Source organism: Streptomyces sp. NPDC048636, assembly GCF_040650655.1.
Classification (GTDB): Bacteria; Actinomycetota; Actinomycetes; order Streptomycetales; family Streptomycetaceae; genus Streptomyces.
In genome coordinates, this window is record NZ_JBEZHR010000003.1 from 112,029 (window position 1) to 227,371 (window position 115,343).

93 protein-coding genes and 1 riboswitch (1 of these 94 only partly in view) are annotated in these 115,343 nt (G+C 72.6%); of the genes, 33 read left to right on the forward strand and 60 right to left on the reverse strand.

Annotated elements, in window-relative coordinates:
- Positions 1-19: 19 nt before the first annotated feature.
- The 9 genes from AB0C66_RS11110 to purN form a co-directional block, all read right to left on the reverse strand.
- The gene (locus AB0C66_RS11110) at positions 20-856 is read right to left on the reverse strand and encodes a hypothetical protein (RefSeq protein ID WP_362435846.1); all 837 of its coding nucleotides are present in this window, start codon (positions 854-856) and stop codon (positions 20-22) included.
- 1 nt (position 857) lies between these two features.
- The gene (locus tag AB0C66_RS11115; protein ID WP_362435848.1) at positions 858-1,319 is read right to left on the reverse strand and encodes a hypothetical protein; all 462 of its coding nucleotides are present in this window, start codon (positions 1,317-1,319) and stop codon (positions 858-860) included.
- Positions 1,306-3,057 carry a hypothetical protein gene (locus AB0C66_RS11120; RefSeq protein ID WP_362435850.1) on the reverse strand — a complete coding sequence of 584 codons (1,752 nt, stop codon included), beginning with the start codon at positions 3,055-3,057 and terminating at the stop codon, positions 1,306-1,308. Before AB0C66_RS11120 ends, AB0C66_RS11115 begins: the two co-directional genes overlap by 14 nt.
- A gap of 152 nt (positions 3,058-3,209) precedes the next feature.
- On the reverse strand, positions 3,210-4,199 hold the full coding sequence (locus tag AB0C66_RS11125) for a malate dehydrogenase (protein ID WP_362435852.1): 990 nt from the start codon (positions 4,197-4,199) through the stop codon (positions 3,210-3,212).
- Positions 4,200-4,487: 288 nt separating this feature from the next.
- On the reverse strand, positions 4,488-5,648 hold the full coding sequence (locus tag AB0C66_RS11130; RefSeq protein ID WP_362435854.1) for a DUF2690 domain-containing protein: 1,161 nt from the start codon (positions 5,646-5,648) through the stop codon (positions 4,488-4,490).
- Between the two features lie 442 nt (positions 5,649-6,090).
- Positions 6,091-6,534, reverse strand: a complete 444-nt coding sequence (locus AB0C66_RS11135; RefSeq protein ID WP_362435856.1) for a DUF3017 domain-containing protein — start codon at positions 6,532-6,534, stop codon at positions 6,091-6,093.
- A complete protein-coding gene (locus AB0C66_RS11140) occupies positions 6,524-7,405 on the reverse strand; it encodes a bifunctional methylenetetrahydrofolate dehydrogenase/methenyltetrahydrofolate cyclohydrolase (RefSeq protein ID WP_362435858.1) in 882 nt (293 codons plus the stop codon). Before AB0C66_RS11140 ends, AB0C66_RS11135 begins: the two co-directional genes overlap by 11 nt.
- A gap of 155 nt (positions 7,406-7,560) precedes the next feature.
- Positions 7,561-9,126 carry a bifunctional phosphoribosylaminoimidazolecarboxamide formyltransferase/IMP cyclohydrolase gene (purH, locus tag AB0C66_RS11145; RefSeq protein WP_362435860.1) on the reverse strand — a complete coding sequence of 522 codons (1,566 nt, stop codon included), beginning with the start codon at positions 9,124-9,126 and terminating at the stop codon, positions 7,561-7,563.
- Positions 9,123-9,803 (reverse strand): phosphoribosylglycinamide formyltransferase, encoded by a 681-nt coding sequence (gene purN / locus AB0C66_RS11150; RefSeq protein WP_362435862.1) that lies wholly within the window; start codon positions 9,801-9,803, stop codon positions 9,123-9,125. The genes purH and purN overlap by 4 nt, the downstream gene beginning before the upstream one ends.
- A 356-nt stretch (positions 9,804-10,159) precedes the next feature.
- On the opposite strand from purN, the gene AB0C66_RS11155 reads away from it, so the two are divergent.
- Positions 10,160-11,017: a hypothetical protein gene (locus AB0C66_RS11155; protein WP_362435864.1), complete on the forward strand. Its 858-nt coding sequence runs from the start codon at positions 10,160-10,162 to the stop codon at positions 11,015-11,017.
- Between the two features lie 91 nt (positions 11,018-11,108).
- Here AB0C66_RS11155 and AB0C66_RS11160 read toward each other — a convergent pair whose 3' ends face one another.
- From AB0C66_RS11160 to AB0C66_RS11195, 8 genes are all read right to left on the reverse strand, one after another.
- The gene (locus AB0C66_RS11160) at positions 11,109-13,457 is read right to left on the reverse strand and encodes a DUF6350 family protein (protein WP_362435866.1); all 2,349 of its coding nucleotides are present in this window, start codon (positions 13,455-13,457) and stop codon (positions 11,109-11,111) included.
- Between the two features lie 224 nt (positions 13,458-13,681).
- The gene (gene sucD / locus AB0C66_RS11165; protein WP_362435868.1) at positions 13,682-14,566 is read right to left on the reverse strand and encodes a succinate--CoA ligase subunit alpha; all 885 of its coding nucleotides are present in this window, start codon (positions 14,564-14,566) and stop codon (positions 13,682-13,684) included.
- Positions 14,567-14,586: 20 nt separating this feature from the next.
- Positions 14,587-15,759, reverse strand: coding sequence for an ADP-forming succinate--CoA ligase subunit beta (gene sucC / locus AB0C66_RS11170; RefSeq protein ID WP_362435870.1), 1,173 nt, complete (start codon positions 15,757-15,759; stop codon positions 14,587-14,589).
- Between the two features lie 420 nt (positions 15,760-16,179).
- On the reverse strand, positions 16,180-17,400 hold the full coding sequence (locus AB0C66_RS11175) for a hypothetical protein (RefSeq protein WP_362435872.1): 1,221 nt from the start codon (positions 17,398-17,400) through the stop codon (positions 16,180-16,182).
- A gap of 97 nt (positions 17,401-17,497) precedes the next feature.
- A complete protein-coding gene (locus AB0C66_RS11180; protein ID WP_362435874.1) occupies positions 17,498-18,433 on the reverse strand; it encodes a hypothetical protein in 936 nt (311 codons plus the stop codon).
- A 162-nt stretch (positions 18,434-18,595) separates the two neighbouring features.
- A complete protein-coding gene (locus AB0C66_RS11185) occupies positions 18,596-19,789 on the reverse strand; it encodes a VWA domain-containing protein (RefSeq protein WP_362435876.1) in 1,194 nt (397 codons plus the stop codon).
- On the reverse strand, positions 19,786-22,473 hold the full coding sequence (locus AB0C66_RS11190; RefSeq protein WP_362435878.1) for a DUF5682 family protein: 2,688 nt from the start codon (positions 22,471-22,473) through the stop codon (positions 19,786-19,788). Before AB0C66_RS11190 ends, AB0C66_RS11185 begins: the two co-directional genes overlap by 4 nt.
- Positions 22,470-23,582, reverse strand: coding sequence for an AAA family ATPase (locus AB0C66_RS11195; protein ID WP_362436638.1), 1,113 nt, complete (start codon positions 23,580-23,582; stop codon positions 22,470-22,472). The genes AB0C66_RS11190 and AB0C66_RS11195 overlap by 4 nt, the downstream gene beginning before the upstream one ends.
- Before the next feature lie 192 nt (positions 23,583-23,774).
- On the opposite strand from AB0C66_RS11195, the gene AB0C66_RS11200 reads away from it, so the two are divergent.
- Positions 23,775-25,250, forward strand: a complete 1,476-nt coding sequence (locus AB0C66_RS11200; protein ID WP_362435880.1) for an SWIM zinc finger family protein — start codon at positions 23,775-23,777, stop codon at positions 25,248-25,250.
- Positions 25,247-26,926 carry a DUF5691 domain-containing protein gene (locus AB0C66_RS11205; RefSeq protein WP_362435882.1) on the forward strand — a complete coding sequence of 560 codons (1,680 nt, stop codon included), beginning with the start codon at positions 25,247-25,249 and terminating at the stop codon, positions 26,924-26,926. Before AB0C66_RS11200 ends, AB0C66_RS11205 begins: the two co-directional genes overlap by 4 nt.
- Before the next feature lie 442 nt (positions 26,927-27,368).
- On the opposite strand, the gene AB0C66_RS11210 is transcribed toward AB0C66_RS11205, so the two are convergent.
- A complete protein-coding gene (locus AB0C66_RS11210; protein ID WP_362435884.1) occupies positions 27,369-27,779 on the reverse strand; it encodes a cobalamin B12-binding domain-containing protein in 411 nt (136 codons plus the stop codon).
- Positions 27,780-28,168: 389 nt separating this feature from the next.
- Here AB0C66_RS11210 and AB0C66_RS11215 point away from each other — a divergent pair, with 389 nt between their 5' ends.
- Entirely contained in the window at positions 28,169-28,954 is a 786-nt protein-coding gene (locus AB0C66_RS11215; protein WP_362435886.1) for an alpha/beta fold hydrolase, read from the forward strand.
- 319 nt (positions 28,955-29,273) lie between these two features.
- The gene (locus tag AB0C66_RS11220) at positions 29,274-30,944 is read left to right on the forward strand and encodes a M23 family metallopeptidase (RefSeq protein WP_362435888.1); all 1,671 of its coding nucleotides are present in this window, start codon (positions 29,274-29,276) and stop codon (positions 30,942-30,944) included.
- A 69-nt stretch (positions 30,945-31,013) separates the two neighbouring features.
- Here the strand turns inward: AB0C66_RS11220 and pcrA are convergent, their stop codons facing one another.
- Positions 31,014-33,509 carry a DNA helicase PcrA gene (gene pcrA, locus AB0C66_RS11225; RefSeq protein ID WP_362435890.1) on the reverse strand — a complete coding sequence of 832 codons (2,496 nt, stop codon included), beginning with the start codon at positions 33,507-33,509 and terminating at the stop codon, positions 31,014-31,016.
- Between the two features lie 172 nt (positions 33,510-33,681).
- Positions 33,682-33,847, forward strand: a riboswitch (cyclic di-AMP (ydaO/yuaA leader).
- Positions 33,848-33,854: 7 nt separating this feature from the next.
- Between pcrA and AB0C66_RS11230 the strand changes: the two genes are divergently transcribed.
- Positions 33,855-35,006 (forward strand): NlpC/P60 family protein, encoded by a 1,152-nt coding sequence (locus AB0C66_RS11230; protein WP_362435892.1) that lies wholly within the window; start codon positions 33,855-33,857, stop codon positions 35,004-35,006.
- A gap of 185 nt (positions 35,007-35,191) precedes the next feature.
- On the opposite strand, the gene AB0C66_RS11235 is transcribed toward AB0C66_RS11230, so the two are convergent.
- Together AB0C66_RS11235 and AB0C66_RS11240 are read right to left on the reverse strand one after the other, a co-directional pair.
- The gene (locus AB0C66_RS11235) at positions 35,192-35,839 is read right to left on the reverse strand and encodes a L,D-transpeptidase (protein ID WP_362435894.1); all 648 of its coding nucleotides are present in this window, start codon (positions 35,837-35,839) and stop codon (positions 35,192-35,194) included.
- 233 nt (positions 35,840-36,072) lie between these two features.
- Entirely contained in the window at positions 36,073-36,426 is a 354-nt protein-coding gene (locus AB0C66_RS11240) for a hypothetical protein (RefSeq protein ID WP_362435896.1), read from the reverse strand.
- Positions 36,427-36,784: 358 nt separating this feature from the next.
- Between AB0C66_RS11240 and AB0C66_RS11245 the strand changes: the two genes are divergently transcribed.
- The 3 genes from AB0C66_RS11245 to AB0C66_RS11255 all read left to right on the forward strand — a co-directional run bounded on the left by AB0C66_RS11245 (position 36,785) and on the right by AB0C66_RS11255 (position 41,072).
- Positions 36,785-37,837, forward strand: a complete 1,053-nt coding sequence (locus tag AB0C66_RS11245) for a C40 family peptidase (RefSeq protein ID WP_362435898.1) — start codon at positions 36,785-36,787, stop codon at positions 37,835-37,837.
- 331 nt (positions 37,838-38,168) lie between these two features.
- Entirely contained in the window at positions 38,169-40,016 is a 1,848-nt protein-coding gene (locus tag AB0C66_RS11250) for a DnaA/Hda family protein (protein ID WP_362435900.1), read from the forward strand.
- Positions 40,017-40,085: 69 nt separating this feature from the next.
- The gene (locus AB0C66_RS11255; protein ID WP_362435902.1) at positions 40,086-41,072 is read left to right on the forward strand and encodes a homoserine dehydrogenase; all 987 of its coding nucleotides are present in this window, start codon (positions 40,086-40,088) and stop codon (positions 41,070-41,072) included.
- A 260-nt stretch (positions 41,073-41,332) separates the two neighbouring features.
- Here AB0C66_RS11255 and AB0C66_RS11260 read toward each other — a convergent pair whose 3' ends face one another.
- Together AB0C66_RS11260 and AB0C66_RS11265 are read right to left on the reverse strand one after the other, a co-directional pair.
- Entirely contained in the window at positions 41,333-41,794 is a 462-nt protein-coding gene (locus tag AB0C66_RS11260) for a hypothetical protein (protein ID WP_362435904.1), read from the reverse strand.
- A 144-nt stretch (positions 41,795-41,938) separates the two neighbouring features.
- A complete protein-coding gene (locus tag AB0C66_RS11265; RefSeq protein ID WP_362435906.1) occupies positions 41,939-42,601 on the reverse strand; it encodes a TetR/AcrR family transcriptional regulator in 663 nt (220 codons plus the stop codon).
- A gap of 87 nt (positions 42,602-42,688) precedes the next feature.
- Here AB0C66_RS11265 and AB0C66_RS11270 point away from each other — a divergent pair, with 87 nt between their 5' ends.
- Positions 42,689-44,197, forward strand: a complete 1,509-nt coding sequence (locus AB0C66_RS11270) for an FAD-dependent monooxygenase (protein ID WP_362435908.1) — start codon at positions 42,689-42,691, stop codon at positions 44,195-44,197.
- Positions 44,198-44,278: 81 nt separating this feature from the next.
- Positions 44,279-44,896: a lipoprotein gene (locus tag AB0C66_RS11275; protein ID WP_362435910.1), complete on the forward strand. Its 618-nt coding sequence runs from the start codon at positions 44,279-44,281 to the stop codon at positions 44,894-44,896.
- A gap of 71 nt (positions 44,897-44,967) precedes the next feature.
- Here the strand turns inward: AB0C66_RS11275 and AB0C66_RS11280 are convergent, their stop codons facing one another.
- From AB0C66_RS11280 to AB0C66_RS11290, 3 genes are all read right to left on the reverse strand, one after another.
- On the reverse strand, positions 44,968-45,720 hold the full coding sequence (locus tag AB0C66_RS11280; RefSeq protein ID WP_362435912.1) for a response regulator transcription factor: 753 nt from the start codon (positions 45,718-45,720) through the stop codon (positions 44,968-44,970).
- Positions 45,717-46,988, reverse strand: a complete 1,272-nt coding sequence (locus tag AB0C66_RS11285; RefSeq protein WP_362435914.1) for a PspC domain-containing protein — start codon at positions 46,986-46,988, stop codon at positions 45,717-45,719. The genes AB0C66_RS11280 and AB0C66_RS11285 overlap by 4 nt, the downstream gene beginning before the upstream one ends.
- 74 nt (positions 46,989-47,062) lie before the next feature.
- Entirely contained in the window at positions 47,063-48,814 is a 1,752-nt protein-coding gene (locus AB0C66_RS11290) for a protein kinase (RefSeq protein WP_362435916.1), read from the reverse strand.
- 158 nt (positions 48,815-48,972) lie between these two features.
- Between AB0C66_RS11290 and AB0C66_RS11295 the strand changes: the two genes are divergently transcribed.
- Together AB0C66_RS11295 and AB0C66_RS11300 are read left to right on the forward strand one after the other, a co-directional pair.
- Positions 48,973-50,283: a PspC domain-containing protein gene (locus AB0C66_RS11295; protein ID WP_362435918.1), complete on the forward strand. Its 1,311-nt coding sequence runs from the start codon at positions 48,973-48,975 to the stop codon at positions 50,281-50,283.
- Positions 50,280-50,501: a hypothetical protein gene (locus AB0C66_RS11300; RefSeq protein WP_362435920.1), complete on the forward strand. Its 222-nt coding sequence runs from the start codon at positions 50,280-50,282 to the stop codon at positions 50,499-50,501. Before AB0C66_RS11295 ends, AB0C66_RS11300 begins: the two co-directional genes overlap by 4 nt.
- 62 nt (positions 50,502-50,563) lie before the next feature.
- Here AB0C66_RS11300 and AB0C66_RS11305 read toward each other — a convergent pair whose 3' ends face one another.
- The 4 genes from AB0C66_RS11305 to guaA all read right to left on the reverse strand — a co-directional run bounded on the left by AB0C66_RS11305 (position 50,564) and on the right by guaA (position 55,299).
- Positions 50,564-51,142 (reverse strand): DoxX family protein, encoded by a 579-nt coding sequence (locus AB0C66_RS11305; RefSeq protein WP_362435922.1) that lies wholly within the window; start codon positions 51,140-51,142, stop codon positions 50,564-50,566.
- Between the two features lie 178 nt (positions 51,143-51,320).
- Positions 51,321-52,607, reverse strand: a complete 1,287-nt coding sequence (locus tag AB0C66_RS11310) for a hypothetical protein (RefSeq protein ID WP_362435924.1) — start codon at positions 52,605-52,607, stop codon at positions 51,321-51,323.
- A 119-nt stretch (positions 52,608-52,726) separates the two neighbouring features.
- Positions 52,727-53,518: a class II aldolase/adducin family protein gene (locus AB0C66_RS11315; protein ID WP_362436640.1), complete on the reverse strand. Its 792-nt coding sequence runs from the start codon at positions 53,516-53,518 to the stop codon at positions 52,727-52,729.
- A 194-nt stretch (positions 53,519-53,712) separates the two neighbouring features.
- Entirely contained in the window at positions 53,713-55,299 is a 1,587-nt protein-coding gene (gene guaA / locus AB0C66_RS11320) for a glutamine-hydrolyzing GMP synthase (protein ID WP_362435926.1), read from the reverse strand.
- Positions 55,300-55,627: 328 nt separating this feature from the next.
- Here guaA and AB0C66_RS11325 point away from each other — a divergent pair, with 328 nt between their 5' ends.
- Complete coding sequence (locus AB0C66_RS11325) at positions 55,628-55,927, forward strand: chorismate mutase (protein WP_362435928.1); 300 nt, start codon at positions 55,628-55,630, stop codon at positions 55,925-55,927.
- Positions 55,928-56,693: 766 nt separating this feature from the next.
- Complete coding sequence (locus AB0C66_RS11330) at positions 56,694-57,707, forward strand: LAETG motif-containing sortase-dependent surface protein (protein ID WP_362435930.1); 1,014 nt, start codon at positions 56,694-56,696, stop codon at positions 57,705-57,707.
- Between the two features lie 89 nt (positions 57,708-57,796).
- Here the strand turns inward: AB0C66_RS11330 and AB0C66_RS11335 are convergent, their stop codons facing one another.
- The 4 genes from AB0C66_RS11335 to AB0C66_RS11350 all read right to left on the reverse strand — a co-directional run bounded on the left by AB0C66_RS11335 (position 57,797) and on the right by AB0C66_RS11350 (position 65,365).
- Positions 57,797-59,563, reverse strand: coding sequence for a GMC family oxidoreductase (locus AB0C66_RS11335; RefSeq protein WP_362436642.1), 1,767 nt, complete (start codon positions 59,561-59,563; stop codon positions 57,797-57,799).
- A gap of 119 nt (positions 59,564-59,682) precedes the next feature.
- Positions 59,683-61,320 (reverse strand): succinic semialdehyde dehydrogenase, encoded by a 1,638-nt coding sequence (locus tag AB0C66_RS11340; protein WP_362435932.1) that lies wholly within the window; start codon positions 61,318-61,320, stop codon positions 59,683-59,685.
- 145 nt (positions 61,321-61,465) lie between these two features.
- Entirely contained in the window at positions 61,466-63,214 is a 1,749-nt protein-coding gene (locus tag AB0C66_RS11345) for a protein kinase (protein WP_362435934.1), read from the reverse strand.
- Positions 63,215-63,301: 87 nt separating this feature from the next.
- On the reverse strand, positions 63,302-65,365 hold the full coding sequence (locus tag AB0C66_RS11350; RefSeq protein WP_362435936.1) for a protein kinase: 2,064 nt from the start codon (positions 65,363-65,365) through the stop codon (positions 63,302-63,304).
- A gap of 99 nt (positions 65,366-65,464) precedes the next feature.
- Between AB0C66_RS11350 and AB0C66_RS11355 the strand changes: the two genes are divergently transcribed.
- The gene (locus AB0C66_RS11355; protein WP_362435938.1) at positions 65,465-66,640 is read left to right on the forward strand and encodes a winged helix DNA-binding domain-containing protein; all 1,176 of its coding nucleotides are present in this window, start codon (positions 65,465-65,467) and stop codon (positions 66,638-66,640) included.
- A gap of 301 nt (positions 66,641-66,941) precedes the next feature.
- On the opposite strand, the gene AB0C66_RS11360 is transcribed toward AB0C66_RS11355, so the two are convergent.
- Positions 66,942-68,294, reverse strand: a complete 1,353-nt coding sequence (locus AB0C66_RS11360) for a M64 family metallopeptidase (RefSeq protein ID WP_362435940.1) — start codon at positions 68,292-68,294, stop codon at positions 66,942-66,944.
- Positions 68,295-68,474: 180 nt separating this feature from the next.
- Positions 68,475-69,830 (reverse strand): alpha/beta fold hydrolase, encoded by a 1,356-nt coding sequence (locus tag AB0C66_RS11365; protein WP_362435942.1) that lies wholly within the window; start codon positions 69,828-69,830, stop codon positions 68,475-68,477.
- A gap of 66 nt (positions 69,831-69,896) precedes the next feature.
- Between AB0C66_RS11365 and AB0C66_RS11370 the strand changes: the two genes are divergently transcribed.
- From AB0C66_RS11370 to AB0C66_RS11380, 3 genes are all read left to right on the forward strand, one after another.
- Positions 69,897-71,342: a helix-turn-helix transcriptional regulator gene (locus tag AB0C66_RS11370; protein ID WP_362436644.1), complete on the forward strand. Its 1,446-nt coding sequence runs from the start codon at positions 69,897-69,899 to the stop codon at positions 71,340-71,342.
- A gap of 589 nt (positions 71,343-71,931) precedes the next feature.
- Entirely contained in the window at positions 71,932-72,600 is a 669-nt protein-coding gene (locus AB0C66_RS11375; RefSeq protein ID WP_362435944.1) for a response regulator transcription factor, read from the forward strand.
- Positions 72,601-72,644: 44 nt separating this feature from the next.
- On the forward strand, positions 72,645-73,832 hold the full coding sequence (locus tag AB0C66_RS11380; RefSeq protein WP_362436646.1) for a histidine kinase: 1,188 nt from the start codon (positions 72,645-72,647) through the stop codon (positions 73,830-73,832).
- Between the two features lie 46 nt (positions 73,833-73,878).
- On the opposite strand, the gene AB0C66_RS11385 is transcribed toward AB0C66_RS11380, so the two are convergent.
- On the reverse strand, positions 73,879-74,256 hold the full coding sequence (locus tag AB0C66_RS11385; RefSeq protein WP_362436648.1) for an STAS domain-containing protein: 378 nt from the start codon (positions 74,254-74,256) through the stop codon (positions 73,879-73,881).
- Between the two features lie 311 nt (positions 74,257-74,567).
- On the opposite strand from AB0C66_RS11385, the gene AB0C66_RS11390 reads away from it, so the two are divergent.
- Positions 74,568-75,146, forward strand: a complete 579-nt coding sequence (locus AB0C66_RS11390) for a sigma-70 family RNA polymerase sigma factor (RefSeq protein WP_362435946.1) — start codon at positions 74,568-74,570, stop codon at positions 75,144-75,146.
- On the opposite strand, the gene AB0C66_RS11395 is transcribed toward AB0C66_RS11390, so the two are convergent.
- On the reverse strand, positions 75,128-75,283 hold the full coding sequence (locus tag AB0C66_RS11395; RefSeq protein WP_362436691.1) for a hypothetical protein: 156 nt from the start codon (positions 75,281-75,283) through the stop codon (positions 75,128-75,130). The two genes, AB0C66_RS11390 and AB0C66_RS11395, sit on opposite strands and share 19 nt — an antisense overlap.
- 54 nt (positions 75,284-75,337) lie before the next feature.
- On the opposite strand from AB0C66_RS11395, the gene AB0C66_RS11400 reads away from it, so the two are divergent.
- A complete protein-coding gene (locus AB0C66_RS11400) occupies positions 75,338-76,720 on the forward strand; it encodes an immediate early protein (RefSeq protein ID WP_362436650.1) in 1,383 nt (460 codons plus the stop codon).
- 90 nt (positions 76,721-76,810) lie between these two features.
- Here AB0C66_RS11400 and purU read toward each other — a convergent pair whose 3' ends face one another.
- The gene (gene purU / locus AB0C66_RS11405) at positions 76,811-77,716 is read right to left on the reverse strand and encodes a formyltetrahydrofolate deformylase (protein WP_362435948.1); all 906 of its coding nucleotides are present in this window, start codon (positions 77,714-77,716) and stop codon (positions 76,811-76,813) included.
- A 32-nt stretch (positions 77,717-77,748) separates the two neighbouring features.
- The gene (locus AB0C66_RS11410; RefSeq protein ID WP_362436652.1) at positions 77,749-78,249 is read right to left on the reverse strand and encodes a hypothetical protein; all 501 of its coding nucleotides are present in this window, start codon (positions 78,247-78,249) and stop codon (positions 77,749-77,751) included.
- 117 nt (positions 78,250-78,366) lie between these two features.
- Here AB0C66_RS11410 and AB0C66_RS11415 point away from each other — a divergent pair, with 117 nt between their 5' ends.
- Positions 78,367-79,677, forward strand: coding sequence for an ABC transporter substrate-binding protein (locus AB0C66_RS11415; protein WP_362435950.1), 1,311 nt, complete (start codon positions 78,367-78,369; stop codon positions 79,675-79,677).
- A gap of 76 nt (positions 79,678-79,753) precedes the next feature.
- Here AB0C66_RS11415 and AB0C66_RS11420 read toward each other — a convergent pair whose 3' ends face one another.
- Both AB0C66_RS11420 and AB0C66_RS11425 read right to left on the reverse strand, forming a co-directional pair.
- Positions 79,754-81,586 carry a hypothetical protein gene (locus AB0C66_RS11420; protein WP_362435952.1) on the reverse strand — a complete coding sequence of 611 codons (1,833 nt, stop codon included), beginning with the start codon at positions 81,584-81,586 and terminating at the stop codon, positions 79,754-79,756.
- A gap of 346 nt (positions 81,587-81,932) precedes the next feature.
- Entirely contained in the window at positions 81,933-83,324 is a 1,392-nt protein-coding gene (locus AB0C66_RS11425) for a transcriptional regulator (RefSeq protein WP_362435954.1), read from the reverse strand.
- 396 nt (positions 83,325-83,720) lie between these two features.
- Here AB0C66_RS11425 and AB0C66_RS11430 point away from each other — a divergent pair, with 396 nt between their 5' ends.
- From AB0C66_RS11430 to AB0C66_RS11445, 4 genes are all read left to right on the forward strand, one after another.
- Entirely contained in the window at positions 83,721-84,377 is a 657-nt protein-coding gene (locus AB0C66_RS11430) for a bifunctional DNA primase/polymerase (RefSeq protein ID WP_362435956.1), read from the forward strand.
- A 102-nt stretch (positions 84,378-84,479) separates the two neighbouring features.
- Positions 84,480-85,283 carry an ABC transporter ATP-binding protein gene (locus AB0C66_RS11435; protein WP_362435958.1) on the forward strand — a complete coding sequence of 268 codons (804 nt, stop codon included), beginning with the start codon at positions 84,480-84,482 and terminating at the stop codon, positions 85,281-85,283.
- The gene (locus tag AB0C66_RS11440; protein WP_362435960.1) at positions 85,280-86,932 is read left to right on the forward strand and encodes a transporter; all 1,653 of its coding nucleotides are present in this window, start codon (positions 85,280-85,282) and stop codon (positions 86,930-86,932) included. Before AB0C66_RS11435 ends, AB0C66_RS11440 begins: the two co-directional genes overlap by 4 nt.
- A 276-nt stretch (positions 86,933-87,208) precedes the next feature.
- Complete coding sequence (locus AB0C66_RS11445) at positions 87,209-88,060, forward strand: putative RNA methyltransferase (RefSeq protein WP_362435962.1); 852 nt, start codon at positions 87,209-87,211, stop codon at positions 88,058-88,060.
- A 56-nt stretch (positions 88,061-88,116) separates the two neighbouring features.
- On the opposite strand, the gene AB0C66_RS11450 is transcribed toward AB0C66_RS11445, so the two are convergent.
- Positions 88,117-88,449 carry an SH3 domain-containing protein gene (locus tag AB0C66_RS11450; RefSeq protein WP_362435964.1) on the reverse strand — a complete coding sequence of 111 codons (333 nt, stop codon included), beginning with the start codon at positions 88,447-88,449 and terminating at the stop codon, positions 88,117-88,119.
- A gap of 139 nt (positions 88,450-88,588) precedes the next feature.
- Positions 88,589-89,776, reverse strand: coding sequence for a lactate 2-monooxygenase (locus AB0C66_RS11455; RefSeq protein WP_362435966.1), 1,188 nt, complete (start codon positions 89,774-89,776; stop codon positions 88,589-88,591).
- Positions 89,777-90,125: 349 nt separating this feature from the next.
- Between AB0C66_RS11455 and AB0C66_RS11460 the strand changes: the two genes are divergently transcribed.
- A complete protein-coding gene (locus AB0C66_RS11460; protein ID WP_362435968.1) occupies positions 90,126-90,758 on the forward strand; it encodes a hypothetical protein in 633 nt (210 codons plus the stop codon).
- Positions 90,755-91,696: a hypothetical protein gene (locus AB0C66_RS11465; RefSeq protein WP_362435970.1), complete on the forward strand. Its 942-nt coding sequence runs from the start codon at positions 90,755-90,757 to the stop codon at positions 91,694-91,696. Before AB0C66_RS11460 ends, AB0C66_RS11465 begins: the two co-directional genes overlap by 4 nt.
- A gap of 32 nt (positions 91,697-91,728) precedes the next feature.
- Here AB0C66_RS11465 and AB0C66_RS11470 read toward each other — a convergent pair whose 3' ends face one another.
- Together AB0C66_RS11470 and AB0C66_RS11475 are read right to left on the reverse strand one after the other, a co-directional pair.
- Positions 91,729-92,595 carry an alpha/beta hydrolase gene (locus AB0C66_RS11470; protein ID WP_362435972.1) on the reverse strand — a complete coding sequence of 289 codons (867 nt, stop codon included), beginning with the start codon at positions 92,593-92,595 and terminating at the stop codon, positions 91,729-91,731.
- 565 nt (positions 92,596-93,160) lie between these two features.
- Positions 93,161-93,853, reverse strand: a complete 693-nt coding sequence (locus tag AB0C66_RS11475) for a metal-dependent transcriptional regulator (protein WP_362435974.1) — start codon at positions 93,851-93,853, stop codon at positions 93,161-93,163.
- Between the two features lie 160 nt (positions 93,854-94,013).
- Between AB0C66_RS11475 and AB0C66_RS11480 the strand changes: the two genes are divergently transcribed.
- Positions 94,014-94,769 (forward strand): SIS domain-containing protein, encoded by a 756-nt coding sequence (locus AB0C66_RS11480; protein WP_362435976.1) that lies wholly within the window; start codon positions 94,014-94,016, stop codon positions 94,767-94,769.
- Between the two features lie 71 nt (positions 94,770-94,840).
- Here AB0C66_RS11480 and AB0C66_RS11485 read toward each other — a convergent pair whose 3' ends face one another.
- Positions 94,841-96,337 (reverse strand): PAS domain-containing protein, encoded by a 1,497-nt coding sequence (locus AB0C66_RS11485; RefSeq protein ID WP_362435978.1) that lies wholly within the window; start codon positions 96,335-96,337, stop codon positions 94,841-94,843.
- 456 nt (positions 96,338-96,793) lie between these two features.
- Positions 96,794-97,438 (reverse strand): pyridoxamine 5'-phosphate oxidase, encoded by a 645-nt coding sequence (gene pdxH, locus AB0C66_RS11490; protein WP_362435980.1) that lies wholly within the window; start codon positions 97,436-97,438, stop codon positions 96,794-96,796.
- Positions 97,439-97,939: 501 nt separating this feature from the next.
- On the opposite strand from pdxH, the gene AB0C66_RS11495 reads away from it, so the two are divergent.
- Complete coding sequence (locus AB0C66_RS11495) at positions 97,940-99,040, forward strand: citrate synthase 2 (protein WP_362435982.1); 1,101 nt, start codon at positions 97,940-97,942, stop codon at positions 99,038-99,040.
- On the opposite strand, the gene AB0C66_RS11500 is transcribed toward AB0C66_RS11495, so the two are convergent.
- The 8 genes from AB0C66_RS11500 to AB0C66_RS11535 form a co-directional block, all read right to left on the reverse strand.
- Complete coding sequence (locus AB0C66_RS11500) at positions 99,037-99,663, reverse strand: TetR/AcrR family transcriptional regulator (RefSeq protein ID WP_362435984.1); 627 nt, start codon at positions 99,661-99,663, stop codon at positions 99,037-99,039. The two genes, AB0C66_RS11495 and AB0C66_RS11500, sit on opposite strands and share 4 nt — an antisense overlap.
- Positions 99,660-100,451, reverse strand: a complete 792-nt coding sequence (locus AB0C66_RS11505) for an enoyl-CoA hydratase family protein (protein ID WP_362435986.1) — start codon at positions 100,449-100,451, stop codon at positions 99,660-99,662. Before AB0C66_RS11505 ends, AB0C66_RS11500 begins: the two co-directional genes overlap by 4 nt.
- Positions 100,448-102,031: an AMP-binding protein gene (locus AB0C66_RS11510; protein ID WP_362435988.1), complete on the reverse strand. Its 1,584-nt coding sequence runs from the start codon at positions 102,029-102,031 to the stop codon at positions 100,448-100,450. Before AB0C66_RS11510 ends, AB0C66_RS11505 begins: the two co-directional genes overlap by 4 nt.
- Before the next feature lie 74 nt (positions 102,032-102,105).
- The gene (locus AB0C66_RS11515; protein ID WP_362435990.1) at positions 102,106-103,245 is read right to left on the reverse strand and encodes an acyl-CoA dehydrogenase family protein; all 1,140 of its coding nucleotides are present in this window, start codon (positions 103,243-103,245) and stop codon (positions 102,106-102,108) included.
- Between the two features lie 192 nt (positions 103,246-103,437).
- Positions 103,438-105,549, reverse strand: a complete 2,112-nt coding sequence (locus AB0C66_RS11520) for a biotin carboxylase N-terminal domain-containing protein (RefSeq protein ID WP_362435992.1) — start codon at positions 105,547-105,549, stop codon at positions 103,438-103,440.
- A 5-nt stretch (positions 105,550-105,554) separates the two neighbouring features.
- Entirely contained in the window at positions 105,555-107,150 is a 1,596-nt protein-coding gene (locus AB0C66_RS11525; RefSeq protein ID WP_362435994.1) for a carboxyl transferase domain-containing protein, read from the reverse strand.
- Entirely contained in the window at positions 107,147-108,844 is a 1,698-nt protein-coding gene (locus AB0C66_RS11530; protein ID WP_362435995.1) for an acyclic terpene utilization AtuA family protein, read from the reverse strand. Before AB0C66_RS11530 ends, AB0C66_RS11525 begins: the two co-directional genes overlap by 4 nt.
- On the reverse strand, positions 108,841-109,635 hold the full coding sequence (locus AB0C66_RS11535) for a TIGR03084 family metal-binding protein (protein WP_362435997.1): 795 nt from the start codon (positions 109,633-109,635) through the stop codon (positions 108,841-108,843). Before AB0C66_RS11535 ends, AB0C66_RS11530 begins: the two co-directional genes overlap by 4 nt.
- A 178-nt stretch (positions 109,636-109,813) precedes the next feature.
- Here AB0C66_RS11535 and AB0C66_RS11540 point away from each other — a divergent pair, with 178 nt between their 5' ends.
- Complete coding sequence (locus AB0C66_RS11540; RefSeq protein ID WP_362435999.1) at positions 109,814-109,924, forward strand: hypothetical protein; 111 nt, start codon at positions 109,814-109,816, stop codon at positions 109,922-109,924.
- Entirely contained in the window at positions 109,873-110,067 is a 195-nt protein-coding gene (locus AB0C66_RS11545) for a hypothetical protein (protein ID WP_362436001.1), read from the forward strand. Before AB0C66_RS11540 ends, AB0C66_RS11545 begins: the two co-directional genes overlap by 52 nt.
- Before the next feature lie 91 nt (positions 110,068-110,158).
- Here the strand turns inward: AB0C66_RS11545 and AB0C66_RS11550 are convergent, their stop codons facing one another.
- The 3 genes from AB0C66_RS11550 to AB0C66_RS11560 are packed head-to-tail and all read right to left on the reverse strand — an operon-like array spanning position 110,159 to position 111,697.
- Entirely contained in the window at positions 110,159-110,626 is a 468-nt protein-coding gene (locus AB0C66_RS11550; RefSeq protein WP_362436003.1) for a DUF2269 family protein, read from the reverse strand.
- Between the two features lie 2 nt (positions 110,627-110,628).
- On the reverse strand, positions 110,629-110,949 hold the full coding sequence (locus AB0C66_RS11555; RefSeq protein WP_362436005.1) for a hypothetical protein: 321 nt from the start codon (positions 110,947-110,949) through the stop codon (positions 110,629-110,631).
- A gap of 58 nt (positions 110,950-111,007) precedes the next feature.
- Entirely contained in the window at positions 111,008-111,697 is a 690-nt protein-coding gene (locus AB0C66_RS11560; protein WP_362436007.1) for a DJ-1/PfpI family protein, read from the reverse strand.
- Positions 111,698-111,904: 207 nt separating this feature from the next.
- Between AB0C66_RS11560 and AB0C66_RS11565 the strand changes: the two genes are divergently transcribed.
- A complete protein-coding gene (locus AB0C66_RS11565; RefSeq protein ID WP_362436009.1) occupies positions 111,905-112,843 on the forward strand; it encodes a helix-turn-helix domain-containing protein in 939 nt (312 codons plus the stop codon).
- A gap of 149 nt (positions 112,844-112,992) precedes the next feature.
- On the opposite strand, the gene AB0C66_RS11570 is transcribed toward AB0C66_RS11565, so the two are convergent.
- Positions 112,993-115,343: the 3' portion of an FAD-binding and (Fe-S)-binding domain-containing protein gene (locus AB0C66_RS11570; RefSeq protein ID WP_362436011.1), read on the reverse strand. Its footprint extends 565 nt past the window's final position; only the last 2,351 of its 2,916 coding nucleotides appear in the window; its start codon lies off the right edge, out of view — the gene reads right to left on this strand; its stop codon occupies positions 112,993-112,995.

Below are 115,343 nucleotides of genomic sequence, written 5' to 3' on the forward strand. Positions count from 1 at the left end.
GGATACTTCGCCGGATGCCCTAGGGGGTGTCCGACCCCGCCGGGCAGTACGCGGTGGGGCAGAAGGCGTTGAGCACGATCCCCTGCCGCTTCCGCTGGTCCGGCCAGTCCTCGGCCGGGCCCGCCACCAGCACCGCGTACTGCACTCCGTTCCGGCCGGAGAAGGCGCGGTCGAGGATGCGGCGCTTGCCGAACTTCTCACTGCGGTAGCCGTATTCGAGCTCGGCGTCCGCCCCCGCGCCGGGACCGAGCCGCTCCAGCCGGTAACGGTGGTAGCCGGGGCTCTGCTTCAGCCCCGTCTCCGCCTTCCGCAGCGCCTCGTACGGAGTGACCTCCGGCTCGGTCAGCGCGAACACCTGGATCAGACTGCTGGCGTCGGACGACTCGTAGAACACGCCCGTATCGCGCTTCACACGCTGCCAGCCCACCGGGACATCGAGGGTGAACCCCTCCGGATCCCTGGTGCGCGCATAACCCGCCGGTGGCGCACCGCCCGCGTCCGGGCCCCCGTCCGAGGAGACCGACGGCGATACGGACGAGGGCGCCGACGAGGGTTCGGACGAGGGGACGAACGACGGGGAGGCCGATGGAACGGGCACACCGTCCCCACCGGGCCATTCCGCGCTCGCGGTGGAACCGCTCCGGACCGGGTCATCGCCGCCGTCCCCGTCCACCAGCTTCCAGACGCCGAAGCCGATTCCGCCGACCAGCAGCACGGCGAGCACGGACAGCAGCACCACACCCTGATAAGGCCAGGGCGCTCCGCCGCCCGGAGCCGGTGGCTCCGTGCCTTCCCCCATCCAGTGCTGCGCCTCCTCGTCCCAGCGGGGGCCGTGCCCGCCGCCCGGGGTGGTCATCTCAGCCGCCCAGCAGCGCGCCGACCGCCTGCCCCACGGCGACGCCCGAGGCCAGCATGCCGATGCTGACGCTGGCGTCCTGGAGCAGGGCGCGCATCCGGGCCAGCCGCCCGACCCCGGCCCGGCCGGTGCGCAGGATCTCCTCCTGGGCGGTGGCCAGTTCATTGGAGAGCGCCTGGACCTCCGGCCCGGGGACCATCCGCTCCAGATCGGCGGCCAGCTGCCGGACCGCCTCCAGCAGCTCCTCATACGCCGGATCGCAGGGCGCCTCGCCCCCCGGCGCGTTCACCACATGATTGTGGTCGCCGAAGCCGACCGCGCTGCCGCGCACACTGCCGATGCGGATATCCCCGAACTGCCGCCCGCCGCCACCGCCGCCCGTGGAGCCGCCGCCTGCGGCCCCGCCATCCGTGAACCCGCCGCCCGCCGTACCCTGCTCGCCGTCCGTGTCAGCCGTCGTCATGGCTGCCTCCCGCTCTCTTGCGTGGGGTATTGCTGATCGTGTTGTGGTCGCCGAAGCCGAAGGCGCTGTTCTCGGCGGACTCGATGAAGATGCCGCCGCCGCTGACGTTGATGACCTTCTGCTCGAACTCGCCGGTCTCCCAACCGGCTTCGGCCAGCGCCTGCCGGACGCCATTGGCCACCCGGTCCTCGACGCTCTTCAGATAGCGGCTGACGTCCATCTCCTGGAACAGCGAGGCCCCGCTGTCACTGCCCAGCTCACGCACCGACGCCCAGGGGCCGTCGGGGATCGCGGCGTCATAACCGCCCGCGTACATCCGCCAGAGGAAGGCGGCCGACCGGAAGAGATGGATCAGCGCCCACCCCGCCGCCGTCGGGGTGCGGCCCAGCGCCCAGACCGCCTTGCCCGGCAGCCCGCCCCGGCGGTGGGTATCGGAGAGCCGGTCGACCGCGCGGAACTCCGGCCGGATCGGGCGCAGCACATGGGGCGCGAACTCCAGCATCAGCATGCCGCCTTGGGTGTGCACCCGGACGAAGACGGTGACCACGACCTCTTCCCGCCACGCCCCGACGCGGATCCGCAGGAAGTGGCGGCGGATCTCCCCGCCCTCCTCGACGGCTTCGGCCCGCTCCCGGGCGAAGTCCGCCTCGCCGTACGGCACGAAGGAGCGGCTGCGTAATCCGGTGACCTTGAGGAACACGCACTCGTCCAGCTCAAGACCGCGCAGCCGGTCCCGGACGGCGCCCTCGGCGGACCGCCCGGCGGAGGGCGCGCGCAACGCCTCCACCAGCGGGCGGATCCGCTCCAGGATCACGCGATTGTCGAGCGGTACGGCGGTGGCGCCCTCCCGCGGGCGCAGCTCCACCGCCAGGGTCCAGGTGGCATGGGCGGTGCCCGCGCCGAGGAAGGGGTGCTGATCGTGGTAGAGGATCACCGGTGCGTGCTGCTCACGCCGGATCAGGGCGCGCACCCGCTGGAAGCGTGTGCCGTCATACCGCTCGGCCGGATCCGCGCCGGAGTCGGCGAAGGTGACCGGCTCCAACTCGGTGGCCAGCACCCGGGCCACATGCTCCCGGTGCAGGGCGACCGCACCGGCCATCGCGGCGGGGATCAGCAGGGCGAACCAGGCGGCGGTGGAATCCGCCCCGGCCAGCAGCTCCATCGGCAGCGCGACAGGCAGCCCGCCGGGATCCGGATCGTCGGCGAGGGCCAGCTCAAGGGCGCTGGCCAGATAGGCGATCAGCGTCAGCCAACCGGCCAGCCGCAGCACCGCGGCCAGCCGCCGCCGGTAGAGCCGGACCCGGTCGGCCCCGGGATAGTCGGCGCGGAAGGGACCGGCGGCGCCGCCCCTGGCCCAGCTGGACAGCAGCAGCAGCGCGCTGGACAGCAGAAAGGCATAGCAGAAGCCCTTGGCGAGCAGGAAGTCCAGCAGCCATAACGCCGCCAGCAGCGCCGTCCACCCGGCCTCCAGACGGCGGGCGCGCAATGCGTGGGCGAGCACCCGGGCCGCGTCGATCCCGAGGGACGGCGCCACGGAGCGCTCCTCGTGGACGAACAACTCGTCCACCACGGCGTCCCGGAAGTCGTCGTCGAGATAGGTGCCCGCGCACAGCAGCCGGGTCGCCTCGCCGCTGGTGTGGGGTGAGGGTGATGCAGGGGAGGGAGAGACTGGGTGCGCGGGATCCGGCCGCGAACGCGGCAGACGTACGGCGTGATCGGCGCGACCGTCCCTGGCCATGCTCTCCCCCCGAGGCCGGCGTCAACTCCTCCCACGGTAGGGGAGAATGCGCCGCGATCACAGGGAATGGCCGAAGGGTCACACTCCGGAGTGAATACCGGAGTGTGACCCTTCGGATGGCTGCCCGACGGAGAACAGGCGGGGCTCAGGCGTCAGATGAGGCCGAGACCGCGAACCGCCTCGCGCTCCTCCTCGAGCTCCTTGACGGAGGAGTCGATCCGGGTGCGCGAGAACTCGTTGATGTCCAGGCCCTGGACGATCTCGAACTTGCCGTCCTTCGCGGTGACCGGGAAGGACGAGATCAGACCCTCCGGCACCCCGTAGGAGCCGTCGGAGACCACACCGGCGGAGGTCCAGTCACCGGCGCCGGTGCCGTTCACCCAGGTGTGGACGTGGTCGATGGCCGCGTTGGCGGCGGAGGCGGCCGAGGACGCTCCGCGCGCCTCGATGATCGCCGCACCGCGCTTGGCGACGGTCGGGATGAAGGTGTCGGCCAGCCACTGCTCGTCGTTGACGACCTCGGCGGCGTTCTTGCCCGCGACCTCGGCGTGGAAGACGTCCGGGTACTGGGTGGCGGAGTGGTTGCCCCAGATCGTCAGCTTCGTGATCTCGGAGACCGGGACACCGGTCTTCTTCGACAGCTGCGACAGGGCGCGGTTGTGGTCCAGCCGGGTCATCGCGGTGAAGCGCTCGGCCGGTACGTCCGGGGCGGCGGCCTGCGCGATGAGCGCGTTGGTGTTGGCCGGGTTGCCGACCACGAGGACCTTGATGTCGTCCGCGGCGTGGTCGTTGATGGCCTTGCCCTGCGGCTTGAAGATGCCGCCGTTGGCCTCGAGCAGGTCGCCCCGCTCCATGCCCTTGGTGCGCGGACGGGCACCGACGAGCAGCGCCACATTGGCACCGGCGAAGGCCACGTTCGGGTCGTCGGAGATGTCGATGCCGTGCAGCAGCGGGAAGGCACAGTCGTCGAGCTCCATCGCGGTGCCCTCGGCGGCCTTCAGTCCCTGTGGGATCTCCAGGAGACGCAGCGCGACCGGCACGTCCGGGCCGAGCAGCTGACCGGAGGCGATGCGGAAGAGCAGCGCGTAGCCGATCTGGCCTGCCGCGCCGGTGACGGTGACATTGACGGGAGTGCGGGTCATGGCGGTCTCCTGCGCTGTGTTTACTGTCAAGATCTCTTGGTGTCGAGATACCTGCGCCAGGCTATCCGACGGCATCGCGAGCCCGGTCTCCCGGGCCACTGTGTCCCTGCTCACCGCAGAGCGCCTGGAGCTCACCGCACAACGCTTGGGCGGCCGCCTGCCAGGAGGGGGAGTGCAGGCGGCCGCCCATAGCCGCACCCGTGGGGGGGTCGGCCTGCGTCTGCCCCGATTCCCCGGGCTCATTCCCCCCGAATCCAAAATCGTCCGGACGGGTTCCGAAAGCCCCCTTCACCCGTTCGCGGCAGGGTCCGTACAGCCGCGCTCCCCGCTGGCGAGCGTGGCGCAGGCGGTGGCCTGCGCGGTGGCCTTCACCGGAACCATCCGGGTGTACGCCTCCCCGTCGGCGTTGACCTCGCCGCGCTGGCTGGCCCCCGCACCGCCGCCCCCGCCCGGAGCGGTGACCCGTATCTCGCCGCCCGGGGCGGCCCGGGTGATCCGGGCCCAGGCCGCGCCACAGGTCTCGCTGTAGCGGACCTCGACGTAGGCGGTGCCCACGGTGAGGTTGGCGGAGCTGGTCGCCTTCGCGCCGCCGCAGCCCATGGCCTCCGGGTCCTTGCCGGCGCAGCCCTCCCCCGCGCACTTCACACCGCGGGGCAGGCTGGGCGCGGTGGTGGCCGGGGCGGTCTTCGGGGCCGCGGCCGGTTTGCCGTCGCCGTCGCCCGTGCCGACCAGGAACACGGCCCCGGCGACGAGCAGCAGCGAGCCCACGGCGCCCCCGGCGAACAGCGCGATCCGGCGGCGGCCGCCCTTCGCGTCCGCTTCGCCCGCGGGCGGATCCGGAACCGGGGGCGCGGCGGGGGCGGCGGGGGCGGCGGGGGCGGTGCCCGGGTACGGCGCCGTCGGCGCGGCGGCGGCCGGGGCGGTGAACGCGGCCGGGGCGGCCGGGGCGGTGGGCAACAGCGGCTGCTCGGGTCCGGGCGGGGTGACGGCCCGTCGCTTCCGCTCCGTCCGCGCCGGTTCCTCGGCCGTGTCAGCCTTCTCGGCTGCCTTCTCGGCCTTCTCGGCCCGCTGGGCGGTCTTCCTGCCCCGTCCCGTCTCCCGCTCCGGGGCGAACTCCTCGATGGCGGCCCGCGCCTGGGCGACGCTGATGGCCTCCATCGTCACGTCATGCCGGTTCTCGGAGCGGCTCCAGGCCCGCTCCGCCAGGTCCCACAGGGTGATGAGGTGATGTGCCCCGGCGCCGGTCGCCTCGGCGAAGGTCTCCACCGCGCGCTGCGGCGGCAGCAGCCGCCCGTTGAGGTACCGCTCCCATGAGGTCTTGCTGTAGCCGGTGCGGTCGGCGATGGCCACCACGCTCATGCCGCTGCGGTCGACGATCCTGCGCAGCTGACCGGTGAACTCCCGCACCTGCGGGTCGAGTTCTTCCGGCAGCTCCCTCCAGCGAGGCATTGCCTCCCCCTGTTCCCCCCGTGTGGTTCCGGTGAATCTCCTGTGCTGGTCCTGCGATTGGCACCCCGGGGATCCGAATTCCCCACTCAGGAGGATGCCGTGGTCCAGGATGTCAGTTCCTCCACCGGGGGCGCATTGTGGCTCTGGACATACGCCGTACGCACTCTTGCGCCCCAGCTCATCGTTGCGCAGCCGAGAACTCGTACCGGAATGGTCACTTCCGCGCCACAGGCCGCCGACGTCCATTGATCCCGCACAGCCGACACACAACCCTGAGGACCGGACGGTCCGTCCTTCCTCGGGGGAGAGGACGGACCGTCGCCGGGTCAGGAAGACCCGCCCACGACGAACGGCGGCCCGTCCTCCCACGGGGGAGAGGACGGACCGCCGTTCGTCCGGGACAACGTTCGTCCTGGACACCGCTCGTCCGGGAACCGTTCCGCTAACGCACCGTGAAGTGCACCAGATCCTCCAGGAACGGAATCGTCAACCAGGGATCCGGCTGGGCCATCAGGGACAGCAGCACGATCAACGCGCCCAGCAGTCCGTACGTCAGCATGTCGGTGAAGCGCGACCGCACCGCGAGCATCCCGACCTCCGGCAGCGCCCACCGCAGCACCGCGCCCGCCAGCAGCGAGAGCCCGATCACCACCGTGCCAGCCCGGAACGCGTCCAGGGCGACGATCATCAGCCCGATCCCGACTCCGCCCATCACCACGAGCAGCGGCCACTGGCGCACCGGCGCGGGGGCGCCGCCGGACGCCGCCCGGCCACCGCCCTCCGGACGCGCGGTGTCCCGGGTGATCAGCGGGAAGCGCCGCGACTTCCGCGCGGGCGGCCCGGTCTGCGGCTCGGCCGCCGCCGGTTCGCTCGCCTCAGCCGTCATGACGACCACCACCGCCGTCCGCCGCCGCGCCCTCGGCGGCCTCCACCACGTTGACCAGCAGCTGGGCACGGGTCATCGGGCCCACCCCACCGGGGTTCGGCGAGATCCACGCCGCGACCTCGGCCACCCCCGGGTGCACATCCCCGGCGATCTTGCCGTGCTCGTCCCGGCTGACGCCCACGTCCAGCACCGCGGCGCCCGGCTTGACGTCCTCCGGCTTGACCAGGTGCCGCACCCCGGCCGCCGCCACGATGATGTCGGCCTGGCGCAGCACCGAGGGCAGATCGCGGGTGCCGGTGTGGCACAGGGTGACCGTGGCGTTCTCGGAGCGCCGGGTCAGCAGCAGCCCGATCGAGCGGCCGACCGTGATCCCGCGGCCCACGACCACCACATGCGCGCCCTTGATCTCCACACCGTGGTGGCGCAGCAGCTGGATGACGCCCTGGGGGGTGCACGGCAGCGGACCGGCCTCGTTCAGCACCAGCCGCCCGAGGTTCATCGGGTGCAGCCCGTCGGCGTCCTTGGCGGGGTCCATCAGCTCCAGCACGCGGTTGGTGTCGATGCCCTTGGGCAGCGGCAGCTGGACGATGTACCCGGTGCACTCCGGGTCCTCGTTGAGCTCGCGGACCGCCGCCTCGATCTCCTCCTGGGTGGCGGTCTCCGGCAGATCGCGCCGGATGGAGGCGATGCCCACCTCGGCGCAGTCGCGGTGCTTGCCCGCCACGTACCACTTGCTGCCGGGGTCCTCGCCGACCAGCACCGTCCCCAGACCGGGGTGGATGCCCTGCGCCTTCAGCGCCTCCACACGCTTGACGAGGTCGGACTTGATCGCGGCTGCGGTTGCCTTGCCATCGAGAATCTGGGCGGTCATGTCTTTCATCCTCCCGGATGCGGGGACGTCGGATCCAATCAGGTGCGGACGGGCCGCGCAAAGGCCCGGGCGCGGACGGGCCGCGGGCCGCGCAAAGGCCGCACCCCCGGCCCGGGGGTGCGGCCCTGGTGACGGGGACGGTGCCGCGAGACCGCTCAGTGGAAGAAGTGGCGGGTACCGGTGAAGTACATCGTCACGCCCGCCGTCCGCGCGGCCTCCACGACCTGCTCGTCACGGACCGAGCCGCCCGGCTGCACCACGGCGGTGACCCCGGCGCGGGCCAGTACCTCGAAACCGTCCGGGAAGGGGAAGAAGGCGTCGGAGGCGGCGTACGCACCGCTCGCCCGCTCCTCGCCCGCCCGCTCCACGGCCAGCTTGGCCGAGTCGACGCGGTTGACCTGGCCCATGCCGACGCCGACCGTGGCACCGTCCTTGGCCAGCAGGATCGCGTTGGACTTCACCGCGCGGCAGGCGCGCCAGGCGAAGGACAGCTCGGCGAGGCCGTCGGCGTCCAGTGCCTCCCCGGTGGCCAGGGTCCAGTGCGCCGGGTTGTCGCCCTCGGCCTGGAACCGGTCCTTGGCCTGGACCAGCGCGCCGCCCTCGATCGGGCGCTCCTCGACGGTCGCCTCGGGGGCGTCGGCGCAGCGCAGCACGCGGATGTTCTTCTTACGGGCCAGCACCTCGACCGCGCCGTCCTCGTAGTCCGGCGCCACGATGACCTCGGTGAAGATCTCGGCGACCTGCTCGGCCATGGCGACCGAGACCGGGCGGTTCACGGCGATGACCCCGCCGAAGGCCGACAGCGGGTCGCACGCGTGCGCCTTACGGTGCGCCTCGGCGACATCCGCGCCGACCGCGATCCCGCAGGGGTTGGCGTGCTTGATGATCGCGACGCACGGGGCGGCGTGGTCATGGGCGGCGCGCCGGGCGGCCTCGGTGTCGACGTAGTTGTTGTACGACATCTCCTTGCCGTGCAGCTGCTCCGCGTGCGCCAGGCCCTTGCCCGAGCCGTCGGAGTAGAGCGCGGCGGCCTGGTGCGGGTTCTCGCCGTAGCGCAGCACATCGGCGCGGGTGACGGTCGCGCCCAGGAACTCGGGGAAGCCGGAGTCGTCGGCCGTGGCGTAGTCCCGGGCGAACCAGTTGGCCACCGCCACGTCGTACGCGGCGGTGTGCTGGAACGCCTCGGCCGCCAGCCGCTTGCGCCGCTCGAGGTCGAAACCGCCGTCGCCGACGGCCTTCAGCACCTCGTCGTAACGCCCGGGGTTGACGACCACGGCCACGGACGGGTGGTTCTTGGCGGCGGCGCGGACCATGGACGGCCCGCCGATGTCGATCTGCTCGACGCACTCGTCGGGCGAGGCGCCCGAGGCGACGGTCTCGCGGAACGGATAGAGGTTGACGATCACCAGCTCGAACGGCTCGACGCCCAGCTCGGCCAGCTGCTCGCGGTGCGCCTCCAGTCGCTGGTCGGCGAGGATGCCCGCGTGGACCCGCGGATGCAGCGTCTTGACGCGGCCGTCGAGACACTCGGGGAAGCCGGTCAGCTCCTCGACCTTGGTGACCGGGACGCCCGCGGCGGCGATCTTCGCGGCGGTCGAGCCGGTGGAGACGAGCTGGACACCCGCCGTGTGCAGCCCGCGGGCCAGCTCCTCGAGCCCCGTCTTGTCGTAGACGCTGACCAGCGCGCGGCGGATGGGCCGCTTCGTACCTTCGGCGGTCACGGGATCCTTACCTTTCGTCCCTCAATGCGGTAGCCGTGACGCGCCAGGCGCCCCACGACCTCGACGAGCAGCGAACGCTCGACTTCCTTGATCCGCTCGTGCAGAGCGGACTCGTCGTCCTCGTCCCGGACCTCGACCACGCCCTGGGCGATGATCGGGCCGGTGTCGACGCCGTCGTCGACGAAGTGGACGGTGCAGCCGGTCACCCGCACACCGTGCGCGAGCGCGTCGCGCACGCCGTGGGCACCGGGAAAGCTGGGCAGCAGCGCGGGATGGGTGTTGACGCAGCGGCCGCCGAACCGGGCGAGGAACTCCTTGCCCAGGATCTTCATGAACCCCGCCGAGACCACGAGGTCGGGCTCGTACCCGGCGGTGGCCTCGGCCAGCGCGGCGTCCCACTCGTCCCGGCTGCCGTGGTCCTTGACCCGGCACACGAAGGTGGGGATCCCGGCGCGCTCGGCGCGCTCCAGCCCCGCGATGCCCTCGCGGTCGGCGCCGACGGCCACCACCTCGGCGCCGTAGCCGGCCACCCCCTCCGCGGCGATGGCGTCGAGCAGCGCCTGAAGGTTCGTACCGGAACCGGAGACGAGTACGACGAGGCGGGCGGGGCGCCCGGAGCGGGCGGAGGAAGGCGGGGAGGCCACGGCGTGGATCTTTCTCGCGGGCGGTGCTGCCATTTGTGTGGTCGTACAAGGCGGTGGGTTCGAGATTTCCGGGGAACTCTACGAAGCCGCCGACCGTCAGCAACGATACCGGCACACGAAGCGGCCCCCGGGGGACGGGGGCGGGCACGGGAGGTAGCGTCTGGACTGCGAATCCAACTGACGCCGTGGGAACGACCCTCGCGCCCGCGCCGCCGAACCGCCCGGCACCAGCCGACCGCGGACCCGGTGTGCAGGACGACGACACAAGGGGAAGACACACTCCAGATGCCGGACCGACGCCGCCGCGCGGCTCATCGCCTCACTCCGACTCCCGCCTCGACCGGGGGGCGGCGATGAGGCACGCCCGCCCGTCGCGTACGACGCCGCTGATGCATGAGCAGCAGTCGCCGTCCTCCTCGCCCTCCGCCTCCTCCCCCGGCCCGTCCGAGGACGCTCCCGGGGGCTCCCCCGGCGGGTCCTCCGGGGCCCCGTCCGGTGGTCCCGGAGGCAGCGGGCCGGAGGACAATCCGTTCGCGCCGCCCCCCGAGGGCAGGCCGGACCAGCCGTGGCAGCCCCGTCAGCACCCGGACGGCGGCAGCGACCGGGACGACTCCGAGGGCGGCCAGAACGGACAGGACGGGCAGAACGGCGGCCAGGACGGACAGCAGCCCCCGGCCTGGGGCAGCCAGTGGAGCAGCCGCCAGCCCGGCCGCCAGAGCGGCGGCTTCGGCGGCCTCCCCGGCGCCAACCGCCCGAACGGCCCCACCCAGAGCGGACCGCGCTGGGACCCGACCGATCCGGCCCAGCGCCGCGCCCGGTACGCCCTGCTCTCGGGCATGTGGGGATTCTTCTTCGCGCTGTTCAGCCTGCCGGAGATCGCCCTGCTGCTCGGCGCCCTCGCCCTGTACTGGGGCATCAGCTCGCTGCGCGCCAAGCCGCGCCGCCCGGCGCCGTCCCCGGCACCGGCCCAGGCCGCGCTGAACGCGCCGCCACCGCCGCCCGGCGCCACTCCGGCCCGGCTGCCCGCACCCGGCTCCACCGGGTCGAAGCCGCAGTCCACGGCGGCGATCAGCGGTCTGGTGACGGGTGCGCTCGCACTCGGCATCGTGGCCGCGACCTTCAGCCTCCAGTTCGTCTATCAGGACTACTACACCTGCGTGGACGACGCCCTGACCCAGACCTCCCGCCAGCAGTGCGAGAGCCTGCTGCCCGAGCAGCTGCGGCCGCTGCTCAGCACCGAGGACTGACCGGGCGGGACGAGACACGGCACGGCCCGGCAGGCGCGTCGACCGCCTGCCGGGCCGTGCCGTGTCCCGGGGCCCTACGCGTCCCGGGGCCCTACGCGTCCCGGGCGCCGTCCTCCTTGGCCGCCGCCGCGGGGCGGGCGTCGCCGCCTGACGAGGGCTCCGCCGACACCGCGGGCTCGCCCTGGGAGGCGGCACCGGACGCGCCCGACTCCGCCGGTGCGGTGGACGGCTCGGCCGCCACGGACGCCGTGGGCTTACGCCAGGAGGCCAGCCGACGGCGCGGGTGCGGGGCCGTGCCGAGGGTGGGCTGCGGGGCCGTCGCCTCGGCGGCGGCCCCGGGCCGGTCGCCCGCCGCACCGCCGTCCCCGTTCCGCCCATGCCCGCCCTTGGCGCCCTGGGCGCCGTTGGCGCCCGTAGCGCCGTTCTTACCGGTGGCGCCGTTGGCGGCGGATGCGCCGTTCTTACCGGCCGCGCCATTCGTGGCGGGGGTGCCGTTCCTACCGGCGGTGCCGTTCTTACCAGCAGCGCCGTTGGCGGCGGATGCGCCGTTCCTACCGGCAGCGCCCTTCGCGCCCGTAGTGCTGTTGTTACCGGCGACGCCGTTCTTACCGGCCGCGCCGTTCGTGGCGGGAGCGCCGTTCTTACCGGCGGTGCCGTTCTTACCGTTCGCTCCGCTCCCACCGTGCGTGCCGTTCAGACCGGCGCGGTCGCCGTCGGCGGGGCCGCCGACGCCGTTCACGGGCTCCCGGGCCGCGCCTTGGGCAGCGTCCTGCACGGCGCGCGCACCCGTGTCCAGGCCCGCGCCCCCGCCCCGGCGGTGCGCCCCCCGCTTCCGCTTTCCGCCCGCCCCGGACCGGGCGCGTGGCCGGAGCCACTGCCACCAGGGCTCGGACATGGCCTTGCGCAGATCGAGGTCGTCCATGGGCGACGCGGGCTTCGGCCGCGCCACCGCCTTGGCGACCGCCTCCGCCTGTACGGCCTCCCGCTCCGCCTTCCGGGCGGCCCGTTCCGAGGCGCGCGCCTGCCGCTTCCGCGTACGCAGCTCCGCGCCCCTCACCCGGGCCGTCTTCCACTCGCCCCAGGTCGCCCGGGTCGGGACGTACAGCCGGAACCAGCGCACGACCACCGCGCCCGGCACCCCGATCAGCACGGTCCAGCCGAGCGTGGCCCCGCCCGTACGCCACCAACTCGGGCCCAGGTCGGCGAGGATGCCCACCCCCAGCGGACCGCCCGAGACGGCGGCCAGCAGTGCCATCGCGGCGGAACAGCCCAGCGCCGCCAGCCCGGCCAGCAGCGTGGTCTCGGCCAGCGTCCAGGAGGGGCGGTCACCACGGCCCAGCCGCCGGGCCGCCGCGATCCCGATGAAGAGGGCCAGCGACATCCCGGCCGCGATCCCCGTCAGCCACACCAGCGGGGCGCCCGACCCGCTGTCGGGCAGCGCCGCGACCAGGGGGAAGTCCGGCAGCTTGGGCGTCGAGGTGACCCCGAGCGGAGCGATCACGCTGCCCCCGCCGACCGCGAATCCGGCACCGACGCCGTACGCGGCGCCCCAGACGATCGCGTTCGGCAGCAGGGCCAGGCTGACCAGCAGTACCGCGAACCGGCCCGTCCACACATCGCTGAGCTGGAGGAACGCCAGCTGGACGGCGCCGGAGTGACTGAGCATCGAGGTGGCGGTGAGCAGTGCGCCACAGCCCAGCAGCACCACCAGGGAGCTCGCGGCGGCCCGGAGCGCGGCCATCAGCGGACGGCGTCGGCACCAGCCGCGCCCACGCACCCACCGCAGGGCGCGTACGGCCCGGTCGGCGCCCCGGACCCGCCGGAGCGGGGCCCTCAGCCGGGCCGGGAGCCGCACCGGGAACCGTCCGTCGGCCACCCACACCCCGAGGGCCGCGACCGCTCCGACGACGAACGGCAGGTGCAGCACCGCGCTGACCACGTGGACGTGCAAGGGGCCGGAGGCGGCGTAGAGCGCGGCCGCCAGGCCGACCAGCAGATAACCGCCGGTCACCCAGGCGAAGGCGGTACGCGGATCCCCGGCGGGCCCCTCGGCCACCCACTGTCCGTCGCCCTCGGCGGTCTCCTGCTGGTAGACGGCGTGCTGGGCGGCCCGGTAGAGCAGCCAGCACGGCACCAGGCCGATCAGCAGCGGGAGCAGTCCGACGGGCACCGAATGCCCGGAGAGCGATTCGGTGCGGACGAGTTCCGCGCCGTGGCCGAGCAGCCACAGGTCGGCGGCGACATGCAGGGCCCCGTCAGGGCTGCTCGCCGGGGACGGAGAGGTGATCCACAACAGGAGTACGGCCACGGAGAACGCGCCCAGGCCGAGCCCCGCGGCCACCACACCGCCGAGGAATGCCTCCCGGGCGGCGGAGGGACGCTGGAGCGCGGCACGGCCGCGTGAGGACAACGTCGGGCTGCGATCGGTCGTCTGGGTCACGACGACCATGCTGCCAATAACAGCCGTTTCATCCCTACATCAAGCGATTAGTCGCCGTGTCGCGCTTAGTCCGTTTATGCGTCTTTTATTCACTTACGGCCGGATGGGTGGCACGGCCAGGCGGCCGACCGCTCCCGCAGGACAACGGCACAGGCGCGGGCCCGCACCACCCATGGGGGTGCGGGCCCGCGCCTGTGAGCCGTGGAACCGGTGCTGCGCCGACGTCAGCCGGCCAGCGCGGCGCGAGCGAGACGCGCGGTCTCGGACGGGGTCTTGCCGACCTTCACGCCCGCGGCCTCCAGGGCCTCCTTCTTCGCCTGCGCGGTGCCGGAGGAACCCGACACGATCGCGCCCGCGTGGCCCATGGTCTTGCCCTCGGGGGCGGTGAAACCCGCCACATAGCCGACGACCGGCTTGGTGACGTTGGCCTTGATGAAGTCCGCGGCCCGCTCCTCGGCGTCGCCGCCGATCTCGCCGATCATCACGATCAGGTCGGTGTCGGGGTCGGCCTCGAAGGCGGCCAGGGCGTCGATGTGGGTGGTGCCGATGATCGGGTCACCGCCGATGCCGACGCAGGACGAGAAGCCGATGTCCCGCAGCTCGTACATCATCTGGTAGGTCAGCGTGCCGGACTTCGACACCAGACCGATACGGCCGGGCTTGGTGATGTCGGACGGGATGATGCCCGCGTTCGACTGACCCGGCGTGATCAGACCCGGGCAGTTCGGGCCGATGATGCGGGTCTTGTTGCCCTTCTTGCCCGCGTAGGCCCAGAAGTTGGCCGAGTCGTGGACGGCGATGCCCTCGGTGATCACGACGGCGAGCGGGATCTCGGCGTCGATCGCCTCGATGACCGCGTCCTTGGTGAACTTCTCCGGGACGAAGATGACCGTGACATCGGCGCCGGTGGCGTCGATGGCGTCCTTGACGGAGCCGAAGACCGGGACCTCGTTGCCGTCGAAGTCAACGGTGGTGCCGGCCTTGCGCGGGTTCACGCCACCGACGATGTTGGTGCCCGAGGCGAGCATCCGACGGGTGTGCTTCTGGCCCTCGGACCCGGTCATCCCCTGGACGATGACCTTGCTTTCCTTGGTGAGGAAGATAGCCATGGTTTCTGGTTCCTCGTCCCTTACTTCGCAGCCAGCTCGGCGGCACGCTCAGCCGCGCCGTCCATGGTGTCCACCTGCTGCACCAGCGGGTGGTTGGCGTCGGTGAGGATCTTGCGACCCAGCTCCGCGTTGTTGCCGTCGAGCCGCACGACCAGCGGCTTGGTGACGTCCTCGCCCTTGGACTTCAGCAGCTCCAGGGCCTGGACGATGCCGTTGGCCACCGCGTCGCAGGCGGTGATGCCACCGAAGACGTTGACGAAGACCGACTTGACGTCCGGGTCGCCGAGGATGATCTCGAGACCGTTGGCCATCACCTCGGCGGAGGCGCCACCACCGATGTCGAGGAAGTTGGCGGGCTTCACACTGCCGTGGTTCTCACCGGCGTAGGCGACGACGTCGAGGGTCGACATGACCAGACCCGCGCCGTTGCCGATGATGCCGACCTCGCCGTCGAGCTTGACGTAGTTGAGGCCCTTGGCCTTGGCCGCGGCCTCCAGCGGGTTGGCGGCGGCCTTGTCCTCGAGCGCCTCGTGCTCCGGCTGGCGGAACTCGGCGTTGGCGTCCAGGGACACCTTGCCGTCCAGCGCGATGATCTGGCCGTCGCCGGTCTTGACCAGCGGGTTGACCTCGACGAGCAGGGCGTCTTCCTTGATGAAGACGGTCCACAGCTGCTGGAGGACGTCCGCGACCTGGCCCGCGATGTCGGCCGGGAACTTGGCGGCGGCGACGATCTCGGCGGCCTTCTCCGCGGTCACACCCTCGATGGCGTCCACCGGGATCTTGGCGAGCGCCTCGGGGTTCTGCTCCGCGACGACCTCGATCTCCACGCCGCCCTCGACGGAGGCCATGGCGAGGAAGGTGCGGTTGGTGCGGTCCAGCAGGAAGGAGACGTAGTACTCCTCCTTGATGTCCGCGGTCTGGGCGAGCATCACCTTGTGGACCGTGTGGCCCTTGATGTCCATGCCCAGGATCTGGCCCGCCTTCTCCACGGCGTCGGCCGGGTCGGAGGCCAGCTTGACGCCGCCGGCCTTGCCGCGGCCACCGACCTTGACCTGCGCCTTGACGACCGCGCGGCCGCCCAGTCGCTCGGCCACCTCGCGCGCCGCCTCAGGCGTGTCGATGACTTCACCGGCCAGCACCGGTACACCGTGCTTGGCGAAGAGGTCCCTCGCCTGGTACTCGAACAGGTCCACGCGCGTCCGTCCCTTTTCCCTGGATATCGCGGTCGTTGTCTGCGCGGGCGTGCCGCGGTGGCAGCGTGAGGACGCGATCTTTGACGAGGGCGGCACACGTGCGCCGGGTACGCGGCATGTCCGCCACGCAGGTTATCCCTGTGGACCGGATGACCCTAAATCGCAGATCACACTCGAGCGGTGATTACGGTCACAGATCGCTGCCATGGGTATCTATCTCGATGGTGCCTCGCCCGACGCGGTTGTGTCGCGGCGGTCCCGTGGGTGTTCCGCACGTGTGCCGCGGGTGTACTCACCGGAAACGCCGCGACCGGGCAGCCCTCTCCCCAAAGAGGGCCGCCCGGTCAGCGGCAGTCCGCTCCCCAAAGAGGACTGCCGTTCGGCACAGCTATCCGTACGGCCGGACGGCCGCGGCGGGTATCAGACGGCCGGCAGGTCGGCCGGGACGGTCGGAACGTCCGCCGGGACGGTCGGAACGTCGGCCGGGACGGCCGGGAGGACCGGGAGCGCCGGGATGTTGGCTGCCTCCGTCAGGTCGGTCGGCACGGCCGGGAGCAGGCTCTTCGCGCCGTCCGCGGCGTTACCCACGGTGACCTGGGCGTCGGCGGCCACCGAGGTGCCGAGGCCCTGGGCGAACGGCACCGTGCCGGTGGCCAGGTCCCGCGCGAACGGCACGGTGGTGACGACCACGCTCCGGGCCACCGGAACCGCACCGGCGGCGGTGTCCCGCGCGAACGGCACGACGTTCGAGGCGGTGCCGAGGACGTGGCCCTGGGCGCTGCCGGTCACGTAGCCCGCGTACGGGGTGGTGTGGTCCACCGCGTCACCGGCCAGCACACCGGCGTCACCGACGGCGAGCTGCGCGACCGGGACGACCTTGACCACGATGCGGTGGGCGGCGGGCGGCAGCACGTCGGAGGCGGCTCCGTCCACGGCCGGGCGGGCGGTGTCGGCGGCGGCCTGCGCCTTGCCGGTCAGCTGCTCGGGGCGGACGCCCGCGCCACCGAGGGCGCCCAGCAAGTCATCGGCCGAGCCGGGGACGGCGGGCGGCTTCGGGGTCGCGGGAAGCTCGGCGGGCAGCTCGGCCGGGACGGTGCCGTCGACGGACGGCACGGAGCCCGCGGCGGGCAGCGCGGAGGTGTCGGGGACGGTGGGCAGCGAGCCGAGGGCCGGGATCTGCGGCACCACACCGGGGACCTCACCGGTGGGCAGGTCGAGGTCGGTGGCCTTCTTGGCCTTCTGCACGGCCTTGTCGGCCTTCTTGGCGGCCTTCTTGGCGACCTTGTCCGCGTCGGCGTCAGCGGTGGCGCCGCCGGTCACACCGTCCACGGTGCCGGAGGCGTCCGGCACACCCGGCAGGCCGTCGGTGGCGGGCAATCCGCCCTTGACCGTGTCGGCGACGGTCGAGGGCGCGCCGCCCACGGTCTTCTTCGCGGTGTCGGTGACCCCGGAGGTGTCGGTGAGGCCACCGGTCGAGGCGGTGTCCTTGGCGGTCTCACCGACCCCGTCCACCGTGCTGGTGACGCTGTCGGTGGAGGGAACGGCGGGCAGCTCGTCGGCGCTCGCGGCGGCGGTGCCCAGGGCCCATATGCCGGTAGCGGCGGCGGCGACGAGGAGGGAACGGCGGATGTTCTTGCGCATGGCGTGGAAGTCCTTCGAATTCAAGGGAGTTGTCGGACGGGCAGACCTGACCCGCCCCCGCGCGGCAGGTCTTGTGCAGACGGGGGTGAGGTCTGCCCTAGCCGGGGAATTCGAGGACTTCGTTGAACCGCTCGCGCGTCGGCGCCGAGCTCTCCGCGCGGATCGCACCGGGCCGCAGCCCGAAGTGGTCCGCGTCGGACGGCGGCAGCGCGGCATGGGTGTCCCCGCCACGGGGAGCGCCGCTGTCGCCGGTGTACTGGGAGACGGTCCCGAGGGGGGACCGTGGAAGCGGCAGCGGCGCCGGGGCGCCACCGTCCTGGGCCGCGCCCCCGACCGCCCGGACGACGGTGCCGTGCCCGGCGTCGTCGGCGGTGCGCGACGGGGTGGTGACGGGCGATGCCGCCACGGGGCCCGCCGGGCTCGTGGTGTGCGTGGACTGGTGGACGCCAGGGGCCCACTCCCCGTGCGCCGCACGGTCATGGGCCGGGCCCTGGCCCGCTGCGGAGCCGTCGGAGCCCGCGCCGCCGCCACCGCCGACACCGAGGCCGGGCAGGTCGACGGGCAGCTCGTCGCCGGTGTTCCGCACCAGGTCACCGACCGGGTCGGTGACCTGCCCCGCCTGACGCCCGATCGGCTCCCGGACCGGGCGTACGGCCTCGGCGACCGCGTCCCCGGTGTCGTCGGCCGCCTCGGCGGCCCGGTCCCGGGTGTGCTCACCGGCCTGTCCGGCCCGCTCGGCGTGGTCCCGGACGGCACCGGCCTTCGCGGAATCGGCCCGGGGATGGCTGGCCTTGGCGGCATCCGCCCTGGCGGCGTCGGCCTTGGCGGGGTCGAGCACCCCGGAGGCGCCGGACCCCTTGGCCTGACCGGTCGTGGCGACCGGCTGGTCCTGCCCGGCGGCGTGAGCGGTACCGCCGAAGAGGAACGCCAGGGCCAGGAAACCGCCGAGGAAGAACGCCGCCAGCAGCGCTCGCCGCACGGCCACGGTGCGCGGCGGGCGCACAGCGGCAGGCAGGGCGAACACAGCGGACAAGAGCGGGCCTTCCCTGGACATGAGGACGAATTACGGGAGCGCGAACGTATCGACGCACCGACGCGCAGACAGGACGGACCTGCCAACCGGACGGTCGGATTCACGTCCGGGGCGACGGGGTTGATCCTTGCACGACGGACAGGGGGCCGCGCAAGCCCCCGGTCACTGATGCAGCGCCATGTCCGGTATCGGCAGTTGGCGCCGCTCGAGCGCCGCCGCCATCACCTCCGGGAAGAGATCGGGGGTGCAGGCGAAGGCGGGTGCGCCGAGTGCGGCGAGCGCCGCCGCGTGTTCGCGGTCGTAACTCGGCGCCCCTTCGTCGGACAGCGCGAGCAGCGCCACGAACTGCACCCCGGACGCCTTCATCGCCGCCACCCGCCCCAGCATCTCGTCCCGGATACCGCCCTCGTAGAGGTCGCTGATGAGCACCACGACGGTGTCGGCGGGCCGGGTGATCCTCGACTGGCAGTACGCCAGCGCCCGGTTGATGTCGGTACCGCCGCCGAGCCGGGTGCCGAAGAGGACGTCCACCGGGTCGTCGAGCTGATCGGTGAGGTCCACGACGGAGGTGTCGAAGACGACGAGCCGGGTGGCCAGCGAACGCATCGAGGCGAGCACCGCGCCGAACACGGAGGCGTGGACGACGGACGCGGCCATCGACCCGGACTGGTCGACGCACAGCACCACGTCCTTCTTCACCCCGCGCGCCGCACGCCCGTGACCGATCAGCCGCTCGGGGACGACCGTCCCGTGCTCGGGGAGGTAGTGGGCGAGATTGGCCCGGATGGTGCGGTCCCAGTCGATGTCCCGGTGACGCGGGCGGCTGATCCGGGCGGAGCGGTCCAGGGCGCCGGTGAGCGTGGCGCGGGTGCGGGTCGCCAGCCGCCTCTCCAGGTCCTCGACGACCTTACGGACGACGGCGCGCGCGGTGTTCCTGGTGGTCTCCGGCATCGCCTTGTTGAGCGTGAGCAAGGTGCCCACGAGATGGACGTCCGCCTCGACGGCCTCCAGCATCTCCGGCTCCAGCAGCAGCGCGGACAGACCGAGCCGGTCGATGGCGTCCCGCTGCATCACCTGAACCACCGAGGTGGGGAAGTACCGGCGGATGTCGCCCAGCCAGCGGGCCATCCGGGGTGCGGAGCCGCCGAGCCCGGCGGAGCGCGGACCGGACGCGGCGGCACCGCCGGTGGTGCCCGGGCCGTCGCCGCCCGGGGCCCCGTAGAGCGCTTCGAGGGTGCGGTCCATGGCGGCGTCGGCCCCGCTGAGCGAACAGCCGGTGCCGTCGGCCCCCTCCCCGCCCAGCACCAGCCGCCAGCGCCGCAGCCGCTCTTCGGTGTCGGGTGTGTGGGTGCTCATCCGGCTGCCTCCAGCGTGTGGTGGTGGACGGGGACGGGGGCTGGGCCGAGGCCCAGCAGCAGCCGCACCGTCGGCTCGGCGGCCGCCGCGCGGCCCGCGTCCAGCCCGGGCCCGAACCCGGGCGCCGCGGCCGCGGTTTGGGCGGTCGGCCCGCCGGTGCCGCCGTGGTGCGCCCCGGCCGGGCCGCGGCGCACCAGCTCGCCGAGGGTGCGGCGGACGCCCGTCTCGTACGCGGAGAAGGTACGCCGCAGCAGCGGCAGCACATCCGTGAACGCCTCGGCGGGCACGCCGGTCAGCCAGCGGTCGACGAACCCGAGCAGCCGTTCGTCGTGGACGAGCAGCATCCCGCCGCCCGCCTCGCCGCCGAGGAACCCCTCGATCCAGGCGGCGGCTTCGGCGGGCGCGGTGCCGGGCGAGAGGGCGAGTCCCATCAGCCGGGCGGCCTCGTCCTCGGCGAGCCGCCCGTCGTCCAGCAGCAACCGGGCGGCCCGCCCCCGGATCACCCCTGGAACCGCGGGCTCCGCGTCCCGCCCCGCGAGCCCCCGCAACATCCCGGCCCACCGCCCCCGCAACCCGCCCGGCTCCCCCGACGACCGTGCGCCACCGGCCCCCGCCGCGGTGACACCCGCCACCGCCTGGCCCTCAACCGGCCCCGACGCCGGTGCGCAACCGGCCGATACCTCCGCCGGACCCGCCGCTCCACCGTCGGCACCCGATGCGGCCTGCGCCATGGCGGGCGCCCCCCGCTCCGGCACCGGCACCTCTGCCGGACCCGGCGCGGACACCGGCGGCGGTACCACCGCGCCCACCGGCCCCGGTGCCCCCACACCGGCCCCCGCCGTGGCGGGCCCGCGTCCCGGTGGAACGTCGGCCGACGGGCGCGGGGTTTCCGCCAGGAGGGCGAGCGCGCGGTGGACGGATTCCAGGTGGGCGCGCATCTCGGCCGCGCCGTCGGGGTCGAGCCCCACGCAGGCGGGTGGGAGGCCGACGAGGATGCGCTCGGCGAGACCGGCCGCGACCTCGGTGAGGGCGGCGGTGTCGGTGGCGCGCACATCGCCGTAGCGCACCGACCGCACCAGCGACGGCAGCGCCTGGGCGAGATGGCCGACGTCGGCGTCGAGCGCCGCGCGGTCGGCGAGCGCGCGCATCACCACGGGCAGCGCCCCCGGCAGCCCGGCGAGCAGACAGCGCTCCGCCAACTCGGTGACCTCGGCGAGCGCCGTGGCGCCGACGGCCTCCGACTCCGCCTTGGCCGTGGCCGCGGACAGCACCGTGGTGCCCCAGACACCCGCCTCGGCCACCCGGACCGCCAACTCTGGCTCCCAGCGCAGCCGCCAGGTCTCGCGGAAGGTGCCGGTGCTGCCCCGGGAGGCGGCCGGGGTGCCCCAGTCGACGCCGAGCAGCCGCAGCCGGTGCAGCAGACGGCTGCGCGCGGTGTCGGTCTCCTTGCGCAGGTCCAGCTCCAGTTCGCGGTCCTGGACCTCCGGCTTGAGGCGCAGCGAACGCTGGGCGCGCGTCAGATCGCGCTGGAGCGGTACGGCCGGGGCCGTATCGGGCACCTCGCCGAGCGCGTCCCCGACGATCAGCCGGTCCCGCACCAGCGCGAGCGGCACCTCGGAGCCCTCGCACATCACCGCCTGGACGGCGTCCATGGTCTCGGCGAGCCCGGCGAGCGGGCGGCCGCGCATCGCGGCGAGGGTTTCGGCGAGCCGCACCGCCTCGATGACGTGGGCCGACGAGACGGCCATGTCCTCGTCCCGCAGCAGCCGGGCGACCTTGGTCAGCCAGCGCTCCAACGGCCGGTCGGGGGCGTGGAAGAGATGGCCGTACCAGCCGGGGGAGGTGATCCCGGCGCCATAGCCGCTGTGCCGGGCCAGCCTGCGGTGGGTCCACGGCACCCAGCTGAGCTCGGCCTTGACCTTGGGCAGCCCCCTGAGGAGCGCGCGGTCGGCGGTCACCGTGGTGCGCCGGGAGAGCGCGGGCACATGCCAGGCCCCGCAGACGACGGCGACCTCGTCCCCGAACTCCCGGCGCGCGTCGCGCAGTCGAAGCCGCATATGGGCCTCGCGGACGGCGTCGTCCTCATGGCCTCCGTCGCCGTACTCGGCCCGGAGCGCGGCCATGGCCTCGCCGACGGCGGCGAACGGAGCGAGGGGCGCGATCGGATCCGGGCCGGACCCGCCGCCCCGGTGCTCGACGACATCCTCCCACCAGCGCTCCGGATCGTCGTAACCGGCGGCCTCCGCGAGGGCCGCGAGCGGGTCGAGACGCACCCGCCCGGCCGGGCCCGGGTCCGGACCCGGAACCCGTTCCGGGTCCGCGCGCTCCGTGGCCGCCATGGCAAGCGAGTTCGCCGCCGGGAGGTCGATGAACCGCACCGGGACATCGCGGGCCAGCGCCCACCGGATCGCGGCCCACTCCGGTGAGAACCCGGCCAGCGGCCAGAAGCCCGCGCGCCCGGGGTCGTCGGCGGCGTGGGCGAGCAGCGCGACGGGCGGCCGCATGCCCTCGTCGGCGGCGAGCCGGACGATCGCGTCCGCCTCCGGGGGGCCTTCGATCAGCACCGCGCCGGGCTCGTACGCGTCGAGCGCCGCCCGGACCGCCCGCGCCGAACCGGGCCCGTGGTGCCGCACCCCCAGCAGCAGCGGCCATACGGCGCCCCCGGCGCCACCGCTTCCCGTCATGCGCTCACCTCGCGGCAGGCGCGGTAGAAGTCCTTCCAGCCGTCCCGCTCCCGGACGACCGCCTCCAGGTACTCCTGCCAGATGACCCGGTCGGCCGCCGGATCGCGGACGACCGCGCCCAGGATGCCCGCGGCCACATCACCGGCGCGCAGCACTCCGTCACCGAAGTGGGCCGCGAGGGCGAGCCCGTTGGTGACGACGGAGATGGCCTCGGCCGTGGACAGCGTGCCCGAGGGCGACTTGAGCTTCGTACGGCCGTCGGCCGTCACCCCCTGGCGCAGCTCGCGGAAGACGGTGACCACCCGGCGGATCTCGTCGACGCCCTCGGGGATCCCGGGGAGCTCCAGCGAGCGGCCGAGCTGGGCCACGCGCCGCGCGACGATATCGACCTCGTCCTCCGGGGTCGCGGGCAGCGGCAGCACCACCGTGTTGAAGCGGCGGCGCAGGGCACTGGACAGCTCGTTGACGCCGCGGTCGCGGTCGTTGGCGGTGGCGATGAGGTTGAACCCGCGGACCGCCTGGACCTCCTCCCCCAGCTCCGGTATCGGCAGCGTCTTCTCCGACAGGACGGTGATCAGCGTGTCCTGCACATCGGCCGGGATCCGGGTCAGCTCCTCCACCCGCGCGGTCATGCCCTCGGCCATCGCCCGCATCACCGGGCTGGGCACCAGCGCTTCCCGGCTCGGGCCGTGGGCCAGCAGCTGGGCGTAGTTCCAGCCGTAGCGGATGGCCTCCTCCGGCGTGCCCGCGGTGCCCTGGACCAGAAGGGTGGAATCGCCGCTGACGGCCGCCGCCAGATGCTCCGAGACCCAGGTCTTGGCGGTGCCGGGCACGCCCAGCAGGAGCAGCGCGCGGTCGGTGGCGAGCGTGGTGACGGCGACCTCGACGAGGCGGCGCGGGCCCACGTACTTGGGTGTGATCACGGTGCCGTCGGGCAGGGTGCCGCCGAGGAGATACGTGGCGACCGCCCACGGGGACAGCCGCCAACGGGCCGGGCGGGGCCGGTCGTCGGCGGCGGCGAGTGCGCGCAGCTCGGCCGCGAAGGCGTGCTCGGCGTGCGGACGAAGGACTTCCGTGGACTCGTTGGGCACAGTGGACTCGTTGGGCACAGTGGCTTCGGTGGCTTCGGTCCCGGACACAGTGACGGTCACAGCTCCCCCACAGATTCGTTCCTCGCTCCGTCGCCGGACGCGTGTTCCGGACGCTTGTTCCACCCTGCACCACCCCACTGACAATCCCCCCGGCCCCAACGAAGCCGCAGGTCACGGGAGTTGTCAGTGGGTGCTCGTACGGTCGGAGACATGAATCCGCAGGGGGAACGCTGGACGGCGGAGCGGGTGCTCGCGCTCGCTCCCGACACCGCTTCGCGCACGGCGGGCGGCAAGCTGGCCGCGGCCGGGCCGTGGTCGGGCGCGGGGGCGGGCGACGGAGGCGTGTGGGGGCAGTGCACGGGCAGCGGAGGCACGCCGTACCGGACGGTGGTGGATCTCAACGGGCCGGGATACCGGTGCAGTTGTCCGAGCCGGAAGTTCCCGTGCAAGCACGCGCTGGGGCTGTTGCTGCGGTGGGCGTCGGGGGGCGGCGAGGTGCCGGAGGGCGGTGAGCCGCCGGAGTGGGCCGCGGGCTGGCTGAGCGGGCGGCGCGAGCGCGCGGCGGACGGAGCGGGGCGGTTCGCCGGGGCCGGACCGGAGGCCGGGGCCGGTGGGGGCGCGGGCCCCGGGCGTCAGGGGCGGGGCGGGGGCGGCCCCGCCGATCCGGAGGCGGCCCGGCGCCGCGCGGAGCGGCGCGGCCGGCGCATCGCCGCGGGCGCCTCGGAGTTGGAGCGGCGCCTCGCCGATCTGCTGCGCGACGGGCTGGCCGCCGCCGACCGCGCGGGTTACGGGGCGTGGGACGAGACGGCGGCCCGGATGGTCGACGCCCAGGCCCCGGGCCTTGAGGCGCGGGTGCGGGAGCTGGCCGCCGTCCCCGGCTCCGGACCGGGCTGGCCCGCGCGGCTGCTGGAGGAGTGCGCGCTGGCGCATCTCCTCGGCCAAGGCTTCCTCCATATCGACGCGCTCCCGGAGGAGTTGGCCGCCACCACCCGCGCGCGGATCGGGGTCACCCTCCCGGTGGCCGAGCTGCTGGCCTCCGCCGAGCCGGTCCGGGACCGATGGCTGGTCCTGGGCCGCCAGGACAGCGCCGACGGCCGTCTGACCACCCGCCGCGTCTGGCTGCGCGGGGAGCGCACGGGCCGGATGGCGCTGCTGCTGTCCTTCGGCGCGGGCGGCCAGTCCCCGGAGCCGGCGCCGCCCACCGGGCTGCGGCTGGATGCCGACCTCGTGTACTACCCGTCCACCCGCCCCCTCCGCGCGGCCCTCGCCGAGCGCCGTGGCGCACCGCCGCACACCGCGTCGGACTCCGCGTCGTGGGGAGCGTCCGGGACCGTCCCGGACGCGCCGCCAGGCGGCGATGTGGTGACGGCCCTCACCGCGTACGGCGAGGCGTTGGGGCAGGACCCCTGGCTGGAGGGCTGGCCGGTGGTGCTGTCCGGGGTCACCCCGGTCCCGGGGGCGGGTGACGAGGGCTGGCAGCTCGCCGACACCACGACCGGGCTCGCCCTGCCCGTCGATCCCCGCTGCGCCGGGCGCACCGATCTGTGGCAGCTGCTGGCGATAGCGGGCGGCGGCCCGGTCACCGTCTTCGGGGAGTGCGGCCACCGCGGCTTCGCGCCGATCACCACCTGGGATCCGGAGCCGGTCCCGCTCACCGCCACCACCGCGCCGGGAGGCCGACGTTGACGACCCGCACCGCATGCCCGGCCACCACCTCCGGCGCCTCCTGGGACGAGCTCGTCGCCGCCGCGCTGCTCGGCACCGAGCGCCGTACGCCGCCCGTCACCCCGCGGCCGGGCCAGGACACCGCCGCCGCGCTGCTGGACGCCGCCGCGCTCAGCACCGTGCGGCGGCGGGCCGGGCTGCGGCCCGCGCCCGCGCGGCCCGCGGTGCCGCCCGCGCCGTCCGACCCCCGCCCGGCCCTGCCGTCCGCCGCCCGCGCCCGGCTGGCGCTGCTGCTCGCCGACCGCTCGGCGGCCGGGCGTGGCAGCCCGCGATCGGCGCCCGATCTCGCCGAACTGCTGCCGCAGTGGCTCACCCTGGCCAACCACCACGGCTACCGCGCGCCGGACGCCCTGCTCCCGGCGCTGCTCGACGCGGCCCGCGCCCGTACCGATCTGCGGCCCGAGGCGCTCACCCTCGGCGGACCGCGTGCGCTGTGGCTGGCCCGGCTCAACGCGGAGTGGAGATTCGCGCTGCGCGGCGGCACGTTCCGGGCCATCCTGCCGCCGGAGGGCGCCGCCCCCGCCGTACCGCCCGTCGATCCCTCCGCCGGGGCGGCGGGACCGGAGGCCGACGGGCGCTCGGATGCCCAGCGGCTCTGGGAGGAGGGGCTGTTCGCCGAGCGGGTGTCCCTGCTGTCCGCGGTCCGTCACCGCGATCCGGCGGCCGGGCTGGCGCTCCTCGGCGGCACCTGGGCGACGGAGCGGGCCGAGGACCGGCTGATGTTCCTGGACTCGCTGCGGGACGAGCTCTCCCCGTCCGACGAGCCCTTCCTCGAACAGGCCCTCTCCGACCGCAGCCGGAACGTCCGGGCGACCGCCGCCGAGCTGCTCTCCGCCCTGCCCGGTTCGGCGCTGGCCTCCCGCATGGCCGAGCGGGCGCGGGACTGTGTGTCGCTGACCGGCGCGGGAGGGATCGCCGTCGAGGCCCCGGCCGGATGCGACAGCGCGATGCAGCGCGACGGCATCGTGCCCAATCCGCCCTCCGGGCGCGGGGAGCGCTCATGGTGGCTGGGTCAGCTGGTGGAGGCGACACCGCTGGACCGCTGGACACAGTGGTTCGGCGGGCTCGGCCCCGCCGGGATCGTGGCGCTGCCGGTGGCGGACGGCTGGCAGCCGGATCTGCACGCGGCCTGGTGCCGGGCCGCCGTGCGGCAGCGCAGCGCGGAGTGGTCCCGCGCCCTGCTGGGCGCCCCCGCCCTGCCGCCCTACTCGGGCGACGCCGCCCCCGCCGCCTGGCGCGACCCGGCGAAGCTGCTGTCCGCGCTGCCCCCGGAGGAACGGGCCGGGTGGGTGGCCGAGTTCATCGCCTCCCACGGGCTGTCGGACGCCTTCCGGCTGCTCGGGGTCTGCGCGGTGCCGTGGGCCCAACCGCTCGGCCGGGCGGTGGTGGACGCGCTCGACATCGCCCGGGACGCGGGCAGCTACCCGTGGAGTTTCAGCGGGGTCATGGGGCTGGCCGAGCGGTGCCTCGACCCGGGCCAGGCGGACCGCCTGGAGGTGCTGACGGCGATACCGGCCGAGGACGAGGACACCGCGCCGGGAGCCGGTGGCTACTGGTCGGAGGCGTTCCAGCGGCTGGTGGGGACGCTACGGCTGAGGGAGACCATCCGCACCGAACTCGCCCCGCCCACGGACTGAACCCGCCCCCGCACCCCGCCCGTTCGGCCGCCGATGCGGCCGTATCGTGCGGCCCCCGACCGCTGGGGCCCGGCCCCCGGCGGTCCGCTGCCGAGCCGGAGGGGCGCCGCACCGTGCGGGACTGGGTCACAGGACCGGTCCGGCACCGGGCAGGGCGGTTCCCGCCACGCGACGCAAAGCCCTCGGCCGGACGCCCGGGCCGCAGGCCCCGTCGGCCTGTCGCCGCCGCGTCGCGCGGGGCCGCGAAGCCGCCCCGGCCGTGCGGCCACGCGACGCTCGGCAACGCGGCGAGGGCGCGAGACAGGGCTGCCAGACCTGGTGCGGCACCGGACAATGTGGTTCCGCCACGCCACGCGACGCCCTGGTCGACCGGGCCGCAGGCCCGGCGCGGCGCCGGGCCGCCACGCGCGGGGCGCGAGGCCGCACCCGCCGCGCGGGGGGCTCAGGCGGCTACGGGGCGGACGTTCTTCTGGACCCACTCCACGATGGACGTCGTCGTCGCACCCGGGGTGAAGATCTCCGCGACGCCCTGCTCCTTCAGCGGGGCGATGTCGTCCTCGGGGATGATGCCGCCGCCGAAGACCTTGATGTCCTCCGCCTCGCGCTCCCGCAGCAGCTCCAGCACCTTGGCGAAGAGCGTCATATGGGCGCCGGAGAGGATCGAGAGCCCGATCGCGTCGGCGTCCTCCTGGATCGCGGTGTCGACGATCTGCTCGGGGGTCTGGTGGAGCCCGGTGTAGATGACCTCCATACCCGCGTCGCGCAGCGCCCGCGCGATCACCTTGGCCCCGCGGTCATGGCCGTCCAGTCCCGGCTTGGCCACCACCACACGGATCGGACCGGTCACACCCATCACAGCCTCCAAGACCTAGCGCGCATCCGCGATCTGGCGCGCTTCCCCGTGAACGCAGAACGCACCCATGTGAACGAACGTTATCTCCAGCATCCCCTACCCGGCAGTTTCGCGGCGCGCAGCGAGGGGGAAATCACACGTGGGACACGTTCACTGAAGGCCGCACCCGGATCCGCGATCGCATCAGCCGCAGACGCTTCGGACGCCGGGTCGGCCACACCAGGGGAGCCGCAGCGGGGACCGCCGCACCGTGCAGCGCCGCCCATCGCCCATCGGCAGCAATTGGCATGGGCATGGCGCAGCCGGTGCGGCGGCGCGGTCACCGGCATGACCTCACCCATGGTCACGGCCACGGCTGCCCGGTCGGGCACACCGGGAGGTCGGCCGCCATGGGCCTCATTCGCTTTCGCGCCATCGCCCTCGACCTGGCGATACTCGCCGGACATCTGATGCTCTACCCCACCGGCGTCCTGCCGGAGCGGCCATCCGCGCCGCCGCCACCCGACGCCGCCGCCCGTCTCCCCACCGAGGGCCGGGCCCGCCGCCCGGTGGTGCTGCTCCACGGCTTCATCGACAACCGCTCCGTCTTCGTCCTGCTGCGCCGCGCCCTGCGCCGTCACGGCCGACAGCATGTCGAAGCGCTCAACTACTCACCGCTCACCTGCGACCTGCGCACCGCCGCCGCGCTCCTCGCCCGCCATGTGGAAGAGGTCTGCGCCCGCACCGGCCACCGCCAGGTGGATGTGGTCGGCCACAGTCTGGGCGGGCTGATCGCCCGCTACTACGTCCAGCGGCTCGGCGGCGATCTCCGCGTCCACTCCCTGGTGACGCTCGGCACCCCCCACGCGGGAACGCGGGTGGCGCCCTTGTTGTCCGCACATCCGCTCGTGCGTCAGATGTGCCCGGACTCCGATGTGATCGCGGAATTGCGGCAGCCTGCCCCCGAATGCCGTACCCGCATGATCTCTTTTTGGAGCGATGCGGATCAGTTGATGTTCCCGGCGGAGACGGCCCGGATAGACCATCCGGATGTGATCTCCCGGAACATTCGCGTCAGCGGAGTCGGACATCTGGCCCTACCTGTGCGTTCGGCGGTCGCCGCCGGGATCCTGGAGGCCCTGGACACCGCCGACGAGGCCCCGGTGGAGGCACCGGACACCTTCTCGGTGGCCTGAGCGAGGGCCTGGGCGAGGGCCTGGGCGAAGGCCCGACCCAGATCCGACCGAGGTCCGGCCGAGACCCCAGAACGGTCGGGCGAAGATCCAAAGAGGGCCCGAAGAGGACACCGGGACGGTCATACAAGGGCCTCGCGGGGACGGAAATTGCCGAACACCGATCGAACACCCGGCCAAGGAACCGCGTACAGTCCGCCGAAAGGCGACCAAATGCCCTTTCCCGAGATGCTCAAAACTTGCCGAAGATTGTCGCTGCCGCGTACCGCCGGGTACAGTCGCCGCTAATTCTCGTGCAGCCGAGGCGAAAGAGAAGTTGGTGGTGAACGACCGTCACCCGTCGGTGGGCTCCGGCTCACCCGACCCCGCTCCTGACGCCTCATATCCCCACTACGGGGCATACGGGCAGCAGCAGGACACAGCGCACGGCCACGCCGGGTACGACGGCTACTCCACCGGCAGCTACGACCAGCTCGGCGCCGCGTACGGCGACGGGGACCCGCTCTTCGGCGCGCTCCCCGGCAGCGACGGCGGCTACGACAGTTATGACGGCTACGCCTCCGGCCACAGCGGCCAGTACGACGGCTCCCAGTGGGGCGCCACGGGCCAGCACACCGGTACGTACAACATGGGCCACTCCGCCCCGTACGAGACCGGCGCCCATGAGACCGGCGCGTACGACACCACCGCGATGTGGGCCGCCTCCGGCTATCAGCTGCCGACCGACATCCCGGCCCAGCCGACCGCCGAGACCGGCGGCCAGTGGGACCTCGGTGCCTGGGGCGGCGCCGACACCATGGGACAGACGGATCTCGCGGGACAGACGGACCTCACCGGACAGTTCGACTCGACTGCCACCGGCCCTATGCAGATCCCCGCGCAGTGGGACAACTCCGGCGCGGCGTATGACTCCACCGCGTATGACACCACCACGTTCGACGCCGCCGCTCTCGACCACAACGGCTACGACACCGGCGCGTACGAGACCTACGACTCCTTCGACGGCTCGGATCTGAACTCGGGCGTCGACACCGGACAGACCCAGTTCTGGGACACCACCGCCTTCGCCACCGTCGGCGAGACGCCGCACGACATCCACCCCGATGCCCCCGAGGCCCCCGAGGCGGAACCGGAACCCGGGGCGGCGGCCGAACATGAGCCCGCGCCCGATGCCGACGCGTCGCTCCTGTCCCCGCCGTCGCCGCCCGCTCCGTCCGCCCGCCGTGGGAACGGCAGCGGCAACGGAAGGGCCCGCCGCCGGACCGTCTCCTCCCGCCCCAAGCGCTCCGCGCTCCTCACCGTCGCCGTCCCGTCCGTCTGCGCCCTCGGCGTCAGCGCGGTGGCCGCCGCCTCCGTCGGGATGAGCAACGACAAGAGTGACGGTGCGACCACCCAGGCCGCCCCCGACGCCGCGCCGCCCGTCAAGGCCGCCGCCGTCAACAGCAAGCTGGACACCCAGCTCGCCGAAGTCCGCGAGGGCGCCGACGACTTCCGCGACCGCGCCAGCCGCACCCAGGAGCGCATCGACCTCAAGGAGCGCCAGGCCGCCGAGAAGAAGCGCAAGGCCCAGGAGGCCGCGCGCAAGGAGGCGCTGCGCCCCAAGTTCGCGCTCCCCGTCACCCAACACGGTCTGAGCGCCACCTTCGGTCAGGCGGGTATCAACTGGATGTCCGTGCACACCGGTATCGACTTCCCGGTCAGCTACGGCACCCCCGTCATGGCCGCGACCGACGGCACCGTGCGCACCCAGTGGAACGACGCCTACGGAAACATGGTCATAGTGACCGGTCCGGACGGTACGGAGACCTGGTACTGCCACCTCAGCAGCGCCAAGGTCCGCTCCGGGTCCGTCAAGGCGGGCGACACCATCGCCTTCTCCGGGAACTCGGGCAACTCCACCGGCCCGCATCTGCACTTCGAGGTGCACCCCGGGGGCGGGGAGGCCATCGACCCGCTGCCCTGGCTGCGCGGCCACGGCCTCGACCCGTCGTAACCGGAACCGGAGCCGGTCGCAGATCCGGAACCGGGTCCGGACTCGTACTCGAGCCCGGACCCGGCCCCTTCACAACTTCTCGACCGGCGCGTACCGCAGCAGCAGCCGCTTCGGCTTCTCGTCACCGAAGTCGATCGTGGCCTCCGCGTTGTCCCCGCTGCCCTTCACCGCCACAACGGTGCCGAGCCCGAAGGTGTCATGGGTGACCCGGTCGCCCACGGCCAGCGAAACCGCGGGCCGTTCCTTCGCCCGCCGGGTGGCGAAACCGCTCGCCCCCGCCCGCGACCGCGACGATCCGCCACCGGAGAGCCCGGAGAACCCGCCGCCGCCCGCGATGGCGCCCATGGACGCCGACGGGGTGGCCGGACCGGTCCGGCGCCACCGCACATACTGGTCCGGGATCTCCTCCAGGAAGCGGGACGGCGGGTTGTACGCGGGCTGTCCCCATGCGCTCCGCATCGTGGAGCGCGTCAGATACAGCCGCTCACGCGCCCGTGTGATCCCCACATAGGCGAGCCGCCGCTCCTCCTCCAGCTCCTTGGTCTGGCCGAGCGCCCGCATATGCGGGAAGACGCCGTCCTCCAGACCGCTGAGGAAGACGACCGGGAACTCGAGCCCCTTGGCCGTGTGCAGCGTCATCAGCGTGATGACCCCGCTGCCGTCCTCATCCTCGTCCGGGATCTGGTCGGAGTCGGCGACCAGCGCGACCTGCTCCAGGAAGTCCGCGAGTGTGCCGGGATTCTCCTCGCCCCGGTCCTGCTCGAACTCCAGGGCCACGGCGGCCAGCTCCTGGAGGTTCTCGATCCGGGTCTCGTCCTGCGGGTCCGTGGACGCCTGGAGCTCGGCGAGATAGCCGGTGCGCTCGAGCACCGCCTCCAGCACCGTGGCCGGGCCCGCGCCCGACTCCACGATCGTCCGCAACTCCTCCATCAGCGTGTTGAACCGCTTCACCGCGTTCGCCGAGCGGGCCGCCATGCCGTACGCCTCGTCGACCCGGCGCAGCGCCTGCGGGAAGGTGATCTTCTCGCGGAGCGCCAGCGCGTCGATCATCGCTTCGGCGCGATCGCCGATACCGCGCTTGGGCACGTTCAGGATGCGGCGCAGCGGGACGGTGTCCTCGGGGTTGGCCAGCACCCGCAGATAGGCGAGGACGTCCCGGACCTCCTTGCGCTCGTAGAAGCGCACTCCGCCGACGACCTTGTAGGGCAGCCCGACCCGGATGAAGACTTCCTCGAAGACACGGGACTGGGCGTTGGTGCGGTAGAAGACGGCGACATCACCGGCCTTGGCGTCGCCCGCGTCCGTCAGCCGGTCGATCTCGTCGGCGACGAACTGGGCCTCGTCGTGCTCGGTGTCGGCGACATAGCCGGTGATGGTCGCCCCGGCCCCGGCCTCGGTCCACAGGTTCTTCGGGCGGCGGTTCTCATTGCGCTCGATCACCGCGTTGGCCGCGCTGAGGATGGTCTGTGTGGAGCGGTAGTTCTGCTCGAGCAGGATGGTCCGCGCCTGCGGGTAGTCCTCCTCGAACTGGAGGATGTTACGGATGGTGGCGCCGCGGAAGGCGTAGATGGACTGGTCGGCGTCGCCCACCACACACAGCTCACCGGCCGCGGTCTCCTCGGTGTCCGTGCCCACCAGCTCGCGCACCAGGGTGTACTGCGCGTGGTTGGTGTCCTGGTACTCGTCGACCAGCACATGGCGGAACCGGCGGCGGTAGTGCTCGGCGACATCGGGGAACGCCTGGAGCAGATTGACCGTGGTCATGATGATGTCGTCGAAGTCCAGCGCGTTGGCCTCGCGCAGCCTCGACTGGTACATCGCGTACGCCTCGGCGAGGGTCTTCTCCAAGCCGTCCGACGCCTGCCCGGCGAAGGTCTCCTCGTCGATCAGCTCGTTCTTCAGGTTGGAGACCTTGGCGCTGAACGACTTGGGCGGGAACCGCTTGGGGTCCAGGTCGAGATCACGGCAGACCAGCGCCATCAGCCGCTTGGAGTCGGCCGCGTCATAGATCGAGAACGATGAGGTGAAGCCCAGCTTCTTGGACTCGCGGCGCAGGATCCGGACACAGGCGCTGTGGAAGGTGGAGACCCACATGGCATGGGCCCGCGGGCCCACCAGCTCCTCCACCCGCTCCTTCATCTCGCCCGCCGCCTTGTTGGTGAAGGTGATGGCGAGGATCTGGCCGGGGTGCACTCCGCGCGCGCCGAGCAGATACGCGATGCGGTGGGTGAGCACCCGGGTCTTGCCGGAACCGGCGCCCGCGACGATCAGCAGGGGGGTGCCGGTGTGCTCGACCGCGGCCCTCTGCTGCTCGTTCAGCCCCTCGAGCAGGGCGGCCGGATCCACGGGGGGCCGCGCCGCGCCGTCCCGGTAATACGCCTCCCGGGGCACGCTCGGCACCGGCTCGTCGTGCGCACCGCTGAAGAGGTGGTGCGGTACGTCCTCGCCACCGCCGGAGCCATGGTGCTCGGGGACCTCATGGCCCTCGTGGTCCTCGGGCGGCGGGTGCTCCTCGCCCGAGGGCCCGAGGTCCGCCAGGAAGCTGTCGTCAAAGAGGCTGCTCATCGCTGACCGAGTCTAGGCCGCGCCACTGACAGCCCACGTACGAACATCACGAAACGGTTTCGGGCAAATCACCCACCAGCCTTCACAGGAGCCCCACGAGTTGGCTACCGTCCTGCGTCAGGCAGTCCGGACACCCGTCGGCGAACAGCGTCGGCACGGGCGGCCGCCGCCGAGTCCGGTCCCGCCCCACGGCAGCCGGAGCCGGGGACCCACACGTTCCACCGGGGTGAATCGGCCCGGGAGACGGCACCTCGTGTGCCGCCCGGACGGGCCGTAGGGCAGCCTTCCGTCCGCCCGAACCCGACAGCTAACCCGGTAGGCGGTCCACGGAAGGAGTCGCCTCCCTTGGCGTCGCACCGCAAACCGCGGGCCCGGATACCGGCCGCCGGTCAGAGCCGGCGGACCGCCGTCGGGCTCACCACGGCCGCCCTGGCCTCGGCCACCCTGCTCTCCCAGACGGCGAACGCCGCGCCGGGCGATCCCAAGCCCGCCACCCAGTCGATCGAAGAGGTCAAGAAGAAGGTCGACAGCCTGTACCACCAGGCGGAGAGCGCCACCCAGGGCTACAACGCCGCCAAGGAGCGGACCGAGACCCAGCGCGCCAAGGTCGACAAGCTGCTGGACACGGTCGCCAAGCGCACCGAGAAGCTCAATGAGGCCCGGCGGACCCTCGGCTCCCTGGCCGCCGCCCAGTACCGCAGCGGCGGTATGGCCAGCAGCACCGCCGCCATGCTCTTCTCCTCCGATCCGCAGGACGTCTTCGACCAGTCACACCTGATGGACCGGCTCTCCGGCCACCAGAAGAAGGCCGTCGAGGAGTTCCGGACGCAGCGGACGGAGGCGGCCAGGGAGCGCGGCTCCGCCACCAAGAGCCTCGCCTCGCTGACCTCCTCGCAGCAGACCCTCAAGGCGAAGAAGAAGTCCGTCCAGAGCAAGCTCTCCGAGGCCCGGCGGCTGCTGTCGAATCTGACCGCCAAGGAGAAGGCACGTCTCGCGGCGCTCGAGAAGAAGAAGCAGGAGGAGGCCCGGCGCAAGGCCGCCGAGCTGGCCGAGAAGCAGCGCAAGGCGGAGGCCGAGCGTCAGCGGCAGCAGGACGGGAACGACGGCTCCGGCTCGTCCACCCCGTCCAGCCCCGCGCCCTCCAACAGCACCAAGGCGGCGAAGGCCATCGCCTTCGCGCAGGCCCAGGTCGGCAAGCCGTACGTCTGGGGTGCCACCGGCCCCAACTCCTTCGACTGCTCGGGACTCACCCAGGCCGCCTGGAAGTCCGCCGGGGTCTCCCTGCCGCGCACCACCTGGGACCAGGTGAAGGTCGGGACGCGGGTATCGACCTCCGATCTCGAACCGGGCGATCTGGTCTTCTTCTACGACGACATCAGCCATGTCGGGCTCTACATCGGCGACGGGATGATGATCCACGCGCCGAAGCCGGGTGACGCGGTGAAGAAGGCGCCGATCACCGAGATGCCGGTCTATGGCAGCGTCCGCCCCGCCTGACCCGGCGAAGCCGGATCAGGCGGGGCGCCGCCGACGCGAGGCCGGGGGCCGCCAACGGCCCCCGGCCGACCCCGTGTCGCCGTGCCGGACCGCGACCGGTGACAGCGGTACCCGAGGCCGTCGCAGAAGACCGCGCCCCCGCCCCGGCCGGAGCCGGGGCGGGGGCGCGGTGGGGGGGTGACGGTTTACGTGCCGGGCTTGCGGCCGTAGACGTAGACGTCGTCGCCGTTCTTCAGCAGGCTCCAGTACTTCTTCGCGTCGGACTTGTTCATGTTGACGCAGCCGTGGGAGCCGGGCGGGGACCACACACTGCCCGCGATCGAGTGGAACGCCTGACCGCCGTCGAAGAACTGGCTGTACGGCATGGCCACGTTGTAGATCGTCGACCAGTGGTCGATGTTCCGCCAGTAGATCTTCTTCAGACCGGTCCTGGTCTCGTAGCCGTTACGCCCGGTGCGCACCGGCACCGGTCCGTAGACCAGCCGGGAGCCGTCCTGCACCCAGCTCAGCTGGCGGGTGAGGTCGACACAGGCGATCCGGCCCTTGTTGGTGGGGCACTTGCCCGCCGCGTTGGGGTTGTGGCCCGCCGCCTTCTGCGCGTTCTTCAGGCTCATCACACCCCAGGTGACGGGCCCGGCGTAGCCGATGGTCGGGCTGATGCCGTGGTTGATCTGGAACTTCTGGATCGCCAGACAGTCGGTGCGCGACTGCCGCCCGTCCACCGGGCGGCCGAGGTACTTCTCGACCTTCTTCTGGTACGGCCCGGTGTCCGTCGTACACGACGAAGCGGCCTGGGCCGGAGTGGCGAGGGCGACCGCGAGCGGCATCACCATGCCCGCGAGGCCCAGCGTGACTCCCGCACGCCGGATCCGCCTGGACCCCAACCCCCTGAAAAACCCAGGGCCCTTGTTCTCCTTGAGACCTCTGTTGGCCTCCACAACCCCCATTGCCCGCTCCCTCCGGCCGTCTTGTGCTCTTAAGACAGCTCGCGAGTGCAAACGGTTGCCCGCGAATTGATGTGCGTATCAAGCCGTTATCGAACAGGGGGCACGGTGCAGGGAAAGGATCAGGTCCACAGCACGGCGATGAAGATGTTCACCGTGGTGAGTGCACCCACCGCGCCGAACGCGGCCGACTCCACCTTCTCCTCGTCCCGTTTCACATAGACCAGACACAGGATCACGATCAACAGCGCCAGCTTGATCCCGATCTTGATGTTGTTCACGGCACCGCCGTCGGCCTGGTTCAGCCCGACCAGCGCCACACCGGTCACCAGCATGGTCAGGGCCCCGTGCAGCATTCCGGGGGTCATCCGCGCGGCGCCCGCACTCATCTGCTTCATCTGGGAGAGAAAACCGCCCAGCAGCGCGGCGATACCGACGATGTGCAGACCGACAAAGGCGTTGATGAGTACGTCCATACGCACGGACATTAGCGCCGCGCATAGCACCGCCTTTCACTCGGGTGGGCCCTGATCACGGCTTCGGTCAAGGCCACCACGCAGTGCCACTCACCCCGCGCGCACCGTGATCAGTCAGCGGCACAGGAACGATGAAATCCGTCCATTCCCGCGCATCACCCGGCACCGCCCCCGTTCCCCGGCCTAGCTTCCCCTCCAGATGGCGGTCCGCCCCCCGTCAGCGAGGGTCCCCGCCTCATGGGTGGGCCGCCATCTGCCCGAACGACCAGCCCCCGAACCATCAGCCAGTCCCCGAACGACCAGTCCCGAACCGTCAGTCCCCGAACCATCAGCTCAGCGAGGAAGGTGTACCGCCGCCGTGGCGTCGCACAGGAAGTCGCGCAGCGGGCCCAAGCGCTCGCTCGTCAGCAGCACCGCCCGGACGGCCGCGCTCCTCGCCCTCACCGGCGCCGCCTCCGCGACCGCCCTCGAGGGCACCGGGCACGCCGATCCCCACCTCACCACCGCTCAGGTGAAGGCCAGGGTCGACCAGTACCGGCTGGAGGCCGAGGAGGCCGCCGAGAAGTACAACGGCGCCCGGGAGAAGGCCGACCGGGCCCGGCGCGTGCTGGGCGACCTCCAGGACGAGGCCGCCCGCAGAACCGCCCGGCTGAACACCGCGCGCAACGCCCTGGGCGCGTACGCCACCGCCCAGTACCGTGCCGGGACCATCGCCCCCACCCTCCAGCTCGCCCTGTCCTCCTCCCCCGACCAGTACCTCCAGCGGGCCTCGCTCGCCGAGCGCGCGGCCGGGCGCCGGGCCGCGACGGTCACCGGGATCGTCCGCCAGGAGAAGGCGCTGCGCCGCGTACGCGGCACGGCGGCGAACCGGCTGGCCGAGTTACGCGCCTCGCAGGAGGCGCTCTCCCGCCATAAACAGGCCGTCGAGAAGAAGCTCGCCGCCGCCGACCGGCTCCTCGACCGGCTGACCGCCGAGCAGCGCCGCCGCCTGGCGGACCGGGAACGGCCCGCCGACCGGACCACCACCGGCTCCAGCGCCGCCACGACGGCCCCCGCCGCCACCGGCCGGGCCGCCCGCGCCATCGCCTTCGCGCATGGAGCCCTCGGCAAGCCGTACGTCTGGGGCGCCACCGGCCCCCACGGCTACGACTGCTCCGGGCTCACCCAGGCCGCCTGGCGCGCCGCCGGGGTCTCCCTGCCGCGCACCACCTACACCCAGATCAACGCGGGCCGCCGGGTCAGCCGCTCCCAACTGGCCCCCGGCGACCTCGTCTTCTTCTACTCGGGCATCAGCCACGTCGGGATCTACATCGGTGACGGCCGCATGATCCACGCCCCCCATCCCGGCGCCCCGGTCCGGGTGGCCCCGATCGACCAGATGCCCTTCGCGGGTGCGAGCCGCCCGGCGTAACGGAACGCGGCGTAAGGGAACCCCGCGTACGAGAACCCGGCGCAGGGCGCGTGGAACCCGCCGGGCCGCCGCCAGGCGGCGTGGAGCACCGACAGTCCGACGGCGACCGGCAGAACCGCCCCGGGCCGGACCCCGGCGTGGACGAGCACGATGCCGGTCACCAGGACCGCGAGGAATGCGGCGAGATCGGATCGCCGAGGAACGCTGTTCACTAGGATTGCCCTTTCCTGTCACGCCTCGTACGAGGCTGACTCCACTCTGGAACGGACCGGGCCCGTTGCGGGAGTCGGCACAGTTGCCGATCGTCCGCAACACCCGAAGGGGACGGGACATGGGGAGCCTTGAGCCTCTCGGCGGCGATCTGCCGGACGGGGCACTCGAGTTGGCGGCGGAGCTGCGACGGCTGTTCACCGGACTGGACGTGAGCGTGCGCCGGTACGCCGCGCGCCGCCATCGGGACGCCGGTTCGATATCCCGCTTCCTCAACGGAACCCGCATCCCCGCCTGGGAGTTCATCGCGGACCTGCTCACCGATGTGGCCGAGCACCGGGGCGGCGCGGCGACCCCCGAGACCATGGAGCACCTGCGCGGCCTGCACCGGCGCGCGCTGGCCGCCAGCGGATCCCCGCAGCACCGTGTGGAGCTGCTGGAGCAGCGGTTGGCGGAGGCCGACCGGATGGCCCGGCGGTCCGCCGTCCGCGAGCAGGCCCTGGAGAACGCGTTGCTGGACGCGCAACACCGCGCGGCGGATCTGGAGACCCGGTTCCGCCAGTTACAGGCCGCCGCCGACGACCGCGACTGGGCCCGCGCGGACGCCGAGGCCGCGCTGCGCGCCTACGAGGACCCGCTCGCCGCGCTGCGCAAGGAGCGGGACCAGCTCAAGGACCAGGTGGAGGTGTTGAGCGAGGAGCTGAAGGAGGCGCACACCCGCCGGATACGGGCCGAGCAGCGCTGCAACGACCTGGAGCGGCAGCTCGTCACGGCGGAGGAGGAGGCCCGCGCCGAGGCCGCGCGCGAGGCGCAGCAGGAGGAACAGGCGCAGACGGCCCTCACCGAAGCGCTGGAAGATGAGCTGCGGCGGCTCCGCCGCCAGATGGAGGGTCTGGAGGACCAACTCGAGGAGCAGACCGAGGACTGGGCCCCGGTGCCGGCGTACCCGAGCCGCCCGAACCGGCCCGGCACGGTGACGGCGGGCGGGCTGGACCGCCGCTACGCGTTCGAGAACTTCGCCGTCGAGCCCGCCAACCGCTTCGCCCACGATCTCGCCGTGGCCGTGGCCGAGGTGCCCGCCCAGAACTACAACCCCCTCTTCCTCCACGGTGACCACGGGCTGGGCAAGACCCATCTGCTGCACGCCATCGGCCACTACACGCGCAGCCTCTATCCGCGCACCCGGCCGCTGTACCTCGACGCCTCTCGGCCGGACGGGACGCTCGACCTCCCCGAGATGGACATGCTGCTGCTCGACGACATCCAGACGCTGGACGGAGGTCTCGAGCCCGGTTCCGTACGGCGTCAGTGGCTGAAGCACCTCCTGGAATCCCTGCTGGCCGCCGAGAAACAGGTGGTCCTCGCCTCCTCCCGCCCGCTGCGGTCGTTGCGGCTGGATCCGGATCTGCGTGACCTGCTGGCGGGCGCGCTGCCCGTCGGCATGGGCGTGCCCGACCTCGAGACCCGCCTCGCGGTGCTCCGTACGAAGGCGGAGCGGGAGCGGCTCGACGTCCCTCCGGACGTCATGGAGCTGATCGCCACCGCCGCCGGCCGGAATATCCGGGAGCTGGAAGGCGCCCTGGTCAGGGTGACCGCCTTCGCCAATCTCAACCGGACCCCGGTGGAGCTCACCCTCGCCCGGATCGTGCTCGACGAGAAGGCCCGTGGTCTGGGGGCGGAGATCACCGGTGAGGACATCATCCGTACCACCGCCGAGTACTTCGGGCTGACCGTCGAGGAACTGCGCGGCCCCGAGAGGGCGCGTGTCCTCGTCATCTCCCGGCAGATCGCGATGTATCTGTGCCGCGAGCTGACGGAGTACTCCGTGCCGACGATCGCCGCTTTCCTCGGCGGCCGCGACCCCAGTGCGGTCCTCAACGCCGACCGGAAGATCCGCGCCCTGATGAGCGAGCGCCGCTCCATCTTCAACCAGGTCACGGAGCTGACCAGCCGCCTGCTCTTCAGCTGACGGCCGCTTGAGCCGAACGCGGCCCGGAGCCGCCAGGTGGACCGGATCCGCCCGGTGGAGACTGGGGCCATGTCCAACCAAGCCACGGTGGTGCTCTCGGGCTACGGCCCGGTGGGCCGGGCCTACGCCGACCGCCTCCTGACCGCGTCCGGCGACACCTCGCCCCGGCTCGCCGCCATCCGCACCAGCGCGGCCGAGCGCACCGCGCCGGAGCTGCCCCCGGGCCCGCTGCCGCCGCTCGCCGAAACCCTGGAGCGTACGGGGGCGGTGGTGCTGGCGCAGGCGGTGCCGTCCTCCCCGGCGGTACGCGAACAGGCCGCCGCCGACGCGCTGCTCGCACTGCACCGTGGGGTCCATGTCGTCTCCGCCACCAAGAGCCATCTGCTCAGCCACTGGGCCGAGTTGGGCCGGGCGGCGGCCGAGGGCGGGGCGCTGATCCGGATCTCGGGGGCCACCGGGGCCGCGCTGCCCGCAGCGGACATGGCCAGGACCGGGGTACGCGGCCTCGGCTGCCACACCCTCCGCGCCTGCCCCACCGGCACCGCCACCTTCGTCCTGGACCGGCTGACCAGCGGTGATCCGTTCCCCGCCGCCGTGGCCGAGGCCCGGCGGCGCGGGATCGCCGAGGCCGATCTGTCGGCCGACCTCTCCGGCGCGGACGCCGCCACCAAGGCGCGGCTGCTGGCGGCCCTGCTGTGGGGCTGGGACGCGGCGGCCGTGCGGACCTACACCGGCGGCGCGGGGATCGGCGAGAGCACGGCGGAGGCGGCCCGCGCGGCCGCCGCGCGGGGCCACCGGCTGCGGGCGGTCGCGACCGCCTCGGCCGATGAACCGCTCCTGGTCCGGGTCGGGCTGGAGGAGACCGCCCCCGGCGACCCCCTGTACGCGCTGAACGGTCCGGAGAAGGCCGTGGTCTACGGCTGCGAGGCGGGCGACATCACGGTCAGCGGCGGCGCCTCGAGCCCGCTGGGGGCGGCCCTCGCCATGGTCAAGGACACCCTCGACGTCGCCGTACCGAAGGGTTTCGGCTTCGGTCTCGGCCTCGGCCTCGGCTGATCCACTCCCCCCGTGCGGGCTCCCGGCTCCCCCTCGGGCTCCCTCCCCACCAAGCCCCACCGCCCCGGGCTCCGCCCGGTCGCCCGCGCAGCTGCGCGCCGGGCCCGGCCCCGGGGGTACGTCGCCTCGCGGGCACGCGGGCACGCGGGCACGCGGGCCGCCCGCCCGCGCGACCGGCCCCACCCCCGCGGGGGCGAAGCCAACGGCAGCGGGGCCCGCCGTGGCCACCCGGCGCCGCCGGCCAGGGCCCGCGCGGCGGGTCAGCGGCGGACCGTGTCGCCCATGGCGCTGGTGCCCGTGGCGCTGTGGGGCGGGCCGGACGGCAGGCCCGGGGGTGCCTCGCCACGGGCGAACGACGACAGCCGGGTGCTCTGTTCGGCACCTCCGGCCGACCGGAGGGTGACCCGGTCACCGGTCAGATCGGCCACCGCCGTACACAGCGTCATCAGCGGGTCGGCGCCACGCGCCGTCCGGTGGACACCGTCCGGCAGCGGCGCGGCCGTCAGCGCGTCCAGGAACCACCCCGTCGTCGGCTCGGCGGACGGCTGCCGCAGACGGGACAGCGCCTCGCCGCGCGCCGCGCTCTCCTCGTACTGCCCCGGATGGCGCGTGGCGGACGCGCCCTCCGGCCCCGCCTCCGCCACGTCCAGCGGCGGCAGATGGCGCAGATGGTCGGTGTGCCAGTGCAGCGGTGGCTCACCGGCGGCGGCGCCCGCCTCCACTGCGCCGCAGCGGAAGAGCCCGGGCGATGGCCAACGGCCGCACAACGTAGGCGAGGTGCTGGGAGATCGACGAGTTGGGGCGAACGACGACGCCGGGCACCAACGGGCTGCCGCCGAGGTCGGAGTTCGCCCCGCCGACGCTGGTCACCGCCCGGCGGGACGCGCCGGTGGGGGCGTGAACGCGGTCGCGAGGCCGTTCTCCAGGAGTGCGAAGGCGCGCTCGGCGTCGCGGACGGCGTCCGGGTAACGCGCGTCGGCGGTCGTGCCGGAGGTCACGCGCTCGAAGTTGTCCATGGACAGCGTCCATTGGACGGCGACGAGCTGGACGGCGGCCACGCGGGCGACGAGGTCCGGCGCTTCCGTGGTGTCACGCAGAGCCTCCGCGAGGGTTCGTTCACTGGTCGTCCTGAAGCGCTGCATGCGGTCGACCAGGGCCGGGGTCTCGAAGATCAGCCCGGTGAGCGCGCGGATGTCGGGGTGGTCGCTGAGGCCGGTGATGGGGTCTTGGCGGCGCAGTCCGTCGAGGAAGTGCGCGCGGAGGGCGGCCGGCGGGGTGGTGTGCGGCGGGCGGGCGCGGACCACCCGCGCGGGCTCGGTCTCGTGGTCGGCCAGCCGGTGCACCACAAGGTCTTCCTTGGCCGGGAAGTAGGCGAAGAGCGTGCGCTTGGAGACCTCGGCGGCCTCGGCGACCTGGGCCACCGAGACCTGGCCGAAGCCGTGCTCGAGGAAGAGGGCGATCGCGGCTTCGGAGATCGTCGTACGGGTCCGCTGCTTCTTGCGCTCACGGAGTCCGAGCTGGTCATTCACGTTATCCACAGTATCAGGCACACTGCACTTGGTAGATTTCTGCACCTGGTATATTTTTCTACCGAGTGAAGAGCGAAGGAGAGCGTGATGGCGAAGATCGAGACGGATGTCGTGATCGTGGGCGCGGGCCCGACCGGGCTGGCGCTGGCGCATGAGCTGGCGCTGGGCGGGGTCCGGGCCGTGGTGCTGGAGCGGCTGGCGGAGCGGTTGAAGCAGGTGAAGGGCGGGACGATCCAGCCGCGTACGGCGGAGATGCTGGAGCTGCGGGGGCTGTTGGAGCCGATGCTGAAGCGGGCCTCCCCCCGGGATGATTCGGCGACCGGGCACTTCGCGATGCTGCCGGTGGAGCTGGACTGCACCCCCTGGGACACCGCCCACCCGCGCCCGATCGGGCTCCCGCAGTGGGAGATCGAAGAGGTGCTGGAGGAGCGGGCCACCGCGCTGGGCGCACAGGTGCGGCGCGGTGTGGAGGTCACGGCGGTGGAGCGGGACGACACCGGGGTGACGGTGACGTCGGCGGACGGCCGGAGCGTCCGGGCGCGGTACGCGGTGGCGTGCGACGGCGGCCGCAGCACCGTGCGCAAGCTGCTGGGCGCGGCGTTCCCGGGCCGCCCGGGGACGTATACGGCCGTTCTGACCGACATCCGGCTGTCGTCGGTCTCCGCGTTGGTGCCCGCCACGCTGGGGCACATCAGCACGCTGACCCGGCAGACGGACGAGTACTGGACGATGATGGTCCCGCTGGGCGAGGGCAAGTACCGGTTCACCTTCGGGCACCTGACGGCGCCGGAGACCGACCGGGACACGCCGGTCACCGAGCAGGAGGTCGCCGAGGCGCTGCGGGCGGTCTTCGGCGAGGAGACGGTGCTCGCCGGGGTGGACAACTCCTCACGGTTCACGGACGCCACCCGGCAGGTCGAGAGCTACCGCGCGGGCCGGGTGCTGTTCGCCGGGGACGCGGCGCATATCCATCCGCCGCTGGGCGGACAGGGGCTGAATCTCGGCGTGCAGGACGCGTTCAACCTGGGCTGGAAGCTGGCGGCGGCGGTGCGGGGCGAGGCGCCGGACGGGCTGCTGGACACGTACCACGCCGAGCGGCATCCGGTGGCGGCCCGGGTACTGCACCACACCTCGGCCCAGCGGGCCCTGTCCAACCCGTCCCCGAGCCCGGATGTGACGGCGCTGCGCGAGATCCTGACCGAGCTGCTGCGGCTGCCGGACGCCAACCGCCAGATGGCGGGGCTGATGTCGGGGCTGTCCCTGCGCTATGAGCTGCCGGGCACACATCCGCTCACCGGCGCACGGCTGCCGGACGCCGAACTGTCGGTCTCGGGCGAGGAGATACGGCTGTCGGAGCTGTTCGGGGCGGGGCACGCGGTGCTGCTGGACCTGGCCGGGGTGGTCCCGGCGGAGACGCGGCTCCCGGAGCGGGTGGACCTGGTCCGGGCGCGGACTCTCGCTACTGCACCGGCGGCGGCCGCCCTGCTCATCCGCCCGGACGGCTATGTCTGTTGGGCCGCCGGCGACGCCGAGACCTGCCGTGCGGAACTGCCCACCGCCCTCGCCTCGCTCCTGGGCGGAGCGCTCGGCGCATAAGGGCGAGCACATGGCGCACGACATCGGATACGCTGCGGCGAATTTTCGAACGATCGTGCACTCAGGTGGGGATATACCGAAATGCGGCATGCGTGGCGGTTGGTGGCGGGGGCGGTCGGCGCCATGGTCCTGGCGGGGGCGCTGACCGGCTGTCTCTTCGAGACGGACAAGGACGGCGAGGCCAAGGCCCCAAAGGGCCCGAAGCTGGGCGACAAGGGCACCGCATGTGAACTGCCGGTGCGGTTCAGCCTGGAGAAGTCCTGGAAGGCCAAGGCGGTGGACGAGGCGGTCCAGAAGCAGATCGGCCCGCTCGCCAAGCAGGGCTCGGTGACCCTCGTCTGCGAGATCGACGCAAAGCCCGCAGGGCACATCGGCTTTATGCGCATCATGACCGGCACCAAGGGCACCGCCGCCCCCGGCGGCACCTCGCGGGCCCTGATGAAGGAGTTCGTGGCCGACGAGAACTTCGAGAGCAAGGTCAGGCTCCGCGAGGTCAAGGCCGGTGATCTGCCCGCCACCGAGGCCAGCTACTCCGTCACCGACCTGTCCGCCGGAGCGGTCCTGCCCCAACGCGCCCTCGCGGTGATGACCGAGCGCGGCGGTGTGGTCATCGAGCTCGGCGGCATCGACGCCGAGGAGCACAAGGCGATGCTGCCCGCCTTCCGGTTGGCGAAGAAGACCCTGGAGAAGACGGGCTGACGGGCCCGCGACGGCCCGCCCGCCCGGCCCCTCGGACCGGATGGCGGCCCCTCGGACCGGACGGCGGGCGCTCAGACCAGACGGCGGGCCGTCGCCCAGCGGGTCAGCTCGTGGCGGTTGGAGAGCTGGAGCTTGCGGAGGACCGCGGAGACATGGCTCTCGACCGTCTTCACCGAGATGAACAGCTGCTTGGCGATCTCCTTGTAGGCGTAGCCACGGGCGATCAGGCGCAGCACCTCGCGCTCGCGCTGGGTGAGGCGGTCCAGGTCCTCGTCCACGGGCGGGGCATCGGTGGAGGCGAAGGCGTCGAGGACGAAGCCCGCGAGACGGGGCGAGAAGACCGCGTCACCGTCGGAGACCCGGAAGATCGCGTCGACCAGGTCGGTGCCGGTGATCGTCTTGGTGACATAGCCGCGGGCGCCGCCTCGGATGACACCGATGACGTCCTCGGCGGCGTCCGAGACGGACAGGGCGAGGAAGCGTACCGGGCGCTCCGGGTCGCTCATCAGGGCGGCGCTGCGGCGCAGCACCTCCACGCCTCCGCCGCCGGGGAGATGGACATCGAGCAGGACCACCTCGGGGCGGGTCGCACCGATCACGGTGACGGCCTGGTCGACATCGGCGGCCTCGCCGACCACCTCGACGCCGGTGCGCTCGGTCTCACCGATCTCGGCCTGGACGCCGGTGCGGAACATCCGGTGGTCGTCGACGAGCACCACACGGACGCGGCGGGCCGGTGCGCTCCCGTCGGCACCCGAGGCGCCCGTGGCGCCGGTCGCGCCCGTCGCGCCGCTGTCGTGGGTGCCGCCCGTCGCCTCGGTCATGTCGTCGCCCTCTCCATCTCCAGCTCCACTTCCGTGCCCCCGTCGGGCGCGGACCTCAGCCTGGCCGTGCCGCCGTGCCGCTGCATCCGGCCGATGATCGACTCACGGACGCCCATCCGGTCCTCCGGCACCGCGTCCGGATCGAAGCCGGGGCCACGGTCGCGCACGGAAATGAAGACCTTGGTCTCCTCGACCTCGGCGTAGACCTGGACGGCCCCGCCCTCGCCACCGTACTTGGCGGCGTTGACCATCGCCTCGCGGGCGGCCTGGATCTGCGCGCCCAGCCGCTCGTCCAGCGGGCAGTCGCCGACGACCACGACCTCGATCGGAACGCCGTGGTAGTCCTCGACCTCGGCCGCCGTCTTCTTCACCGCCTCGGCCAGGGTGTCCGGCTCCTCGTCCTCGTCCTTGCCGGTGCCCTCGGGTTTGTAGAGCCAGGCGCGCAGCTCGCGCTCCTGGGCGCGGGCCAGCCTGGCCACCTCGCGGGAGTCCTCCGCGTTCCGCTGGATCAGGGTGAGGGTGTGCAGCACCGAGTCGTGCACATGGGCGGCCACCTCGGCCCGCTCCTGGGCGCGGATGCGCATCAGCCGCTCCTCGGAGAGGTCCTGGGTCATCCGGATCACATACGGGCCGACCAGCAGCGCGATGCCGACGAGCACGGCCAGGGCGGCCTGGAGCACCGCCCCCAGGTGTTTCGCCGATCCCTGGAGCACCACGATGCCGGTCACCCCGGCCCCGACCAGCAGCACCCCGGCCGCGCCCCGGGCCAGCGGCAGGACCCGCTTGCTGCGGCTGAGCTCGACCCACTGGGCCCGCCGGGCGTTGTCCGCCTGCCGCCAGAAGAGGGCGACACCGGCGCCGATCAGCAGCAGCGGCCAGATGTAGGTGTTGGCACGGCCCAGATGGAACCCCTGGACGAAGATCGCCATCCCGACGAGGAGGGCGAGCAGCGCGAGGATCTGGCCCTTGTCGGGTCTGCGTGCCGTGATCCGGCGGCGGCCGTCCGGGCCCTGGGTGATCAGCGGGCGGGTGGTGGTCTCCACCCCGCCGACGCCGAGCGGGACGACGAACCAGAAGAGGGCGTAAACCAGGGCGCCGAAGCCCTCGGCCATGAACAGCGCCACGAAGACGATCCGCACCCAGGCGACCGGCAGCCCCATGTGCCCGGCGAGCCCGCGCGCCACACCGCCGAGCAGACGGCCCTCGGCGCTGCGGTACAGCTTGCGCGGGGGCGGCTCGGCCGGAGTGGTCGGGGGCGCGGCGGTCATGCCCCGATCGTCACACGGCCGGGGCGGCGGCGGTATCAGGGTCGCCCCTGATCATTCCCCCAATGACCGGAGGGTCACTTGTGGACGAAGCCCTCGCGGACCACGTCGAAAATCGGGCGGTACTTCGCCCACTCAGCGTCCGGTGCGCTCAGATAGATCGCGTACTGCTTGTCGCCCTCCTTGCCGAAGCCGAGGTCGATCGCGCGGTAGAGCTGGGGGGAGGTCTGGCCCAGGAACCTCATCTCCCATACGGCGGCCCGCTCGCCCCGGAACTTCGTCGACTGGAGGCGCAGGCGGGAGTATTGCGCGAATGTCTCCTGGAACTTGCCTTCGAGCTCCTCGAAGTGTGAGACCTGGTCCTTGGGCGCGAGGTCCAGGACGTCGATCTGCAACCGGGCCCGCTTCTGGGAGTCCAGGTAGATGACCTCCTGGGTGCCGTCGACCGGGCCGTCGGGGTCGGTCTCGCTCCTCCGGTTCCAGCCGTCGGGCACCGGGAAGGAGACGCCGAGCTGGTCCTCCTTCACCACGTGGTAGCCCTCGGGGGTCGGCGGCGGGGTGTAGGCGGGCTGCGGGGTGTTGTGGGGCGCCGAGGAGACGGTGGTGTCGTCCCCCGAACCGCCGGGCAACTCCTTGTCCAGTCCGAAGACGTAGACACCGGCCGCGACCGCCACGACGGACAGCGCGGAACCCACCGCGATCCACCGCGACCTGCGGCTCTTCTTCGGCAGGGGCGTGGACCCGGAATCGCCGTGTGCCGGGCCGGAGTCCGGATGTCCGGGACCGGGGGGCGCGAACGGCGCTCCCGGGGCGGGCGCGAGGGCGGAGTTGGGCGGCGTGTGGGACGCGTGCGGCGTGGGCGGCGTATGCGGCGTGTAGGACGCGGGCGGCGTATGAGGTACCGACGGCGTACCGGGCGTACCGGGCGTCGCCGTCACATGGGTGGTGGACCCTGACGGCGTCTCACCCGGCCCCAGGCCGAATCCCGGCAGCGACAGCGCGCTCGTCTCGGCCTCCGAGGCCGGGATCCGCAGCGCCCGCTCGGTGTCCTCGGCAGTCGGCCGCTCCCCGGGCTCCTTCGCGAGCAGCGCCTCGATGAGCGCGGTCAGCGGCCCGGCCTGGGTCGGCGGGTCCAGCGGGTCGACGGCGATGGCGTAACCGGTCTCGATGGCGGTGGCCTTGCGGAACGGAGTTCGCCCCTCGACCGCCTGATAGAGCGTCGCGCCCAGCGCCCACAGGTCGGAGGCGGGACCGGGGGTGCGGCCGCGCACCCGCTCGGGGGCGATGTAGTCGATGGAGCCCACGACCTCACCGGTCTTGGTGAGGGTGGAGGTGCCGGTGGCCATCGCTATGCCGAAGTCGGTGAGCACGACCCGGCCTTCGGGGCCGAGCAGCACATTGCCGGGTTTGACGTCGCGGTGCAGGACGCCCGCCGCGTGCGCGGCGCGCAGCGCGGCGATCATGCCGCGGCCGATGCGGGCGGCATCGGCAGGGGAGACACTTCCGCCGTCCTTGAGCACATCGGCGAGGGTGGTGGAGGGCACGTACTCCATCACGATGCACGGCAACCCCTCGTGGTCCACGACGTCATGGACCACCACCACATTGGGGTGGGTGATACGGGCCGCGCTGCGTGCCTCGCGGCGGGTGCGCTCGTGCAGCGTCGTCAGTTCGTCGTCGCTCAGGTGCATCGAGACATGCAGCTGCTTGACCGCGACCTGCCGGCCCAGCAGTTCGTCCTCGGCGCGCCACACCGTGCCCATGCCGCCACGGCCGACCTTCTCGACCAGCCGGTAGCGACCGGCTATCAGCCGCCCTTCCTCCGACACGCGTTCCCCTCCCGCTTACCCGGCCCGGCAGCCGCTACCGCGTTTCCCGCATATGTTCGATGGGCCACGATAGCCGCAGCGGCCTCCGGGTCGATCTCAGGGAAGCCCCAGGGTTGTGCCGGATACCGTCGCGCGGGCCGTCTTGTCACCATGGCCATATGACCGATACACCCACCGTGGCGGGGGATGGCATGCCCGGCCCCCGCGACACGCGCACGCAGCCACCCCTGAGGCGCAGTCGTGACCACAAAGTGATCTCCGGGGTATGCGGCGGGCTCGGCCGGTTCTGCGATCTGGACCCGGTGATCTTCCGTGTGGTGCTGTCGGTGCTCGCCGTCGCGGGCGGTCTCGGTCTGATCGTGTACGGCTTCTGCTGGCTGCTGGTCCCGCTCCACGGCGAGGAGGAGAACGAGGGGCGCAAGCTGCTCTCCGGCCGGGTGGAGGGGCCGGGGCTCACGGCGGTGCTGGTCGCGCTGGTCGGCTGTGGGCTGTTCCTGTCCATGCTCAACGAGGGCAGCGTGATGTATTTCGCGATCATGCTGAGCCTCGCGGCGTCGGGCGGGGCGTACTGGTCGCACCACCGGCGTCAGGCGGAGAGCGTGGGCGCGGTCGACCCGGCCACGGCGCAGGCGGTCGCGGACGCGCCGCCCGAGACCCTGGCCCCGCCCACCCGGGGCGGCCCGGGGCCCTCTTGGTGGCGGGATCCGATCGTCAAGGACGGCACCACCGGACCGGTGGGCGCCACCTCGGGCTATCTGTGGGGCCCGGCGGACGGTCCGGACGAGGCCAGTGCGTACGACCGGGTCAAGGACGCGATGGCCGACCGCGCCCGCAGAATGCGCGAGCGGGGCTCGATCGGCGGCCGGACCTTCGTGGTCGCGGTCGCCGCCGGGGTGCTGGGCGCGCGGCTGATGTGGTCCGGCCATCCGCTCGGCACCAGCCTGGAGGTCGGATTCGCCGCCGCGCTGGGGGTCTTCGGGCTCGCGATGGTGATCGGCTCGCGGTATGGCAGGACCGGTTCCGGCACGGTGCTGCTCGCGGTGATCACCTGCGGGCTGCTGGCCGGGGCGGCGGTGCTCCCCAAGTCGGTGACCGCGGACTGGTCGCGCCGGACCTGGGCGCCCGCCTCGGCCGCCGCCGTGCGGGACGGCTATGAGGTGGGCGGCGGAGTCGGTGAGCTGAAGCTGCACCGGCTGTCGCTGAGGGAAGGCACCACGGTGACCACCAGGGCCGAAGTCGGCGCGGGCAAGCTGGCGGTCACGGTGCCGCGGGACGCCCGCGTGGAGCTCAGCATCCATGTCGGCCTCGGGGACATCCGGCTGCCGGGCGAGGGCAAGAAGGACGTGGACATCGAGCCGAACCGGGACCGTCGGGTGACGCTGACCCCGGCCGGAGGCGGGAAGCCGCACGGCACGCTGAGGCTGACGCTGGAAATCGGCCTGGGGAATGTGGAGGTGACGCGGTCATGAGGAAGCATCCGTTCGAACCGGGCAAGCTGGTCGCCGGGCTGGTGATGCTCGGAGTGACGCTCGCCTACGCGATGGACGCGGCCGGGAAATGGGACGTACGGCCGCTGGTGCTGCTGCCGCTGGCCGGGTTCGGGCTCTGTCTGGCCGGGGTGGTGTCGGCCCTGACGTACGGGGTGCGCAGGCGGGGACGGCGAACGGCCGAGGGCGAGACGCCCTGACCGCACCCGGGACGGACGCGGACCTGGCCCCGGACGCGGGCCGGTGGTCCCGGCGGGCGCCGCTACATGAAGATCTGCGAGCCCTGCCTGCGGCGGCGTTTGGCGATCGCCACATCCAGTGACAGATAGGGCGCACCGGCCAGCACCAGCGGCAGCCAGGCCATCAGATACGCCAGGTCGTTGCCGTAGTAGTACGGCTCGGTCTGCCAGCTGACCGTCAGCCACAGGCTGAGCGAGATCATGGCCCCGCCGAACGCGGCCAGCCGGGACAGCAGCCCGACCAGGACGCCGAGGCCGACGGCCAGTTCGCCATAGGCGATGGCATAGCCGAAGGCGGAGGGGTCCTTGAGACTCTGGTCGATCAGCCAGGGCAGCGCCGAAGTGTCGCGGACCTGGCTCATCAGCGCACCGATCGAGCCGTTCCCGCTGTCGGCCAGGAAGGTCGGATCGGTGAGCTTGTCGATCCCGGCGTAGACGAAGGTGACGCCGAGGAAGAGCCGCAGGGGCAGCAGCGCGTAGTGGGCTGCCGTGGCGCGCACCCCCACCGGCCGCCCGCCCAGCCCGCCCATGTCGCCGACGCCGTTCACACTGCCCGCGCTGCCCGCGGTGCCGCTTCCGACCGCACGATCCGCATGCCTCATGACGACTGCCTCTCCCGTTGACGACTCAACGATTCCATACGGAGAGGAAGGACGATATGACTCAGACAGGATCGGGACCGCGGACGGTCATGCGGACGGTCATGCGGATTCCCGGACGGTCACCCGGAGCCCGGCCGGAATCCGGACGGTCACCCGGAGCCCGGCGGAACCCGGTCGGTCAGTCGAGTACGTCGATCAGATAGCGGTTGGTCTCGGCGCCCGCCGCCGTGACCACCTGCACCTCCACCCGGCCCGGCTCCACGTCCACCGGCACCGGCACGGTCAGCGCGGTGTCCGTCGGATTGCCGAAGCCACCCGCCACCGGCACCAACGGCACATGGACGTGGACCGCGCCGATCCGGACCACCATCCGGGCCAGCCGGTCCGGGTCCTGGGCGCCCGGCGGCACAAAGCCGTTGCCGCGGATCTCGATGTCGTCGCCGGTGCGGATCGGGGCGTCGCGGTCGAAGCCGCCCTCCTCGGGGCGGACCCGCACCACCGACAGCACGGTGGGCCGTCCGCCCTCCGCGTACTTCCCGGCCAGGTACATCAGGGCGGAGACGATCGCCAGCAGGGCCAGCCCCCACGGCAGATCGGGCAGCCGCCACGGTTCGCGCGCCAGCCGGACGGCGGTGAAGGCCAGCGCGGCGGTGTGGACCACGACGTACTGCGCGTCCGCGAAGCTGCCGCGCCCCGCGTCGTCGGTGAGCAGATCGGCGGCGCGCGGCCGGACCGCGCGCACCTTCTGGAGCCGCTGCGCCCGTACCCGGGCGGCCACCACCAGCCGGGCCATCACCGCGGCCAGACAGGTGACCGCGGTGACGGTGAGCAGTCCGGCGACACCGCCGAGCGCGAGCCCGTCGGTCAGCCGGGGCCGGTCGCCCGGGTCCAGGGCGAGTTCACCGCCGAGGACGAGCACCGCGAACACGGCGAACGCCAGCCAGCCGGCGGCGACCGTACGGGAGGTGGAGAGCCGGTTGTCCTCGCCGACCAGCGGGGCGAGCGGTCCGCCGGAGGCGCGGTGCAGCCGGGCGGCGAGGGTCAGCAGGACGGCGGTGACACCGGCGGCCGCGATCCCGGCGGTCCTGGCCACCGACCAGCCGGTGCCGAGCGCGGTGGCCAACTGCCCGATCAGCAGCGCCGCCACCCCTCCCCACACCACCAGCAGGGTCCGCCGCCACACCGCGTCGCGCCACGCGGTGCACTCGGCGCGGCCGCTGTCGACGACCGTGCGGGCGGCCTGGGCGAGTTCGTCCGAGACCCACTGCCGGGAGGCCCCGGCGGAGTGCGCGAGCGCCGCCGGAAGGCCCTCTCCGGCCGCGTAGCGCTCCCGCATGGCCACGAAGGCGGCCACCGCCCTGCGATGGCCCTCACGGGCGCCCTGGGGGCATTCACAGCCGGTGTGGCCGGTCCCGTGCGAGGGCCCCTCCACCGTCGTGGCGTTCTCCGCCGTCTCCACCGCCACGCGGGTCGCTCCGTCGTTCGCTCGTACTGTTTCGGCACCGCCGTTCGGATTCCGGACCGGGCCGGACGGCGCCAACTGTCATGTGGTGAGAGGGAATTGTGCCGCACCCGAGGCGGGCGTCAGGACAACAGGTCCGGCTCGGCACGGGTGATCTGGAGATACAGCGGCTGATAGTTGATCCACGCCACAAGATCGTTCCCAAGCTGCTCATGGAGCCGCGTCGCGTCCTCGTCACCGATGGGCACCGGTTTGCCCGCGGCCTTCGCGGCGAGCTGCGCCTGGCACGCGCGCTCCATGGTGATGAACCACCACGCCGCCGCGTCGACCGAGTCGCCGACGGTCAGCAGACCGCGATTGCGCAGGATGAGGGCCTTGTGGCCGCCGAGCGCGGCGGCGATCCCGCGCCCCTCGTCGTCGTCCACGACCACCCCGGTGGGGGCGTCGTAGAGCGCGTGGTCGCCGAAGAACGCGCACACCTCCTGGTTGATCGGCTCCAGCGGCTCACCGAGCGAGGCCAGTGCCCGGCTGTGCACCGAGCGGCTGTGCGCGACGGCGACGGCGTCCGGCCGAGCCCGGTGCACGTGGGAGTGAACGACGAACGCCGCCTGGTTGACGTGATAGCGGCCCTCGACCACCTGGCCCGCCTGATTGACCAGGATCAGATCGCTCGCGGTGATATGGCCGAACGGCATTCCGAAGGGGTTCACCCAGAAGCATTCGGTCAACTCCGGGTCGCGGACGGTGATATGGCCCGACACCCCCTCCTCGTATCCGTAGCGCCCGAAGAGCCGCAGCGCGGCGGCGAGCCGCTCCTTGCGATGGCGCCGCTCATCGGCGAGGGAGGTGTGCTGCGGCGGCATGGTGATGTGCAGCTGGTCGGTGGGTATCGGCTCGGGCGTCGGCCGGGGCATCGGCAGGGGGCTGTTCATCGGCGGCTCGCTCACTCCTCGCGCTCCTGGGGGCTCGCAGCGGAAGCTACCTCCGGGTAGAGCGGGAGGCCAGAGCCGTGACCGACAGGTTGTGTGCGCGGTGGGCGGAAACGGCGACGCCGCCGCCCGGAAGGTCGGGCGACGGCGTCGGCATGACGATCGGGAGGGGGAGCGGGTCACTCCCACTCGATGGTGCCGGGCGGCTTGCTGGTGATGTCCAGGACGACCCGGTTCACCTCGTCCACCTCGTTGGTGATCCGGGTGGAGATCCGCGACAGCACGTCGTACGGCAGCCGCGACCAGTCGGCCGTCATGGCGTCCTCGGAGGAGACCGGACGGAGCACGATGGGGTGGCCGTAGGTGCGGCCGTCGCCCTGGACGCCGACCGAACGGACATCGGCGAGCAGCACGACCGGGCACTGCCAGATATCGCGGTCCAGTCCGGCCGCGGTCAGCTCCTCGCGGGCGATGGCGTCGGCCTCGCGGAGCAGGTCCAGCCGCTCCTTGGTGACATCGCCGACGATGCGGATGCCGAGGCCGGGGCCCGGGAAGGGCTGGCGGTGGACGATCTCGTCCGGCAGGCCCAGCTCCTGGCCGACGTTGCGCACCTCGTCCTTGAACAGCCGGCGCAGCGGCTCGACGAGCTTGAACTCCAGGTCCTCGGGGAGGCCGCCGACATTGTGGTGGGACTTGATGTTGGCCGTGCCGGTGCCGCCGCCGGACTCCACCACATCGGGGTAGAGGGTGCCCTGCACCAGGAACTCCACGGCCTCGCCCGCGGCTCCCGCCTCGGCCACCAGCTCGGCCTGGGCCTGCTCGAAGACCCGGATGAACTCCCGGCCGATGATCTTCCGCTTCTCCTCGGGGTCGGCGACCCCGGCGAGCGCGGCCAGGAACCGCTCCTCGGCGTCGACGACCTTCAGCTGCACACCGGTGGCCGCCACGAAGTCCTTCTCGACCTGCTCGGACTCACCCTTGCGCATCAGGCCGTGGTCCACGTACACGCAGGTCAGCTGGTCGCCGATGGCCTTCTGGACGAGGGCGGCGGCGACGGCGGAGTCCACCCCGCCGGACAGCCCGCAGATCGCGCGCTTGGTGCCGACCTGCTCGCGGATGGCCGCGACGGACTCCTCGACCACATTGGTGGTGGTCCAGGTGGGCTCCAGGCCGGCGCCCCGGTAGAGGAAGTGCTCCAGCACCTGCTGGCCGTGGGTGGAGTGCATCACCTCGGGGTGGTGCTGTACGCCGTAGAGCTTCCGCTCGTCGCATTCGAAGGCGGCGACCGGCACCACATCGGTGGACGCGGTGACCGCGAAGCCCGCCGGGGCGGCCGAGCAGGCGTCACCGTGCGACATCCACACGGACTGCTCCTCGGGGGTGCCCGCGAAGAGCGTGGAGCCGGGCTTGCTGACGGTCAGCGGGGTACGGCCGTACTCCCGGGCGCCGGTGTTGTCGACGGTGCCGCCGAGCGCGATGGCCATCAGCTGGAAGCCGTAGCACATACCGAAGACCGGGATCCCGGCCTCGAAGAGCGAGCTGTCGACGCTGGGCGCGCCCTCGGCGTAGACCGACGACGGCCCGCCGGACAGGATGATCGCCTTCGGGTTCCTGGCGAGCATCTCCGCCACCGGCATGGTGGACGGCACGATCTCGCTGTAGACGCGGGCTTCGCGGACCCGGCGGGCGATGAGCTGGGCGTACTGCGCGCCGAAGTCGACGACCAGGACGGTGTCGGGGGCGGCAGCAGGGGACGCTGATGGCACTTCGGCGGCCTTCCGGCGGTGGTGATCGGGGCGGTACTCGGGCGCACCGGTCCGCACAGGGACTGTTGCGACGCGTTGGACTTTCGATTCTAACGGGCTCATAATCGGCGTCATGTCCACGCGCATGACCTTCGTCTTTACCTATGGCACCGGCCCGTCCGGCTGCCATGGTCGTGCTGCTTGAACCACTGACAAGCGACTTCCCAGGCGCCCCGGGCCGGCAAAGGCCCGGGGCGCTGGTTTTTCCTCCTCCGGGCCCTCCCGCCGGACTCCGGGCCGCGTCCCGGGATGCGCCCCGCGTACGCCCCGAGGATCAGGAGAAACGGATATGAGCACCACCGCGAGCAGTACGGCCGAGGCCGCCGACGCCACCACCGACGCCGCCGCCGCCGAGGTGATCCGCACCGCGCGGGAGCGGATCGACGGTCTCGACGGCCGGATCCTCGACCTCGTCCGGGAGCGGATGGAGGTCTCGGCCTCCGTCCAGCGGGCCCGGATCGCCTCGGGCGGACGGCGGGTGCACCTCTCCCGCGAGATGGAGATCCTCGACCGCTACCGGGAGGGGCTCGGCCGGCCCGGCACCGCCCTCGCCATGACCCTGCTGGAGCTGTGCCGCGGCCGGATCTGACGTTCGGCGCCATCACCCGTACGGCGCGTGACCGGCCCGCGAGCGGGCTCGTTGAGCCCGGTGCCGCGCCAGCCAGGAGCGGCCCGGAAAATCCACGTGGCTCAGATCAGCCGAAGCGATGAGACGCGCCCCCTGCGGTGATTCAGGCGGTGCGCGTCGTGGGACCTCGCTCCGGCGAGGTGACCGGTCGGCAGGGGACAGCAGCCCGGTCACCACCTCAAGGACGGTCGGTCCCGGGGACGCCTGGGACCGACCGTATCCGGTCGAAACGGTTGCGCCCGGTGCGCCGCATCCACCACGATGCAGGAAGGCGAAAAACCCCGGGTCACCTCCCGCCATTGGTACGACCACGCGGGCGTACGCCGCCCCATACCCCCCATGAACTCCGGCCCCGAAGCCAGCGGCGCAACCCCCCGGCGCCGCTTCTCAGCACCGGCGCTGCCCTGACGCCGGTGCTGACCGCCTAGGGCCCCGGGATCCCGCCCGTTCGGGCGCCCCGGGGCCCTTCGCATGCGCCGCCTCCGCCGCCTCCGCGCCATTCGCGATCACCCCTGACCGCCTTCTGCCGTCTCCTTGGTCCTTTCTGACTGTCTTCTGACCGAGTGGCCGGATTCTGTGACCATTCTGTGAGCAAGCGTGAAGGCAACCTTTCAGCCATCGGGCTGGTCATGTACGTGCAAAGCACGGCCAGACCGCGCCCCACCGCGACGGCCTTCCACATGCGCGCCACCCACCAGCGGCGCGTACGGACCCGGAAGAGGTCTTCATGAAGATTCGCCGCGTTCTGGCGACCGCCGCGGCCACGGCCGCCATCGCCCCCGCCGCCCTGCTCGCGGCGCCTGCTGCCTTCGCCGAGGAGACTCCCACGCCGACGCCGTCCGTGACGGAGACGACCCAGCCGCCGCAGTCGCCGGAGCCGTCGGCGACCACGCCGACGCCGGGCGACACTCCCACGAGCGCCACGCCGACGGACACCACGTCCCCCTCGACCGGTCCGACGGACACCACCTCGCCCACGCCGACGGAGACCGCCAGCCCCTCGGAGACGCCGACGGCCACCGATGAGCCGACCGAGCCCGGTGACTGCGCGGACGACGGGGACTACAACGAGGACCCCGACCTCAGCACCACCCTCGTCGGCCTGCCCTCGAAGGTCGTGGCGGGCAGCGGGTTCCACAACTTCACCTTCAAGGTGGGGAACGACTCCGACCGCACCTACAAGCGGGTGGACTTCGGCGTGGTCGCGGGCACCGTGCACCTCGACGACCTGGAGGGCACCGGTAAGTACCTCACCCTCCAGTACAAGGACCCGGACTCCGGCGTGTGGAAGAACATCTCCACCGACGAGAACGACCCGGGCGCGGGATATGTCGGCTACACCGATGTGCGTCCGCACGAGACCCTCACCGTCGGCCTCCGGCTGAGCGTGGCCAAGAGCGCGCCCGAGGGCTTCGGTTACGCGATCAGCATCGGTGTGTACGCGGACGACAAGGGCAACTGCGTCTACTCGGCCGGTGAGTACTACGAGTTCGACGTGTTGAAGGCCGGTTCGGAGCCCGGTGAGGTGCCCCCGGCCGAGCCCAAGCCGCAGGGCGGCAAGAAGCCGCTGCCCGAGAAGCCCAAGGGCAACACCGAGATCAACCCCAAGGGCAGCCTCGCCGAGACGGGTTCCTCCTCGGCGCTGCCGACCATCGCGCTGATCGGCGGAGTGGCCATGGCCGCGGGCGGCGGCGCCGTCCTCGTGGTCCGTCGTCGTCGCAGCGGCGGCGCCGCCGCGTAACGGCCCCCGGGCCGACGCGCAGGCATCAGGCAGCCGCAGCGAGGGGCCGCCCCCACCGTCAGGGGGCGGCCCCGTCGCCGTGGCGGACGTCAGCTCCCGGGCGGGGCCGGGGGTACCACCGGCACCGGAAGCAGGGGCAGCTTCAGCGCCCCGAACGCGTCCGCCGGAACCGCCGGAGCGGTGGGCTCCACGGGCGAGAGCCGCTGGTACGGCTCGCCCTGGGCGGGGCGCGGATCGGCCTCACCCTTGTTCGGCCACAGCGACATGGCCCGTTCGGCCTGCGCCGTGATGGTCAGGGACGGGTTGACACCGAGGTTCGCCGAGACCGCCGAGCCGTCGACGACATGGATACCGGGGTGTCCGTACAGCCGGTGGTACGGGTCGATCACCCCATGTCCGGAGTCCGCGCCGATCGGGCAGCCGCCGAGGAAGTGTGCGGTCAGCGGGGTGCCCATCAGCTCCCCGACATTGCTGCCCGCGAAGCCGTTGATCGACTCGGCGAGGTGGCGGGCCGCCTCCGCGCCCTCGGCGATGTAGTCGGGGTTGGGCTCGCCGTGCCCCTGCCGGGCGGTCAGCAGTCCCTTCCCCAGCCCCTTGGACTTGCGGTACGTGGTCAGCGAGTTGTCGTGGGTCTGCATGACCAGGCCGATGATGGTCCGCTCGGACCAGCGCCGGTTGGACATCGAACGCGCCGCCATCGTCGGGTGCTTGAGGTTGGCGCCGAGGAACTGGAGCCAGCGCGGCACCCGGCCGCCGTAGGGGATCTGGAGGATGGACATCAGGCCCATCGCGTTGGAGCCCCTGCCGTAGCGGACCGGCTCGATATGGGTGGTCTCGTTGGGGTGGATGGACGAGGTGATCGCCACTCCCCGGCTGAACTCGGCCTTCTTCTCCCCCGGGTTCTTGGCGCGGAACCGGCGGTCGGTGGTCTGGGCGCCCACCAGCGCCTCGGAGTTGGTGCGGGTGAGGAAGCCGAGCCGCTCGGACATCCGCGGCAGCAGCCCCTTGTCCCGCATGGTGTGCAGCAGGGTCTGGGTGCCGTAGGTGCCCGCGGCGAGCACCACGTAACGGGCGCGCAGCGCGGTGGGCTTGCCCTTGCGCCGCTTGTCGGTGGGCACGGTGGTGACGTGGTAGCCGCCGTGCGGATCGTCGCTCACGGCCACCACGGTCGTCATGGGGTGGACGACCGCACCGGCCTTCTCGGCGAGGTAGAGGTAGTTCTCGTTGAGGGTGTTCTTGGCGCCGTGGCGGCAGCCGGTCATGCACTCACCGCATTCGGTGCACGCCTTGCGGTCCGGGCCCGCGCCGCCGAAGTACGGATCGGCGACCGTATCGCCCGGTGCGGCCTTGGCGGCGGCGGAGCCGTCGGCGTCCTGGCCGTCCCCGAAGAACACCCCGACCGGGGCCATATGGAAGCTGTCGGCCACGCCCATCTTCTGCGCGGCCACCTTCAGATGGACGTCGGAGGGGGTGAGCGTCGGGTTGAGCCGCACCCCGAGCATCCGCTTCGCCTGGTCGTAGTAGGGCCGCAGTTCGTCCTGCCAGTCGGTGATGTGCCCCCACTGCGGGTCCTCGAAGAACGGCGCGGGCGGTACGTACAGCGTGTTGGCGTAGTTGAGCGAACCGCCGCCGACCCCGGCGCCCGCGAGCACCATCACCTTGCCGAGGACGTGGATGCGCTGGATTCCGAACAGGCCGAGGGCCGGGGCCCACAGATAGTTGCGGAGGTCCCAGGAGTTCTTGGGCAGGGCCTCCCGGCTGAAGCGGCGGCCCGCCTCCAGGACACCGACGCGATATCCCTTCTCGGTCAGCCGCAGGGCCGACACCGAACCGCCGAAGCCCGAGCCGATGACGATGACGTCGTAGTCGTACTCGGCGTCGTCGGTGGCGGAGCCGGTGGCGGTGCCGTCGCCGTGTTCCTGGTGGTGGGCGGACTTGTCCCCTGACAACGGGTACCTCCGTGGATACGTGCTGGTCAGCGCAGGCGCAGTGCCTTCATCGCGCGCAGGCTGCGGGTCATGAAGGCCGCGTACTTCTCATCCGTCATCCCGAAGGACGGGCCCAGGGGCATCAGCCGCTGGTGAGCGACCGTCTGCGCCTCGGTGTATTTGAGGATCCCCTCCGAGCCATGCCGGCGGCCGAGCCCGGAGTCGCCCATACCTCCCATGGGGGCGTTGACGCTGCCGTAGGCCGCGCCGTACGCCTCGTTGACGTTGACCGTTCCGGCGCGCAGCCGGGCGGCGACGGCCCGGCCGCGGCCGCCGTCCTTGGTCCAGACGCTCGCGTTGAGCCCGTACGCGGTGGCGTTGGCGCGCTCGACGGCGTCGTCCTCGTCGGTGAAGCGGTAGATCGAGACGACCGGTCCGAAGGTCTCCTCGGCGCACACGGCCATCGGCGGCTCCACACCGTCGAGGATCGTGGGCTCGTAGAAGTAGGGGCCGATATCGGGCCGGGGGCGGCCGCCCGCGACGACCGTGGCTCCCTTGGCGACCGCCTCCTCCACATGGCGGGTGACGGTGTCCAGCTGGCGGTCGGAGACGAGCGAGCCCATCTCGGCGCCGTAGGCGAGCGCGTTGCCCAGCCGCATCGCCTTGGTGCGGGCGGCGAACCGCTCCAGGAAGGCGTCCGCGATCGACTCATGGACGTACAGCCGCTCGATGGAGATGCACAGCTGTCCGGCGGAGGCGAAGCAGGCGCGCACCGCGCCCTCGGCCGCCTTCTCGACGTCGGCGTCGCGCAGCACCAGCATGGCGTTCTTGCCGCCGAGTTCGAGGGAGCAGCCCACCAGCCGGGCGGCGGCGGCCTGGGCCACCCCGCGGCCGGTGCGGGTGGAGCCGGTGAACGAGACGTAGTCGGCGTGGTCGACGACGGCCGGGCCGACCACCGGTCCCTCGCCCAGCACGATCTGCCACACCCCGGCGGGCATACCGGCCTCGAGCATCAGCTCCCGCGCCCACAGGGCGGTCAGCGAGGTCTCGGTGTCGGGCTTCATCACCAGCGCGTTACCGGCGACGAAGGCCGGGATCGCGTCGCCGACGGACAGCTCCAGCGGATAGTTCCAGGGCGCGATCTGGCCCACGACACCGCGCGGCTGGCGCAGTTCGGTGACCTTGGTCAGGGTCGGTACGACACCGACCCGGCCCTTGGGCCGCAGATAGCCGTGGGCCTTGCGGCCGTAGTGGCGGGCGGCCAGCACCACGCCCTGGATCTCCTCATGGGCGTGCAGCCGGGTCTTACCGGTCTCCAGCTGGATGAGGTCCAGGATCTCCGACTGCCGGTGCAGCAGCAGATCGTGGAAGCGGAGGAGGACTGCGGCGCGACGGCGTATGGGCAGGGCGGCCCAGGCCCGCTGGGCCTCACGGGCCTGCCGGAAGGCGGTGGCGACGTCTTCCGGTGTGGACTCGGGCAGCTCCGCGGCGAGGACCTCGCCGGTGAACGGCGTGTGGTTGACGGTGCTGCCGCTGCCCACGACGCCCTTGGCGAGCCGGGCGACCAGCTCGGGGGTGACGACGTCGGCGGCGGTGCGGGTGCCCGGGGCCGCGACCGGATTGCCGTCGGCGGGGGCGGTGGTGGTGCCGCTCTGTGCGCGTGCGCTGTCCTGCGTCTCCGTCATGCGGCTGAGAGTAGGCGGCCGCGGCCGGTTTGGGTACCCGTCGGTAACTCGCCTTCACCGGTCACACACAATCGCGCCAGCGATCGCTGGCGCGACGTGTGGTGACGGGCCGGTCGACGGGTCGGCCGACGGGCCGGTCCGCGGCTCAGTCGGTGTCGAGGCGGAAGCCCTGGTGGATCTTGAAGTTCTTCAGGATGTCCGCGTACATCGTGTCGCCGGTCCTGCGCGCATCGCCCTGGGCGGGCATGGTCACCGTCAGCTGCCAGGCGATCTTGTTCTTGACGTACAGATGGTCCCGGTCCACATAGGCGATACGCGGGTTGTCGGAGCTGGTGCCGGGCTCGTAGTAGGTGGTCTCGAGATCGACGGCGGGGTCGCCCTGCTGCTCGGCGCCCTTCCTTGCCACCTTGGGCTCGTCCATCGTGGACAGCGCGCCGTCCTCGTTGTACTTGGTGAGGTAGCCGGCCGCCTCGTCCAGCGTGGTGATCTTGCGCTGCGAATCCCCTGCCGTCGCACTGATTTTGATCTTGTAAACGCCGCTGGGGTCCGTGAAGGAGACCACCGGGCCGGAGTTGTAGGACGAGTCCTTCTGCACCCGCTTGTAGTTCTCCGGCACCGCCAGGGAGGCCCCGACCACATCGCGCTCCTCGCGCTCGGCCCAGCCCGACGGCAACGGACTCTCGCTCGCGAACGGCTTCGCCAGCACCAGCACCAGGGCGGCGGCCACCAGCAGCACCAGCGCGCCCAGGGCTATCTGGGCCTTACGGTTCCTGTGCAGGACGGGCGGGACGAAGCGGTTCCCGGAGGGCTCAGGAGGCGCGGGGGCCGCCGCGCCGAACCCGTGCCCGAGGGCCATGGTCGGAACGCCGTGCGCGACCATCGTGGGCGCACCAGCCGTGGCGAGGGTCGGCGTATGCCGCGGCGGACGGACCGCGGTCTCCAGCGCCTGCCGGACCTCCTGGGCGGACGGACGCTCCAGAGCGTCCTTGCGCAGCAGCCGCATGGTGATGTCGCCCAGCGACCCCGCGGCGCGCGCGGGCGTCTGCGGTTCGGCCCGCAACACGGCCTGGAGGGTGGCCGGGGAGTGGCTGCGGCGGAACGGGGACACGCCCTCGACCGCCGCGTACAGCACCACGCCCAGCGACCACAGGTCCGACTCCGGCCCCGGCCGCTGCCCCAGCACCCGCTCGGGCGCGGTGAACTCGGGCGAGCCGACGAAACCGCCGGTCTCGGTGAGCCCCTGCTCGCCCTCGATCTGGGCGATGCCGAAGTCGGTGAGCACCACCCGGTCGTCCCGGCCGAGCAGCACATTGTCCGGTTTGACATCGCGGTGCAGCACCCCGGCGTCATGGGCGGCGGACAGCGCGCCCAGCACCGCGAGGCCGATCCGGGCCGCCTCGCGCGGATCGAGCGTGCCCTCGGTCAGCCGGTCGGCCAGCGACTGCCCGCTCACCAGCTCCATCACGATCCAGGGCCGCCCCTCCTCGACCACGACGTCATGCACGGTGACGACGGAGGGGTGGTCGATCCGGGCCGCGGCGCGCGCCTCGCGCTCCATCCGCCGGTAGACCGTCTGCCGCTCGCCGTCCGGCAGATGGTCCGGGACCCGCGGCTCCTTGACCGCCACCTCCCGGTCCATGACCTGGTCCCGGGCGCGCCAGACGGTGCCCATACCGCCGTGGCCGAGCCGGGCCACCAGCCGGTAGCGCTCGCCGACGACCCGTCCGGCGTCCGGGTCCGCGGACCGGGCGGCGGGCGGCCGCCGCGCCGGGTGCCGGGCCGGTTCGTCGGGGCTCGCCGGAGGCCGCGGCCCCTGGGGTGGCGCCTCCGGGGCGTCCGGCGGCCGCAGGGTGTAGCTGGTGGGCTCGTTCGCCCGACCCCCGTCGTTCGTCATGGCCCAATCTTTACCGGTCGGGTGGCTGGATCCGCCACCGGTCCCTGGCCCAGCGGAACGCTCGTGACAAAGACGTTGCGGCGGGGGTCAGTTCGCCGTGCCGGAACGGGTAAATGTACGGACGGCGATATCGAAATGCCGCTTTCCCTCACCTTTTTGCGCTACCGGGGCGGAAAGCCATAGATCGCACATTTTCTCGTTCTCGTCCCAGCTCAGGTCGAACGTCTGCCGTGAGCCGCCGTCGTCCGCGCCACCGTTCCAGACGAACGCCCAGAGCGCGGCGGGCCGTCCATGCTGGGTGGTCTCGATGACCTGGCCGTTGCGGTAGCCCGGGTAGTCCGCGGGCCCCTTGGCGTCCGCCTCCCGGCTCAGCCCCAGCGGGCCCTTGGGGTCCCGCGGCTGGATCTGCACACCGATCCGGAACTCCTGGCCCGGTGAGTAGTAGTAGACCCGGGACTGCTTGTACGAGCGGCTGTACCCCTTGGGTACGGCGAGCGAGAAGCCGAGCGGATCCTCCACCCGCTCATAGCCCTCGGGTACGCCGCCGGACGGGGAGGTCCCGGGCTCCGGGGTGTGCGAGGGCGTCTTTCCGCCGCTGTTGCGGCCGTCATCGCCGGTGCGGCTCGTGCCGTTGTTCGTCGTCTTGTGGTCGCCGCCGTCGTTCAGCAGCGCCACGGCGCCCGCGCCCGCCCCGGCCAGCGCCAGGACGGCGACGAGAGCCAGCACCGCCTTACGGCCGCCACGGCCGTACTTCCCGGCCGCGCCTGACTTCCCGGCCGCGCCGGACAGCCCGAACTCCCCCGGCCCTCCGGGCTGGCCCGGCCCCCCAGGCTGGCCGAACTGGCCCGGCTGGCCGAGCTGATCTGGTTGGCCCGGCTGGCCAAGCTGGCCGGACTGGCCCGGCTGGCCAAGCTGGCCGGGCGCTCCAGGACTTCCGGACTGACCGGACTCTCCGAACTGACCCGGCTGTCCGGGCTGTCCGAGCTGTCCGAGCTGTCCGAGCTCTTCCAGCTTCCCAGGCTGGCCGGACTGATCCGGTTGGCCAAGCTGACCGAACTGGCCCGGCTGACCCGGCTGGCCGGAGTGGGCCGACTGGCCGGACTGGCCCGGCTGGCCGGGCTCGCCGGACAGGCCCGGTTCGCCGGACAGGCCCGGGTGGCCGAGTTCGCCGGGCTGGCCCGGGGGCGGTTCGATGGGGGGCGCGGCTGGCGGTGCGGCTTCGGGGGGCGGGCCGGGGGCCGGGCGCGGCGGGGCTTCCCGTACCAGGGCCCGGCCCGGCCGGGGCTCGGTCCACGGCAGCGGCATCTCCGGGGTGTCCCCCGACTCCACATACGCCCGCAGCAGCCGCGCGGCCTCCTCCCCGCTCAGCCGCCGCTCCGGCTCCCGCAGCAACAGCCCCTCGACGACCGGCTTCAGCCCCCCGGCGGCCTCGGGCACCGCGATCTCGTCGAAGACGACGGCGTGCAGCACCCCGGCCAGCGAGTCGCGGTGGAACGGGGTCCGGCCGCTCACCAGGGCGCACAGCAGCACCCCGAGCGACCACAGATCCGACTCCGGTCCGGTCCGCCGCCCCGACATCCGCTCCGGTGCGGTGTATTCGGGCGAGCCGACGAACGAACCGGTCTCGGTGATCGTCGTGGCCCCCGAGACCTGCGCGATCCCGAAGTCCGTGAGCACCACCCGGTCGGTGCCCGACTCCACCAGCACATTGGCGGGCTTGAGGTCCCGGTGCAGCACCCCGCGGGCGTGGGCGGCGCGCAGGGCGTCCAGCAGCGCCAGCGCGATCCGGCCCGCCTCGCGCGGACCGAGCGGTGGCCGCGCGGCCAGCCGGTCGGCGAGCGAGGCCCCGTCGACGAGCTCCATGACGATCCAGGCGCGCTGGTCCTCCTCGACCACATCGTGCAGGACGATCACATTGGGGTGCTTGATCTGGGCGACCGTACGGGCCTCGCGCAGGGTGCGCTCACCGCGCAGCTGGACGTCCAGGACCGACAGCCCCTCGTCGTCCACATGCAGTTCCTTGACCGCGACATCCCGGCCCAGCAGTTGGTCGACCGCCCGCCACACCGTGCCCATACCGCCGCGCCCGAGCCGCGACACCAGTTCATACCGGCCCGCGATCAGGTGTCCCTCGCCCCCGAAGTTGCCCATGGCCTCATCTTGCCTCACCCATGGAGGCGATCTTGGGGCGCGGCCACGGCCGCCGATACCTGACAGCAGATGTCCGGTACGCGCTCTACCGTCGGCCGTATGACCGATGCGCCCACACTCCGTATCTCCGCAGAACAGCGTCGCGCCCGGCTCGGACGGCGCCATCTGCTGGCGCCGTCCACCCGCGCGGCCACCGTCGAGGAGGTCACGGACGCGCTGGTGGCCCTGCACGCCACCGACCCGGCCACCGTCTATCTGTCGGCGTGCGCACGGCTGCGCGAGCCCCGCGCGGAGGAGGTGGACCGGGCGTTCTACCAGGATCTCTCGCTGGTGCGGCTGCTCTGTATGCGCCGCACCATGTTCGCGGTGACGGCCGGACTCGCCCCCGCCGTGTACGCGGGCGCCGGGCGGGCCATCGCGGTCCGTGAACGCGCCATGCTGGTCAAGCACCTACGGGAGCGCGCGGACGGCTGGGACGAGGAGCGGCTGGCCGGGGCCGAGAAGGACACCCTGGCGGCGCTCGCGGTACGCGGCGAGGCCACCACCGCCGAACTGTGCGAGGACGTGGCCGCGCTGCGCGCGACGCTCGTGATGTCGCCGGGGAAGCCCTACGAGGCGCGGCAGAGCGTCGGCAGCAGGCTGCTGCGGCTGCTCGCCGCCGACGGGCTGGTGCGCCGCTGCCGTCCGCGCGCCACCTGGAACAGCAGTCTCTTCCCGTGGGCCCCGGCGGAGGCGCTGCCCGAGGTACCGGTGCGCGAGGCCAAGGCGGAGCTCGCGGGACGCTGGCTGCGGGCGTTCGGCCCGGCGACCGAGGCCGATCTGAAGTGGTGGACGGGGTGGACGGTCACCGACACCCGGCGGGCGCTGACCGATGTGCGGGCGGTGGCCGTGGAGTTGGCGGAGGGGCCGGGGTTCGTGGCGGAGGGGGACGAGGAGCCGGTGGCCGCGTGCGAGCCCTGGGCCGCGCTGCTGCCGAGCCTGGATCCGACGGCCATGGGCTGGAAGCTGCGCGACTGGTACCTCGACCCGGAGCGGGTGCCCGCGCTCTTCGACGGCACCGGCAACATCGGCCCCACGGTGTGGTGGAACGGCCGGATCGTGGGCGCCTGGACCCAGCGCGCCGACGGCGAGGTGGTGTGGCGGCTCTTCGCCGATACGGGGCGGGAGGCACGGACGGCGCTGGAGGCGGAGGCGGCGCGGCTCAGCGGGTGGCTGGGCGAAACCCGGATCACCACACGCTTCCCCACGAAACTGGAGCGCGAGCTGGCCCGTTGACCGGCCCGTTGACCGGCGCGTTGTCGGATGATCGACGCGCCACCGGAACACACGACCGGCCGCCCGCCCCCATGGGCGATTGAGCGCGGCCACGGCTTGAGGAAACCTGGGATGTGCCGATGTTCAGGGGCGGACCGCGGCCGCCCCGCATCGGATCGGATCGCATCGCATCGCATCGCATCGCATCGGCCGACAGTCGGCCGGACTCCGGCCCCGGGCGCATGAAGCCGCCCCGCGGCGGGGGTCCACGGGGCGGCGGTTCGGGTGGGCGCGCCTGGGGCGCGCCGGGCGGGTCAGGCCGTCAGCGGACGACCTTCCAGGTACGGGAGTCGGTCAGCAGCTTCCGCAGCGCCGGGTCCTTCACCGCACGGGTGGTGTCGGTCGCCTTGACGGTGACGCGGTGGGTCTTGCCGTCGGAGCGGACACCGAGGGACGCCGGGGTCACGGACTTCTTGCCGCGCGCGGAGCGGACCTCGTCACCGTCCACGTACCACTTCAGGGACGCCTTCTTGGGGATCTGCACCGTCAGCGTCGCCTTGCGCCGGACCGGTTTGTCGGCGGGCGTCCGGCTGCTGACCACACTCGCGTGGCGGTAGAAGCCCGCGATCATCGCCTCCCGGCCGGGCAGGCTGAACTCCCGGCCCAGGGTGCGCATGATGGAGTTGTCGGTGGGGCGGTTGATGCCCTTGGGGTAGTAGCGCCCGCCCTCGTACGCGCCGACCGCACCGCCGTCCGGTGAGGTCTGGCCCAGCCAGCGGTACCACTTCTTCTGCTGATCGGCCATCTGGTCCGCGCTCAGCGTGGAGGCGTTGGCCTCCTCGGGCTCCGCACCGGTGTAGGTGCCGTTGTCCGGATAGACGTACTCGTCGGCCAGCTTGCCGAGCGAGTGGCCGGTCTCGTGCACGGCGACCTGGTCGGAGTCGGCGTGGTCGGAGGAGGCGGTGGCTATGCCGTCATAGCCGACCTGCGAGGTGACGGTGTAGCCCGCGCCGCCGTACTTGGCGGAGTTGGAGAGCACGACCACCAGATCGGCCTGCGGGGCCTTGGCGGCGTAGGACTCGACCTTGTCGGTGTTGACGCACAGCAGCCGCTCGAGGTCGTCGCACCAGAAGTACGAGTCGAGGGCGGTGTCCTTGACGACGTCCTTACCGGGGTCGCCGGAGACACCGGACTGGTTGGAGACGGCGTCCACGGACCATACGTTGAACAGGTCCCGGTACGAGGCGTACGGCTCGACCGCGGATATCTCGTTCCACTTGGCGCGCAGATCGGTGTGGAAGTCCTCCTGCTGGGAGGCGGTGTAGCCGTCGCCGATGAAGACGACGTCCACCTTGTCGTCGACCGGCCCCTTCGTGATGACCGAGCCGACATCGCCGTCGTCCGCCTTCTCGGCGGTGGACAGCGAACGGTCGGCACGGGTCAGGCGCCCGGGGGTGGCGGCCGGGACCTCGGTGTGCCGGGGGTGGGCGCCGGGACGGCTGAAGTACTCGACCTCGTGGGTGCCCTGGGCGGGAGCGGCCGCCGGGGCGTCACCGGAACTGGCCGCTCCGCCGGTGGTCGCCGTCGCGGTCGCGGTGAGCGCGGCGGCCAGGGCGACGCCCCCGGCGGTGGCAGCGAGGCGGAGGGGGACGCGTCGGCGTATGTGTCGTCGCACAGTGGCTCCCGAAAACAATCCCATAAGCGGCTGGTTAAGCCGGGTTAATTTGCGGCTCAACCTACGGGGCGGGCCTGTGCCGGGCAATAAGAACGCGGCAATTCCGAGGGAAACCTGACATGGCGTCCGCCACATTCCCCCGGAACCCGCCACTCCCCCAAGGGGATTCGCGGGGCGGTCTCACACCGCCTCGTCACGGGCCAGCCGCAGCAGCCGGTCCAGCACCGTACGGCCCCCGGTCCGCACCCCGTCGTGCTCGAACTCGTCGGTCACCCAGGTGCGCAGCCCCCGGATGGCGCGGGCGGTGGTGAGGGCGTGCGCGGTGTCCACATACAGGTCGTCGTGGTAGACGGCGGCGGCCACCGGCACGGTGTTGCGGGCCAGCCGCTCCGCGTCGTACAGCGGGCCCCAGCCGGTGCGCGCGGCCAGGAGTTCGCCGGTGCGGCGCAGTGGGCGCAGCGCCGCGTGGGTGTCCAGCATCCAGGGGTGGACGGTCTCGGCGGTCAGGAGCACCGGGCCGTCGCCCGCGGCCGCCGTCTCCGCGTCGAAGCCGGGGAACTCGGTGCGGACCCGGTGGGCCGACCAGTCGGTGGCGCGGCCGTCCTGGGCGTAGATCGACTCGTGCAGCAGCGCGTAGAGCGGGCTGGCGGCGCGGGAGAGCACGGCCGCCACCCGCTCGCGGAACGCGTCGGCGAGCCGGGGCCCGTCGGGGGTCGGCACGAACGGGTCCTCCAGCAGGTGGTGGAGTTGGTGGGAGCCGTCGCCGCCGCCGAGCAGGATGCCGAGCTGCTGGAAGGCGGCCGGGGTGAGCCGGGTGCCGTCCGGCAGCACCTCCTCGCGCGAGGCGAGGTGCCGGACCACGGCGCGGACGGTCTCCGCGTCACCCGGGTAACGGCCGTAGTGCGCCAGGGACTTGCGCTCCATCCGCGGATACGCGGCGCGGTAGACCGCGTCGGCGCCGGCGTCGAGTGAGGGCAGTCCGCCGGTGATCAGGACGGTGTCCAGACCCTCGGGGGCGTACGAGAGATAGCTGACCGCGCAGAAGCCGCCGTAGCTCTGCCCGAGCACGGTCCAGGGGCGGCCGCCGGTCAGCCGCCCGCGTATCAGCTCGCAGTCCCGCACGATCGCGTCGGCACGGAAGTGGGCGAGGTAGTCGGCCTGCCGCTCGGGGGTGCCGCGGTGCGGCAGGGTCTGCCGGGTGGCGGGGGTGGAGCGGCCGGTGCCGCGCTGGTCGAGCAGGAGCACGCGGTACTCGTCCAGCGCCCGGTCCAGCCAGCCGGAGCGGCCCACCGGACGCGGTGCCCCGAAGCCCGGCCCGCCCTCCAGGTAGAGCAGCCAGGGAAGCTCGTCCCGGTCGCCGCCCACACGGTCCGCGGCGACCACCTCGCGTGCGAAAACCCCGATCCGCTCGCCGTCGGGGGCCGTATGGTCGAGCGGTACCTCGAAGTGGTGGTCGGTGAGGAGCAGCCCCGGCTGACGGACCGCGGTCGTCTCAGTACCCGGACGGGCGGGTCCCGATTTCCTCGCCTCAAGCATCTTTTAATCCTCACGTAAATGGACTTAGCTCGGCGATTAAGCTACAGCCGGGGAGAAGAGGGCACGGTGGCCGAGACCAGCTCCGGAGACGGGCGGACGGCGGACACGACCGGTCAGATCGGTCGCCGGGTGCTGCGGCTGCGCACCGAGCGCGGGTTCACCCAGCGCCAGCTCGCCGAGCCCGCGTACACCGCCGCCTATGTCTCCACCCTCGAATCCGGCAAGGTCCGCCCTTCCGAGGCCGCGCTGCGCCATCTCGCCGGACGGCTCGGGGTGAGCTACGAGGAGCTGACCACCGGACGCTCCCCCGTGGACGCCACCCGGCTGCGGGCCGGACTCACCGACGCCCGGCGGGAGCTGGCGGCCGGTGCCGCCGAGGACGCGGCCGCGCTTTTCGAGGAGCTGCACGACGAGGCGGAACGGCTCGGCTTCGCCGAGGAGCGGGCGGCGGCGCGGCTGGGGCTGGGCGACTGCGCGCTGGAGACCGGTGAACTGATCACCGCGCGTGATCACTTCGAGGCGGTGGAACGGCTGCTGGCCGAGGAGCCGCTGCCGCGGCGGGTCCCGGCGATCCGCGGCCGGGCGGTGGCCCATCTGCTGGCGGGCGAACTGCGCTACTCCTGCTATCTGCTGGAGAGCGCCATCGACGAGCTGAACGCCTCCGGACTGCACGACCCCAACGCCCTGCTGCTGCTCTACACCGCGGCCATCGCCCCGTACATGGACATGGGCGCGCATGGCCGCGCGGTGCGCGCCGCCGAGCTGGCGCTCGCCCTGGCCCCCCAGGTGGACGATCCGGGTCTGGTGGCCCGGATGCACCGCGGGGTGGCCCGCACCCTGATAGCCGAGGGCCGCACCGCGGAGGCCGACGCCTCGCTCGCCAAGGCCCAGGAGCTCTACGAACAGCTGCGGATCCACACCGACCTGGCCCACTGCCACTGGATGCGCGGCTATGTGCACGCGCAGGACGGCAATCTGGAACGGGCCGAGCGCGAGCTGCGCACCGCGCGCGACATGCTGGCGTCCAGGCGGGCGGCGCTGTTCACCGTCCAGGTGGAGGTGGAGCTCGCGGATGTGCTGCGCCGCCGGGGGCGCGCCGCCGAGGCGGAGGCCCTGCTGCTGCCGCTGCTGGCCCGTTCCCCCGGCCCGGAGCCGGGTACGCAGGAGGACGGGGAGACCCCGGCCTACGGGGCCGACGCGGCCGACGGCGCCGGGCTCACCGCCGAGCGCGGCGCGGTGCACGCGGGCGGCGCCCACCGGCTGCTGGGGCTGATAGCCGATGAGCGGGGCGACGCCGACACCGCCGAAGAGCACTACTGTGCGGCGCTGTCGCTGCTGGAACGCACGGGCGCGGCCGGGGACCTGGCCGATCTGTGCAGGCTCCTCGGCGATCTGCTGCGGCGCGGCGGGCGGTTGGAGGCCGCGATGGACGCGTACCGCACGGGCCTGGGCCACCGGGCGGCGCCGGGCACCACCACATTGGGTCCGGCTCCCGCCGAACCGCCCGTCTGACAAGGGCGTCAGAACAGACCAAAGCCGGAGGCAACAGCCGGAGGAACAGCACGATGCACGGCCGTCACGCAGAACAGACAGGCGCACCGAGACATGCGCGCGGAACGACGCGTCAGCGAGGTGACGCGCCCGCCGTCCGTGCTGTCCGACCCCGGCGATGCCGGGCGGAGGCCGGTCCCTCCCCCCGCGGGGGGCCGGTCAGCGCTGGGTCTGCGCACACGGCGCGGCGGGCGGTCAAAAGGTGGACAGGCCGCCGCGTGTGGGGGTCGCGGCGGCCTGAGCGCGGCAGCGCCCCGCTGATTGACCCATACCGGGACCGGTCAGATCCACGGCAGTCACTACGCGCCGAGAGGCCCTACGACGCGGTGACGGGGTTGGGGTCCGGGTCGACCCCGCGGGGTGGTGCAGCATGTGGTCCACTCTGCCCGGCGGACGGCCGGACCGGCATCCGCCGCTGGTCTCCTGTCACCCCCGCCGACCGGCGGGGGTGTCTCCCCCAACTGGGCGGAGTGAAACGCTCCATTTTCCGCCCCGCATACGGCAGGCTGTCCAGGCAATGGGCATGACAGCTGAGGAGAGGGGGCGGCCGGTGATCCGTGTTGCTGTGGTGGACGACGAGGCTCTTGTGCGCTCCGGCCTGCGGCTGATCCTGGGCACCGCCCCGGATATCGAGGTGGTCGCGGACTGCTCGGGCGCGGGCGCGGTGGACACCGTGCTGCGCAGCGGAGCCGATGTGGTCCTGCTCGACATCCGGATGCCGGACGCCGACGGGCTGACCGTACTGAGACAGGTGCGGGCCGCACCCCGCGCCCCCGCCGTCGCCATGCTGACGACCTTCGACGTCCAGGAGTACCTCGCCGCGGCGCTGCGGGCCGGAGCGGCGGGCTTCCTCCTGAAGGACACCGATCCGGAACAGCTCGTCCGCGCCGTACGGACCCTCGCCCAGGGCGGCAGTGTGCTGGATCCCGGTGTCACCCGTGCCGTGATCGGCGGCTTCCTCGCCGCCGAGGCCGAGGTCACCGCGTCCGAGGCGATCGAGGCCCTCACCCCGCGCGAACGCGAGGTGCTCGCCCTCCTCGGCGAGGGCCTCGCCAACCCCCAGATCGCCGACCGGATGGGGCTGGCCGCCAGCACCGTCAAGGACCATGTCCGGGCGGTGCTCGGCAAACTCGGCGGCCTCAACCGTGTCCAGGCGGCCATCGTCGCCGACCGCGCCGGACTCATCGCCGGCCGCCCCCCGATAGGCGGGATCCGATGACAGTCTCCCCCCTCCGTGCCTCCCCCAGCCCCCTCTTCGAGGACATGCGGCCCCCCGCCCATCCGCCGCGACGGCGGCTGCCCCCCTGGGCCGCCCAGTGGGGCTCGCTGCTGATCCCGGTCGTCCTGGCGGTGGCCGACGCCCTGCTCGTCAACGGCGTCACCTTCGGCCTGGAGCTGAACGTCTCGCTGGTGGCCGCGGCGGCCCTGCTGCTGCGCCGCCGCCTTCCCGCGCTGGTCTTCCTCACCACGCTGCCGGGGATCCTCATCGGCTACATCTGGTTCGCGCCGATGATCGCGCTCTATACGGTGGCCCGGCGCCGCCCGGACCGCCGACTGCTCGGTGTCCTGGCGCTGCTGCTGGCCGCCGCGCACTTCATCCCCTGGCCGGTCTCCGACTTCGAGCCCACCGCCTACCGGGACAACACCCTCGTCATGATCGACGCCTGTGTGACCTCCGTGGGCCCCATCGCGCTGGGGCTGCTGGTGCGCACCCGCAGCGAACTCGCCGCCCGGATAGAGGACCTCACCCGCAGCCGCCGCCACGCCGACGAGCTGATCGCCGAGCAGGTGCTGAGCACCGAACGGGCGCGGCTGGCGCGCGAGATGCACGATGTCGTGGCCCATCAGGTCAGCCTGATCAGCCTCCAGGCCGGGGCGGTGCAGATCAGCGCCGAGGACGCCAAGGCGCGGGAGGGCGCGCGGACCATCCGCGAACTCTCCGTCCGCACCCTGGACGAGCTGCGCCATATGGTCGGGATCCTGCGCGCGGCCGGAGGCGATCTGGAGGACCTGACCCCTCAGCCCCGGCTGGCGGATCTGCCCCGGCTGATCGAACTGAGCGCGCTGGACGTCGCGTACGAGACGGACACCGCCGCGGAGGGCGAGACGGGCGAGGAGGAGGGGCGTACCGCCGAGGCGGTGGAGCGCGCCGCCTTCCGGATCGTGCAGGAGGCGCTGACCAACGTCCGCAAACACGCGCCGGGGGCACGGGTGACGGTACGGGTCAGAGATCTGGAGGAGTCACGGGAGTTGCGGGTCGAGGTGCGCAACGGGCCACCGGACGCGTCCGCCGCGCCCCCCGGACTGCCCGGCGGTGGACACGGGCTGGTCGGACTGCGCGAGCGGGCCCAACTGCTGGGCGGAACGCTCAAGGCGGAGCCGACGGACGACGGGGGCTTCGTGGTACGGGCGGACTTCCCGAAGGCACCGCCGCGGGCGAGCCGTTCGTAAGGAGTGCGCGGGCGAGCGCGGCGAGCTCGCGAGGGGGCGGCGGGGGTCAGGCCGAGAGGGAGCCGACCGCGTCCTCGTCGTCCTCGTCCGGCTCGGTGGCCGCGGCCAGGTCCGGGTGGACGTCGAACAGCCGCCGCACCCCGAGCGCCGCGAGCACCCGGTGGACATGGGAGCCGTGCGCCGCGTCCTGGGGCGGCAGGATCAGCCGCAGCCGACCGGAACAGGACCGCATCAGCCGCCGCGCGGCGATGAGCACACCGACGCCGCTGGAGTCGCAGAACCGGACTTCCGACAGGTCGAGCACCAGCCAGTGGCGGCCTTCGGCGACCGCGTCGTGGACGTGCTGCCGGACCGCGGGCGAGGTCACCAGGTCCATCTCGCCGGATACCTGGAGTACGACCCACTCCCCCCGGCGGTCCTCCATCACCTTCAACGTCACGCGCTCGAAGCCCTTCGCTCGCCGCTAACCGGAATTTGCTGTTCCCGGGCGGCTGCCCGCCCACCAGCGCATGAAACTCCCCCTGGCACACGCCGTGGGAATCGACCCTATGCCTCGGCGAAGCGTTTCGTCTCGCCAATCCCGCGCAAAGTGAAGGCGTCAATACCATGTGCGGCCTGCTCGCGCCGAGCTTTGCCTTATGGACGCGCGTTGTATCAGCCCCCGGCACTACATTCGATAGGGACGCGGGCACAGCGCCCGGAAACCCGGCCGGACGACTCAGGGATGGGGGCCGTATGCCGAATGACGCACCGCCCCGCTGGGACCGCAGGATGCAACAGCGACTCGCACGCGGCGAAGCGGCCGCACTCGGTGAGTTGTATGACCGTTTTGCCTCGATTGTCCATCATCTCGCCCATCGCGTCCTGGAGGACGAGGAGGCGGCCGACCGCGTCACCCGTGAAATCTTCGGCTACATCTGGGAGAACCCGGACGCCTACGACCCCAGGAGGGGTTCGATGCGCTCCTGGGTCGCCATGCTCACCCACCGCCATGCGGTGGGGTGGCTGCGCCGGTCACAGGCCGCCGCGGCCGAGGAGGGCGAGGTGACCACCGAGGACATCGAGGAGCGGATCCGCGACGCGTCGGTGGCCGCCCGCGCCGACTACATCGTCACCTCGATGCCCGCCCCGCTGCGCGCCGCCCTGGAGCTGGCCTATTTCGACCGCCGTGACTACCGCGAGGCCGCGGCCGCCCTCGGGGTGACCGAGGACGAGGCGCGGCGCCGTCTGCGGCTGGGCCTCCAACTGCTGTCCACCGCCTATGTCCAGCCCGCGCGCGCCGTCCCGCCGCCCGGTTACGGACGGGCGCTGTGAGCGGGGCGGGCGGTCCGGAGCCGCACGGCGAGGACGCGTTCGGCGACGACGCACTCGGTGACGACGCGTTCGGCGACCGCCCCGGCGCGGACCGTCACGGCGGCGGCCCCTCCCGCGGCGAGCGTGACGAAGGTCACGCCGATGGCTCGGACGAGGGAAGAGGCGGCCCCGGCAAGGGGGATGAGACCGGTATCCCTCCTGAACCGTTCGGACCGCCCCGTATACCTCCGCCCCGCCCGGCCGCCGAGGACTGCGGCCACTGGCCGGGCGTCCTGAACACCGGGATCCCCGCACCACGGCGGCCCGGCTCCGGGCCGGTGGAGCCCCCGGCCGCCGTTCCCGGACCTCCGGCCGCCGTGTCCGGACCCGAGCCGACACCCACGCCGACGCCGGAGCCCGCGGCCGCTGCCGCGCCGGAGCCGAGGCCCGCACCCGCGGCCGAGCCCGCCCCGGTGCCCTGGCCTCCCTCACACGATCTGCTCCGCTCGCTGCTCGGCGCCTGGGCGCTGACCGCGTGCTCCCAGGAGGAGACCGCCGCCGTCGAGGACCACCTCAACGACTGCAACTCCTGCGCCGAGGAGGCGCTGCGGCTGCGCGAGGCGGTCGGACTGCTGCACTCCGAGCACAGCCTCGACCTCGATCCCCTGCTGCGCTCCCGGGTGCTCTCGGGCTGTCTGGGCCGCCGCCCGGCGCGTATCCCGGTGCCCGGCTGGGCCGCCGCGTACGACGCCGAGGCCGCCCGGCTGGACGCGCTGCTGCGCGATATGGGCGAGGCCGAGTGGCGGGCCCCGGTACGGCTCAGGTGGTTCGACGGCCAGCGGCTCACCGGACGGGACACCACCGTCGCCGGGGTGATCGGCCATCTCATGGTGGTGGACGGCCTGATCGCCGCCTCCCTCGGCCTCCCCGATCCGCTCGGCACCGCGGTGTCCGGCTCACCGTCGGCGCGCACCGAGGCGTACTGGCAGACCGGGCCCGTGGCCGCGCACGGCGCCGGACCGCACACAAGCGTCCGGGAGTTGTGGCGGGAGCAGGGCCACACCCTGGTCCGCACGGTGTCGTTCGCCGGCAGCGGGGTGTCCGATCTCGACGTGCCCTACGGCGACTTCGCGCTGCCCCTGCGCGACGCCTTCCTGGACCGCGCCTTCGAGTGCTGGGTGCACGCCGGGGACATCGCCGAGGCCGTCGACTACCCGTACGAACCCCCGGCCTCCGGCCACCTCAAGGCCATGATCGACCTGTGCGTACGGCAGCTTCCGGGCACTCTGGCCGAGCGCCGCCGCGCCGGGCTCGCCGCCCCGCCCCGGCGGCTGGTCGCGGCGGGCTCCCCGGGCCGTACGCTCCATCTGGAGGTCGAGGGCACCGGCGGCGGCGACTGGTACATCCCGCTGGACTCCCCGGCCGCGCTGGCCTCGCCGGAGGAGAAGGTGGCCCATATCGCCCTGGACGGCGAGGCGTTCTACCAGCTGGCCGCGGGCCATGTGCCGCCCGCCGAGGCCGCCGCGGGCCAGTCCGGCGATATCGAGGCCATCAGGGACGTCCTCTACGCGACCGCCTCGCTGTCCCGGCTCTGAGCGCACCCGGAACCACCGGCCCCGTTGATCCGGAGACCCGGGCGGCCCGGCGGCCCGTACTCCGGCGCGGCCCATACGGACCCCGGCCGGTCAGTTGAAGACGACCGTACGGTGGCCGTTCAGCAGCACCCGCCGCTCGCTGTGCCACTTCACCGCACGCGCCAGCGCCTGGCACTCCACATCCCGGCCGACCGCCACCAGCTGGTCCGGGGTCAGCTCATGGCCCACCCGCTCGACCTCCTGCTCGATGATCGGGCCCTCGTCCAGGTCGGCCGTCACATAGTGCGCGGTGGCACCGATCAGCTTCACCCCGCGCGCATGCGCCTGGTGATACGGCTTCGCGCCCTTGAAGCTCGGCAGGAAGGAGTGGTGGATGTTGATGATCCGGCCCGAGAGCTGCTTGCAGAGATCGTCCGAGAGCACCTGCATATAGCGGGCCAGCACCACCAGCTCCACCCGCTCGGCGCGGACCAGCTCCAGCAGCTCGGCCTCCGCCTGCGCCTTGGTGTCCTTGGTCACCGGGAGGTGGTGGAACGGGATCCCATAGGAGCCCACCAGCGCCTCGAAGTCGGTGTGGTTGGAGACCACCCCGGCGATCTCCACCGGCAGCGCCCCGATCCGCGACCGGAACAGCAGGTCGTTCAGACAGTGCCCGAACTTGCTGACCATGAGCAGGACGCGCATCTTCTGGTCCGCGTGGTGGATCTGCCAGTCCATCCGGAACGATTCGCCGACCGCCGCGAAGCTGGCGCGCAGATCTTCCACCCGCACCGGCGCGTCCGCGCGGAAGTGCACCCGCATGAAGAAGAGCCCGGTGTCGCGGTCCCCGAACTGCTGGCTGTCCTCGATGTTGCACCCGGTCATGAAGAGGAAGCTGGACACCGCGTGCACGATGCCCTGCTTGTCCGGGCAGGACAGCGTCAGGATGTACTGATCGGGACCGCCGGACTGGCCGACCCGGTCGGACCGGTCGGGGGCGGAATGCGACTCGCTCATGACTCCATAGCGTCGCACACCCGCGACGGGCCTCAGACCGCGCGCGTCATGATCGCCAGCACCTCGAGCGTCCGCGGCGGCACGTCCGGATCCTCACCGTCGTTGGTGGCGAGCCGCACATGGGCCTCCCGCGCCGCCCGGACCGCCTCCGGCCACCCGTGGTGGTCGATATAGGCCGAGACCTGGGCGTCGGCACCCACCTGGTGCATGATCCTCAGCACCCGCAGCACGGCGACGTCGACGAGCGCCGCCTCCTGCGAGTCGCGGAAGACCGTCCCGACGTACTTCTCGGCGGACCAGTTGTCCAGCCAGGTGTCCTCGACGAGCCGGTAGACGGCGTCGGTGACATCCCCATATCCATCCTGGCCGGCCAGCCAGCACTCCCGCTGGAAAACCGGATCGGCGAGCATGTGCAGCGCCGAGCGCACATTGCTGCGCCAGCGCCACCACGGCATGTCGTTGACAGGCATGCCGCCCATGGTGCTGGAGCGACGGCCACGACGGGAAGACTTCTCCGAACCTTGCACAGTTATCGATCGTACGTTCTTCACATCCACGGACGACCCGCCCCCCGGTGTTCATCTTGTAGCCACCCTCCATTGGCGTCACATAGCGGTGGAGTTCCGCGTACGAGGACAGTCTCGATCTCTATGACCGTCCGGCGACGCCTGCCCTCCCGCCCCTTCAAAGCCGCGGTCGCGGCACTGTGCACGGTGGTCGCAGCACCGCTGCTCGCCGGGTGCGGCACCCTCGCGGACGGGGCCGACAGCGAGTCCATCACCGTGATGACCTGGGCACCCGAGGGCACCAAGGCGACCAATATGCCGGGTATGCCCGCCATGGCGAAGGCATACGCCCGTTGGGTCAACGACTCCGGCGGGATCGGCGGACGCAAGCTGCGGATCGTCACCTGCAACGAGCGCAACGACGCGATCCAGGCGGCCCGCTGCGCCCAGCGGGCCAAGGAGGAGAAGGCGGTCGCGGTCGTCGGGTCGTACAGCCAGCACGGCCGTTCGTTCATCTCCCCGCTCGAGGTCGCGGGCATCCCCTACATAGGCGGCTACGGGCTCACCCAGGAGGAGTTCGAGAGTCCCTACTCCTACCCCGTCAACGGCGGCCAGGCGGCCCTGCTGGTGGGCAACGGCCGTCAGCTCGCCTCCGTCTGCAAGCGCGTCTCGCTCGTCCGCCCCGACACCATCGCGGGCGACGAACTGCCCGAACTGCTCGACACCGGCCTCCGCGCGGGCGAGCGCGGTGCCGCGCACGACGTCCGCGCCCCCGAGGACGCGGGCGACTACACCCGGCAGGCCCGCGGCGCCCTGGAGGGCGTGGGCGCCACCGGTTCGCCGGGCAGCGCCGTCGGCGAGGACACCGAGCTGGACGGCTCCTGTGTCACCGCGGCGCTGGGCAACCGCACCGGCACCTTCTTCGACTCCTTCCGCCGGGTCCAGGAGGACTACCCCAAGGTCCGCATCGCCTCGATCCTGGGAAGTGTGCGGCAGTCGCTCGTCGACAGCACCGGCGGCGACGCCAGCGCGCTGGAGGGCACCTACGCCACCGGCTGGTACCCGGCCGCGGACGACCGGCGCTGGGGCCCGATGAACAAGGTGATCAGCAAGTACGCCTTCGACGACAACCGCATCGACCCCGCCGACCCCGGCACCCAGACCACCTGGATCGCCTATACGGTGCTGCGCTCGGCGCTGGAGTCGCTGAACGGGCAGAAGATCACCGCCAGTACGGTGCGCAAGGCGCTGGACCACGGCCACGCGGTCGACACCGGCGGGCTGACGCCGACACTGCGCTGGGGCTACGGCGATGTGCTCAATGTGCCCAACTACCCGCGGATCGTGAACGCGGACGTCACCTATCAGGTGGTGCGGGACGGACGGCTGGTCGCCGTCCGCAAGGGCTTCGTCAACGTGGGCAGGACGATGGAGCGTTACCACCCGACGAGCTGACCCCCCGACCGCGGAAAGACGCGACACGGCGAAGGGGCGGGGCCGGCCGGCCCCGCCCCTTCGCACCGCGCCCGGGTCAGAGCTGGGTGGCGTCGTGCCGGGTGAGTCCGTACTTCGAGGCGATCGGGTTCCACAGCCCGGCCGCCTTCTTCTTGGCCGCGGTCGCCTGGCCACTGGCCCGCTCGGCCGCGCCCACATGCGGGGACCTGCGGGCCTTGCCCTTGGGGCAGCCCCGCTTGCCCGCGACCTGATCGGCCCAGGCCGCGTACTGGTTGTCGGCCGCGGCCGAGGACTTCCACGCCTTGGTGAGCGAGGTGGTCAGCTGCGCGTGGTTCGGCAACTTGTCCAGGGAGAGCTTGTCCAGCCGGGTCACCAGGTTGTTGCGCTGGCCCGCCGCCGTACGCAGATCCGAGGCGGCGGTGGACAGGTTCTTGCAGGACTTGATGTTGCCGACGGCACTGATCACCGACGCCCGGCTGTTGTTGCTGTCGGCGAGCAGCAGGTCCAGCGCCTTCGCCTGCGGCTGCGCGGGGTCGGCGGCCTTGGTCGGCTCCTTGTCCTCGTCACCCGGGGTGGGGCTGTCGAGGGTGGTGTTCTTGTCCTTCTTGTCGTCGTCGCCGCCCGCGCTGAGCGCGGCCCCGGCGGCGAGCCCGGCGATGGTGCAGCCCGCCACCACGATGCCGATGAGCACGGCGGGCGACATCCGGCGCCGACCGCCGCCATCACCGCGGCGACCGCCGCCGCCCGGCTCCCCGCCGGTGGGCGGAACACCCGGGCCATGGGCGCCGAACTGCGGGATCTGCTGGGTCTCGGCGGGCCCGTCCGGCCCCGGGCCGCCGTCGGAGCGGAACAGCCCGTCGAACTCGGCGGGCGGCGGCCGGTCTCCCGGGCGGCCCGGCCGGATGGAGAAGGGGGCGGCACCGGGGCGCGGCGGCTCGTCCGCCGCGACCGGGCCCGGGAGCACCTGGGTCTCCTCGGCTGCGTTCACGGGGGGCTGCGGGGGCAGCGGCTGGGCCGCCTGCCCGCCGCGGTGGGCGCCGCGGCCGGGGCGTACCGCGCGCAGCTGGGTGGTGGACTCGGCGGGCGATTCGGCCGTGGGCCGCTCGGGCGGCAGCGGTGCGCTGGCGGCCTTGGGAAGCAGGGTGGTCGGGTTGTCCTGGGGCGGCTGCGCCTGCCCCGGACCGCCGGGTATCGGGCCGGGACCGCCGGGTATCGGGCCGGAGCCGGGGATGGGAGGGAGATACGCGGTCGCCTCGGCGTCGGGGGCGGCGGGCTGCGGCGGCAGCACCTGCGTCGCGTCGGCGGCGTCCGGGAACGGCTGCCCGGACCGCTCCGGCGGCAGCTGGCCCTGGGCGGGCGGCTGGCCCTGCGGCGGGAACTGGCCCTGGGGCGGGAACTGCCCCTGGGGCGGCAGCTGGCCCTGGGCGGGCGGCTGGCCCTGCGGCGGGAAGGGGCCCTGCGGCGGGAACTGGCCCTGCGGCGCATGCTGTCCCTGGGGCGGGAACTGGCCCTGCGGCGGGAAGGGGCCCTGGGGCGGGAACTGGCCCTGCGGCGCGTGCTGGCCCTCGGGCGGCAGCTGCCCCGGGGAGGGCGAGGAACCCCAGCCCTGCTGCTGTCCGTACGGCTGCCCCTGCGGCGGCAGCGGCGCGGCGTGACCGTAGGAACCGCCCTCCGGCGGCAGCGGGTCCGCGCCCTGCGGCGACGCACCGGGCGGCGCGCTCGGCGCCCCCTGCGGCCCCCAGGGCTGACCCCATGCCTGGCCGCCCGCCGGGGCCGCCTGGCGCTGCTGATCCGAGGCCCGCTGATCGCCCTGGGCAGGCAGTACGACGCCCTCGCGCACGGGTTGCGTGGGCTGGGCGGGCGGGACCGCAGGCAAGTGCGGCTCGTTCCCCTGTCCGCTCTGCGTCACCGGGACTCCTTGGCTATGCGGAACTTACGCAATCGTCGGGTCACGCTACCGGTTCGCCGATGGGTCCGTAGCCCGCCGGACCGGGCGGAGAGGGAGAGACTGGTCACCGCCATATCGGGCACACCGCTGTGACCAGGCAAGATGCCCGGCTTTTCCACGCGGTGGCCGCCAGCGGCCACCGGCGGCCGCCGCATCGGGTGCGACCCGCGGCGCGACGGCGAATGTCACAAACCCCCAACAAACGCCGACAGATGTACGGCTCACCTACCGATGCGCACCCACCGACGCGCCCACACAGGTATGCGTCCCCCGTCCCCGCGACGGAGGGACGGGGACGGGGGACGGGTCAGGCGGCGTGCACCTCCAGGCGCGCGCCGAACTCACGGACCACCGGCTCATCGCGGTACGGCTCCAACCGCTGCTGGAAGTCGTCCAGATACTCGGTGCCACGGCTGGACCGCAGCGTCCCCAGCAGATCCGCCGCCTGGGTGCCGACCTGGCACGCCTGTTCCACCTCGCGCTCCTGCACATGCGCTGTGGCCAGCAGCAGCAGCGCGATCGCCCGCCGCCGCACCCGCCCCTCCGGCAGCCCGTCCAGGGCCTCTTCGGCACGCCGTCGTCCCGACTCGGCCTGACCCAGGTCGCGATGGCAGTGGGCCAGTTCGTCGGCGAGATAGGCGCGGTCGAAATGCCGGATCCAGAGCGGGTCGTCACCGGTCTCGCCGCCGCTGCCGTCGGCCCGGTCCATGACGTCCAGCGCCCGCCCGGCCGCCGCCTGGCTGGAGCGGGCGTCGCCCAGCAGGGCGTGGCCACGGGCCTCGGCGGCCAGGAACATCGCCTCGGCGCGCGGCGGCACCTGGCCGCGCGAACCTTCCTGCGCGGCCTTGGCCAACTGCGCGATCTCCCGGGGATTTCCCAGCTGGGCGGCGAGATGGCTCATGCTGGCGGCGAGCACATAGCCGCCGTAACCCCGGTCCCCCGCGGCCTGGGCCAGCCGCAGCGCCTGGATGTAGTAGCGCTGGGCGAGCCCGGACTGCCCGGTGTCGACCGCCATATATCCGGCCAGCTCCGTCAACCGGGAGACCGCCCCGAAGAGTTCGCGGCCGACCGCCTCCCGGTAGGAACCGGCGAGCAGCCCGGAGACCACACTGTTCAGATAGTGGACGACGACGGGGCGGACATGCCCGCTGCCGTAGCGGTGGTCCAGCTCGACCAGCGCCTCGGTCGTGGCGCGCACCGCCGCCACATCCGAACGGCCCACCCGGGCCCCGGCCGTGCGGGCGACCTGGACATCGGCCCCGGTGATCAGCCAGTCGCGGCTGGGCTCGACCAGCGCGGACGCGGCGACCGTGGAACCGCTCAGGAAGTCACGGCGGCCGACATCGCTCCGCCACAACTCACAGACCTGTTCTATGGCGCCGATGACCGTGGGCGAGAACTGGAGCCCGACGCCCGACGCCAGGTTCTTGCCGTTGGCCATCCCGATCTCGTCGATGGTGACGGTGCGGCCCAGTTTGCGGCCGAGGGCCTCGGCGATGATCCCCGGGGCGCGCCCCCGGGGTTGCTGGCCGCGCAGCCAGCGGGCGACCGAGGTCTTGTCGTAGCGCAGATCGAGACCGTGCTCGGCGCCGCACATATTGACCCTGCGCGCCAAGCCGGCGTTGGAGCACGCGGCTTCCTGGATGAGCGCTTGCAGCCGTTCGTTCGGCTGTCGCGCCACAAGCGGCCTAGCGGCCATGGCTTTACCCCCTGTGACTGCTGTGCGTTCTCGGCTCTTGCCGTCCCTTGTGATCAATGCCCCGCAGATATCGCGGATATACGGCGAATGCCGGTGAATGCGGACCTTGCCCGTATTGACCACTTCGCCGCATCGTTCGCGTGCGGGACCGACACGAGGCCGGAGCGGCGATCGCCCCGGACGACGCGGCACGGCGGCCGAGACTCGTACGCCCGTCACGGATGGTGGCTACCCGCTCACACTCCCGCGACCTCATGCGCGCCCCCGGCGATGCACCCATGCGCCCCGCATGACGTCGGCGCGCACCCCTAGGGGGTGTCCGCGAAGTCCGCCCGGCCGGGTGCCCGGCCGTAACCCTTGTTGACGGCGGAAGTTGTCCTGTGCGTGGAAGAGACCATGGACGTGACAGGTACCTCGCAGATCCCCCGGCAGCGCGGTGAGCGGCTGGTCGACACCGCGGTGCGCTACGCCGAGGAGCGGCACTGGGATGTGCTCGCCGGCGCCTGGCTGGAGCCGGTGGCCGGTGCGGAGCGCTGTTCCTGTGCCGCCGCCGACTGCCCGTCCCCCGGCGCCCATCCACTCGGCCGGGACTGGGTGAACCGGGCGACCGGCAGCGCGGTCGCGGTCCGCCGGATGTGGGCCGCCAGCCCGTACGCCTCGATCCTGCTGCCCACCGGCCGTACCTTCGACGCCCTCGACGTCCCCGAGTCGGCGGGCTGTCTGGCGCTCGCCCGGATGGAGCGGCGCGACGTCGAGCTGGGCCCGGTCACCTCCACCGCCACCCGCCGGATGCTCTTCTTCGTCCTCCCCGGCGGCGCCGCCAAGGTCCCCGAGCTGGTGCGCGGCCTCGGCTGGCCGCCGCACACGATCGACCTGGTCCCGCGCGGCGAGGGGGATTATGTGGTCGCGCCCCCGACCCGGGTCGGCCGCCATGGCCCGGTCCAGTGGGCCCGCCGCCCCACCGCCGCCAACCGCTGGCTCCCCGACGCGGAGGAGCTGGTCAGTGCCCTGGCGTATGCCTGTGGGCGGGACGGCAGGCGAGAGAGCCGCTGACGGGCCGGATCTCTCCGGTCCGCCCCCACGTAGGGTGTTCGCTCACGGGGGCACGACCCGTCCCCGGGCAAGACCTGACGTGGGAAGACGGGGAGAAGACCGGTGACGGAGGAAGTGACACGGCCGCACCGGCCGGGCACGGCGGCGGTACGGGTGAGCGGGCTGTGGAAGCGCTACGGCGAGCAGATCGCGGTCCACGGCATCGATCTGGAGCTGCCCGCGGGCCAGTTCATCGGCCTGGTCGGCCCCAACGGCGCGGGCAAGACCACCACCCTCTCGATGATCACCGGCCTGCTGCGGCCCGACTCCGGCACCGTCGAGGTCGCCGGACATGACGTCTGGCAGGACCCGGCCGAGGTCAAGGCCCGGATCGGGGTACTGCCCGAGGGACTGCGGCTCTTCGAGCGGCTGTCCGGCCGTGAGCTGCTCGCCTACACCGGACGGCTGCGCGGACTGCCCGGGGACGAGGTGGACAAGCGCGCCGCCCAGCTGCTGGACGTACTGGACCTGGCGGGCGCCCAGAACAAGCTGGTGATCGACTACTCCACCGGTATGCGGAAGAAGATCGGCCTGGCCGCCGCCCTTCTCCACAATCCGGAGGTCCTCTTCCTCGACGAGCCCTTCGAAGGCGTCGACCCGGTCTCCGCGCAGACCATCCGCGGAGTGCTGGAGCGCTACACCCGCTCCGGCGCCACCGTCGTCTTCTCCAGCCATGTGATGGAGCTGGTGGAGTCGCTGTGCGACTGGGTCGCGGTGATGGCGACCGGCCGGATCCGGGCACATGGCCCGCTGGCCGAGGTGCGCGGTGACGCCCCCTCCCTCCAGAACGCCTTCCTGGAGCTGGTCGGCGCCCAGCGGCACGGGGCCGGCCATGACCTCGACTGGCTCGGTGGCGGTGCCCGATGACGGTCACCGATCCGCTGGGCACCACCGCCCCCGCGCCCCCGGCCGCCCCGACCGGATCGCTCACCCCGGTCTTCGTCACCCTGAAGCTGGCGCTGCTGCGCAACGGGCTGCGCCAGTCCGCGGGCCGCCGCGCGGCGTATATCTCCTCGATCGTCTTCACCCTGCTCTTCGCCGCGCTGCAACTGCTCGGTCTGGTCCTGCTGCGCGGCCATGACCACGCCGCCGCCCTCGTCACCGTGCTGACCGCGGTGCTCGCCCTGGGCTGGGCGGTGGTGCCGCTGTTCTTCCCCGGCGGTGACGAGACCCTGGACCCGACCCGGCTGGTGATGCTGCCGCTGCGGCCGGCCCCGCTGATCGTCGCGCTGCTGGTGTCCTCCCTCATCGGCATCGGCCCGCTGTTCACCCTCACCCTGGCGGCGGGTTCGGCCGTGGCGCTCGCCCACGGGGCGGCCGCCGCGGTGGCGGGCGTGCTGGCCGTGGCGCTGAACCTGCTGGTGTGCGTGGCGCTGGCGCGGGCCGTCGCCACCGCCAACATCCGGCTGCTGACCAGCCGCAAGGGGCGAGATCTGGCGCTGCTGAGCGGGCTGTTCGTGGCCGTCGGCCTCCAGTTCGTGAACGTCGGCTGGCAGCAGCTCTCCGGCGAGAACGGTCTCGCGGTGCTGGAGCCCGCCGCCGATGTGCTGCGCTGGGTGCCGCCCGCCGCGGCCGTCGACGCCGTCCAGGGCGTGAGCGAGGGCGCGTACGCCGTCGCGGCCGCCCAGTTCGCGCTGACCGCGGGCGCGCTGGCGCTGCTGCTGTGGTGGTGGCAGCGGAGTCTCACCCAGCTGATGACCACCCCGGACGCCTCCACGCTCCAGGCGGACGCTCCCGGACGGGAGACCGGCCGCCGGGACGCGGACGGGCCACTGGGGCGGCTGCTGCCCGCGGGCCGCACCGGTGTGGTGATGCTCCAGACCTTCCGCTACGCGGTGCGGAACCCCAAGACCAAGGCCAGTTGGGCGACCTCACTGGCGATCGGGCTGCTGCTGCCCGTCATCACCTCCCTCCAGGGCAACGGCTCGATCTACTCCGCCTGCTGGGCGCCCGGACTGCTCGGCATGCTGATGTACAACCAGTTCGGACAGGACACCTCGGCGTTCTGGATGGTGGCGCAGACGATCTCCTCGCGGCGGGACGCCTATCTGGAGCTGCGGGGGCGGGCGTTGGCGCTCGGGGTGGTCGCGCTGCCGTACGTCACCGTCGCGGTGATCGTCGCCGCCGCGTTCATGGACCGGTGGGACGCCGCGCCCGAGACGCTGGGGCTGGGTCTGGCGCTGGTCGGCGCGCTGGTGGCGACCGGCGCCCTGGCCTCGGCGCAGTTCCCGTACTCCATCCCCCAGGACAGCGGCTACAAGAACGTCGCGCCGGGGCAGGCGGGGCTCGCATGGATCAGCATCTTCGGCGGAATGATCGCGGGGGCGCTGCTCAGCGCACCGGTCCTGGGGTTGACGATCTGGATGCACCTCAGCGGCGCTCATGAACTCCTGTGGCTGGTGCTGCCGGTGGGCGCGGTCTACGGCGCGGTGGTCGCGGAGGCCGGGCTGCGGCTGGCCGCCCCGCGCACGCTGGCGCGGCTGCCGGAGATCCTGGCGGCGGTGAGCAAGGGCTGAGACGCGCGCCCCCGGCACCGCCGTGACCCGGGGCGGGCGGCGGGCACCAGGGGCTTCGTCGTTGCTCGTACACTGAGGGCATGGCATTCATGAGCAACCCGCACTGCTTCCTGTGATCGGAAGGCTATGAGGGCGATGCCGGACGGCGTCGCCTTCCTTGGTGTGCCTCGCGCGTGAACCACGTTTCCGGCACTGCCCGTTCCGTCCCGGGGCAGTGACTCTCCGAACGCGTGTGCAGGCACGGTCTCCTCACCTTCACCCTTGCCAGGAGTGCGAGTGCCCGTGTTGCTTCCCCCTGCCCTCGAGCTGTCCCTCGACCTGCTGCGCTGCCCCACGTGTCGGACGCGCCGCCTGCACCCCGACCGCGGCGCGCTGCGCTGCCCGGCGGGTCACACCTTCGACATCGGCCGTCACGGCTATGTCAGCCTTCTGACGGGCACCCGCGCCACCAGCGGCGACGACCCGGCCATGGTCCAGGCCCGGGACCGGTTCCTGTCCACCGGCGCGTACGCGCCCATCCGCCGAGCCGTGGCACGGCTGGCGGCCGATACCGTGCCCGAGCGAGCCACGGTCGTGGACGTCGGCTGCGGTACGGGCTACTACCTGGCCGGTGTGCTCGACCGACTGCCGGGCGCCCGCGGCCTGGGTCTTGACACCTCGGTGCGCGCGGTGCGTTCGGCGGCCCGGGCCCATGCCCGAGCCGCCGCGGCGACCTGGGACGTCTTCCGTCCCTTCCCTCTGGCCGACGCGGTGGCCGATGTCGTGCTGGACGTGTTCGCTCCGCGCAACCCGGCCGAGTTCCGTCGAGTGCTCCGCCCGGACGGCCGGTTGATCGTGGTCCGCCCCACCGCACGGCATCTGGCCGAACTGCGCGGCCGGGTGGCCGCGATGGTCACAGTCGACCCGGCCAAGGAGCAGCGCCTGCACCGGGCGCTGGCCCCCTTCTTCGAGACCGGCGTCACCGAACAGGTGGCGTACACCGCGATTTTGACCCGGCAGGAGGCCCTGGACCTGGTGGGGATGACGCCGAGCGCACGCCATATGAGCCGGGCGGAGCTGACCGATGACGGTCGCCTGCCCGACCAGGTCACCGTCTCCGTACTGGCGACCGTCTACCGGCCCCGGTGACCACGAGCGGTCGTCCGCGCCCGCCGACCGACGAGCGGCGGGTCCGGCCCGGCGTCCTAGTCGAGATACTGGCTGTAGACCCAGCCGGTCTTCCCGGCGTGGTGTCCCGATTTGATCTTTCCGTAGGACCAGCTCTTCGCGAAGCCGCGAGTGCGGCAGTAGTAGAGGAAGGATTGCCCTCGGTAGAGCGTTCCTATCGCACGGTAACGCTTACCGGGGCCGGTACGGAATCGGGCACCGCTGGTGTCGACCGTCAATGTGATGTCCGGCGAATTGAACCGGCATGCGGACATTCCGACCGCCGAGGCCGTGGGCGCCAGGGCCACCGAACCGCCCATCAGCAGCGCCGCCGAGAGTACGACCATCGAGGCTTTCCGCTTGATCTTCACGCAATCTCCCCCCATGATCAATTAATTCATTGCGCATCCGAAAGCCTAGCACCAGCCAATCCCGCACCTCCGCACCCGGTAATTGCGGGCGATTTCAGAGAAGTTGAACTCCGGAAGAGCGGATGAATATGAGGGAATGTCAGGCGAGTGCGTCCCGGGCCAGCCGGGCGGCGTGGGTATGGCCGGAGAGCGCCATCGTCAGCTCGAACTCCCCCAGTACGGACCGGATGACGTGTTCCACGCCCGCCTGTCCGTCCAGGCCCAGCCCATACGCGTAGGGCCGCCCCAGCAGCACCGCTCGGGCACCGAGCGCGAGCGCCTTGAACACATCGTCCCCGGTGCGGATCCCGCTGTCGAAGAGCACCGCCAGCCGGTCGCCCACCGCGTCCACCACCCCCGGAAGCGCCTCCGACGCCCCGATCGACCCCGCCACCTGACGGCCACCGTGGTTGGAGACGACCACCCCGTCCACCCCCGCGTTCACCGCGCGGCGGGCGTCATCGGGGTGCAGGATCCCCTTGAGCACGATCGGCCCGTCCCAGTGCTCCCGCAGGAAGGCCAGGTCCTCCCAGGTCTTCCCGGGATCGCCGAACATCCGCACAAAGTGCAGCACCGCCGCGTCCAGGTCCTCGTGCACCGGTTTGGCCAGCCCGGCCTGGAAGGCGGGATCGGTGAAGTAGTTGGCGGTTCCGACACCCCGCAGGAACGGCAGATACGCCTGGTCCAGATCGCGCGGCCGCCACGCCAGCAGCGGGGTGTCCAGGGTGACCAACAGCGCCGTGAACCCCGATGCCTTCGCCCGCCGCAGAAAGCTCTTGGTGACCTCGCGGTCCTTGCCCCAATAGAGCTGGAACCAGCGCTCCCCGTCCCCCATCGCCTCGGCGACCTGCTCCATGGGCGTACTGGACGCCGAGGACAGCACGAACGGCACCCCCTGCGCGGCCGCCGCGCGGGCCGCGGCGGGTTCCGCTTCCGGGTGCATGATCGACAGCACCCCGATGGGCGCGAGGGCGAGCGGCGCGGCCAGCCGGGTGCCCAGCAGCTCCACCGACATATCCCGCCGACCGGTGTCTCGGAGCATCCGCGGCACGATCCGATACCCGTCCAGCGCCGCCCGGTTGGCCCGCTCGGTGCTGCCGCTGCCCGCGCTGCCCGCCACATAGCCGACCGGACCGGGGCCCAGCCGCGCCGCGGCCATCTCCTCCAGCCGGGACGGGTCGGCGGGCAGCCGGGGCACGGCGCCGGTCATCCCGTTGAGGTAGATCTCGTACTGGAACGCCGCCCAGTCCCGGCCCGGTTCCGGATCCGTGCTTCCGCCGCCGATCATCCGTGGTCCTCCCGCGTCCGACCCACTGTCCGCATTTCTGACGCCATGGCCATCCCGACCGCCTCATTGAACACCGGCTCCGGCCGCCGCGCCGCCACGTGATCCCGCCGTGTGGCCCCGCCGCGCTCGCCGTCGGTACGCAGAAAGGGCATGCAGAATAACCTCGGACCAACTCCCCGATGAACCCGGAAATCGACCCGGTTCGGACACCGATGACCTTACCGGAAAGGAAATTGGCCGGGGAGTGGAAGGCCAGGGGATTCCCCTAGGATCTCCCTACGTGATCGCGCCACGGGAGATCCGAAATAGGGGGCGCGATGGCGACAGTTACATCGATGGGGAGATCGACTTGCCGTCCAACAAGGTGACTTTGCTGCGCATCGGCGCACCCGTGGCCATCCTGGCCCTGGCGCTGACCGGCTGTGGATCTCATGGCAAAAAGGGCAGCTCGGCCAAGTCCAAGAAGCACAAGTCCAGTTCCTCCCACCTGAGCGGCGGGCACCGGAGCGGCGCCAAGAAGAGCAGGCCGGCCACGAGCTCGCTGCTCAGGCCGGGGCAGTCGGCCTCGCGGGCGTTCCGGGAGGACACCGGCGTGAAGCCGTTCTACCGGATCGCCGCGCAGAAGGTCGACATCGGTACGAACGCCGAGGCCAAGGCGCTGGTCTCGGACCCCGCGGACGCCAAGGGCAAGGTGCCCGCGGTGGTGTACGTGACCTATACCCATGTCACCGGCCCGGAGGTGCCGGAGTTCCCGCGCGTCGGTGACTACGCCGATGTGCTCGCGGGCGGTCGGCGGGGGACGAAGGTCATCGGCGTCACCAAGGAGCCGAAGGGCTGCGCGGACGCGGACGAGATCAAGAACTGGAAGGACGACCAGAGCTACACCCTCTGCAACACCTTCCTCGTGCCCGAGCACCCCAAGTCCCTCCGGGTGACCTGGACCGAAATCGGCGGCGATCCGTTCACCTGGAAGTTCTCATGACGGACCAGCCGCGGGGGTTGCTGCCGATCACCGGCAGCGGTCTCGCCTCGGACCCCGAACTCGAGCGCGCGGTACGGGAGATCGGCGCCCGCGACGGGATGGACTACCTCGACGACGACGCCGTCCGGGCCATGTTCACCGAGCACCGGCGGCTGCTCGCCCGCACCGGCCGGACCAGGGGCGTGATCGGCATCTTCGCCCTCCTGGCGGGGCTCGGCTGGCCGTTCTTCGTACAGTCCTCGCCCACCTATCTGGTGGCCTCGGACCCGTACTCGGGGCGGTCGGTCAAGGACGCCGTCTCGCTGGGCGCGGCGGTGCTGCTGCTGGTGGTCGGCACCTGTCTGGTGGTCTCCACCTTCCGCGCCCATAAGCGGCAGCTGCGCCATCCCCGGCTGACGGGCTACCGGCAGGTGCTGGCCGCCGCCATGGCGTACGGCGTACCGGTGGCGCATGTGCCGGACTGGCTGATCGGGCGGGACCAGAACGGCGGCCGGCCGAGGGCCCCACTGCCCCACTACGCGGCCGCCCGGGCCACGTCGCGAGCACCGGCGCCCGCAACCGCCCCCGCGCCCGCACCGGTCGGAGGCGGCCCGTCCGTATCGGTGCCCGAGAAGCCGCACGCGGTCGCCGAGTACGAGCGCGTCGCGGACCAGGGCGGCTGGCATGACGAGACCGGCTGGCTGCTGCTCTTCGCAGGCGGCGGCGGCATGCTCTGGGCGGCCACCAACCTCGATTCCCTGCTGCCCGGGGTGCTGGCCCTCGGTGTCTGTACGGCGCTGGCGGTCTGGGTCTGGACGACGGGCGCCGCTCAGGGCAGGCACAAGGACGCGCTGCGGGAACAGGCCCGCCGCCATGTCCGGGCGCTGATGGCGGCGCAGGCGGCGGGCTCGGTGATCCCCGAGCTCTCACCACAGCTCAAGGCGCTGATCGAGGGCTGACACCGGCGGGAGCGCCCGCGCGCTCCCGCCCGTCAGACCGGAACCTCCGCGGCCAGGAAGGGCTCCACCACCCGGCGCCAGCCGTCCGGCTGGTCGTAGTGGACCAGATGGCCCGCGTCCACCACTTCGGCGTACTGCCCGCGGGGCAGCACGCGGACCATCTCCTGGGCCTCGGCACGGCCCAGCTCGCCATCCAGCCCGCGCACCACCAGCGTGGGGCACTCCACATGCGCCAGCTCTTCCCAATGGGCGTCATGGACCCAGGTCTCACGCGTCTTCAGCATCTGGCGCCGGGAGAAGACCGGCCGCCAGCCGTCCGACCGCTCGGCCATGACCTCCGAGAAGAACTCGCCCCGCGACGGACTCGGCCGCTCCAGCACCGGATCATCCTCGCCGAACCACTTGCGGACATCGGCCAGCGTCGCGAACGGCACCGGCCATGACCCGAACCACTCCGCCCACTCCCGCTGCGACGCCGCGCCCAGTGCGGAGGCCCGCATATCGCAGACGACCAGGGCCCGGACCAGATCGGGGCGGCGGGCCGCGAGCTGCCAGGCCGTCAGGGCACCCATCGCATGGCCGATCAGGGTGACCGGCCCCAGATCGAGCTGCTCGACCGCCGCGGCCGCGTCCGCGACATGGGCTTCGCGGCCGAAGGGGCCGTCGGGGGGCTTCTCACTGCGGCCGTGCCCGCGCTGGTCCAGGGCGACGGCCCGATGCCGGGTGGAGAGCCAGCGGGCGGTCTCCGCCCAATGGGCCGCGCGGCCCATCAGCCCATGGAGAAGCAGCACTCCCGGCCCGCACACGGCCGCCCGGCCATGCGCCTTGGGCGGATCGGTGAACTCCCACGCGGCGAGCCGGACGCCGTCGGCCCCGCTTACGTCGATGCGACGCACCATCTGTTCCGGCACCTCCATCCCTCTCTCGAGCAAGCACACAGTATCGAACCCGTATTCGAATGTGGGGGTGTCATGGGGCAACACCCCTCGTTCGAGTGACCATGCTCAAGGATTGGTCGTCTCCGCCGAGGGGAGACAGCTAGCGGGAGGCGGACTGCTCGGGGAAGGGAGTCCGCGGGGGACGACCCTGGGAGCTCGGGGCTCCGGGTCACCTGGGCTCCGGGGCGCACCATGTGTGCGGCCCGGGGCCCATCGGGGGGACATGGGGAGGCGGGGCCCCGGCGCCATTGGCCGCCGGGGCGCTCGCTCAGGAACACCCGCCCGGCAGCACTGCCCGTCGGGCCCATAGGAGCCCCCTCCCCTGACCCCGGCAACGCCCCGGCAAGCGAGCACGCGTCGCACGCATATGCGTCAGCGTCGCATGCGGCGGCGCGGCCCGCGCGGCGTTCCCCCAACTCCGGTGTCGGGAATGTCCGTCGTCGCAGGTGACGGTGAGGGACTCAGGAAAGGGACAAAAGTGTCAGCGCTCGGCACGCGGACCGTCAGCGCCCGACCACGAAGACCGTCAGCGCTTGGCCACGAAGACATGGGAGGCGATCTCCGCCTCCAGCTCCGCCGCCTCGCCGCTGCTGCCGACCAGCACACCCCCCGGCGACTCGGTGACGCTCACCACCGAGCCCGGCTGCACCCCGGCCCGCCGCAGCGTGTACATCAGCTGGGCGTCCGTCTGGATCGGCTCGCCGATCCGCCGCACCACCACCGTCTTGCCCTCGGTGCCGGGCTCCAGCTCGCGGAGGCTCACCATGCTGTCGTCGAGGAACGGATCGGCCTCGGCCTTCTCGCCCAGCTCCTCCAGACCCGGGATCGGATTGCCGTACGGCGACTCGGTCGGATGGCGCAGCAGCTCCAGCACCCGCCGCTCCACCGCCTCGCTCATCACATGCTCCCAGCGGCACGCCTCGGCGTGCACCTGCTCCCACTCCAGCCCGATCACATCCACGAGCAGGCACTCCGCGAGCCGGTGCTTGCGCATCACCCGGGTCGCCAGCCGACGACCCTCCTCGGTGAACTCCAGATGACGGTCGCCCGCGACGGTCACCAGACCGTCGCGCTCCATCCGCGCCACCGTCTGGCTGACCGTGGGGCCGCTCTGATCGAGACGCTCCGCGATCCGGGCGCGCATGGGGACCACGCCCTCCTCCTCGAGCTCGAGGATGGTGCGGAGATACATCTCCGTGGTGTCGATGAGTCCGGACATGCGTGCCCCTCGATGTGTCGTGCGGTGGCCCTGACCCAATTCTGACGCATCCCGCCGACAACGGGGCCGAGACGGCCCCTTCCATACCGACGGCGAGGACTGCTATTGACAGCGTCATGATCCAAGCACACACCGGAACGACACCGAGGAGCGCCCGCCCATGAGCGACTCCGAAGCGGCCGGACGCTTCTTCGACGCCGCCGCCGACCTGCTGCGACGCGTACGGGACGAGGAATCCGAACGGATCGCCGCCGCGGGGCGGCGGATCGCCGGCACCGTCCGCGCGGGCGGCCGCCTGTTCGCCTTCGGCGCCGGGCACTCCTCGCTGCCCGCCCAGGACGTCGTCTACCGCGCGGGCGGCCTGGCGCTGATGAATCTGCTTCCGGCCCCGGGCCTGGTCGGCGTGGACGTCGTGCCCGCCACCCTCGGCAGCGCGCTCGAGCGGGTCGAGGGGCTCGCCACCACCGTCCTGGAGCAGAGCCCGCTCCGCTCCGGGGACCTGCTGATCGTCATCTCGCTCTCGGGCCGCAACGTACTGCCCGTGGAACTGGCCAGAACGGCCCGCGAACGGGGCATCACCGTGATCGGGGTGACCTCCGTCGCCTACGCGACCGGCACCACCTCACGCGATCCCTCCGGCGGCTTCCTGAAGGACCACTGCGATCTGGTCCTCGACAACAAGATCCCGGTCGGCGACGCCGAACTGACCGCCGAAGGGGTCGGCGCCCCGTTCGCCCCCGCCTCCACGGTGGTGACGAGCGCCCTGATGCAGGCCGTGGTCGCGACGGCCGTCGAGGAGCTGGCGAAGGGCGGTGTGGAACCGCCGATGCTCAGATCGGGCAATGTCGACGGCGGCCACGAGTGGAACAAGCGCGTGATGACGGATCACGCGGACCGCATCTTCTACAGCCGCTGACGGCCGCCGCCAACGGCCCGTGCCGGGGACCGGCGCCGTGTCGGCGACCGGCGCCGTGTCGGCGACCGGCGTCAACGACCGGCGAGATCCATCGCCGCGGCGACCCTCGCCGCCACGTCCTCCGCGTACGCCGCGTCCGTACGGTCGAAGGCGCGGCGCGTGGGGCCGCGCAGGAACGTGACCACACCCAGCGTGCGACCGCGGCTGCGCAGGACCGCACAGAGCGCGTGGACGGTTCCGTCCGGCCATTTGCGGGCGGCCGTCCACTGCGCGAGCGCCACCTCGTCCGTCCGCGAGGCGCTGGCCCGCACCGCACCGCACCGCTCCACCGCCTGGAGCGCCGGATGCCCTTCCGGGTACGCCACCGGGATCCCGCCGGGAGCCGTCGGCGGGCACGGCCCCGGGCTGTCGCACGGGGTGGCCGCCACCCGCACCAGCCGGACGCCCCCGGCCGCGTGCGCCGAGGGCTCCCGCACCAGATCGACCAGCGCGTGGTCCGCGAACCCGGCGAGCGCGAAGTCCAGGTGGACCGAGGCCGCCTCCATCGGGTCCTCGCACTCGGCCGCCGCCCGCGCCGCCCGGTGCAGCTGGCTGCCCCGGAAGCGCATCCGGGCGCTCTCCTGCTCGTGCGTCTTCGCCTCCGTCACATCCTGGAAGATCCAGGCCACCCCGAGCGGCACCGGCTCCTCGGCGAGCGGCGAGGCCAGCCGCAGGAAGCCGCTGCGCCAGCAGCGCCGCACCGCGCCGGACCCCGGTCCGAACGCCCGCACCACCGCCTCGCCCTCCTCGAACCCCTCGTAGCGGACGGCGTCCGCCATCTCCAGGTCCTCGTCGGTCTCGCGCAGCGTCACCCACAGCTCGGTGGGCGCGGGCGGCGCGCCCTCGGCGAGGACGTGCTGGAGGGCGCTCTCGACCTCCTCCACGCCCTGGTCGAGGAGTTCGCCCAGCGGCCGTCCGAGCACGGTCCTGCGGCCCGTGCGCAGGGCACCCGCGGCATTGCCGTTCACCACGGCCACCCGGAGATCGGCGTCGACCAGGACCACGTTCCACGAGGCGTCCTCGAGCAGCGCCTCGCTCAGCGCGATCGACCGCTCCAGGTCGATCTGCGAGTGGACCTCGCTGAAGGCGCAGTACACCCCGGCGGGGCGGCCGTCCGCGCCGGGCACCGGTGAGGACTGGGTGCGGACGAGCACCCGTCCGCCGTCCTTCGTCACCAGTGCGAATTCATGGACCCTGCGGCCCCCGCCGTCGCGCACCGCCATCAGCCGCCGCTGGACCTCGTCCGCGTCCGCCTCGCGGGCCGCCCATCCCGCGAGCCCCTTGCGGCCGACGGCCTCGGCCGCCGTCCAGCCGAGGACGCGCTCGGCCTCACGGTTCCAGTGGGTCACGGTGCCGTCGGCGTCGAACGCGCAGAGCGCCGCGTCCATGCCGTCGAGCAGCGCGGTGAGCAGATCGGAGTCGTCCCGTCCGGGGGCGGGCCCGGTGGCCGCGGACTGCGCGGGGACGGACCGCGTGGAGCGCGCGGAACGGGCTGGACGTGCGGGTTCGGATCGTGCGGAAGCGGTCACCGGACACCCCCTGCTGGACGCGGCTGGCTGTGGTGATGCACGTCGGGACATTGAACTCGAACGTGACGCGCGCCACACCACATTCCACCAAATCGTTGCCTCCCGGAAATTCGCTTGTGTGGGGTGCGGGAGGGTTTTTAGGCTGTGCGTACACGAGAAGGGAGGTGGTTCGGCCGATGTACAAGTTCCGGACGCGTGAGGTGACTGCGGGCTAGCAGTCCGTCGTCGCGCTCTGCGCATCGCCGGACTCGCGCATGATCGATATGCGCAGCCGGCCAATCCCGAGCAGTCACCCGACCCGCGGGTCGCCGGTACGTCCGACCGGCCTTTCGGTGCCACGGCACCGGGAGACGACCCGCGGGTCGTCTGCGTCTGCGCTCCGCGAGGTACCGGTTATGCGGCCGCGATTGCGTCCGCGGCCGCGTCGTCGCTGGTCGCGCGGTTCCCCGCGCCCCTTCAGGGGCTCAGCCGCTCGACCTTCCAGCGGCCGCCCCCGCCGGCCCCCTCCGAGGGCGCCCACACATACCGCAGCCGGTCGTGCAGCCGGTTCTCCCGGCCCTGCCAGAACTCCACCGCCTCCGGCACCACCCGGAAGCCGCCCCACTCCGGCGGCACCGGCACCTGCTCACCTGGCGGATAGCGGTCCGCGAGCTCCGCGTAGGAGCGGTCCAGCTCCTCGCGGGAGCCGACCACCGAGGACTGGGCGCTGGCCCACGCCCCCAGCTGCGAACCGTGCGGACGGGTCCGGAAGTACGCCGCCGTCTCATCCCGTCCGGTGCGCCGCGCGGTGCCCAGGACGATCACCTGACGGGCGATCGGATGCCAGGGGAAGAGCAGCGAGACATGGGGGTTCCCGGCCAGCTCCCGGCCCTTGCGCGAGCCGTAGTTGGTGTAGAAGACGAAGCCGCGCTCGTCGAAGCTCTTCATCAGCACCGTGCGCGAGCTGGGGCGGCCCGCCGCGTCCGCGGTACCGACGACCATCGCGTTGGGCTCGAACAGCCCGCTGCCCACGGCCTGCTCGAACCAGCGGGTGAACTGCCGGTACGGATCGCCCGCGAGATCGGCCTCCGTGATGCCCTCGGCGCGGTAGTGCTCGCGCATGGCGGCCGGATCGTACGAACGCGCGGAAGAAGCCGACGGCTCCGGGTCAACGTGAGGCACGCGCTTATCTTGCAACATCAACGGTCCGCCGCAGGGGGTACCCCGAAAGAGCGATGTCCCCTCCCGCCACCGCCGGGTCCTTCCCCCCTCGTGGGGACCGGTAACCCTCCCTCCGGGGGGCCGCGGATGTGCCACTTCTCACGCTTCCCCATGGGTAGCGAAGCGATCAGACTGTGGATGACCATGCGCCTGTCAGGGTCCGGTGCCATACCTCTTCGGGCACGGCTGGGTGACCACCAGCCGCACGGGGCACATCACCGGTGAGCCGGTACGGACCGCGAGCCGCGTCGAACGCGGCCGTGGAACCGTCCCGGTACCGGCAAGGACAGCCCCGACGATCCCGCTGACGCAGCGGTACCAGCCCCCGTCCGCCATCCGCACCGGCCCCGGCATCCGCACCAGCCATCTGTCCACCCCGACCACATCACGAGGAGCCGCCTGATGTCCGACTTCGTACCCGGACTCGAGGGAGTCGTCGCGTTCGAGACGGAGATCGCCGAACCCGACAAGGAGGGCGGCGCGCTCCGCTACCGAGGTGTCGACATCGAGGACCTCGTGGGCCATGTGTCCTTCGGCAACGTCTGGGGTCTGCTGGTCGACGGCGCGTTCAACCCCGGGCTGCCCGCCGCCGAGCCCTTCCCCATCCCGGTGCACTCCGGGGACATCCGGGTCGACGTCCAGTCCGCGCTGGCCATGCTGGCACCGGTCTGGGGGCTGAAACCGCTGCTGGACATCGACGAGGAGCAGGCCCGCGAGGACCTGGCGCGCGCCGCCGTGATGGCCCTGTCCTACGTGGCCCAGTCGGCCCGCGGGCAGGGGCTGCCGATGGTGCCGCAGCGCGAGATCGACAAGGCGGAGACCATCGTCGAGCGGTTCATGCGGCGCTGGCGCGGTGAGCCCGACCCCAAGCACGTGGCCGCCGTCGACGCCTACTGGACCTCCGCGGCCGAGCACGGCATGAACGCCTCCACCTTCACCGCCCGCGTCATCGCCTCCACCGGCGCCGATGTCGCCGCCGCGCTCTCCGGCGCGGTCGGCGCGATGTCCGGCCCGCTGCACGGCGGCGCGCCCTCCCGGGTGCTGGGCATGATCGAGGAGATCGAGCGCACCGGGGACGCCGGGGCGTACGTCCGCGACGCCCTGGACCGCGGCGAGCGGCTGATGGGCTTCGGCCACCGCGTCTACCGCGCCGAGGACCCGCGGGCGCGGGTGCTGCGGCGCACCGCCAAGGAGCTGGGCGCGCCCCGGTTCGAGGTCGCCGAGGCCCTGGAGCGGGCCGCCCTGGACGAGCTGCACAACCGCCGCCCGGACCGGGTGCTCGCCACCAATGTGGAGTTCTGGGCGGCCATCGTGCTGGACTTCGCCGAGGTCCCGGCGCATATGTTCACCTCGATGTTCACCTGCGCCCGCACCGCCGGGTGGAGCGCGCACATCCTGGAGCAGAGGCGGACCGGTCGGCTGGTGCGGCCCTCCGCCCGCTACACCGGGCCGAGCTCCCGCAGCCCGCACCAGATCGAGGGCTACGGGGACATCTCCCGCTAGCGGGAGACGCCCAGCACCCCGTCCAGGATCCCCGCCCACTGGGCGACGACCCGCTCCCGGCGCGGGCCGTCGTCCGTGAGCAGATTGGCGAGGCCCAGACCGCGGCCCATGTCCAGCAGGCCCTGGACGGTCTCCCGCACCCCCGGCACGGACTCGTCGGCCCCCAGCAGCTCCACCGCCATCCGGTGGGTCTCCCGGCCGATCCGCGCCTCCAGCGCGGTCACCCGGGTCCCGAGCTGCTCCTCGTTGGCGGCGGCCACCCACAGCTGGAGGGCGGCCCGGAACAGCGGGCCGGTGTAGAGCCCGACGATCGCCCGCACCACCGCCCGGTTGCGGCCCTCCCCGCGCGGCGCGGGGAGGGTCCGCAGCTCCGCCGAGCGCTCCTCGGCGACATGCTCCACCGCGGCCGTGAACAGGTCCTCCCGGGTCGGGAAGTGGTGCTGGGCCGCGCCCCGGGAGACCCCGGCGCGTTCGGCCACCACCGCCACCGTGGACCCCGCCCAGCCGTGCTCGGCCAGACAGGACACCGCGGCCTCCAGCAGCCGCTGCCGGGTGGCGCGGCTGCGGTCCTGCTTGGCTTCACGCGGCGCGGTACGGGGACCCGGACGGGCTGTCCGCGTCACCGACCCGCCTCCGCCGCGCCGTCGTCCGGCACCCACGGCGGGTCCCGGCGCTCCAGGAACGCCGTCATCCCCTCCCGCGCCTCCGCCGATCCGAACAGCCGCGCCGACAGCTCCGCCAGCGGCTCGGCGTCCCGGTCGAACGTCCGCAGCACCTCGGCCGTCACCAGCCGCTTGGACTCCGCGAGCCCCTGCGGGGAGCCCCGGCGCAGCCCCTCGAGCACCGGCGCGAGCAGCGCGTCCGGGTCCCCGTCCGGATCCGCCAGCGTCACCAGACCGATCCGGGCCGCCTCGGCCGCGCCGAACTTCTCCCCGGTCAGGTAGTAGCGGGCGGCCGCCCGGGGGTCCAGCCGGGGCAGCAGCGGCAGCGAGATCACCGCCGGGGCCAGCCCCAGCCGCGCCTCCGTGAAGGCGAAGCTGGAGCCCCGGCCCGCCGCCGAGACATCGCACGCCCCGAGCAGCCCGAGCCCCCCGGCCCGCACATGCCCCGCGATCCGGGCCACCACCGGTTTGGGCAGCTCCACGATCGACCGCAGCAGCGCCACCAGACCGAGCGCGCCGGTGGTGGCCGGCGGCTCCTTCAGGTCCGCGCCCGCGCAGAACGTATTGCCGGTGTGGGTGAGCAGAACGGCCCGGGTCTCCCCGTCCTTCCCGGCCGCCGCAAGCGCCTCGTGCAGCTCGGCCACCAGCCGGGCCGAGAGCGCGTTGCGGTTGTGCGGGGAGTCGAGGGTGAGCGTGGTGATGCCGCGGGCGTCGGTACGCCGCACCAGCGGCGGAGGCGCGTCGGTCATGTCGCGGTCGAACTCCTTTCCCTGGCGCGCAGCTCGCGCCTGAGGATCTTGCCGGTGGCGGAGCGCGGCACGGCGTCCGTGAACTCCACGCTGCGCACCTTCTTGTACGGGGCCACCTGCTCGGCAACGTAACTGATCAGGTCGTCCCCGGAAACGCGGGCTCCGGGCACCCGCACCACATACGCCTTGGGCAGCTCGTTGCCCGCCCCGTCGGCCACCCCGATGACCGCCGCGTCCGCGACGTCCCGGTGGGTGAGCAGTACGGCCTCCAGATCGGCGGGGGCGACCTGGTAGCCCTTGTACTTGATCAGCTCCTTGACCCGGTCCACCACGTACAGCCAGCCGTCGGCGTCCACGTGCCCGACGTCCCCGGTACGCAACCAGCCCGCCGCGTCGATCATCGCGTGGGTCTCCTCGGGCCTGCCGAGATAGCCCTTCATCACCTGTGGGCCCTGCACCAGGATCTCGCCGTCCACGCCCACCGCGACATCCCGCCCCGACTCCGGGTCCACGATGCGCATCCTGGTGCTGGGCAGCAGTCTGCCCACCGTGCCCGGCGGTACGTTCTCCGCGTCCCGCGGCACCAGGTGCGAACCCGGGGACAGCTCCGTCATCCCGAACGCCTGGAGCAGCGGCGGCAGCCCCAGCCGCTCGGCGCACGCCTGCGCCAGCCGCGCATCCAGCGGCGCCGCGGCGCTCAGTACGAACCGCACCGACGACAGGTCACGGCCCTCCACCGCCGGGTGCTTGGCCAGCGCCAGCACGATCGGCGGCGCCACGTACACCGCCTCCGCCCGGTACCTCTCGATCGCCGTCAGGAACTGCTCCAGCTCGAACCGGGGCAGCACGATCACCGTGCTGCCGTTCCGCAGCGGCGCGTTCATCAGCGCCGTCAGCCCGTAGCTGTGGAAGAACGGCAGCACCGCGAGCACCCGTTCGCCCGGCCGCGGCGGCATCATCGTCTCCACCTGCGCCAGGTTCGTCGCCACGTTCCGGTGGGTCAGCATCACCCCCTTCGGGGCGCCCGTCGTCCCCGACGAGTACGGCAGCACCGCCACGTCCTCGGCCGGGTCGATCTCCACCACCGGCTCCGGCGCGGTGCACGCGAGCATCTCGCGCAGCGAACGGTGCCCGCTCGCCTCGTCGCAGACGAAGATCTCGCGCACCCCACCGGCCCGCTCCGCCGCCTCCCGGGCCACCCCGAGCAGCGGCGACACGGTGATGATCCATCGTGCCTCCGCGTCCCTCAGCTGCTTGGCGAACTCCTGCGCCGTCGCCAGCGTATGCACCGTGGTGACGGTCGCCCCGGTGCGCGTCACGCCGTAGAACGCCGCCGGGTACATGATCGAGTTGGGGCTGTGCAGCGCCACCATCTCGCCCTTGCCGACCCCGGTCCCGGCCAGCGCGGCCGCGATCCGCCGCGAGGCGTGATCGAGCGCGGCATAGCTCATGCTCGCCCCCGTCACCCCGTCCACCAGCGCGGTCCGTTCAGCGAACTCATCCGCGGCACGGGCCAGTACGGCTTCGTGGATGGGCAGATCGACGGGCGGGACATCGGGACAGTCGCTGTGCAGCACCATGGCGTTCCCCTCGGATCCGGTTGCCTTCCCGTCGACTCTGCCCAACTCCCCCGCCGTTACGTGGCTGTTCGGACTCAGTACGACTTCGGCAGCCCCAGCGTCTGGTGCGAGACGAAGTTGAGGATCATCTCCCGGCTCACCGGTGCGATCCTCGCCACCCGCGACGCCGTGATCAGCCGCGCCAGCCCGTACTCCGTGCTCAGCCCGTTGCCGCCCAGCGTGTGCACCGACTGGTCCACCGCCTTCACCGCGGCCTCGGCGGCCGCGTACTTCGCCATGTTCGCCGCCTCCCCCGCCGCCGCGTCATCCCCGCCGTCGTACAGGTACGCCGCCTTCGCCGTCATCAGCCGGGCGAGCTCGATCTCGATATGCGCCTGCGCCAGCGGATGCGCGATGGCCTGGTGCGCGCCGATCGGCTCCTTCCACACCTGGCGGGTACGGGCGTAGTCGACCGCCTTCGCCAGCGCGAAGCGGGCCATCCCCAGCGCGAACGCGGCCGTCATGATCCGCTCCGGGTTCAGCCCCGCGAACAGCTGGAGCAGCCCCGCGTCCTCGTCCCCCACCAGCGCGTCCGCGGGCAGCCGCACCTCGTCCAGCACCAGCTCGAACTGGCGCTCGTCCGCGGCCAGTTCCATCGGGATGTGGTGGTACGCGAAACCGGGCGTCTCCCTCGGGACGATGAACAGACACGGCTTGAGCTTCCCGGTCCGCGCGTCCTCGGTCCTGCCCACGATCAGCGTGGCGTCCGCGGTGTCCACGCCCGTGATGAACACCTTGCGCCCGGTCAGCACCCAGTCGTCGCCGTCCCGGCGGGCGGTGGTGGTGATCCGGTGCGAGTTCGATCCGGCGTCGGGCTCGGTGATCCCGAACGCCATCCGTACGCTGCCGTCGGCCAGACCGGGCAGCCAGCGGCGCTTCTGCTCCTCGGTGCCGAAGCGGGCGATGACCGTACCGCAGATGGCGGGCGAGACGACGAGCAGCAGCAGCGGGCATCCGGCGGCGCCCAACTCCTCCAGCACGATGGAGAGTTCGGCTATGCCGCCGCCTCCGCCGCCGTACTCCTCGGGGAGGTTGACCCCGAGGTAGCCCAGCTTTCCGGCCTCTTTCCACAGCTCGTCGCTGTCGCCACGGTGGCCCCGGCCGAGGGCGGCGACTGCGGCGCGGAGATCGGCGCGTTCGGGGGTGTCGGTGGGGGTGTGGCTGATGGTGGTCATGTACCGCTCCTCGTGGGTGCTGCCGTTGGGTGGTTGCGGTGCGCTGGTCACGGGGCGGGGCGCGGGGCCTCCGGGGCGGGCCCCTGGACCGGATATTTACGGCGCCGGTGCCCGGAGAAGCCGGGTGGGCCGGAAATTGGCGCCACAAATATCCGAAAGTGTCCAGGACCCCACCCCTGCGACCCCGTCCCCTTACGTGCGCTCGTCCTCCGTCGCCACCACCGCGAGCAGGGCGCCGACCTCGACCTGACGGCCGGTGGCCACATGCAGCGCGGTGAGAACTCCGGCGGCGGGTGCGGTGATGCGGTGCTCCATCTTCATGGCCTCCAGCCACAGCAGCGGCTGTCCGGCCTCGACCCGGTCGCCCACGGCCACCTCGGCGACCCGCACCACCGTGCCCGGCATGGGCGCCAGCAGTGAGCCCGGTTCGGTACGGGCGGTGGGGTCGGGGAAGCGGGGCAGGGCGGTGAAGGCGAAGGATCCGAGGGGTGAGTCGACGTACACCTGGGTGCCGTATGCCGCTACGTCGAACCTCCGCCGGATGCCGTCGACTTCGAGGACCACCCGGTGCGGATCGGCATGCAGAAGCCGGGTGTGGGGGAAGTCGTCGGCCACCAGGCCGTCGCGGGTGAGCCGGTAGCGGACCTCGTGCTCGATGCCGTCCGGCTCGCCGCGGTACGTCTTGACCTGCGGCTGGGAAGGGACGTTCCGCCATCCGCCCAGTCGACCGGCGACGGACGGCGGTCGATCGCTGGCGTCGGCCACCGCCGCCACCAGGGCGGACAAGGCGGCGCCCGCCGTATCCGAAGCCGTCAGCTCGTCGAGATGCCGCTCGAGAAAACCGGTGTCCATCCGCCCTTCGGCGAACTCCGGGTGACGCAGGGCCCGTACGAGCATCTCCCGGTTGGTCACCGGACCATGGAGGGAGGCACGCTCCAGCTCGTGCGCCAAGCGCCGCAGCGCTTCCTCGCGAGTCGGGGCCCAGGCGATGACCTTGGCCAGCATCGGGTCGTAGTGGACACCGATCTCGTCACCGTCCACGATCCCGGAGTCGATCCGCAATCCGGGCGGAGAGCCGCCGACGAGAGAGGAGGGGCCGGGGTCGCAGGGGTGGGGGTCCTGGACACTTTCGGATATTTGTGGCGCCGATCCTGGGTTCACCACACTTCCCCGGGCACCGGCGCCGTAAATATCCGGTCCAGGGCCGCCGCGCCGGAGGCCCCGGACCCGCACCCGCGCACGCTCCCCCGGCGCACCCCCCACAAACGCGAACCGGTGCATCACACCCGTCTGCGGCTGCCACCCCCGCCCCGGGTCCTCCGCGTACAGCCGGGCCTCGACCGCGTGCCCGCGCGGCTCCGGGGCGGCTCCGAGCCGTTCGCCCTCCGCGACCCGCAGTTGCAGCGCCACCAGGTCCCGTCCGTACACCTCCTCCGTCACCGGGTGCTCCACCTGGAGCCGGGTGTTCATCTCCAGGAAGTACGCGCGGTCGCCCGAGACCAGGAACTCCACCGTGCCCGCGCCCTCGTACCCGATGCTGCGGGCCGCGTTCGCCGCCGAGTCGTGCAGCACGGTGCGCAGCGCGTCGCTCAGCCCCGGCGCCGGGGCCTCCTCGACGACCTTCTGGTGGCGGCGCTGGAGGGAGCAGTCGCGGGTGCCCAGGGTCCACACCGTGCCGTGGGTGTCGGCGAGCACCTGGACCTCGACATGGCGGGCGCCCTCCATATAGGGCTCGAGGAAGACCTCGCCGTCCCCGAAGGCGGAGGCCGCCTCGGCCCGCGCGGAGGCGAGTTCGCCGGGGAGTTCGCCGAGGTCGCGTACCACCCGCATACCGCGCCCGCCGCCGCCCGCCGCCGCCTTGACGAGGAGGGGGAGGTCGGCGGCGGTGACACGGTCGGGGTCGAGCGGGGCGAGGAGGGGCACACCGGCCTCGCCCATCAGCGCCTTGGCACGGGTCTTGGAGGCCATGGCCTCCATCGCGGCGGGCGGCGGCCCGACCCAGCGGAGTCCGGCGTCCGCCACCGCGCGGGCGAAACCGGCGTGTTCGGAGAGGAAGCCGTAGCCCGGGTGGACGGCATCGGCACCGGCGGCGAGGGCGGCCTTGACGATGAGGTCGCCGCGCAGATACGTGTCGGCCGGCGCGTCGCCCGGCAGCCGTACGGCGGCGTCGGCCTCATGGACGTGCGGAGCGTCGGCGTCGGCGTCGGAGTACACGGCGACGGTGGCGATGCCGAGTTCACGGCAGGTGCGGAAGACGCGGCGGGCGATCTCGCCACGGTTGGCGACCAGGAGGGAGCGGATCATTTTCCTCACATCCGGAAGACGCCGAAGCCGCGTGCGCCTTCGACCGGTGCGGTGTGGATGGCGGACAGAGAGAGGCCGAGCACGGTGCGGGTGTCGCGGGGGTCGATGACGCCGTCGTCGTAGAGCCGCCCGGAGAGGAACATGGGCAGCGACTCGGACTCGATCTGCTGCTCGACCATGGCGCGCAGCCCGGCGTCGGCCTCCTCGTCGTAGGGCTGTCCCTTGGCGGCGGCGGACTGGCGGGCGACGATGGACAGGACGCCCGCGAGCTGCTGCGGCCCCATGACGGCGGATTTGGCGCTGGGCCAGGCGAACAGGAAGCGGGGGTCGTAGGCGCGGCCGCACATGCCGTAGTGACCGGCGCCGTAGGAGGCGCCGATGAGGACGGACAGGTGGGGGACGCGGGAGTTGGAGACCGCGTTGATCATCATGGCGCCGTGTTTGATGATCCCGCCCTGCTCGTATTCGCGGCCCACCATGTAGCCGGTGGTGTTGTGCAGGAAGATCAGCGGGATGTCGCGCTGGTTGGCGAGCTGGATGAACTGGGCGGCCTTCTGGGACTCCTCGCTGAACAGCACGCCCTGGGCGTTGGCGAGGATGCCGACGGGGTAGCCGTGGAGACCGGCCCAGCCGGTGGCGAGGCTGGTGCCGTAGCGGGGCTTGAACTCGTCGAAGTCGGAGCCGTCGACGACCCGGGCGATGACCTCGCGGGGGTCGAAGGGGACCTTGAGGTCGCTCGGGACGATGCCGAGGAGTTCGTCGGGGTCGTACTTGGGCGGTTCGGCGGGGCCCGGGTCGGGGTGTGCCTTGCGCCAGTTGAGGCGGTGGACGACGCGGCGGGCCTGGCGCAGCGCGTCCGGCTCGTCGGTGGCGAAGTAGTCGGCGAGGCCGGAGGTGCGGGCGTGCATATCGGCGCCGCCGAGCGACTCGTCGTCGCTCTCCTCACCGGTGGCCATCTTGACCAGGGGCGGGCCGCCGAGGAAGACCTTGGAGCGCTCCTTGACCATGATGACGTGGTCGGACATACCGGGGACATACGCGCCTCCGGCGGTGGAGTTGCCGAAGACCACGGCCACGGTGGGGATTCCGGCGGCGGAGAGCCGGGTGAGGTCGCGGAAGAGCGCACCGCCGGGGATGAAGATCTCCTTCTGGCTGGGGAGATCGGCGCCGCCGGATTCGACGAGGCTGACGACGGGGAGCCGGTTGGCGTAGGCGATCTCATGGGCGCGCAGGGACTTCTTGAGCGTCCAGGGATTGCTGGCGCCGCCGCGCACGGTGGGGTCGTTGGCGCTGATCACGCACTCCACACCGGAGATCACGCCGATACCGGTGACCAGGGAGGCGCCGACCGGGTAGTCGCTGCCCCAGGCGGCGAGCGGGGAGAGTTCGAGGAAGGGGGTGTCGGGGTCGAGGAGCAGTTCGATGCGCTCGCGGACGAGGAGTTTGCCGCGCTTGCGGTGGCGGGCGAGGTACTTCTCACCGCCTCCGGCGAGCGCCTTGGCATGCTCGGTGTCGAGTGCGCCGAGTTTGGCGAGCATTGCCTCGCGGTGGGCCGTGTAGTCGGCGCCGCCGGGGTCGAGCGCGGACGCGAGCACGGTCACAGCAGTACCTCCGGTATGTCCAGGTGGCGTGAGCGCAGCCATTCGCCGACGGCTTTGGCCTGGGGGTCGAAACGGGCCTGGGCGGCGACGCCTTCGCCGAGCAGACCGTCCACGGTGAAGTTCAGGGCGTGGAGGTTGGGCAGGGCGTGACGGGTGACGGGCAGCTCGGCCGTCTCCGGGAGCAGGGCGCGCAGCCGGTCGGTGGTGAGGGTGTGGGCCAGCCAGCGCCAGCCGTCCTCGGTGCGGGCCCAGACGCCGATGTTGGCGCTGCCGCCCTTGTCACCGCTGCGGGCCCCGGCGACGAGTCCGAGGGGGGCGCGCCGGGTGGGCCCCGGCGGGAGCGGCGGTGGCAGGGGCGGTGCGTCGACGGGTTCGAGGGCCCGGCTGCCGGGGGCCGGGGGGACGGTGGCACGGGTGCCGTCGGGGAGGACGGCGGTGTGGGTGACGGCGTCGGCGGGGACGGCGGCCGACTCGAACACACCGTAGGGAGAGCCCTTTCCGGGCGGGGCGGTGACATGGAAGCCGGGGTAGCTGGCGAGGGCCAGTTCGACGGCGGCGGAGCTGACGGCGCGGCCGACGGCGTCGGGGTCCGGGTCGCGGACGACAAGCCGCAGCAGGGCGCTGGCCTCCTCCTGCCCGGCGGCGTCCGGGTGGTCGGTACGGGCCAGGGTCCAGCGCACCTCGGCGGGTCGGCGCGGGGCGAGCGCGGCGTCCAGCTGGCTCTGTACGAGCGCGGCCTTGGCCTCGATATCGAGCCCGGTGAGGACGAACACCACCTCGTTGCGGTGGCCGCCGAGCCGGGTCAGCCCGGTTTTGAGGGTCGGCGGTGGCGCCTCGCCGCGTACGCCGTGCACCCGCACCCGGTCGGGGCCGTCGGGGGTGAGCCGGACCGAGTCGAGGCGGGCGGTGACATCGGGTCCTGGATAGCGGGCCCCGGCGGTCTCGTAGAGGAGCTGGGCGGTGACGGTGCCGGTGGTGACGGCGCCGTCGGTGCCCGGGTGTTTGGTGATCACGCAGGAGCCGTCGGCGGCGATCTCGGCGAGCGGGAAGCCGGGGCGGCGGATGTGGTGGTCGGTGAAGAAGGCGTAGTTGCCGCCGGTGGCCTGGGTGCCGCACTCCAGGATGTGCCCGGCGACGACGGCTCCGGCCAGGGCGTCCCAGTCGTCGGGGGCCCAGCCGAAGTGGGCGGCGGCGGGCCCGGTGACGAGGGCGGCGTCGGTGACCCGGCCGGTGACGACCACATCCGCACCGCCCCGGAGGCAGGCGGCGATCCCGGCGCCGCCGAGATAGGCGTTGGCCGTGAGCACACCGGGGCCCCAGTCGCGGGTGGTGAGCAGATCGTCGCCCTCGACATGGCCGACGCGGACGGCGATGCCCAGCTTGTCCGCGAGGGCGCGGATGTTGTCGGCGAGGGCGGCCGGATTGAGCCCACCCGCGTTGGTGACCAGCCGTACGCCGCGCTGTACGGCGAGGCCGAGGGTGTTCTCCAACTGCCGCAGAAAGGTGGTGGCATAGCCCCGGCCGGGGTCCTTCATCCGGTCGCGGCCGAGGATGAGCATGGTCAGCTCGGCGAGGTAGTCGCCGGTGAGGACGTCCAGCGGGCCACCGGTGAGCATCTCGTGGACGGCGTCGAAGCGGTCGCCGTAGAAGCCGGAGGCGTTGCCGACGCGGAGCGGGGCGGATGCGTCGGTCATGCGGCGCCTCCGCCCGGCAGTCGGCCCTTTCCGGGGGGTCCGGCGAACGCCTGGGCGATGTCCAGCCAGCGGTCGGCGTCCGGGCCCTGTGCGGTGACGGCCACATCGGCGCGATGGGCCCGCTGGGTGACCAGCAGACAGAAGCCGAGGGCGTCCCCGGTCACCCGCTGGGCGGCATCCTCGGGACCGAAGGTCCACACCGTGCCGTCCGGGGCGGTGAGTTCGACCCGGAACTCCTCGGCGGGCGGCTCCAGTCCGCGCGCCGCGTACGCGTAGCCCCGCGCCCGTACGCCGATCAGGGCCACATGCCGCAGCCGGGCGGTGGGGGCGCGCCGTACGCCGAGGGCGTCGGCGATGTCCTGACCGTGGGCCCAGGTCTCCATCAGCCGTCCGGTGGCCACCGACTTCACGCTCATCGGCGGCCCGTACCAGGGCAGCCGGGCGCCCGGCGGTGCCTCGGCGAGTGTCCGGCACAGCCGCTCCCGCCCGACCCGCCAGCGCCGCAGCAGCTCGGCGGAGGGCAGCGCGGCGCCCGCCTCGGCCCCCTCGTCCACGAAGTCGCCCGGCGCCGCCCGCGCCCTGCGCACCTCCGCCGCGAACCCGTCCGGATCGAGCGCGGACTGCGCGGCGCGTTCGTCGGTCCAGGCGAGATGGGCGATCTGGTGCGCGACGGTCCAGCCGGGCGCGGGCGTCCGGGTCCGCCAGCCCGCCTCGTCCAGCCCGGCCACCAGACCGTCCACCTCGTCCCCCTCGGCGCGCAGATCGCCGAGCAGGGCTTCCGTATCGGACACGCGTGGCTCCCGTCGTCGGGTGTGTCATGCGGGCGTTGGGGGTGAGCGTGGCAGCACCGCGAGAAACAATCAAGCATGCTTGCATGATTCTCGGCCGCAGAGACCGGCGCCGGTCTCCGGAACGGCGACGGCGGCGTAACTGCTGCGCTACCTCTCCGACGCCCCGCTGCGGCGCCGGATGACCGCGGCGACCAATGCGGCGACCAATAAGGTCGAGTCGTTCAACCGGTTCTCCCAGTGGCTCGGCTTCGGCACCCGGAGGACCTGGCCCACATCTCGCCGTACCTGACCGAGCACATCAACCGGTTCGGCGAGTACTCCACGCACGAGCTCGGCATCCGGCCCGAGACGTACGACCCGAAGCTCGACGTCGATTTCACCCCGCTGCGTGACCAGGACCTGACGACCGCGGGCTTCGGCCGAGCCGCCTGAGTATCGAAAGACCGCCATGGCCGCTGAACAATACGGACGTTGGATCAGCGCCGTCAGCTGCGGCGCTCGCAGTCGCGGCGAAGGCTCTCCGTCATGCCCCGGTGGTGGATCCGGGACGGATGATCATCAGGACGGTGACCGCGGCCCACAGCAGGTTGAAGACGCCGGTGAGCATGGCCAGATGGCTTGCCGCTCGGGTGGCGGGGCTGGGGGCGGCGTCCTGCAGGGCGGCGAGTTCACGGTCTTGGGTGGGCAGGAGCAGGAGGGCCAGGACGGCGGCGGCTGCGGCGGTCAGGAGAATCGAGGTGATCAGCCATCCGCTGCCCAGGACGCCGAGGCTGCTGGCCGTGGCGAACCCGAAGACGGGCACGGCCATACCGATGGCCGCGTACACGCGGCAGATACGGTGCAGCATTCGCAGGGTGGTGAGCGCGTCCCGGTCGCCGGGGTCGCGGTGGGCGCGGCGCAGGGCTGGGGGGAACATGCTGGCGGCGACGGTGACCGGGCCGATGGCCACGACGGCGGCCAGGACATGCAAGGAGAGGAAGAGTTTTGTCATGGTCAGTGCCGTGTGCCCGCTTGGAGGGTGCGGCGCTCGCCGGTGACCTTCGAGGCTGGAAGGCGTCCGGCCTTGGAGGTTCCCGTCAGAATGTCGCCGTCGATCGTCACGGCGAAGGCCAGGTTCAGCCGCATGGGCTTGGTGACGGCCTGCTTCCACCTGAGCCGGTCGCCGTCGAGGACAACGTCGCTGATAGGTACTTCCTCTCCCGCCCCGTGGGCGCTCCCGATGAGGACACCGTCCTTGCGTCGGAACTCGACCATGGCCTTGATCCTGCCGATGGGGGTGGAGATGGACAGGTCCCAGGTGCCTTCGACGGACATGCTGCTGTTCTTCCTCACGGTGTGGTGCGAGTGGGCGGTGCAGGGGAGTGGCGTCAGGTCAGAGTCGGGCGGGCTCCGGGCCCCTGTTGCGCCAGACAGTGCCGCGGCGCTCATGGGCGAACAGCCCTTCGACGGCATGAGCGATCCGGGGGCCCACCTCGCGCTCCAGGAGATACAGGCCCAGGTCGAGTCCGGACGTGACGCCGGCGCCGGTGACGAGATCGCCGTCATCGACGACGCGGGCGCTCACCGCGTGGACACCGGTGGCGTCGAGCATGTCCAGGCCCATGTGGTGGGTGGTGGCATAACGTCCCTCCAGCAGGCCAGCCATGGCCAGGACGAGTGAGCCGCCGCACACGGCGCTGACCGTCACCTCGGGATTTGCCATCGCAGCCTTCAACAGCGCGGGCAGCTCGGTGGTCAGGGTGCGGCCCAGCAGTACCGGGATGAATTCGTCCTGCTGCCACTGACCGGCCCCCGCGTCGTGGTCAGGCACCTCGCCGGGTTCTCCGACACGGCCCGAGGCGCCGGGGACCAGGATCAGGCCGGCACGCCCGGGGTCGAGGGCGGCAGTGGCACGCAGCGCCAGCCCGCCGGTGCCGCTGACCACCTCGCGTGGCCCTTCGGCGGAGACCAGTTCCACGCTCACTGCGCCTGCGGAAGCAGTGCCGCCCGCGTACAGCACCTCATAGGGAGCGATGACATCGAGCGGATCGAAGCCGTCGAACAAGATGATCTGGGCGTGCATCAGGGGGTCCTTCGGGCACGGGAAGTCCGGCGTGTGCCGAGTACGCCCCCGAACGTAACGGGCTGCCACCTCGTCTCCCAGTGGCATGAGTGCCACTCTTCAACGGGATAGTGCCAACGCCGCGAAGAGGCGCTGAACTGCGGTGAAGTGGAGATTTGGGGACACCAGGACCGGAACTGTCGTCCGGCGGGGCGGTATTTTCTGGCCATGCACACCGTCGCCGTTCTCGCGCTGGACCAGGTGATCCCGTTCGACCTTTCCACTCCGATCGAGGTCTTCACCCGCACCCGGCTCCCGGACGGGCGCCCCGGCTACCAGATCCGCGTGTGCGCCGAACAGCCGGAGATCGACGCCGGTACCTTCACCCTGCGCGCGCCCTGGGGTCTCGACGGGCTCAGGGGCGCGGACACGATCATCGTGCCCGGTACCGCCACACCAACCGCCCCGGTCACTTCGGACGTCTGCGGGGCGCTGCGAGCAGCCGCCGGGGACGGCACGCGCATCGCCTCCATCTGCTCGGGCACCTTCCCCCTGGCCGCCACCGGCCTCCTGGACGGCCTGCGGGCCACCACCCACTGGGCCGCCGCCGACCTCCTGGCCGCCACCCATCCGGACATCGACGTCGACCCGGACGTGCTGTATGTCGACAACGGGCAGATCCTCACCTCAGCCGGCGCCGCCGCGGGCCTGGACCTGTGCCTGCACATGATCCGCCGCGACTACGGCTCAACCGTCGCCGCCGACGCCGCCCGCCTGTCCGTCATGCCCCTCGAACGCGAAGGCGGACAAGCACAGTTCATCGTCCACGACCACCCGCCCACCCCCCAGGGCTCCACCCTCGAACCCCTGCTCACCTGGCTGCAGGACAACCTCGGCCGCGACCTCACCCTCGCCGACATCGCCGCCCACGCCGGAACCAGCACCCGGACCCTGATCCGCCGCTTCCGCGAACAGACCGGCACCACCCCGCTCCAATGGCTCCACCGGGCCCGCATACGCCAAGCCCAACACCTCCTGGAGACCACACACCACCCCGTCGAGCGCATCGCCGCTCAGGTCGGCTTCGGCTCACCCACCGCCTTCCGCGACCGCTTCAAACGCACCACCGGTGTCAGCCCTCACACCTACCGCCGCACCTTCAGCTGACCCAGGCATCACCCACCCTGAAAATGCGACCTCTCACAAATGAGTAGTTCTGAGAGATCGGAGACCCCTACCGGGTCGCGAGGTGCCCGCCGGAAGCACCTGCCGACCCCTACCAGGACGCGCCGCCGCCCCACCCACGGCCGGGCCGGTCAGGGCAGATGCTCGGCCAGGATCTCGGCGAGGTGGCGGGACGGGCGGTCGGTGAGCTGGTCGAGTTGGGTGCGGCAGGAGAAGCCGTCCGCCAGGACCTCGGCGCCGTCCTCGGCGGCCCGCACCGACGGCAGCAGTTGCTCCTCGGCACAGGCCACCGAGATGTCGTAGTGCCCCGCCTCGAAGCCGAAGTTGCCCGCAAGACCGCAGCAGCCGCCGCTCAACTCACCGGTCAGCCCCGCGCGTTCGCGAAGCCGGCGCTCGGCGGCGTCGCCGAGGACGGCGTGCTGGTGGCAGTGGGTCTGGCCGACGACCGGGCGGTCGACCACGGGAGGCCGCCAGTCCGGGGCATGGTCCTCCAGGGCCTGGGCGAAGGTGGTGACGGAGTCGGCGAGTCGGGCGGCGCGGGGGTCGGAGCCGAGGAGTTCGGGCAGATCGGTGCGGAGGGCGGCGGTGCAGCTGGGTTCCAGGCCGACCACGGGGAGCCCGGCGTCCAGGGCCGGGGCCATGACGTCCAGGGTGCGGCGCATCACCGCGCGGGCCCGGTCGAGCTGACCGGTGGAGACCCAGGTCAGCCCGCAGCAGACCGGTTTGGGCGGGACGACCACGCGTAGCCCGGCCGCCTCCAGTACGGCGACCGAGGCCCGGCCGACCGACGGGGAGAGGTGGTTGGTGAAGGTGTCCGGCCACAGCACCACGGTGCGGCCGGTGTCCGGGCCGCCGGTGTCCGGGCCGCCGGTGTCCGGGCCGCCGCTGTCCGGGCCGCCGCTGTCCTGACCGCCGGAGGCCGGGCCACCGGAGGCCGGGCGGCGGGCGGCCACCTCCCGGGCGTGCCGCCGCCACCAGCGGGTGAACGGCTCCTTCGGCAGCACCGGCAGGTCCCGTTCCGGCGCGATCCCGCCCATCCGCTTGGCCAGGGCGGCCAGCGGGGCCACTCCGGAGGCCGCGTTGGCCACCGGGGCGGCGCGCAGCAGGGACGCCGCGCGGAGCCACAGCGGCAGCCAGCCCATCGAGTAGTGCGCGGGGGGCCGCATCCGCCCCTCGTAGTGGTGGTGCAGGAACTCCGCCTTGTACGTGGCCATGTCCACCCCGACCGGGCAGTCGCTGCGGCAGCCCTTGCAGGACAGACACAGGTCGAGCGCGTCGTGCACCTCCTGGGAGCGCCAGCCGTCGCGCACCACCTCGCCCGCGAGCATCTCGTGCAGCAGCCGGGCGCGGCCACGGGTCGAGTGCCGCTCCTCGCCCGTCGCCCGGTACGAGGGGCACATCACGCCCGCGCCGGAGACCGACTCGTTGCGGCACTTGGCGACGCCGACACAGCGGCGCACGGCGGCCGAGAAGTCGCCCCCGTCGTGCGGATAGCCGAACTCGACGTCGACGGGGCGGCGCGGCAGGGAGTCGAAGCGCAGGTCCTGGTCGAGGCGGCGGGGGCGGGCGAGCACACCGGGGTTGAGCCCGCCCGCCGGGTCCCACAGGTCCTTGAAGCGGGAGAAGAGGCCGACCATCTCGTCGCCGTACATCCGTGGCAGCAGTTCCGCCCGCGCCAGCCCGTCGCCGTGCTCGCCGGAGAGCGAACCGCCGTGGGTGACGACGAGGTCGGCGAGGTCGGTGGAGAAGTCGCGGAAGACCCGCACCCCGGCCTCGCTCAGCAGGTCGAAGTCGATCCGGACATGGATACAGCCGTCGCCGAAGTGTCCGTAGGGGGTGCCGCGCAGCCCGTGCTGGCCGAGCAGCCCCCGGAAGTCGCGGAGGTACGCGCCGAGCCGGGCGGGCGGCACCGCGCAGTCCTCCCAACCCGGCCACGCCTCGCTGCCGTCGGGCATCCGGGTGGCGGTCCCGGAGGCGTCCTCGCGCACCCGCCACAGCGCACGCTGCCCGGCGGGGTCGGCCACCACGGTGTGGTCGGTGGTGGCGTCACCGGCGGCGCGGGCGATCTCCTCGGCGCGGGCGTACGCCTCCTCCCGCGATCCGCCGCCGACCTCGACGAAGAGCCAGGCGCCGCCCTTGGGCAGCCCGGACGCCCCGGCCACCAGGTCGGCGGCCATGCCCTCGACGGTGAGCGGCCCGTACGGCAGCAGGGTGTGCGCGGCCTCGGCCGCCGCGCTCTCGTCGGGGTAGCCGAGCACGGCGAGCGCGCGGGCCCGGGGGGCCTCGACCAGCCGGACGGTGGCCTCGGTCAGCACGGCGAGGGTGCCCTCGCTGCCGGTGAGGGCGCGGGCCACATCGGCGTTCTTCTCGGGCAGCAGCTCGTCGAGGGCGTAGCCGGAGATCCGGCGGGGCAGTTCGGGGAAGCCGGTGCGCAGGCGCGCCAGGTTCTCCCCGGCCAGCGAGCGCATTCCGTCGCGCAGCC

What these genes read in the sequence shown, in the direction of transcription:
- AB0C66_RS11110 (WP_362435846.1), bottom strand. Translation starts at nt 856, where the DNA reads ATGACCACCCCGGGCGGCGGGCACGGCCCCCGCTGGGACGAGGAGGCG.
- AB0C66_RS11115 (WP_362435848.1), bottom strand. Translation starts at nt 1,319, where the DNA reads ATGACGACGGCTGACACGGACGGCGAGCAGGGTACGGCGGGCGGCGGG.
- AB0C66_RS11120 (WP_362435850.1), bottom strand. Translation starts at nt 3,057, where the DNA reads ATGGCCAGGGACGGTCGCGCCGATCACGCCGTACGTCTGCCGCGTTCG.
- AB0C66_RS11125 (WP_362435852.1), bottom strand. Translation starts at nt 4,199, where the DNA reads ATGACCCGCACTCCCGTCAATGTCACCGTCACCGGCGCGGCAGGCCAG.
- AB0C66_RS11130 (WP_362435854.1), bottom strand. Translation starts at nt 5,648, where the DNA reads ATGCCTCGCTGGAGGGAGCTGCCGGAAGAACTCGACCCGCAGGTGCGG.
- AB0C66_RS11135 (WP_362435856.1), bottom strand. Translation starts at nt 6,534, where the DNA reads ATGACGGCTGAGGCGAGCGAACCGGCGGCGGCCGAGCCGCAGACCGGG.
- AB0C66_RS11140 (WP_362435858.1), bottom strand. Translation starts at nt 7,405, where the DNA reads ATGACCGCCCAGATTCTCGATGGCAAGGCAACCGCAGCCGCGATCAAG.
- purN (WP_362435862.1), bottom strand. Translation starts at nt 9,803, where the DNA reads ATGGCAGCACCGCCCGCGAGAAAGATCCACGCCGTGGCCTCCCCGCCT.
- AB0C66_RS11155 (WP_362435864.1), top strand. Translation starts at nt 10,160, where the DNA reads ATGCATGAGCAGCAGTCGCCGTCCTCCTCGCCCTCCGCCTCCTCCCCC.
- sucD (WP_362435868.1), bottom strand. Translation starts at nt 14,566, where the DNA reads ATGGCTATCTTCCTCACCAAGGAAAGCAAGGTCATCGTCCAGGGGATG.
- AB0C66_RS11175 (WP_362435872.1), bottom strand. Translation starts at nt 17,400, where the DNA reads ATGCGCAAGAACATCCGCCGTTCCCTCCTCGTCGCCGCCGCCGCTACC.
- AB0C66_RS11185 (WP_362435876.1), bottom strand. Translation starts at nt 19,789, where the DNA reads ATGAGCACCCACACACCCGACACCGAAGAGCGGCTGCGGCGCTGGCGG.
- AB0C66_RS11190 (WP_362435878.1), bottom strand. Translation starts at nt 22,473, where the DNA reads ATGACGGGAAGCGGTGGCGCCGGGGGCGCCGTATGGCCGCTGCTGCTG.
- AB0C66_RS11200 (WP_362435880.1), top strand. Translation starts at nt 23,775, where the DNA reads ATGAATCCGCAGGGGGAACGCTGGACGGCGGAGCGGGTGCTCGCGCTC.
- AB0C66_RS11210 (WP_362435884.1), bottom strand. Translation starts at nt 27,779, where the DNA reads ATGGGTGTGACCGGTCCGATCCGTGTGGTGGTGGCCAAGCCGGGACTG.
- AB0C66_RS11215 (WP_362435886.1), top strand. Translation starts at nt 28,169, where the DNA reads ATGGGCCTCATTCGCTTTCGCGCCATCGCCCTCGACCTGGCGATACTC.
- pcrA (WP_362435890.1), bottom strand. Translation starts at nt 33,509, where the DNA reads ATGAGCAGCCTCTTTGACGACAGCTTCCTGGCGGACCTCGGGCCCTCG.
- AB0C66_RS11235 (WP_362435894.1), bottom strand. Translation starts at nt 35,839, where the DNA reads ATGGTGATGCCGCTCGCGGTCGCCCTCGCCACTCCGGCCCAGGCCGCT.
- AB0C66_RS11240 (WP_362435896.1), bottom strand. Translation starts at nt 36,426, where the DNA reads ATGGACGTACTCATCAACGCCTTTGTCGGTCTGCACATCGTCGGTATC.
- AB0C66_RS11250 (WP_362435900.1), top strand. Translation starts at nt 38,169, where the DNA reads ATGGGGAGCCTTGAGCCTCTCGGCGGCGATCTGCCGGACGGGGCACTC.
- AB0C66_RS11255 (WP_362435902.1), top strand. Translation starts at nt 40,086, where the DNA reads ATGTCCAACCAAGCCACGGTGGTGCTCTCGGGCTACGGCCCGGTGGGC.
- AB0C66_RS11270 (WP_362435908.1), top strand. Translation starts at nt 42,689, where the DNA reads ATGGCGAAGATCGAGACGGATGTCGTGATCGTGGGCGCGGGCCCGACC.
- AB0C66_RS11275 (WP_362435910.1), top strand. Translation starts at nt 44,279, where the DNA reads ATGCGGCATGCGTGGCGGTTGGTGGCGGGGGCGGTCGGCGCCATGGTC.
- AB0C66_RS11280 (WP_362435912.1), bottom strand. Translation starts at nt 45,720, where the DNA reads ATGACCGAGGCGACGGGCGGCACCCACGACAGCGGCGCGACGGGCGCG.
- AB0C66_RS11285 (WP_362435914.1), bottom strand. Translation starts at nt 46,988, where the DNA reads ATGACCGCCGCGCCCCCGACCACTCCGGCCGAGCCGCCCCCGCGCAAG.
- AB0C66_RS11295 (WP_362435918.1), top strand. Translation starts at nt 48,973, where the DNA reads ATGACCGATACACCCACCGTGGCGGGGGATGGCATGCCCGGCCCCCGC.
- AB0C66_RS11300 (WP_362435920.1), top strand. Translation starts at nt 50,280, where the DNA reads ATGAGGAAGCATCCGTTCGAACCGGGCAAGCTGGTCGCCGGGCTGGTG.
- AB0C66_RS11305 (WP_362435922.1), bottom strand. Translation starts at nt 51,142, where the DNA reads ATGAGGCATGCGGATCGTGCGGTCGGAAGCGGCACCGCGGGCAGCGCG.
- AB0C66_RS11315 (WP_362436640.1), bottom strand. Translation starts at nt 53,518, where the DNA reads ATGCCCCGGCCGACGCCCGAGCCGATACCCACCGACCAGCTGCACATC.
- AB0C66_RS11325 (WP_362435928.1), top strand. Translation starts at nt 55,628, where the DNA reads ATGAGCACCACCGCGAGCAGTACGGCCGAGGCCGCCGACGCCACCACC.
- AB0C66_RS11330 (WP_362435930.1), top strand. Translation starts at nt 56,694, where the DNA reads ATGAAGATTCGCCGCGTTCTGGCGACCGCCGCGGCCACGGCCGCCATC.
- AB0C66_RS11340 (WP_362435932.1), bottom strand. Translation starts at nt 61,320, where the DNA reads ATGACGGAGACGCAGGACAGCGCACGCGCACAGAGCGGCACCACCACC.
- AB0C66_RS11345 (WP_362435934.1), bottom strand. Translation starts at nt 63,214, where the DNA reads ATGACGAACGACGGGGGTCGGGCGAACGAGCCCACCAGCTACACCCTG.
- AB0C66_RS11350 (WP_362435936.1), bottom strand. Translation starts at nt 65,365, where the DNA reads ATGGGCAACTTCGGGGGCGAGGGACACCTGATCGCGGGCCGGTATGAA.
- AB0C66_RS11355 (WP_362435938.1), top strand. Translation starts at nt 65,465, where the DNA reads ATGACCGATGCGCCCACACTCCGTATCTCCGCAGAACAGCGTCGCGCC.
- AB0C66_RS11365 (WP_362435942.1), bottom strand. Translation starts at nt 69,830, where the DNA reads ATGCTTGAGGCGAGGAAATCGGGACCCGCCCGTCCGGGTACTGAGACG.
- AB0C66_RS11380 (WP_362436646.1), top strand. Translation starts at nt 72,645, where the DNA reads ATGCGGCCCCCCGCCCATCCGCCGCGACGGCGGCTGCCCCCCTGGGCC.
- AB0C66_RS11385 (WP_362436648.1), bottom strand. Translation starts at nt 74,256, where the DNA reads ATGGAGGACCGCCGGGGGGAGTGGGTCGTACTCCAGGTATCCGGCGAG.
- AB0C66_RS11390 (WP_362435946.1), top strand. Translation starts at nt 74,568, where the DNA reads ATGCCGAATGACGCACCGCCCCGCTGGGACCGCAGGATGCAACAGCGA.
- purU (WP_362435948.1), bottom strand. Translation starts at nt 77,716, where the DNA reads ATGAGCGAGTCGCATTCCGCCCCCGACCGGTCCGACCGGGTCGGCCAG.
- AB0C66_RS11415 (WP_362435950.1), top strand. Translation starts at nt 78,367, where the DNA reads ATGACCGTCCGGCGACGCCTGCCCTCCCGCCCCTTCAAAGCCGCGGTC.
- AB0C66_RS11425 (WP_362435954.1), bottom strand. Translation starts at nt 83,324, where the DNA reads ATGGCCGCTAGGCCGCTTGTGGCGCGACAGCCGAACGAACGGCTGCAA.
- AB0C66_RS11430 (WP_362435956.1), top strand. Translation starts at nt 83,721, where the DNA reads ATGGACGTGACAGGTACCTCGCAGATCCCCCGGCAGCGCGGTGAGCGG.
- AB0C66_RS11440 (WP_362435960.1), top strand. Translation starts at nt 85,280, where the DNA reads ATGACGGTCACCGATCCGCTGGGCACCACCGCCCCCGCGCCCCCGGCC.
- AB0C66_RS11455 (WP_362435966.1), bottom strand. Translation starts at nt 89,776, where the DNA reads ATGATCGGCGGCGGAAGCACGGATCCGGAACCGGGCCGGGACTGGGCG.
- AB0C66_RS11465 (WP_362435970.1), top strand. Translation starts at nt 90,755, where the DNA reads ATGACGGACCAGCCGCGGGGGTTGCTGCCGATCACCGGCAGCGGTCTC.
- AB0C66_RS11470 (WP_362435972.1), bottom strand. Translation starts at nt 92,595, where the DNA reads ATGGTGCGTCGCATCGACGTAAGCGGGGCCGACGGCGTCCGGCTCGCC.
- AB0C66_RS11475 (WP_362435974.1), bottom strand. Translation starts at nt 93,853, where the DNA reads ATGTCCGGACTCATCGACACCACGGAGATGTATCTCCGCACCATCCTC.
- AB0C66_RS11480 (WP_362435976.1), top strand. Translation starts at nt 94,014, where the DNA reads ATGAGCGACTCCGAAGCGGCCGGACGCTTCTTCGACGCCGCCGCCGAC.
- pdxH (WP_362435980.1), bottom strand. Translation starts at nt 97,438, where the DNA reads ATGCGCGAGCACTACCGCGCCGAGGGCATCACGGAGGCCGATCTCGCG.
- AB0C66_RS11495 (WP_362435982.1), top strand. Translation starts at nt 97,940, where the DNA reads ATGTCCGACTTCGTACCCGGACTCGAGGGAGTCGTCGCGTTCGAGACG.
- AB0C66_RS11505 (WP_362435986.1), bottom strand. Translation starts at nt 100,451, where the DNA reads ATGACCGACGCGCCTCCGCCGCTGGTGCGGCGTACCGACGCCCGCGGC.
- AB0C66_RS11510 (WP_362435988.1), bottom strand. Translation starts at nt 102,031, where the DNA reads ATGGTGCTGCACAGCGACTGTCCCGATGTCCCGCCCGTCGATCTGCCC.
- AB0C66_RS11515 (WP_362435990.1), bottom strand. Translation starts at nt 103,245, where the DNA reads ATGACCACCATCAGCCACACCCCCACCGACACCCCCGAACGCGCCGAT.
- AB0C66_RS11520 (WP_362435992.1), bottom strand. Translation starts at nt 105,549, where the DNA reads ATGATCCGCTCCCTCCTGGTCGCCAACCGTGGCGAGATCGCCCGCCGC.
- AB0C66_RS11530 (WP_362435995.1), bottom strand. Translation starts at nt 108,844, where the DNA reads ATGACCGACGCATCCGCCCCGCTCCGCGTCGGCAACGCCTCCGGCTTC.
- AB0C66_RS11540 (WP_362435999.1), top strand. Translation starts at nt 109,814, where the DNA reads ATGACCGCGGCGACCAATGCGGCGACCAATAAGGTCGAGTCGTTCAAC.
- AB0C66_RS11550 (WP_362436003.1), bottom strand. Translation starts at nt 110,626, where the DNA reads ATGACAAAACTCTTCCTCTCCTTGCATGTCCTGGCCGCCGTCGTGGCC.
- AB0C66_RS11555 (WP_362436005.1), bottom strand. Translation starts at nt 110,949, where the DNA reads ATGTCCGTCGAAGGCACCTGGGACCTGTCCATCTCCACCCCCATCGGC.
- AB0C66_RS11560 (WP_362436007.1), bottom strand. Translation starts at nt 111,697, where the DNA reads ATGCACGCCCAGATCATCTTGTTCGACGGCTTCGATCCGCTCGATGTC.
- AB0C66_RS11565 (WP_362436009.1), top strand. Translation starts at nt 111,905, where the DNA reads ATGCACACCGTCGCCGTTCTCGCGCTGGACCAGGTGATCCCGTTCGAC.